This is a genomic window from Alicyclobacillus acidocaldarius subsp. acidocaldarius Tc-4-1, assembly GCF_000219875.1.
GTDB lineage: Bacteria > Bacillota > Bacilli > Alicyclobacillales > Alicyclobacillaceae > Alicyclobacillus > Alicyclobacillus acidocaldarius_A.
Window position 1 is genome coordinate 1,261,646 of record NC_017167.1, and the last position, 115,343, is coordinate 1,376,988.

Consider the following 115,343-nt stretch of genomic DNA (forward strand, 5'->3'; position numbering starts at 1 on the left):
TCGATCGGTTCGACACCTCCGAATACCCCTGTAAAATCGCCGGCTTGGTGAACGACTTTGACCCAGAGCGCTATATCGACAAGAAGGAACTTCGGCATATGGACCTGTTCACGCAGTACGCCTTATATGCGGCGTACGAGGCCGTCCTTCAGTCCAAGCTCGAGATTACGGATGAAAACCGGGATCGCATTGGCGTGTACATCGGTTCCGGCATCGGCGGCATCAGCACGACGCTGTCGAACTACCGGACGCTCATCGAGCGCGGGCCGAAGCGCGTGAGCCCGTTCCTAGTGCCGATGATGATCAGCGATATGGCTTCTGGACAAGTCTCGATCGAATTTGGCGTGCGTGGCCCGAACAGCTCCCCCGTATCCGCGTGTGCGACCGGATCGCACGCGATCGGCGATGCGTTTAAGATCATCCAGCGCGGTGCGGCCGATGTGATGATTGCGGGCGGCGCTGAGGCCGCGGTGGTCGATCTTGCGCTGGCCGGCTTTTGCAACATGAAGGCCTTGTCCACGCGCAACGATGAACCGCAGCGCGCCAGTCGGCCGTTCGACAAAGATCGCGATGGCTTCGTGATGGGCGAAGGCGCTGGCATCCTCGTTCTCGAGGCGCTGGATCACGCCTTGGCGCGCGGCGCCACGATTTTGGCCGAAATCTGCGGCTACGGGATGTCCGGCGATGCGTACCACGTGACGGCCCCGGACCCGGAGGGCGACGGCGCGTATCGGGCGATGAAGGCGGCGCTCGAGGACGCCGGCCTTGCGCCGACGGACGTCGACTACATCAACGCGCACGGGACGAGCACCGACTACAACGACCGCATCGAGACGTACGCAGTGAAGCGCTTGTTTGGCGAACACGCCTACAAGCTCGCGATGAGCTCGATTAAATCGATGACAGGTCATCTGCTCGGCGCGGCGGGCGGCGTGGAAGCTGTGGCGTGCGTGATGACGCTAGTCGACGGCGTCATTCCGCCGACCATCAACTATGAGACGCCGGATCCGGACTGCGATCTCGACTACGTTCCCAATGAGGCCCGACGGGCCGACGTCAACGTGGTGCTCTCGAACTCGTTCGGGTTCGGCGGACACAACGCGTGCTTGGTCTTCCGCAAGTACGTGTCCTGAGTCCGCAAGAGAGAGAAGCCCCTGGCCTGTCCGGGGGCTTTTTACCATGAGGGCTTTGAGGGACCGCCTCCGGCGCGAGACGGCGCCTCAAAGCCCCCAAGGGGGAGAGGAAAGGATTGCAGAACAAGTGGCTTGAACTCCAAGGGTTGCTCAATCTTCAGTTCCACGATATCAACCTGCTCAAGCAGGCCTTCACGCACGCCTCGTACCGCAATGAGCATCGAAAGCTGCACGTGGAGGACAACGAGCGCCTCGAGTTTTTGGGTGACGCCGTCTTGGAGCTTGTCGTGAGCGACTTTTTATACCGCACGTACCCCAAGATGCCCGAGGGCGAGCTCACGCGCATGCGCGCCGCCATCGTCTGCGAGGCGTCGCTGGTCCGCTTCGCGAAGCGGCTGTCGTTTGATCAGTACATTCGCCTCGGCCGGGGCGAAGAGCGCAGCGGCGGACGATCTCGCCCAGCTCTCCTGGCCGACGTGTTCGAAGCGTTCCTCGGGGCACTGTACCTCGATCAGGGTCTGGAGGCCGTTCGCCAGTTCGTCCACGCGCACATGGTGCCGTATCTCCCCGACGTGTCCGCTGGTCTGGACTACAAGACCGCGCTGCAGGAACTTGTGCAGCAGCGCCACCAGACACCTGTTCGGTACGTCATCGTGGAAGAGCGCGGACCCGCGCATGCGCGCGAATTCGTCGTTCAGGTGGAACTGGGCGGCGAAGTTCGCGGCGTCGGAATCGGCCGTTCCAAGAAGGAGGCGGAGCAGCAGGCGGCGGCGATGGCCCTGGCCTCGCTCTCCGAAGAACGCTCGGAGGAGCGTGTCAACGGTGTATCTCAAACAGATTGATATCCTCGGGTTCAAGTCGTTTGCCGACAAGACCCAGATGATCCTTTCTCCCGGCATCACGGCCATCGTGGGCCCGAACGGCAGCGGCAAGAGCAACATCGCCGATGCGCTCCGCTGGGTCTTGGGTGAGCAGAGCGTACGAAACCTTCGCGGCAGCAAGATGGAGGACGTGATCTTCGCGGGCAGCGAGCTGCGCAAGGCGACGAACTTCTGTGAAGTGTCCATCACGCTTGACAACACGGACCATCACCTGCCGGTGACGTTCGAGGAGGTGACCATCACCCGGCGCGCGTTCCGCTCGGGCGAGAGCGAATATTGGATCAATCGCCAGCCTTGTCGGCTGAAGGACATCCACGAGCTATTCATGGACACCGGACTCGGGCGCGAGGCGTATTCCATCATCGGGCAAGGCAAAATTGAGGAAATGTTGTCCACGCGGCCGGAGGATCGGCGGGGGCCGTTCGAGGACGCGGCCGGGATCGTGAAGTTCAAGCACCGTCGCAAAGAGGCGGAGCGAAAGTTGGAAGAGACGGCGGCGAATCTGGTGCGGGTCGACGACATCCTCGCGGAACTCGAGGCTCAGCTTGGTCCGCTCGCGGAGGCGCGGCGGATTGCAGAGCGATATCAAGCGTTGTCGGACGAAATCGAGGAGATGGAGATTGCCCTGCTCGTCGTCGAGATCGACCGGCTGCACGAGCGGTACGTGCAGTTGAAGAACCAGGTGGCTCGCGAGGAGGCTGCGCGTAACGAGGCCCAGGCGCGCATGCGGCAAGGCGAGGAGGCGTGGGAGGCGCGGCGGCAGGCGCTTGCCGAGGCCACGGCGCGGCTCGAGTCGCTGCAGCAGCAGTACGTCGAGGTGGTCGAGGCCCGGCAAAAGGCAGAAGGGTCGCTCGCGCTGGCGGAGGAGCGACTCGCAGCTCTCGCGCAGCGAGCGGAAGACAGGCGGCGGCGCAGGGAGGAGCTGGCGCGCGATCTCGCCGAACTCGACGCCGCCATGGAGGCGGTTGCGCGGGCCGAGGCCGAGGCCGCCGCGGCGCTCGGGGAGAGACAACACCTGCTCGCGGACGCGCGCCAGCGGGCAGACGACGCCAGGAGGTTCGAGCTGGCGGACGAGATCGACCGCCTGAGCGGGGAACTGATCGATGCGAATCACCGCGCGGCCATGCTTCGCAACGAGTGGAAGACGCTCGAGGAGAAGCTTCAGGCGGGCGCGACGCGGCACGAGCGGTTTGAGGAAGAAGCGGCGCGCATTCGAGCGGAGCGGGACCGCATCGAGGCCGAAAAACAAGCACGTGCGGAGCGGGTGGAGCAGACGCGGCGCGAGCTGGAGGAACTCGAGCGGCAATTGGCCGCATTGGAGGCCGAGCGTGAACGGGCGGCGGCTGAGGAGGCGCAGGCCGTATCCGCGTGGCATCGCCTGCAGGCGGATGTGCAAGGACTGTCAAGCCGCCTGGAACTGCTGCGCGATCTCGAGGCGGGTTACGACGGATACGCGCACGGTGTGCGCATGGTGCTTCAGCAAGCCAGGCGCGGGGCGCTCAAGGGGGTGTGCGGCTCCGTCGCCGAGCTGATTCGCGTGGATCGGACGTACGAGCTGGCCGTGGAGACAGCTTTGGGCGGCGCGCTGCAGAACGTGGTCGTCGAGACGGAGCAGGACGCGATGGATGCGATTCGCCTATTGAAGGCGCGCCAGGGCGGTCGGGCGACGTTCATCCCGCTTGACGTCGTTCGGTCGCGTCGCATGGAGGAAGGGCTCGTGTCGCGCGCGGCGAAAGAGCCCGGTTTCCTTGGGCTCGCGAGCGATCTCGTCTCGTTCGAGGAGCGCTTCCGCCACGCCATTGAACACCTGCTTGGAAACGTGGTCATCGCCCAGGATCTGGAGCGCGCGAGCCGCATCGCGCGGACGTTGAACCACCGCTTTCGCGTGGTGACGCTGGAAGGCGATGTCATCGCGCCGGGCGGCCTCATGACCGGGGGGCACGTGAATCGCAAGGGGCCGGGACTGCTCGGCCGCCAACGCGAGCGCGAGGATTTGGAAGGGAAGCTCAAGGCGCTCGAGGCGGAGCGAGCGCGCCTGAGCGCTCGCCAAAAGGAGCTTCGGGCGCGCGTCGTCGAACTCGGGCGCGAACGGGATCGCCTCGAGGCGGAGCGGGCGGTGCGCTTGGGTCGTCTGAAGCAATTCGACGACGAGGACCGGCAGTCGGACTTTCAGCTCAAGACGTTGACTGAGCGCATGGAAGCCCTCGACTGGGAACGAGAGACGCTGGCCGCGGATCGCTCACAGATCGAACGGCGTCAAGCGGAGGTCCGGGACTTGCTGGCGGAAGCGGAGGCCGAGGTGGCCCGGATCACGGCCGCCATCGCGGACCGCCGAGATCGCCTTGCAGCCCTGGAATCGGAGCTCGCGGAGGCGAAGGAACGGCTCACGGGGCTTCGGATTGAGGTGGCGACGCTCGAGCAGGAGCGGGAGAATCTGGCGCAGCGTATGAGCGAGTTGCGCGAGCGAAAGGACCGGCTCGAGCGCGCCTATGTGGAGATGCGCCAGGAGCAGGCACGCGATGATGCGGAGGCTGCGCGCCTTGCCGCAGTGCGCGAATCGGAGCGCGCCGGGGCCTTGCGCCTGGCGGAGGAACTGGATGCGCTCGAACAGGCGCTGGCCGCGGCCCGTCAAGCGCGACAGGAACTGGAGGCCGAAGCTCGCGAGCTCGAGGACGAGGTGCGGCGCAAGCGGCGAATCGCCGAGGAGCAGGAGGCCGCTCTGCAGCGCGCGCTTGTCGCCGTGGAGCGCGCGGATGCCGATCTCTCCCACGCGCTCGCGAAGATGGGCGAGCAATTCGGCATGACCTACGAGTGGGCGAAGGAGCGCTATCCTCTTCAGGGCACTGTGGCCGAGACGGAACGGCGGCTCGAGTCGCTCCGGCGGGAGCGCGCTTCGCTCGGCGACGTGAACCTCGGCGCCATCGAGGAGCATGAGCGGCTGTCGGAACGGGTCCGCTTCCTCACGGAACAGCGGGACGATCTCGTCGCAGCTCGAGAGCAGCTCGAGCAGCTGATCGACGAGATCGATCACGAAATGGCAGAGCGGTTCATGGAGACGTTTCAGCAGATCCGCGCGGAATTTGGCAAGGCGTTTCACAGCCTGTTTCAAGGAGGCGAGGCGGATCTCGTGCTGACCAATCCGGAGGATCCCCTGACCACGGGAATCGAAGTGGTGGCGAAGCCTCCTGGAAAGAAACTGCAGAACCTAAATCTCCTGTCGGGCGGCGAGCGCGCGCTGACCGCCATGGCTCTGCTGTTTGCCATCCTGCGCGTGCGACCGGTTCCGTTCTGTGTCTTGGACGAGGTCGAGGCGGCGCTCGACGAGGCGAACGTGGCTCGCTTCGCGCACGAGCTTCGCCTGCTCGCCGCCGACACGCAGTTCATCGTCATCACGCATAGGCGCGGTACGATGGAGGAGGCGGACGCGCTGTACGGCGTGACCATGCCCGAACGCGGGGTGTCGTCGCTGGTGAGCGTGCGTTTAAGCGACGAGATCGACTATGAAACGGCGTAGGCGGATGAGTCTTTGCGAAGGGAGATAAGTCCTTGGGGCTGTTCGATCGATTTCGAAAGGGACTTGAGAAGTCGCGCGCGGCGATGGCCGACAGGCTCTTGTCGGTGTTCCGCGGCCGAAGGTTGGATGATTCCGTATTCGAGGAGATGGAGGAGACGCTCATCCTGTCTGACGTCGGCGTGGATACCGCCGTGGAGTTGGTGGAGGCCATCCGGCGCGAGGCGCGCAGGCGGCGCATCGAGCGGGCGGAAGACCTGCCCGACGTCATGGTCGACGTCATGGTGGAGTTTTTAGGTCCGCCCGCAGAGATGGCGGAGAACCCGGACGGCCCAACGGTGGTGCTCGTGGTGGGCGTCAACGGCGCCGGGAAGACGACGACGATTGGCAAGCTCGCGCATGCGTACAAGAGCCAGGGCAAACGCGTCATCCTCGCGGCCGCCGACACCTTCCGGGCTGCGGCCATCGAGCAGTTGATGGTGTGGGGTGAGCGCGTCGGCGTTGACGTCGTGCGCCATGCGCAGGGTTCGGATCCCGCCGCTGTGGTGTATGACGCCATTCAGGCGGCGAAGGCCCGGCGATGCGATTTCGTCCTGTGCGATACGGCAGGGCGGCTGCAGAACAAGGCGCACCTGATGAACGAGCTTGCCAAGATCCGCAAGGTCGCGGAACGCGAACTCTCGGGCGCCCCACACGAAGTGCTTCTGGTGATTGACGGAACCACCGGCCAGAACGGCCTCGTGCAGGCGCGCGTGTTCAAGGAGGTCGTACAGGTCACCGGCATTGTGGTGACCAAGCTCGACGGCACGGCCAAGGGCGGCATCGTGTTCCCCATCGTCCGGGAGGAAGGGATCCCGGTCAAGTGGATCGGGCTCGGGGAAGGCATGGACGATCTTCAGCCTTTCGATCCACGGATGTTCGCGGAAGCGATCTGCCGCCCTGAGACACGGGTGTAAAGGAGATTTGCTTGACAGTGACTGAAAACCCGGATAGTATGAGAGACGTCACGCGCGTGGGCGATCTGTACGCCTTTTACGAGCCGCTTCTCACGGAGCGTCAGCGGCAGATTGTGGAACTTTACCACTTCGAGGATATGTCTCTCGGCGAGATCGCCGAGATCTTATCCATCAGCCGGCAGGCGGTTCACGATCAGCTTCGCCGCGTCGAAGATCAACTCGAGTCGTACGAAGCGGCGCTTCACCTCCGGGAACTCGCGCGGGCCGAGCGGAAGGCGTGGGAGCAGATGGTGTCTGCGTGGAGCGAGGCGGCGGCGTACGTTCCCGAAGAAGTGAGGCGTCGCATGGACGATGCGATGCGCGCCATGGGGGCCACGGTTTCGATTCTGTTGGGAGGTGATGCGGATGTTCGAAAGCCTGTCGAATAACCTGCAGGCGGTCTTTCAGCGTCTGCGCGGTCGGGGCCGCTTGACCGAGGCTGACGTCGACGAGGCGATGCGCGAAATTCGCCGCGCGCTCCTCGCTGCGGACGTGAACGTCAAGGTCGTGCGGGATTTCGTCGACCGCGTGCGTGCTCGCGCGGTGGGGCAGGACGTGCTGAAGAGCCTGACGCCCGGCCAGCAAGTCGTGAAGATCGTCTATGAGGAATTGACGGAACTCATGGGCGGATCGCAGGCTCGCATCCGCATGGCATCGAAGCCTCCCACCATTGTGATGCTTGTTGGCCTCCAGGGCGCCGGCAAGACGACCACAGCTGCAAAACTCGCGCTCGCTTTCCGCCAGCAGAGCCACCGGCCGCTGCTCGTGGCCGCCGACGTCTATCGCCCTGCGGCGGTCGACCAGTTGAAGGTGTTGGGCGAGCAGATCGATGTTCCTGTCTTTTCCTTCGATGGGGCGGGTGCGGTCGAGATCGCGCAGGCCGCCTTGCGCGACGCGGAGCGGCGTGGTGCTGACGTGGTCATCGTGGACACCGCGGGGCGTCTGCACATCGATGACGCGCTCATGGGCGAACTCGAGGCGATGAAGAAGGTCCTCGAACCCCATGAGATCCTTCTGGTGGTCGACGCGATGACGGGGCAGGACGCGGTGCACGTCGCGGAGGCGTTCCATCAGCGGCTGGAGGTCACCGGCGTCATCCTCACCAAGCTCGACGGCGACGCGCGCGGTGGCGCCGCGTTGACCGTTCGCGCGGCCACAGGCTGTCCCATCAAGTTTGTCGGCATGGGCGAGAAGATCGAGCCTCTGGAGCCGTTCCATCCGGAGCGCATGGCGTCGCGCATTTTGGGAATGGGCGACGTCCTGAGCTTGATCGAGCGGGCACAGGAACGAATCGACCTCGAAAAGGCGAAAGAGATGGAGGCGCGGATGCGATCCGCGAACTTCACGCTCGACGACTTTCAGGAGATGTTCCGCCAGGTTCGCAATCTTGGACCGCTCGATCAGATCCTCAAGATGCTGCCGGGGATGAATCGGGTCAAGGGGCTGGAAAATCTCGATCTGAACGATCGGCGCTTTCGCCGACTGGAAGCCATCATCTCGTCGATGACACCCGAGGAGCGCCGAGATCCCGGCATTTTGAACGCGAGCCGCCGGCGCCGGATCGCCAACGGCAGCGGTACGACGGTGCGCGACGTGAACCAGTTGATCAATCAGTTCGAGCAGGTTCGTGAGATGATGAAGCATCTGACAGGTGGTGGGAAACGCGTGGGTCGCCGCCAGGCGATGAACGCGCTTCGGGCGATGGGAGGCGTCCCTGGACTCACCGGGGGTGGGTTCCCTGCACTCGGTGGCGCCGAGGGCGGGCCGCCGCGTGAACGCGTGCATCGCAAGAAAAAGAAGAAGTGAAATGGATTTAGGAGGTCGATGTTTTCATGGCGTTGAGGATTCGTTTGAAGAGGATGGGTGCGAAGAAGCGCCCTTTTTATCGTGTCGTGGTGGCTGAGGCCCGTTCACCGCGCGACGGGCGTTTTGTGGAAGAAATCGGAACATACAACCCGTTAACGGATCCGGCGGAAATTCGGATCGATGAGGAGCGCGCGCTTCATTGGCTCCGCACGGGGGCGCAGCCGTCCGATCGCGTCCGCTATCTGTTCCACCTCCAGGGCATCCTGAAAAAATTTCATGAGGAGAAATTCCAGAAGAAGTAATCTGCGGGCGGCCGAGTGCCGCCCTTCGGAGTGATCGGTCCGTGCAGGATTTGGTAGAGTTCTTGTTCCGGTCATTGGTCACGCGCCCGGACGAGGTGCGCGTGGAGGCTCGCCAGGAGGGCGACGTGACCACGTATCGGGTCACGGTGCACCCCGACGACGTGGGCCGCGTCATCGGGCGGCAGGGTCGGATAGCCAACGCTGTGCGGAGCGTGGTGGGCGCGGCGGCACATCGTCAGGGACGGCGCGTCCACGTCCTCATCGGATCGCAAGAAAGCAGTTTCAACGAGGATGCGGGGAGATCGCAATGAAAATTCGACAGCCGGTAGCCGTCAAGTTCATCTTGACTGAAACAGCGAAGCAGCAGATTATCGCCGAACATCGTCGGCAAATTGACCAAATTCAGAACGAACTTGACCAACTGGAGCAGCAGGGGAAGATCGCGATCGAACAGGCGATGGCCCAGGGAGGCGAGATCGCCCAGCAGGTTCGCCAACAGCTGGAGAACGAGCGCCGGGTGCGAGAGCAGCGGCGAGAAGAGTTGTTCCGGCAGATGCAGCAGATTCAGCAGCTGGAGCTCGGCACGGAAATTCAAAATATGACGGTTGAAACGGTAGTCGATGTCAAGCCGGGCGACGATTGGACGAAGGTGTTGCTCGGGGCGGAGATTATCGTAAAAGACGGGATTGTCGTCGAACTCCGCCAAAATGGGCAGCGGATCGAAGGGTGACCGCGTACTACACCGTGGGTGTGGTCACCAAGCCGCATGGGCTTCGCGGCGAAGTGCGCGTGTATCCGCGGACGGACTTCCCTGAGGAGCGATTTTCCCCGGGATCTCGGCTGTGGCTGCGCCCGCCGGGTTCGGAACCGATAGCTGAACTCGAAGTGCGAAGCGGCCGGCAACACCAAAATCTATGGATTGTCGGATTCAAGGGCTATCACGCGATCTCGGACGTCGAATCGTGGCGCGGCTATGAGCTGTGCGTCCCGGAGGACATGCTTCACCCGCTCCCCGAGGGGGCGTATTACTATCATCAACTGGTTGGCCTCGAGGTGGTTTCAGACGAGGGCGAGCCGCTCGGCGTGCTGGCCGAAGTCTGGACCCCCGGCGCCAACGATGTGTACGTCGTGCGAAAGCCGGGGCAGCCAGACCTATTGCTTCCAGCGATACGGGACGTCATCTTGTCGGTAGACCTGGAAGCGCGCCGCATGACGGTCCATCTTCTGCCGGGCCTTCGGGATGGCGAGGAGGACGAGTGACGTGCCGCTCCATGTTGTGGTCATGACGCTCTTTCCCGGCATGTTCACGGGCGTGCTCGGCGAGAGCATGTTGAAACGCGCCCAGGAAGCGGGAGCGCTGCGCGTGGAACTCGTCGATTTTCGCGAATACGCGACGGATCGCCATCGAACGGTAGACGATGCGCCTTACGGTGGGGGAGCCGGCATGTTGTTGAAGCCCGATCCCATCTTTGCGGCCATGGACGATCTGCGGGCGCGTGTGGGTCCGGGCAGCCCGCCGGAGGAGCGCATCATCTTGCTTAGCCCGTCGGGGCGGCGTTTTACGCAGGCTGTCGCGGAGGAATACGCGAAGAGCCAACGACTCGTCATGCTGTGCGGACACTATGAGGGCTTCGACGATCGCGTCCGGCAAGGGCTCGCCACCGAGGAATTGTCGTTGGGAGACTTTGTGCTGACGGGCGGCGAGATCGCCGCCATGGCGGTCATCGACGCCGTAGCGCGGCTGCTTCCGGGCGTTCTTGGGAATGCGGCTTCGGCCGAGGAGGAGTCCCACACGTCGGGCTTGCTCGAGTATCCGCAGTTCACGCGGCCCGCTGAATTTCGCGGCATGCGCGTTCCGGAGACGCTGTTGTCCGGGCACCACCAGAAGATCGAGGTCTGGCGGAGGAAGCATGCGTTATATCGCACGTGGAAATATCGTCCGGATCTTCTCCAAAATGCTCAGTTGACTGAGCGAGATCGCGAATGGCTGCGAGCCTTTGCGGCCGGGGATTTTTCGGGGATCGATGTGTGGTGAACCCGGCTTTATGACAAAGCCCCAGCAGGCGCAAGAGATAAGGCTGTATCCCGATGACGGCGCCTGCCGAGGCTGTGATACCGTACGATCCGTCGAGCGTCGACGTGAGGGCTGAAGTCCAATCGGACGGGATCGTGAGTATGAATCGAGGAGCCCTTGGGCATCGTTTGAATGGACATCCCCCTTGACACAGAGGGGGAGGCGGTGATAGTATCATTCTCGCCGCCCGCGAGGCGGCAGGAAATCCGCGCGGTGGCGCGGGAATCGCTCCTTGAAAACTAAACACACGAGACCACCAAGCCCGTAAGTCCTTGTGACCGAACGGTCAGGATAAAGCACTTGGATTGAGAGTTTGATCCTGGCTCAGGACGAACGCTGGCGGCGTGCCTAATACATGCAAGTCGAGCGGACCTCTTTTGAGGTCAGCGGCGGACGGGTGAGGAACACGTGGGTAATCTGCCTTTCAGACCGGAATAACGCCCGGAAACGGGCGCTAATGCCGGATACGCCCGCGAGGAGGCATCTTCTTGCGGGGAAAGGCCCGGATGGGCCGCTGAGAGAGGAGCCCGCGGCGCATTAGCTAGTTGGCGGGGTAACGGCCCACCAAGGCGACGATGCGTAGCCGACCTGAGAGGGTGACCGGCCACACTGGGACTGAGACACGGCCCAGACTCCTACGGGAGGCAGCAGTAGGGAATCTTCCGCAATGGGCGCAAGCCTGACGGAGCAACGCCGCGTGAGCGAAGAAGGCCTTCGGGTTGTAAAGCTCTGTTGCTCGGGGAGAGCGGCATGGGGAGTGGAAAGCCCCATGCGAGACGGTACCGAGTGAGGAAGCCCCGGCTAACTACGTGCCAGCAGCCGCGGTAAAACGTAGGGGGCGAGCGTTGTCCGGAATCACTGGGCGTAAAGGGTGCGTAGGCGGTCGAGCAAGTCTGGAGTGAAAGTCCATGGCTCAACCATGGGATGGCTCTGGAAACTGCTTGACTTGAGTGCTGGAGAGGCAAGGGGAATTCCACGTGTAGCGGTGAAATGCGTAGAGATGTGGAGGAATACCAGTGGCGAAGGCGCCTTGCTGGACAGTGACTGACGCTGAGGCACGAAAGCGTGGGGAGCAAACAGGATTAGATACCCTGGTAGTCCACGCCGTAAACGATGAGTGCTAGGTGTTGGGGGGGACACACCCCAGTGCCGAAGGAAACCCAATAAGCACTCCGCCTGGGGAGTACGGTCGCAAGACTGAAACTCAAAGGAATTGACGGGGGCCCGCACAAGCAGTGGAGCATGTGGTTTAATTCGAAGCAACGCGAAGAACCTTACCAGGGCTTGACATCCCTCTGACGGGTGCAGAGATGCACCTTCCCTTCGGGGCAGAGGAGACAGGTGGTGCATGGTTGTCGTCAGCTCGTGTCGTGAGATGTTGGGTTCAGTCCCGCAACGAGCGCAACCCTTGACCTGTGTTACCAGCGCGTTGAGGCGGGGACTCACAGGTGACTGCCGGCGTAAGTCGGAGGAAGGCGGGGATGACGTCAAATCATCATGCCCCTGATGTCCTGGGCTACACACGTGCTACAATGGGCGGTACAAAGGGAGGCGAAGCCGCGAGGCGGAGCGAAACCCAAAAAGCCGCTCGTAGTTCGGATTGCAGGCTGCAACTCGCCTGCATGAAGCCGGAATTGCTAGTAATCGCGGATCAGCATGCCGCGGTGAATACGTTCCCGGGCCTTGTACACACCGCCCGTCACACCACGAGAGTCGGCAACACCCGAAGTCGGTGAGGTAACCCCGAAAGGGGAGCCAGCCGCCGAAGGTGGGGTCGATGATTGGGGTGAAGTCGTAACAAGGTAGCCGTACCGGAAGGTGCGGCTGGATCACCTCCTTTCTAGGGAGAAGGACGGGGCTTGCGGGTTTGGGAGGTTGGGTGTGTTTAGTTTTGAGGGAGCGAGAGCTCTCTCGGAGGACCTTGGCAAGTGCATAGGGAGAAAGGCAAGGTGAAGCTAGGAAGGGCACACGGTGGATGCCTAGGCGCCAAGAGCCGAAGAAGGACGGGGCGAACGCCGAAATGCCACGGGGAGCCGTAAGCGGGCTGAGATCCGTGGATGTCCGAATGGGGGAACCCGCTGGCGGGAAGCGCCAGCAGCTTAAGGCCGAAAGGCGTTAAGCGGGGAACCGGGGGAAGTGAAACATCTCAGTACCCCGAGGAAGAGAAAGCAAACGCGATTCCGTGAGTAGTGGCGAGCGAAAGCGGAGGAGCCTAAACCGCATGCGTGGGAAAGGCTGCAGCCGTTGCGCATGCGGGGTAGAGGGGGCTGTTTGCGGCGAGCTGCAGGGTAGCCAGCCCGAGTGAGTGCGTAGGAGAACGGTCTGGGAAGGCCGGCCAGAGACGGTGAGAGCCCGGTATCCGAAACGCGCGCACGAGGGTGGAAACAGACCCCGAGTACTGCGGGACACGAGGAATCCCGTAGGAATCTGGGAGGACCACCTCCTAAGGCTAAATACTCCTTGGCGACCGATAGTGAACGAGTACCGTGAGGGAAAGGTGAAAAGGACCGCGGGAGCGGAGTGAAAGAGAACCTGAAACCGTGTGCCTACAAGCAGTCGGAGCACCGAAAGGTGTGACGGCGTGCCTTTTGTAGAATGAACCGGCGAGTGATGCGGGCGAGCGAGGTAAAGGCGGAGGAGCCTAAGCCGAAGCGAAAGCGAGTCTGAAGAGGGCGTGAGTTCGTCCGCATCGACCCGAAACCGGGTGATCTACCCCCTGGTCAGGGTGAAGTGCGGGTAACACCGCATGGAGGCCCGAACCCACTGGCGTTGAAAAAGCCAGGGGATGAACTGGGGGTAGGGGTGAAATGCCAATCGAACCCGGTGATAGCTGGTTCTCCCCCGAAATAGCTTGAGGGCTAGCGTCAGGGGATTGAGTTGTGGAGGTAGAGCGCTGATGGGGTGCGGGGCCCGCGAGGGCTACCAAGCTTCGTCAAAACTGCGAATGCCACAATGTCGAGGAACCTGGCAGTGAGACTGCGAGCGATAAGGTCCGTAGTCGAGAGGGAAACAGCCCAGACCCGCAGCTAAGGTCCCGAAGTTCCGGTTGAGTGGGGAACGATGTGGCGCTGCGAAGACAACCAGGATGTTGGCTTAGAAGCAGCCATCATTGAAAGAGTGCGTAATAGCTCACTGGTCGAGTGGCGCTGCGCGGAAAATGGAACGGGGCTAAACCGGACACCGAAGCTCGGGATGGCGACATGGTAGGGGAGCGTTCCATGTGCGGGGAAGCTGAGCCGGAAGGCAAGGTGGAGCGCATGGAAGTGAGAATGCCGGTATGAGTAGCGAAAAGAGGGGTGAGAATCCCCTCCGCCGAAAGCCCAAGGTTTCCTGGGGAAGGCTCGTCCGCCCAGGGTCAGTCGGGACCTAAGGCGAGGCCGAAAGGCGTAGCCGAAGGAGAACAGGTTGACATTCCTGTACCACCGTAGGCGCTTGAGCGAAGGGGTGACGCAGGAGGACGAGGGAAGCGGCCGGATGGAAGAGGCCGTCCAAGCAGCGAGCGTGGGGTGTAGTGAAATGCGCACCCTGGAAAGCGTGAGCTGTGATGGGGAGGGAAGGACAGTACCGAAGTCCCGACGTTCACACTGCCGAGAAAAGCCTCTAGCGAGCCGAAGGTGCCCGTACCGGAAACCGACACAGGTGGGCGCGTGGAGAACACGAAGGCGCGCGGGAGAACTCTCGTTAAGGAACTCGGCAAAATGGCCCTGTAACTTCGGGAGAAGGGGCGCTCTTCCTGGAGGAAGAGCCGCAGTGAAAAGGCCCAAGCGACTGTTTAGCAAAAACACAGGTCTCTGCGAAGCCGAAAGGCGACGTATAGGGGCTGACGCCTGCCCGGTGCTGGAAGGTTAAGAGGAGGGCTTAGGGGGTGTACCCCCGAAGGTCCGAATCGAAGCCCCAGTAAACGGCGGCCGTAACTATAACGGTCCTAAGGTAGCGAAATTCCTTGTCGGGTAAGTTCCGACCCGCACGAAAGGCGTAACGACTTGGGCGCTGTCTCAACGAGAGACCCGGTGAAATTGTAGTACCTGTGAAGATGCAGGTTACCCGCGGTTAGACGGAAAGACCCCGTGGAGCTTGACTGTAGCCTGATATGGGACAACGGTGTTCCATGTACAGGATAGGTGGGAGACGGAGAAGCTTGGGCGCCAGCCTGAGTGGAGTCGGCGTTGGGATACCACCCTTGGGACACGGTTGTTCTAACCGGCCTTGTGAGGACGCGAGGCGGGACAGTGTCAGGCGGACAGTTTGACTGGGGCGGTCGCCTCCTAAAGGGTAACGGAGGCGCCCAAAGGTTCCCTCAGCGCGGATGGAAATCGCGCGTAGCGTGCAAAGGCAAAAGGGAGCTTGACTGCGAGACGGACAGGTCGAGCAGGGACGAAAGTCGGGCTTAGTGACCCGGTGGTTCCGAGTGGAAGGGCCATCGCTCAACGGATAAAAGCTACCCCGGGGATAACAGGCTGATCTCCCCCAAGAGTTCACATCGACGGGGAGGTTTGGCACCTCGATGTCGGCTCATCGCATCCTGGGGCTGAAGTCGGTCCCAAGGGTTGGGCTGTTCGCCCATTAAAGCGGTACGCGAGCTGGGTTCAGAACGTCGTGAGACAGTTCGGTCCCTATCTGCCGCGGGCGCAGGATACGTGAGAGGGGTTGTCCCTAGTACGAGAGGACCGGGATGAACCGACCGCTGGTGTACCAGTTGTCCCGCCAGGGGCACCGCTGGGTAGCCAAGTCGGGAAGGGATAAGCGCTGAAAGCATCTAAGCGCGAAGCCCGCCTCAAGATGACGTATCCCATTCCGTGAAGGAAGTAAGACCCCTCGAAGACGACGAGGTGGATCGGTCTGGCGTGGAAGCGCAGTGATGCGTGGAGCGGACAGATACGAATCGGTCGAGGGCTTCACCTGAAAGGCTCCCTATGCACGGAGGCAAGGGCCAAGAAGACAGATGCGAAGCGACATGCGAGCGAGGAGATCTGCAGGCCGAAGGCCGAAGCCCTCCGAGCGAGCATGGAGCGAAGCAGGTCTGGTGACCATAGCGGAGGGGCAACACCCGTACCCATCCCGAACACGGACGTGAAGACCTCCAGCGCCGAGAATACTGGGAGGGAAGCCTCCTGGGAAGGTAGGTCGTTGCCAGGCGAGTGACAAAGGTCAGGCACATCAGCCTGGCCTTTTTTGATTGGAAATCGAGGTGTCTGCGAATGGGACAGTTGAAGCTTGTGTACGACTTTCCTTTGGAGGCGGGTGAGCCCTCCCGTCGACTCGTGTTTCAACATCCACGCCACGTTTGGTGTGCCGTGCGCGTGGAGGACGTGATGGCCGCGATGAAGGCCGCCGCGGCGTGCGCCAAGCAGGGCGCATGGGTCTGCGGATTTGTGTCGTACGAGGCTGCGCCCGCCTTTGCGCAGCATTTGCGAGCCCATCGTCCGTTCGCAGATCTTCCTCTGGCGTGGTTTGCTGCGTTTGACCGAGTTGAGCGAAGTGGACATGGCGAAAAAGCATCCGGCCTGGATCGCACGCCGACCGCCCCATGGGAGACGGGCGCTTACAACCCTACGGGCACATCCCCGATGTGGTGGACTGGGTTCTCGCAACCTCACCGGGAAGCGGTCGACCACATTCGCCGAGCCATCGCCCGCGGGGATGTGTATCAGGTAAATGCCACCGGCCGTATCGCGTTTCGAGGGCGTATGGCTCCCGAACTGCTTTATGAAGCGCTGCGCCGCTCACAGATGGCGTCTTACGCCGCCTGGCTTCACGTGGAGCCGTGGGACATCGTATCGGTCTCCCCTGAACTGTTCTACCGACGAAACGGCAGGAGCATCGTGACGCGTCCCATGAAAGGGACGTCTCCCCGCGCTCGGCGTCAGGAGGACGATCTCGCCCATCGAGCTCACCTACTGCGTTCGGAGAAAGAGCGAGCCGAGAATGTCATGATCGTCGATCTCTTACGAAACGACCTCGGGCAAATTGCGGTCCCTGGGACGGTGCAGGTGGATCGGTTGTTTGACGTCGAGGCCTATCCGACAGTGTGGCAAATGACCTCCACCATTTCTTGTGTGTTGCGGGGGGAGATCGACACGGTGGATATCTTTCGCGCTCTGTTTCCATGTGGATCTGTGACAGGCGCGCCGAAGGCCGCAGCGATGCAGGCCATCGCAGTACTGGAGCGGGTACCGCGCGGCGTGTACTGCGGGGCCATCGGAATTTGGACGCCCGACGACCGGGAGGTGTGGAGCGTCGCTATCCGAACGCTCGTCGGGCGGCGCGATCGCGGCACGTGGATGTATGGCACAGGAAGTGGCGTGACGTGGGACTCGTCTCCAGAGCGCGAGGAAGCCGAGGTCTTTATCAAAGCGGCTGTGCTCGAGCGGGCAGGTATGGGTCCGTTTGTCGAACTTCTGGAGACCATCCGACTGGACGACCAGAGGTGGTTCCTCTACGAGGAACACCGCGACCGGGTGCTTGCGTCGGCGCGCACATTCGGCATTCCGCTTGAGCCGCGCGCGCTGGACGAGGCGATGTTCGCGTGTGCTGCCGAACATCCCGAAGGCACCTGGCGTGTCAGGCTCTGTGTGTCCCTGTCAGGACATATCACCTGGGAAGCAACTCCATTCGAAGATTCGTACTTTGCACGCACCATCCACGAGGCTCTTCGACATGCTGGCCCCCGCACCATGGCCATGTCACCTGAGCCGGTCGATCGCCAGTGGATTTGGTTATATCATAAGACCACCGATCGCGCTTTTTATGATCGCGTTCGCAGCTGCGCGCCAGAGGCGTTTGACGTGTTGTTGTACAACGAGGACGGGGAAGTGACGGAAGGCACGTTCGGGAACATCGCGTACGAAATCGACGGCACCTGGTACACGCCGCCTGTGGAATGCGGGCTCTTGCCCGGGGCCCTGCGTTCCCGCCTGATCCGCCAGGGCGAGCTGTGCGAACGCGTCCTGCACCTCACCGAGATCGACCGCGTCAGGCGCTGGTGTTGGTTGAATAGCCTCCGGGGCGTGATCCCGGTGGTGCTTGTGGATGGCTCCGGACCTGCCCCTCGAAAGCGGTAAGGCGGCTCCAGCGCGAAGAGAGGAGAGGCAACTTTGATTGAAATCGTCATTGGCCCATCCGACGATGGGAAGCCCGTTCACAAGTGGCTTCGGCTGCTCTTGCCGGGGCTTCCTCTGTCGGGCGTGTACAAGAGCATCCGTACGGGACGCGTAAAGGTCAACGGAAAACGCGCCAAGCAGGACACGCGCCTGCACGAGGGCGACATCGTGCACCTCTACTTCCGTGATGAAGACTACGCATCGCTTCACGCTCATCCCGTTGCCAAATACCACGGTGTTTCGCGCGCCATCGACATCTTGTACGAAGATGACGAGATTGTCGCGGTGAACAAACCGGCGGGTGTGCTCACCCATCCGGCAGATGGGGAATACAAGACGAGCCTCGCCGCGCAAGTGGAAGCCTATGTGTACGATCGCGGCGCGCGCCAAGGCGCTTTTCGCGCGGCACCGGTTCATCGCCTCGATCGGAATACGAGTGGGGTCGTCGTGTTCGCGAAGACGGCGCGTGCAGCCAAAGCTTGGGCTGAGGCGTTCCAACGAGGCGAAGTGGAAAAGGAATATCTTGCCATCGCCGAAGGCGAATGGTCCGGCAGCGGCCGCGTGGCGGTGGACGTCCGGCGTGAAGGGAACGTCACACGTGTGGTCGAAGACAGCGGCAAGCCAAGCGAGACGGTGTATGAAGTCGTCGCATCGAGCCGCGGGACGTCGCTGGTTCGGTTGTGCCTATTGACGGGGCGGACGCACCAGATCCGCGTGCATATGGCACACCTTGGCCATCCTCTTCTGGCAGATCGAAAGTATGGCGCTCGCCCCATCCCCGGAGAGAGCTTCTACCTTCATGCGCGTCGCGTGAAATGGCGGGACGTCGATGTGAAGGCGCCCATTCCCGACCGCATGGCGGACAAGCTTCGCGCGCTCGGTTATGAGGTTGGAGATCTCGTCTGAACCCTAGCGTTTTTCAAGCCCCAGGTGCTGCGAGCGCGCGTAACGGCTCGGGCACGAGGACCGGCTTTCCTGTGTCGGGAGAAACCGTCACGAGAACGAACAGCGCTTCACTCACAAGGGCGCCGAATGGACCCGTGATGCGCTGCCGCATCCGCAGGCTTGTTCGCCCTGTCCGCTCGAGCCACGTCGTGATGGTCAGGCGGTCGTTCTGGCGCGCTGCCTGGTGGTAATCGACCTCGGCGCGCGCCACCACAGTGACGGCGCCGAGGCTCTTGAGCGTGTGGTAATCCAGTCCCTGCTGTTCAAACCAATCTTCTCGTCCCCACTCGTAGTACTCCAGATACTTGGCGTTATTCACGTGCCCGTTGATATCGATCTCCGTACAGCGGACCACGATTTCCATTTGTGTGACATTCATGTCAGGATGCCTCTTTCTCCTTCGTCATCCCCGGCATACAATCGGCGCACATGGGGACGGTAAGGCGTAGAAGTTTCGAACGAAGGGGTGGTGTGGTTGCGCCGCACTCATTCTATCACGCGCCTTCCCCGGTTCACACGTCTTCTAAGGGCCAGCGCCTGTCTCTGGATGGCCGCGCTCTTTGCGTTTCCCGTTCAGGTCGAGGCATCCGAGCACCAAAACGCCCATCCACAGGATCAGTTGCTTCATATTTACACGAAATACGGAAATCTGTATGACGTCGATTGGGCCGTGCTCGCGGCCATTGATCGGTATGCCGAGCTGACCAAATCCAAGGACGTCCGCGAACGTGCTCCTTACTACGGTTACGCGATGGACGATCCGGCATGGAGCGGTCCGGCGAATCCCAACCCAGAGGACGTGTTTGCCCCTACCATTGCGCTGTTCGGGGGCCTCGGCCAGGATGCAAACGGAGACCTCCTTGCACTTCCATTCGACCCTGAGGACCGCATCAAATCGCTGGCGCGATTCATCGATGAGGAAGCGGGAGAAGATGAGGACCAGGCCGTGTGGACCTTGTTCCAAGACGCTGTGGCTGTGGAGCGGGTGAACGGGTTCGCGCGGATCTTCCACGCCTTCGGCATCGACCCGCAGGGCCACGCCTTTCCGATTGACAAAAGGTATAACTACACCATCAAGCACACGTTTGGAGCGGGCCGAAGTTACGGTGGGCGCCGGATCCACGAAGGTGTGGACATTTTCGCGAACTACGGGACGCCCGTGCTTGCTTGCGCCTACGGTTATGTGGAACTCATGGGCTGGAACCGATATGGCGGCTGGAGAATCGGGATCCGGGATGCGAACAACACGTACTATTACTACGCACACCTTTCCGCCTACGCGAAGTCGCTTCGCACCGGCGACTTGGTTCGTCCTGGTCAGATCATTGGCTACGTCGGATCGACGGGATACGGACCTCCGGGTACTGCGGGGAAATTTCCGCCGCATCTCCACTTTGGCATGTACAAGGACACGGGCAGACGCGAATGGGCCTTTAATCCCTCGGCGTATCTGTTGCAGTGGCAGCGTCAACCGCAAGTGGTCCTTCGGGGACCCGTCGCGAATCCTTCATCGACGTCATGAAAATCAGGTCGAGACCTGTCCTGCGATGTCGACGATGTGATATTGTATAGGTCGGAGTGAATCCGGAAGACCAAGGAAACGGGTACCCAGGGGCGGTCCGTACCCGTTTTCTTTTGTGTATCCACACCAGATCCAGCAAGGGGGGCGAACCTTGGAACCCAGACCTGCGCGCTTGTCTCGGACCTACATGACCGACTTGGTGCTTCCGCCGGATACCAACCAATTTGGGACCATCTTTGGAGGCAAAGTGATGGCCTACATTGATAAAATCGCAGCCATCAGCGCCATGCGACACGCCCGACAGCGAGTGGTCACAGCGTCCAGCGATAGCTTGGATTTCTTAGCACCCATCCGAGTCGGTCAGGCAATTCACCTCGAGGCCTTCGTCACGTACGCGCACAAGACTTCGATGGAAGTCTTTGTGAAGGTGTTGGCGGAGAACTTGCTCACGGGGGAAACAGTCCTTACGGCGAGATCGTACCTGACGTTTGTCGCCATCGATGAAGAGGGGCGCCCGGTAGAAGTCCCGCCCGTCCTTCCGGAAACGGAAGAGGAAAAGGCGCATTACGAATCGGCTCCGCGCCGCAGGGAACAGCGGCTCGCGCGCCGCCAGGCCGCGTCGCAAGGAGAGTTCCCGATGCCCTGACCCCTGACGGTGAGGGCTGCGATCACGTAGGTGAGGTAGGAGTGTGCCACATGCAAAATCGTTTTCTCGGAACAGCGGATCCCGGGTATCGCGCAGCGCTCGCGCCGTCACGACTCGTGGGCAAGCGCTTAGCCAAGGGATGTGTGACACTGCTGGTTTCCTTTCCCTTGGTCGACTATACGCTTCGACAGTTTGTGCATCCGCTTGGATCGATATGGGACAAAGTTGTACTCGCCGTTCTCGCACTCGTGGCGCTGAATCGCGTGATGCGCGGCCATCGTCCTCAAGTGTTCGCCTGGTCGAAATATGCCGGTTGGTATATCACGTACCTCATCGCATTGCTGTTCATGGGACTCGGCAATCCAGGGACGTCGTTTGATGGATTCAGGGCCGACATTTACGATATGCTGTTTGGTCTTTTGCTGCCATTCGTCGTCGAACCTGAAGATGCGCCGTACTTTTTGTACGTCGCCGCCGCGCTGGCCATGCTCATCGGCCTGGACGGCGTGCTCCAATATGTGTTGGCGGTGCCCATCCCACCCGGTTGGGTGGATGTCGGGGAACACGTGCGCACGAGAGTGTTTTCTGTCCTCAAATCACCGAACGAACTTGGTGCCTACATGGAGACGATGGCGCCGCTCATCATCGGCATGGGCTTTGCAGAAAAGAATCGGGTTCGAAAAATAATCTTTCTCGCAGGAGGCTTCTTCTGCCTGGTCACGCTTCTCCTTACATACACACGGGGCGCCTGGCTTGGTCTTGGCGTCGGCGTGGTCTTGGTGGCCCTCGCATTTGAACGCCGTTTGCTTGCCGTGGTGGTCGTGTTGGGGGTCATTGGCTTTTTCCTCCCCCCCATTCATCACCGGGTCATGGACCTCTTTTCCCAGGTCTATTACATCAAGTCGTCCCAGGGCGGGAGACTGGTGAGATGGCAACAGGCGTTCGACCAGCTCGCTGGAAGTCCATTGTTCGGAGCCGGACTCGGGCGTTACGGCGGCGCGGTGGCTTCGGACAAGGGGCTGTCCATCTACTCGGACAATTACTACGCCAAGGTGCTAGGGGAGTCGGGTCTCGTCGGACTCGTGCTTTTCTTTGCTCTGCATGTACGCATTGTGGTGGAAGTGGTGCAGAAGGTGGTGCGCCGCGCCGTGGGCGCCCATCGCCCCATTGCCTTGGGCGGGCTGATCGGTGTGATCGCGCTCTTGGTGCACAATGTGGTGGAGAACGTGTTTGAGTATCCGGCCAACTGTCTTAACTACTTCCTCATGGTCGGGTTGCTGCTCCTGTGGAGCCGGACCTTCGCTGGTCAGGAGGAGAACCATGGCTAAATCGTGGAAGACCGTCGGATTGTGGATCTGGTACGTCTTTTGGGCGTTGTTTGCCAATGCCGTGTACGTCTGGATATTACGTCCCCTGGTCGACGATCTCGCGCTTTACGGGGTGTTGGCCGCTATCGCAATCATCCTGCTGTGGATGACGTCGCTCAAGCGGCCCATTCGCAAGCGGTGGTTGATCTATACACTATTCGTACTCATGGTGGCCGAAGGTTACAGCACGCTCGCGTTTGCCAGCAAGCTCAAGCAGGGGCTAGTCGCTGTTGCGATGCTTCTCTTGCTTTGGCTTTTGGCCATCCTCGTCGGCCGCGTCAGGCCTGTGGCGTCGCTCCTGGGTGGAGCGAGCGTCGTGATCGCGCAAGTGTTTCTCCCGCTCAATGACTGGGCGTTTCTCACGCACTTCCGGGTCTTACAGGATGCTCAAGTCAACCTGCGGGTTCAGAATTCACCAGAGGCGCCCTTCGCGGTCATTCCCGTCACAGGTGGACAGGCCATCATCACCATTGACAGCCACATTCCGACGCGTCAGGAATTGGAGCAGCGTGCGATCTCGGCCACGGATTCGCCGGATGCGCTCTACAACGTCCTGCAGACGGCTCAAGGGGAGTACGAGATTGTCGAGTTGAAATCGGTCGGAGGCCGACTGAAGAAGGTGATCCCGACACCGCAGGATTTGGCTCGCGTCAACCCGCTCGAGCTCGTCCGCGCGTTTTTTCCGTATGAACTGGCGAATTGGTATGTGGACAACGGCCGGGTATATGAATACCTGACCCCGTTTTTGACAGACCAGGAGGCGGTGGAGGCGGCCCTCGACCCCGCAGCGTACCCTGCGAGCTTCCAGGCCATCGCCAACCAGGCAAGTGCGAAGGAGATCGCGAATTGGGACGACTGCCTCGCGGAACTGGGAGTGAAGCCGGATCGAGCGGGGGCGTACGTCTCCAACGACCGCCTGGTGGGTGTCGGTGCGCCTCGAGGATCGACCATTACCATGCAAGCTGAGAGCGTCGTCGGAGAGGGCCACTTCACGAGCACCAAGGACCTTCAAATTCTGCTCGTCGGAGACAACTCCTTACACGTGTACGACGTGAATCTCGGGAAGATAGTGGCGAGCTACCAAGGTTCCGCCGAGAATCCCGTACCGAACGACATTCGGATTGGACCGCTGGTGCCAGGCGGGCGCGATGCCGTGTTTGTCAACGCGAGCCCGGCGTACATTCTGACCGTGAGCCAGCAGGGCACATGGAAGCGCGTGTACACCGCTCCAAGTCAGACGTTCCGGTTTGAGGCCGTGTTGACAGGCGTCAGGCCGTATCCCGAAATCTTGACCAATGATCCTTCCTACATCCGTAACTCGCCGGTTCGCTACTTTTCGGCGTACCGCTTTATCCCGAATGCCGACGGAACCGGTCAGTTGGTCCGGATTTGGCGGGTGTTTCGCACGAATGTGGTCAACGTCACACCGCTGCATCTGGAGGGAGTACCCGAGGAAGTCCTGGCGCTGGACATTTACGGAACGGGAGACTATCTGATCATTGCTCCGTCAAGTGCTCCGGTCTTGCCCGCTGCGTGTATCGCGCTGGCGGCAGTCATTGTGGGTGGTTGGCTGTACCGGCCTCGCCGAGAGGAAGAGGGGGGATCGCGATGAAGTCGGGCCGACGGAAACTACTTGCGTGTGTGATCTGCGCGGGGTTCCTCTCGACGGGGTGCACGCCTGCTGTTCAGTCTGTATCCATTGCCTCCGGTACGGCGACGCAGGTCGTGAGTGACCACGCGCCGTGGTCCCCGCTGTTGAACGCTCTCGACAAGAGCGAGGCCGCCACCATGTATAAAATGCAGACAGCCGTGAATATCCAAAATGGCAATCTGCACACGAGTTTCACGGTGTATGGAACCATTCAGCAACCGAACATGGCGAGCATTCAGGTGCACGAGAATAACTTCAACATCGCCTTCTATCAACAGGGGCAGGTTGCCTATCAGCAGGATGGGACGATTTGGTCTCCTGCGCAGCCGGTATCCACGCTGAACGCATACGCGGGCTACCGTGACGTCATCGAGTATGCGATAGCGCACCACCTGCCGCTCGAGAAGATGAACCGGACCTACGTGGTGGACGAGTATTGCGACGTTTACCGAGTCGTGGTCCCGAATGGCATCGTTTCCCTTCCCGCGTTCTTGGGTGGGGCGCCTGGCGCTTCGGCGACAGAGCTGTCGAGCCATGCAAGCCAGGTCGCGTACGTGTTTTACGTGGGCGAAACGTCTGGGTATATTCGTCAGATCCAGACCCAGTCTGTTGGCGTCGTGGATTCGGTTGGATCGCTGATCATGCAGACAACGACGATTTTCCAAGATATCAACAATGCGCAATTGGCGAAAGTCCAGATTCCAGTCTCGCTGGTTCAACAACTGGAACAGGGTGTCCAATGATTGCGTGAGCTTTCACGACATGGTATACTCACACCATGACCTGTCGCTGAGTTCCGTATTGGAAGCGGAGGACCCAATGTTTTGGGGTGAATCGCAGCGCTGTGCTGCGTAGGGGCTCCTACACCCGAACCCGTCAGCTAACTCCGTAAGCGTTGTAGGAAGGTCAGGCGTTCCAAATCGGAACTTGGCTGAGAGGTAATCTTTCAGTCAAGGAGCTGATCGAAATGGTCATGAAGCCGGAATTGACGCAGTATGCGCGCGACTTGGAGATCCTGCATGCGCTGAAGCGCATGGAGCGCGGAGAAGGGCGTGGGACATCCAAGGGCGCACGCAAACGGAAGAAGCAAGTTGGACTTTGAGAACGCTTCGTCGGGCGCTTCAGGGCGCCCGATTTTCATGGTGATGAGCTATGAAGACGAGTGGTCGCGGCGTCTAAAAAAGGCCTGGCGTTCGACGGTTTCGTGAGCTATAATGATGCGGGTAATCACAGTGGTCCTCTGTCCATCGAGACACGAACACTGGCTGGGAAGGGAGGTCTACCATGAACTTGCTACGTTCAGTGGTGGAAGACCAACTCCGCAAGGACATTCCGGATTTCCGCCCAGGAGATACGGTGCGGGTTCACGTCAAAGTCCGAGAGGGCGGGCGTGAGCGCATTCAGGTCTTCGAAGGCGTGGTGATTCGGCGCCGCGGGAGCGGCATTAGCGAAACCTACACCGTTCGCAAGGTTTCGTACGGGGTCGGCGTCGAACGGACGTTTCCGCTGCATTCGCCCAAGGTCGACAAGATTGAAGTGGTCCGCCGGGGCAAGGTGCGTCGAGCCAAGCTGCATTATCTTCGTGGGCTTTCCGGCAAAGCAGCGCGGATCGAAGAAGTTCGGCGATAAGACACCAGAAAGCGCAGGGAGAGACCTGCGCTTTTTTCATGTTCCAGAAAAATGGGAGGTGATGGGGTATTGCCTATTCAATGGTTTCCGGGGCACATGGCGAAAGCGAAGCGGCTGATGGCAGAGGAACTTCGCGGCATTGACGTGGTCGTGGAATTGGCGGATGCGCGGTTGCCTGTATCCAGCCGAAGCCCCGTGCTCGACGAACTCGCGCGCCATAAGCCTAGGCTTGTGGTTCTGACGCGGATCGATCTCGCCGATCCTCGTTGCACGGATCGGTGGGTCGAACGGTTTCACCGTGAAGGCGTGATCGCCATTCCCGTCAACGCCCGATCAGGACAAGGCCTGCGCGAATTCAGGCGCGCACTCGACGAGGTTGTGGAGGACAAGATGGACCGAGCGCGCGCGCGTGGGATCGAGCGGGCGGTTACACGCGGGATGATCTGCGGCATCCCCAACGTGGGCAAGTCGACGTTCGTCAATCAGCTTGCGGGACGTGCCGTGGCCAAGACGGGGGATCGGCCGGGTGTGACGCGTGCCTTGCAATGGATTCGCGTGGGACACACGGAGTTACTCGACACGCCGGGAGTTCTCGCGCCCAAGCTCGCGAATGATGAGCAGGGGTTGAAACTCGCCGCGAGTGGGGCCATCAAGGAAGAAATCTTCGAGGCTTACGAAGTGTGCGCCTACGTACTCGCCTATTTAAGCGGGCGGTATCCACAAGCGTTGGCCCAGCGCTATGGTCTTCGCGTGGAGGCGCCCATTGAGTGGACGAACATTCAGGACGTTTGGCCAGCCGTCCAGCCGTGGTTTGAACACATCGGTCGGACGCGCGGCGCGCTTGTCCCTGGAGGAGGCGTCGATGAGGAACGTGTCGCGAAGATGGTCATCCACGACCTCCAGGAAGGTCGGCTTGGGCCTGTATCGCTCGAGTGGCCTGAAGATTGATCTGCACCTGGAGTGCATTGATTTTCCTATCCGCGATGGCGGCCTGATTCGAGACGATGTAGACTAACGCCAAGGAGGCCTGAGATGGAGCCGTGGACGAGGCGTTATCGCCTGGATCTGGCGCTCTGTGGTGGCGGTCGAGCGGCAGGCGTCGATGAGGTGGGCCGGGGGTGCATTGCCGGTCCTGTGGTCGCGGCGAGTGTCGTTCTTCCCTTGGAACCACAGACGTATGCAGAATTGAAAGAGGTCATGGATTCCAAACAACTGAAGCCGAATGTGCGAGCGCAGCTTGCGGATCGCATTCGGGCCCGGGCTCTTGCCGTCGGCATCGGATTGGCGAGCCCTGAAGAAATCGACAGGATGAATATCCTCCAGGCGACGCAGGTTGCCATGATGCGCTCCCTTGACGCTTTGGGGCTTTCTGTCGATCTGGCATTGGTGGACGGAAACCGCGGGTTTCGGCATCGCGTCCCCGTATTGCCGGTCGTCGACGGAGATGCGCGATCGTTGCTCGTTGCTGCAGCATCCGTAATCGCCAAGGTTTTTCGCGATCGGCTCATGGCGCGGTTGGACGAGGAATTTCCTGGATATGGTTTCTCCGAACATGTGGGGTACGGCACACGCGCTCATTTGGAAGCGCTGCGTCGCCTAGGGCCCTCGGTGGTACATCGACTTTCGTTCGCCCCCGTGCGGGCGTGCGTGGGCGAGAGGGAGCAGATGGGCTATGGATCCTAGCATCCATCGCATTTCTCCGGCGGAACTGCAACCTGTTGCGCGCGGGGTCGAGCGCGCCGCGCCCGCCAGCGCGGACCGGGCGGATCGCAGCGCACATCGCGCGGCTGTGGAGGAGCCGCCACTCGCCCAAGGTGAACAGGCTTTGGATAGCCCGGTGGATGCCTTGGACCTCGTGCCGTTTGAGATCCTGCGAGATGATGCCCTGTGGACGAGCGAGCGGGGATGGAGGGCTGCGTTGCTCAACACCGTGCTTCAGGCGAGTGCTCAGGGTGCGTCGGAGGAACTCGCGTCGCAGCGCGCAGGACAGTGGTCACCGGGCGAGTTCACAGCGTCTGTGCCGTTGGACGAAGGAATACGGCGCGGGGCAGACCAGTCAGCCGCGGCGCAGACGGCCACGAACATCGGCGACGCCGACTTCACCGCGCTCCCAGATGGCGCAGTTGTGCAGGAGCCCACATCTCCTGCGCAACTGCGACCGGAGGATGTGGACGTCGGCCATGCGCGGATCCTCGCTGCGTCGGTCAGGCATCTGTGGTCCGTCATCCGAGAACTTGCTCAGTCGACGGAAGGTCACGCGACCCTTCGATTGCGCGAGCGTCCCACGTCTTCCCTGATTTCATTCGCTTCTGTGGGACGCGAATGGATTCATCAAGGCCTTGGGCCCGCGGAGCAGAACCGCCTCATGCAGTGGGTGTTGCTGGACCGGCTTCTTGCGTCGGTCGCGCCCCATCCATTGGATCGACGCGGTACGGGTTTATTCGTGATTCAGAACCCCGCGCGTCGCGATCCTCCCGTAGCCGTTCGCTGGCGTGCTGAGCGGCGGACGCGCGTGGGGCTCCGGGGGAAGCTGGTACACCGGCTGCGTCTCGACCTCGAGTTACACGGTCATCCTGTGACTTGTGTGCTCACGGCCCAGCGGCCAGCCTTGCATGTGCACATCACCTGTTCTCAGGATGCGCCGTTTATCGCCTACCTGCGGGCTGCACAACAGGTTCTGGCGCCTTCTCTTCAGGCCTGTGGCTGGGAACTCACGTCTTGGACCGTCGATGACGAAGGAGATGGCCCCGATGCAACGCACTAAACGAGCGGTGGCGCTTCGATACGACGCTCAAAAGGATTTAGCGCCTCGTGTGGTCGCAAAGGGCGCGGAAGAGGTTGCAAAGGCCATTGTGCGTACGGCCGAGGGACACCATGTCCCCGTGGTGGAGCAGACGGCACTGGTGGATGCCTTGTTTGCACTGGAAGTCGATCAAGTCATTCCGCCCGAGTTGTACCAAGCGGTAGCTGAAATCTTGGCTTATCTCTACCGTTTCCGCAGGGCGTGAACTCCTTATGCGGCCGAATCGGCGCGAACTCGGGGCCTTGGGCGAATCCTTTGTCGGCCAGTACCTTGAGCGGTGTTTGGGATGGCGCGTCATCGAAACCAATTGGAGAACGCGTTTCGGAGAATTGGATCTCATTGCGGAAAACGAAGACGAGCTCGTAGCCGTTGAAGTCAAGACTCGCACATCGCCCGTCGAGGGAGACCCCGTCTACGCGCTGAGCCCAGCCCAAATTCCCAAATTAGTCGCGGCTCTGACGGCCTATGCAGCGCGTGCCGACCGATGGCCGGTGTTTGCGCTGGACGTCGTAGGTATCACGTGGAAGGACGGTGTCGTCGTCCATTTTCGCCACGAACGCCTCTATCCGCTCTGAATCGCGGATGGGCAGTGCCTTGAAAGTGTATCCGTCGCGGCGAAAGTCGCGAATGATGCGCGGCATCGCTTCGATGGTGTATCGGCTCGAACGAATCCCGTCGTGGAACAAAATGATGGACCCAGGCTGTGCGTGGCGCTCCACTTGGCTGACAATCGCACTTGCCGACTTGGCTTTCCAGTCCATCGAATCGACGGTCCACAGGGCGATGGGATGACCCAGCTGGTGCACGCAGTCGATCTCGCTTGCGGCGATGGAGCCGTACGGAGGTCGATAATATAGGGGCTTCGTTCCACAGGTCTTCTCCACGACTGCGTCGGTTTTCTGGATGTCACGCACAAGCTCTTCGAGAGCGTGCTTTTTGGGATCGAAGTGAGAAAAACCGTGATTGCCGATCTCGTGGCCTTCCCGCTGAATCCGACGCACGATATCTGGAAACTGCTCACATCGATAGCCCACCACAAAGAATGTGGCTGGGATGTGCTGGCCGCGCAGGATATCCAGGAGCTTTGGCGTATATCGTTGACTCGGGCCATCATCGAACGTCAGATAGACAACCTTGGTTGCTCCTGATGAGGTTGCGTGCACCGTGGGTGTGCCGACGATTACGAGTGCGGTGGCAGCCAGCCAACCGATCACGGCTGACCCGATGTGGCGCAACACATGCTGTCCCTCCCTCCTCTTGGAACGCCTCGGTGGATATAACTTGCTTCAAATGTCGCTTCCTATGCCTGGATTTCGCTCACGTGATAGCATTTCGCATGGGAGAAAGAGAGCCTGGACGACGCCAGATCATGGCCTCTTCCACGTCAGATGTCAGAACTTCGTCTCGCCCTTCGAGTGCGGCGATGGTGGTCGCGAGCGCCGCGACTTTCACCCGATCGCGCTCCGACGCGTGGAGCCGGTCGCAAGCGCGCCGCAAAGCTCGACGCGCCTCGTCCGAGAGGGTGGAGGTTCGATCCGGGACGCGCGCAAGGAGCGCTGTAGCTGCGCGAACCCTCTCGATCCAGTCGTCGAGCGATGCTTCGCCTAGCTCGCGACCTAGGTCGCGGTTGACGTGATGCACAACATCGATGCGGTCCAGAATCGGGCCAGGACAGCGCGTCCAGTATCTTCGAACGTCAGGGTCGGGGCACGAGCAATCGCCGTATCCTCGATATCCGCATGGACAGGGATTCGCAGTCGCGATGAGCTGAAAGGAAGCTGGAAACCGCATGGCCTTACCGTTCACGACGACTTCCACCATCCCCCTGTCCAAGGGTTCTCTCAGAGCATTCAACGAGACGTGTGAAAACTCCAGCATTTCGTCTAACAGCAGCACGCCGCGATGTGCGAGCGTGACTTCCCCGGGAGAACCCAACCGGCCTCCGCCCAGCATTCCCCTCGCCGTTATGGCATGATGAGGACGCCTGACGGGCGGCCGGAGGGTGAAGGCGTAGTTGGGATTCGCGATTTCCTGCCATGCCGCCACTTCCAGCGCTTCGTCCTCCGTGAGATCAGGCAAAAGATGAGCAAACGCATTCGCCAGTGTTGTCTTCCCGACGCCTGGCGATCCGACCATGAGGAGCGTGTGGCGTCCGGCAGCGCAAATGGCGAGCAGTCGATATTCGACGGGGTGTCCACGGAGTGGAGGGAGGTCGCGAGCGGTTTCGGGCCGTGCGATGGGATGGGGCCGGACGGTTGGGACGTGTACCCGGGACGCTCGGAGTTGTGCCACGACATCGGCCAGAGTGGCAGCCCGCATGAGATCAAACATGTTCTCCAACGGCCACGGAAGATGTTGGTGTGTACTGACGCACAGAGAAGACAGTCCCTCGTCGCGCATGCGCAGCCCTATGGCGCTCAGGCCCTCCTGCGGCACGAGTCCGCCGTCGAGTGCAAGTTCAGCGACAAAGACCGTGGAGTCGTGAGGGAGGGGTGGTGAGCCCGAGGCACGGAGAATGGCCACGGCGATGGCGAGATCCAGCCAAGATCCTTGCTTTTTCAGACTGGCGGGCTGTAAATTAACGGTAATCCTTCCCTTTGGGAAAGGGAGTCCGGCATGATGGAATGCGGAACGGACCCGGGCTTTTGCCTCGCTGACAGACGAGTCGGGGAGCCCCACAATCGTGAAACGGGGAAAGCCTGGTCCCACGTCAGCTTGGACTCGGACGATTTGAACGTCGGCACCGTGGCGAATGGCGCCGAAGGCATGTCCCAACACGTGAATTCGCCTCGCTTTCGGAACTTTTCACAACCTACGTATAGCAATTTCTCGGTGCATGAGCCATAATGTAGGGAAGAATCTCGTTCGCATCGTCCAGGCATGGCGAGTTTCAGGAGGGAGCCGTCATGGAAAACCCGAGGAAGCGGATCGCGAGAGGAGATGCGGAGGGACGGCGCGGCCAAGTGATCGACCTTCGCGCGTATCAAAGGCGGCGCCATCGCCGACTTCACCGAGGCCCGCGCCCGATGGGAGACGATTACGTCGTTCTCAGGGGGAGCGCCATCATCTTGGCGGCGGCGTCTTTCATCTTGGCGGTGATTGGGCTCATGCCGGTCGGGTGGAAGCAGAACGCGCTCGTCGCGAGTCTGTTTGCAGACACGCTCGCGTTGGCTATCGGCGTGATCCTTCACGTGTTGCGGGATCGCACCGCGATGCGTCTACTAGGCGCGCTGGTTGCGGTGTTTGCGTTTTCGTACTTGTGCAGTTTGGTTCACACTGCGTTATAGATACCCTGTCACGAATTTGTCAAGGTTTTCTGTATGCGTTTTCATCGTCTCAACCGGTCAAGACGTTGTCAAACGTGTTGCGAAGTTCTATCCTGATAGATGGCACAAGGTCGGCAGACGGCATGGCAACGTTTGTCCGGTTTTTTTGTGCGCCGTATCCGTAGGGGGACAAAGGAGGACGGACATCGTGAACATCCACGAGTATCAAGCGAAGGCCATCCTGGCTGAATTCGGCGTCAAAGTCCCGCGCGGGAAAGTGGCTTTCACGGTCGAGGAAGCTGTGGAAGCGGCAAAGGAACTCGGTGGCAAGGCTGTGGTGAAAGCTCAAATCCATGCAGGCGGGCGCGGCAAGGCGGGAGGCGTCAAAGTCTCGAAGTCTCTGGAAGAAGTCGAGGCGAACGCACGCGAGCTTCTCGGCAAGCGCCTTGTCACACATCAAACGGGACCACAGGGTCGCATTGTTCGGCGCCTGCTTATCGAAGAACTGACGAACATCGAGAAGGAGTACTACATAGGTCTCGTTCTTGACCGCTCCCAGGGGCGCCTGGTCATGATGGCCTCCCAGGAGGGTGGTGTCGAGATCGAAGAGGTCGCTGCCCAACACCCGGAAAAGATTTTCCGCGAGACGATTGATCCGTTGACGGGGCTCACGCCATTCCAGGCCAACAACCTCGCGTACAAACTTGAGCTGCCGCAGCATGCGGTGAAAAAGGCCGCTCAATTCATGATGGCGCTTTACAACGCGTATGTCGCCAAGGATTGCTCCATCGCGGAAATCAATCCGCTCGTCTTGACTGCGGAAGGCGACATCATTGCACTGGATGCCAAGCTCAACTTCGACGACAATGCCTTGTATCGGCATCCGGAGATTGTGAGTCTGCGCGACGAAGACGAAGAAGACCCCAAAGAAATCGAGGCGTCGAAGTACGGGCTGAGCTACATCGCGTTGGATGGCAACATTGGATGCATGGTGAATGGTGCGGGCCTGGCCATGGCCACGATGGACACCATCAAGTATTACGGTGGAGAGCCTGCCAACTTCTTGGACGTCGGCGGAGGCGCGAGCGAAGAGAAGGTGACGGCCGCGTTCAAAATCATCCTTTCGGATCCCAAAGTGAAGGGCATTCTCGTCAACATCTTTGGCGGCATCATGAAATGCGACGTGATCGCAAACGGCGTGGTCGCTGCGGCGAAACAGGTGGGCCTGGACAAGCCGCTCGTGGTGCGCCTCGAGGGCACGAACGTCGAAGCAGGAAAGAAAATCTTGAACGAATCCGGTCTGAAGTTGGTGGCGGCTGATTCGCTCGCGGATGCTGCCCAAAAGATCGTGGCGCTGGTCTGAGGAGGGACACTCGCGATGAGCATTCTGGTGAACAAGGAAACGCGCGTCATTACCCAGGGCATCACGGGATCTGCCGGACTGTTTCACACGCAGCAGGCGCTTGCCTATGGCACGAAGGTCGTGGGTGGCACCTCGCCAGGGAAGGGCGGCACGAAGGTCGAGGGGTTGCCCGTCTTCAACACGGTCGAGGAGGCCGTCCGCGAGACGGGTGCAAATGCGTCGGTCATTTACGTTCCGCCGGCATTCGCCGCGGACGCCATCATGGAGGCCGTGGCGGCCGGGCTCGAACTGGTTGTGTGCATCACGGAAGGTATTCCAATTCTTGACATGGTCAAGGTTAAGCGGTACATGGAGGGTAAGAAGACGCGGCTCATCGGTCCAAACTGCCCGGGCGTGATCACGCCGAACGAGTGCAAGATCGGGATCATGCCTGGATACATTCACACGCCTGGGAAGATCGGCGTCGTGTCCCGTTCCGGAACGCTGACCTACGAAGCAGTGTACCAGTTGACACAGCTGGGACTCGGCCAGTCGACAGCTGTCGGGATCGGCGGCGACCCGGTGAATGGGACGAACTTTGTCGACGTGCTGAAGATGTTCAACGAGGACCCGGATACTGAAGCCGTGATTATGATCGGCGAGATCGGCGGATCCGCAGAGGAAGAAGCGGCGGAGTGGATTAAGAACAACATGACGAAGCCCGTCGTCGGATTTATCGCGGGTGCGACGGCCCCTCCGGGACGGCGAATGGGACATGCGGGCGCGATTGTGTCGGGTGGTTCCGGAACGGCACAGTCCAAGATCGAGAAGATGAAGGCGTGCGGCATCCGCGTGGCCCCCACGCCGTCCGAGATGGGCTCGACGCTGTATCAGGTGCTAGAGGAGCGCGGCTTGCTCGAGCGCTGCAAGGCGTGAAGGCGTTTCGTTTGTTCCAGCCCAAAGAGTTCGCTTGGTTTCGCCAAGCGAACTCTTTTTTCGCTTACGTCATGGACGATTTGAATCAGCGCGACTTACGATGACTAAAACGGGCTGGAGGGATCGTAGGTGGGCGACGACGAACTCGCCTTGGTGTGGTCCTTGTGTCCAGGGCTCGCGCCAAGCACGTTGCGGCGCTTGGTGCGGGCATTCGGCGGAATTCGCGCGTTTCACGAGGCGCCGGTCGCGGACTGGGTTGCTTGTGGAGGTCTGGACGCAGCGCAGGCAAGTCGGCTGGACGCCTGGCGCCGCGCAGAACCGTCGGCTTATCGGATCAAGTCCCAATTCGAACACCGCGGCATCTGGGTACTCGTGCACGGGGCGGACGATTATCCGCGCCGTTTGTCGGACCTTCCGGACCCACCACTGGTATTGTTCGTTCGAGGGAGAAAGGAATGTCTCTCTCCTGAGCGAGTGGTCTTCGGAATGGTCGGGACCCGGCGGATGACCAGTTACGGCATGGAAGCGGCGCGGTGGATTGCAGGTGAGATTGCGCGGCGGGGTGCGGTGGTCGTGTCGGGACTTGCCATGGGCATCGACGCTACTGCGCACGCCGCGGCACTCGAGGTGGGAGGCGACACCGTCAGCGTGTTGGGATGCGGGATCGACCGCTGCTATCCGCCGTCGAACCGGCGACTCTACCATCAAATCGCGTCGACCGGTACCCTCGTCAGCGAATATCCGCCCGGTACCCCCGTCCGCAAACACCACTTTCCTGAGCGCAACCGATTGATTGCGGCGTTGAGTCAAGCGGTCATCGTCGTCCAGGCCGGTGACCGAAGCGGTGCGCTCATCACGGCCCAGTGCGCGCTCGATCTGGGGCGCGACGTCTATGCCGTTCCTGGCCCCATCACGTCGCGGGCCAGTCGGGGTGTCAACCGTCTGCTTTTCGACGGGGCCATCCCGCTCGTGGATCCCCATGATCTGTTTCCGGAGCAGACGGACGTCGAGAACGGAGGAGCCCAGAAGGTTCCTGCGCACCTCGAGCCCTGCTATCAGGCGCTCGCACGGCATCAGCCCATTCGCGCGGGTGAGCTCGCCTCCGTCGCCCATCTCGACCTCGGGTATGTCTTCGGCGCGCTTCTCGAGATGGAACTCGCTTCGATGGTCACGCGCCACCCAGATGGAACGTATCACATTCGGCCGAACCGAGCGCCGTCCGGCTCATAAGCCAATCCATGGAATACTGTTCGTGCGTCCCGTCGTCCATCCTACATGAGGAAGGTGGGAGGACGATGAGCATGAAGGGGCGTCGCAGTGTATTCGTGGCCTTGGCTCGCATCTTCGCGGTGAGCGCATCGGCCCTCCTGAGCATGTGGGCGAACGAACCCCATTGCGCGGGCGCCACACCCCACTTGATGAATGATGCTCAGCCTGGGATGCGGAGTTTCACCGGCCCTCCGACGTCTTTGGTCTGGACAGTGGGCGATCGCGGTGAACCGATTTGGAGCTTGCACGTTGTCCTTAGTGAACTCGGCTATCTCCCGTGCAGGTATCACGCGATCCTACCGACCGATCGCCTCTATCCTCAGGACTGGGGGCGCGTTCCAATCGGCTATTGGACGTGGAATTCGCCCAATGTCCCCATCGAACTTGAACGGACGTGGAATCCGGAGCAGTACACGGAGATCACGAAGGGCGCGGTGATGCAATTCGAGGCCGATCACGGCCTTCGTGTGGATGGGTACACCGGACCTCGCGTTCGTCGGACACTCGAACTCGCATGGGCCTTAGGTCTCACGGCAACCCATCCGTATCGGATGGTGTTAGTCGACCAATCGCTCCCTGAGCGGCTTCGCGTATGGGAAGATGGACGTGGCGTCGTCTTTGAAACGCCGTGCAGTACCGGCCTGCCGGCCACCCCGACTCAACCCGGGATTCACGCCATCTTTCTGCGAAACCGAGAACAGACGATGCAAGGGATCGGCCCAAGCGGGCGGCCTTACCGAGTGGAGCATGTGCCGTACGTGAGCTTCTTCTATGGAGAACAGGCCATCCACGGCTTCCCGCGTCAGACGTACGGCAAGCCACAGAGCGCCGGCTGCGTGGAGCTTCCGATTCGAGCGGCCAAGCGCGTCTGGGAACTCACGGGATATGGCACACTGGTCGCGATTTCGCCGAACACGATGCGTGGAACCGAGTAGATCCATCGGTTAGAAGCACCTCAGATGTCAACAAGTTTGGGTTTTCTCCGGTCGTACAGGCTGATATGATGGTCGCCGTCCAAGACTTTGCCGAATCGCTCAAGGGCGCGTACGGGGGACTGAAGGCCTTTGGCCTTGGGGTGAATCGCGCCGAGGGGCGCGAAGGGGACTCGTTACCCGAACCCGACAACTAACCTCGGAGGCGTAAACGAGAGGATGGATGACATGCCGTTTCGAACTTGGATCGCAGGGTGTGCCATGGTCGCGACCGCGGCACTCAGTGTGTCGAACGCTTCTGCGGAGACCGTCACCGTAGAGCCAGGGCAGTCGCTGTGGACGATTGCGCATTCGCACGGCCTGCCTGTGCAGCTTGTGGAGGACGCAAATCCGGACGTCAACCCGCAGAATCTGCCGATCGGCAGTTCCGTAAAGGTTCCCGAAGTCGAAAACGTCACGGTCAAACGAGGAGACACGCTGTTTCTCCTTGGGAAGCGATTTGGCGTTTCGACCAGCGAAATGTTAGCCGCCAATCCCGCCGTGAATCCCTTGAATCTCCAGGTTGGATCCACGGTCCGTGTGCCTGTCGGCCCATCTCGATCTTCGCACGTCCCACAGGCCCATGTTGCCGCATCCACCCCCGCGACAAGCAGCGAACTCTACTGGTTGGAGCACGTCATTCACGCGGAAGCCGGAGGAGAGCCACTTCAGGCGCAGATCGCTGTCGGCGACGTCATCATGCATCGAATTCAAGCGGGTGGATACGGGAACACGGTGCAGCAGGTCGTTTTTCAAGTGAGCGACGGTCACTATCAGTTTGAAAGTGTCGCGAACGGTTATATCTATTCGCAACCCGACGCGCAGAATGTCCAGGCTGCACTCGACGCCCTGAACGGTGACGATGTCGTCCCAGGGGCGCTTGTGTTCTACAATCCTTCCGAGACGCCTTCTGGAAGCTGGGTTTGGAGTCAGCCTGTGGTTAGCAAGATTGGTCACCTCGTCTTTGCGAAGTGAGCAGCGGCACACGTTGCCCAAAAGAGCCAGGTTCGGTTCAGCACCGAACTCTGGCTCTCCATTTTCTTCGGATTGCATCGCGGCCTCAGGGATTCGATGGTTCGGCCGCCAACGCTTCTTCCGCCATCTGCAGGATGCCGTCCAGCGTCTCTGCGCCCGCGATGAATCGCGCGGGGTGGCAAAACACCGCATCTTCGACGCCGCAAATGGATACAAGCTCCTCGCCTTCTTTGCCCGCCCATTCGTGCGGCAAAGGCTTGCGAGCTTCGAATGTCCCGGGACCTTTGGGCACAACCTGAAGGCGATATTGGCCGGTCTTATCCGGAAAGGCGACATAGAGCACTTCGCCAGCGGGGTCCATTTCGAGCAGAGTTTCTGTCCAGGGGCAACAGGTTGGCAAGACCAAAAGCGCAGGCTCCTTGCGAGCCGCATAAGCCGCTTTCACAATCTCCGTCGCCTGAATTCGGCTGATCTCGTGGTTCGCGTAGTTCATGAGAATCTGCGTAGCAAAGTCTAAAGCTCGCTCGAAGGCTCGGTTTTCGTCCTCCTGCGAATTCCACGGCGGATTGAAGGAGCTCACGAGCTCCGAGATTCCCTTGATTCGCATGTCCCGCTCTAGGTCGATTCCGTTGTCGATCGCGTCGATAGCCTGAAAGAGTTTGTCGTCGATGTTGCTGGATATCAGCGCTCGATCCTCTTCCCGCTCCACACCAAGGGATTCCAGAAATCGGTCACCAAAATCGCGCCAGATGAGGCCGGCGGAAGCGTAGGGAATGCCGTTCGGGCGATGTACCTTTTGGACGCTGTGGTGATCGTAAGGGCCACCGCCGACGTCGACGACGAGATCGCATTGCGCCAGCACCGATTTATTTCGGGTGCGGACGATGCGGGCGTCTGGATAAATCGCTTTGAGTATCGCGACGGCGAATACTTCATCGGCATGGAACTTTCCATGGTGCGTACCTATTTTCATAAGGATATGAACCACCTTGCCAACGGATGGACGGCGCGATCCGCCTTTGCCTTCACGTTACCATTCACGAAGTGCACAGCACAACTGGAACTTTCGCTCCATCTGTCCAGGACGAAACGGCGCGCGCACGCAAGCTGCGCAAAGTGAGGGACGGCGCGTCCACCGTTTGCAAAGGAAAGGATCCCGGTGATAATATGGTTTGAACCAAGGACAGGGTTTGCCAAGGCTGCGACGAATGGAGGATCGTGGCGTGTCAGACTATCTGGTCATCGTCGAGTCGCCTGCCAAGGCGAAGACGATTGGGAAGTATCTGGGGAGCAAGTACACAGTGAAAGCCTCCATGGGCCACGTGCGAGACTTGCCCAAGAGCCAACTCGGCGTCGACGTGGAACATGGTTTCGAACCGAAATATATTACCATCCGCGGGAAGGGCGATGTCATCAAGGCGCTCCGCGAGGCGAGTAAGAAGGCGAAAAAGGTCTATCTCGCGGCGGACCCTGATCGCGAAGGGGAAGCCATCGCTTGGCACCTGCAACATCTGCTCGATCTCAATCCTGACGATGACTGTCGCGTCGTGTTTCACGAGATCACGAAGGACGCAGTCAAACAGGCGTTTCAACATCCGAGGAAGATCAACCTGGATCTCGTGAACGCGCAACAAACGCGGCGCATTCTGGATCGTCTTGTAGGCTACAAGCTGAGTCCGTTGCTGTGGCGAAAGGTGAAAAAGGGCCTCTCGGCAGGCCGCGTGCAGTCAGTGGCGCTGAGGCTCATTGTCGACCGCGAAAACGAAATTCGAGCGTTTCAGCCTGAGGAATACTGGACTGTCGACGCCCACGGCCAAGTACACGGAAAGAAGCTCGTCGCTCGCTTTCATGGTTATGGTGAGGAAAAGACACCGCTTCCGAACGAAGAGGCCGTGCGCGAACTGTTGGCCCGTGTGGAAGGCCATTCACTGGTCGTGCGTCGGGTCAGGAAATCCGAACGGAAGCGAAATCCCGCTGCGCCGTTCACGACGAGCAGTCTCCAACAAGAGGCGGCACGAAAACTCGGGTTCCGAGCGTACAAGACCATGCAAATTGCGCAGCAGTTATACGAAGGGCTGGATGTGCCGGGCGAAGGCACGGTCGGTCTCATCACCTACATGCGAACGGATTCGACGCGCATCGCGCAATCCGCGCAGGAAGAAGCGAGAGCTTATATTCGGCAATCGTTTGGCGAGGATTACGTGCCGGATCGGCCGCGGCAATATGCAAAAAACGAAGACGCACAAGACGCGCACGAGGCGATTCGCCCCACGTCAGTGATGCGGCATCCGGACCGGCTGAAGGATCACCTGTCGCGCGATCAGTATCGCCTGTACAAGCTCATCTGGGAACGATTCGTCGCGAGTCAGATGGAGTCGGCCATTCTCGACACAACGTCGGTCGATCTCGAGGCAAACGGTGCGTGGTTTCGCGCGACCGGTTCCGTCGTCCGGTTTCCTGGATTCATGGCGCTTTACACCGAGGGGCGCGACGACGAGAGCGAAGAAGAGGAAGGGAAACTGCTCCCTCCCCTCGAAGAGGGTGATGTGGTCCAGGTGAAGACCTGGAAACCCGAGCAGCATTTTACGCAGCCGCCGCCGCGCTACACGGAGTCGTCGCTCGTCAAAGCCATGGAAGAACTGGGGATTGGTCGGCCGAGCACGTACGCGCCGACCATCGACATCCTGTTGAAGCGCGGGTACGTAACGCTTGATCAAAAGCGATTTGTCCCAACGGAACTCGGGGAAATTGTGGTGAACATCCTGAAGGAACACTTTCCCCAACTCATCGACGTGTCCTTCACCGCCGACATGGAAAGTCGACTAGACAAGGTCGAGGAGGGTCATGCGAACTGGATCGAGCTGCTCGATCAGTTTTATCATGACTTTGAGAAGGATTTAAAGAAGGCGGAAAGCGCACTGGGGCACGTGGAATTGAAGGAAGAGGTTTCGGACGTGCGGTGTGAAAAGTGCGGCCGCCTGATGGTCTACAAAACGGGCAAGTATGGGAAGTTTCTCGCGTGTCCAGGTTTCCCCGAGTGTCGAAACACCAAGCCGGTGCTGAAAGAAATTTCGGTCTCCTGCCCAAAGTGCGGGAAACCGCTTGTGGAACGTCGAGGCAAGTCGAGAAAAGTGTTCTACGGCTGCAGCGGGTATCCCGAGTGTGATTACGTGCTTTGGCAGCGCCCAACGGGTCAGGTGTGCCCGGTCTGCGGGCATCCGATGGTCGAAAAGGGCGGGAAGGGAAAGACCGTGGTGGTGTGCAGCAACGAAAAGGCTCATCCAATGGTGGCGACCGAGGCACAGGCAAAATGAGGGGGTGACGACATGACTCATGTCACGGTCATCGGCGCAGGGCTCGCGGGTTCGGAGGCTGCGTGGCAGGCTGCGAATCGGGGCGCCAAGGTCACGCTGTATGAGATGCGGCCGGTTCAGATGACACCTGCGCATCACACCGATCGGTTCGCGGAGTTGGTGTGCACGAATTCCTTGCGGTCCAACAGCATCACGAACGCGGTGGGGCTGCTGAAGGAAGAGATGCGCAGGCTCGATTCCGTCATCATGCGGGCCGCGGATGCTCACGCGGTTCCGGCCGGCAATGCGCTTGCCGTCGATCGCGACAGCTTTTCGCAACGCGTAACAGAACTCGTTTCGCAGCATCCGAACATCACCGTCGTTCGCGAAGAAGTCACCGAGATCCCGAAGGACGGCGTCGTCGTGGTTGCGACCGGGCCTCTCACGTCTCCGGCGCTGTCGGAGGATATCCGCCGCCTGGTGGGGCACGGAGAACTTTACTTCTACGATGCTGCGGCGCCGATTGTCACCAAGGAATCCATCGACATGTCGAAGGTCTTTTTTCAGTCGAGATATGATCAAGGAGATGCGGCGTACATCAACTGTCCGATGACCGAGGAGGAGTTTGAGGCGTTCTACGACGCGCTCGTCCACGCGGAGTGCGCCGAACTCAAGGACTTCGAAGAGGAACGGTATTTTGAGGGTTGCATGCCTATCGAGGCGCTGGCGAAGCGCGGAAAGCAAACCCTCCTGTTCGGCCCCATGAAGCCAGTAGGTCTTCGCGATCCGAGGACGGGCAGGCGTCCATTCGCGGTCGTCCAGCTTCGGCAGGACAACGCCGCCGCCACGCTGTACAACATGGTGGGTTTTCAAACGCACCTGAAGTGGGGCGAGCAGAAACGCGTGTTCCGGATGATCCCCGGGCTTGAACAAGCGGAGTTTGTGCGATACGGGGTCATGCACCGGAATACGTATATCAACAGCCCGGTTGCGCTTCTGCCCACGTATCAGGCCAAGGCGCGTCCGACGCTGTTTTTTGCCGGTCAGATGACGGGCGTCGAGGGGTACGTGGAATCCGCAGCCTCCGGCCTCATCGCGGGCATCAACGCGGCTCGGGTGGCGGCCGGGCAGGACGCACTCGTCTTCCCTCCGACGACCTCCATGGGCAGCTTGGCGCATTACATCACCCATGCGTCGCCGCAAGGGTTTCAGCCCATGAATGCCACCTTTGGCATCTTTCCGCCGCTCGATCCGCCGGTCAAAGACAAAAAGGCTCGCTACGAGCGCTATGCGGAGCGAGCGCTGGAGGATCTCCGGGTTTTCAGTAGGGAGCTGCAGCGCGTGTGACGCCGCCTGTCGAGGATGCGGTACGAGCTTTTCTGGACGATGCGGAACTTCGTTTCAGCCCGCGAACCGTGCGCAGTTACCGGCAAGACCTTGAGGCTTTCCGCCAATGGCTCGCCGGCCGCGGCGTCCACCATCTGGACGCCCTTTCCACTCGCGATGTGCGCATGCACGCGAGCGATCTGCTGATGAAAGGGGCAGCCAAATCAAGCGTGGCGAGGCGGCTTTCATGTCTCCGCACGTTCTTGCGGTTCTGTGCGGAGCGGGGCTGGGTGCGGCAGGTGATGGCTGAACAGGTTCGCCTACCTAAGCAGGACAGGCGACTTCCGCGCTATCTGCACGAGGAAGAAGTGGCGGCGCTCCTCGATCATGTCGCGGGCGACGATTTTTTGGCCCTGCGGGATCGAGCGCTGTTGGAGTTTCTCTACGCGACAGGCGTGCGCGTAAGCGAATGTGTTCAGTTGGATATCGGCGATCTCGACCTGTCGGCCGGTTTTGCGCGCGTCCTAGGCAAAGGGGGGCGAGAACGGTACGTGATGGTCGGGCGGCGGGCCGTCGAGGCGCTTTTGCGCTATCTTCCGCTTCGCGATCGGATGGCGCGCTGCTCTGCGGTGTTCATCAATCGCCGTGGCGGACGCCTGACGGACCGAAGTGTGCGGCGCGTGTTGGAGCGACGGATTCAGGAAGTTCCCGGACTCCGCTCTATTCACGTGCACGGCCTTCGGCACTCATTCGCGACACACATGCTAAACGGAGGAGCGGACCTCCGGAGCGTCCAGGAGTTGTTGGGGCACGCAAGCCTCACGAGCACACAGATTTACACACACACGAGCCGTGAGCAGTTGGCTCGGGCGTACTACGCAGCGCATCCCCGCGCACGCCGAGGGACACAAGGACGGGAGTCGAACGACGATGGGATATGAGATGCACGGTACGACGATTTTTGCTATGCTGCGCGACGGGCGCGGCGCGATGGCGGGCGATGGCCAGGTGACCTTTGGCAACAGCATGGTCATGAAGCACGGCGCCCGCAAGGTAAGACGGCTTTATCACGATCGCATCGTGGCCGGATTCGCCGGCTCCGTCGCGGACGCCTTCACGTTGTTTGAGAGGTTTGAGAAAAATTGGAGGAATTCCAGGGCAACCTTCCGAGGGCTGCTGTGGAACTTGCGAAAGTATGGCGATCCGACAAGATCCTCCAGAAGCTCGAAGCCATGCTCGTCGTCATGGACGCGCGTGACCTCCTGATCGTGTCGGGAGGCGGCGAGGTCATCCAGCCGGACGACGGGATCTGCGCCATCGGGTCCGGGGGCGGATACGCGCTCGCGGCGGGTCGGGCGTTGGCCCGGAATACGGAACTCGAGCCTGCCGAGATCGCGAAGCAGGCTCTTCTCATTGCCTCCGAAATTTGTGTATATACGAACGATCAAATCGTTCTGGAGACTGTTGGGGTATAGGGGGATGGCCATGCCCAGCGAGCGAGAGTTAACACCGAGGGAGATCGTCGAGTACCTCGATCGGTATATTGTGGGCCAAAAGAAGGCGAAGCGAGCGGTCGCCATTGCGCTGAGAAACCGGTATCGCCGTTCGAAGCTGTCGCCAGAAATGCAAGCCGAGGTGACGCCGAAGAACATCCTCATGATTGGGCCCACGGGCGTGGGCAAGACGGAGATTGCGCGCAGGCTGAGCAAGCTCGTGGGTGCGCCTTTCATCAAAGTGGAGGCCACCAAGTTTACCGAGGTGGGCTACGTCGGCCGGGACGTGGAATCCATGGTGCGGGACCTCGTGGAGACGGCGGTTCGAATGGTGAAGGCGGAGCACGCGGAGCGCGTGAAGAGTGAAGCGGAGGCTCGCGCGAACGACCGGATCGTCGAAGCGCTGGTGCCCGATCCGGGGGCGAGATCGCGCGCGAGAAATCCGTTCGAAATGCTGTTCAGCGGGGGATTCGCGTCGGAGCGGCCGCAGGAGCCTTCGTCGGACCAGATACGCGAGGAGCGCCGCCGCGTCAAGCAGAAACTGCTCATGGGGGCGCTTGAGGATCACTACGTGGAGGTCGACGTCGAGGAGCAGGCGGGTCCTATGGCGCTCGGATTCATCCCGGGAATGGGTGCGGAAAGCCTCGGAAATCTGCAGGAGATGCTCGGGAACTTGTTGCCGAAATCCACAAAGAAGCGCAAAATGACCGTTCGCGAGGCTCGCAAGGTGCTCACGCAGGAAGAAGCGCAAAAGCTGATTGATATGGATGCGGTGACGGCTGAGGCCATCTACCGCGCGGAAAATCACGGGATCATTTTCATCGACGAGATGGACAAAATCGCGGGACGCGAAACGCACGGACCGGACGTCTCCCGGGAGGGCGTGCAGCGAGACATCCTGCCCATTGTCGAGGGGTCGACGGTCTCGACCAAGTACGGCGCGGTGAAGACGGATTACATGCTGTTCATTGGCGCGGGCGCCTTCCATGTCGCGAAACCGTCCGATCTCATTCCCGAGCTCCAGGGCCGCTTCCCCATCCGCGTGGAGCTTGAACCTTTGACCAAGGAGGATTTCGTTCGCATCTTGCGAGAACCTGAGAATTCGCTCATCAAGCAATACACTGCGCTCCTCGAAACAGAAGGAGTTCGCGTGGAGTTTACCGACGAGGCCATCGAGCGAATCGCAGAGATGGCGCAGAAGGTCAACGAGGAGACAGAGAACATCGGTGCGCGCCGCCTTCACACGTTGGTGGAGAAGGTGCTCGAAGATCTTTCGTTTGAGGCGCCCGAGATTCACCTCGGTGAAATCAAAATTACACGGGCGTACGTCGACGAAAAGCTCGGCGATATCGTGCAAAACCGGGATCTGAGTCAGTTCATTCTTTGAAGTGCCATGGAAGTTCCATAACGCCCCAAACGGATGGCCTCGATTCCGAGGTCATCCTTTTTTTCTTTGCTTTTGATGGTTGTGCAACCGCTGACGGACCTCTGAGCTCGATTCATAAGAAAAACTTAACTGCTTCTAGCAGGATTCCGGTCGGATTCGACGAATTTGTAGTTTCGACCTGAAGTTCGTCGAATTTTGTCGGGGGAGAGCCCAGGCCATGACGGTTTTCGAGCTGTTGCAGAGCGCTCTCGACGCCTCGACGCTCCGGCAGGCGGTGTACGCAAATAACATCGCGAACGCCGGGACGCCCGGCTATAAGCGCCAGGATGTGGCGTTTGAGACGCTGCTTCAAAGTGCGCTGGGGAGTGGAACGAGTGGCGCGCTCGGCGAGGCGCAGATCCCCATCGGGGAGGAAGAGCCGAAATACGATCTGAGCACGTTGCCGAATATCGTTCCCCAGGTGTACACCGATACGTCCACAACCGTGAACAGCAATGGTAACAACGTGGACATTACGGAAGAAATGGTCTTGATGGCTGAAAATCAGGTGAGGTACGACACCCTGGTGCAGGACATCTCGGACCGACTGGATCGGCTGCGCACGGCCATCATGGGGAGCTGAGGTCCATGTTTGACAACACGAGCATGAACATCTCGGCGAGCGGACTTGCGGCGAATCAATTGTGGCTCAACGTGATCGCCAACAATATCGCGAACGTGAATACCACCCGCACTCCGCAGGGGGGACCTTATCGCGCCGAGATCGTCAATTTTTCGCCCGTGGAAAATGACGTGTCCTTTCAAACGGCCCTGGGACAGGCTGTCCAAGGGGTGGGTGGAGGCGTTGAGGTGACAAGCATCACACAGGACACGAGTCCGTTCCAGCTGATTTACGATCCGTCCAATCCGGACGCCGTGAACGGCTACGTGGAGACCTCGAACGTCAACCTAACCACGCAGATGGTCGACTTGATTCAGGCGACGCGCGCCTATCAGGCGAACGCCACGGCCTTTGACGCGGCCAAACAGATGGCCGTGACGGCGCTAGGAATCGGCAAGTGAGGTGAAGGAGTATGGTTGTGCCCGTGTCATCTGCTTTGACACCCAGTGCGGGCGCCACAGCGTCTACGGGGAATGGTTTTTCGGGCGGTCTAAGTTTCTCCGACTATCTTGGAAAGGCGCTCGACGAGGTCAACCAGGTGGCCGCTCGCGCGGACAACCTGGCGGTGGAATACGCGAGCGGCGGCCCCGTGTCCACGGCGGATCTGATGATTGCCGAGACCCAGGCTTCGCTTGCGGTAGACCTTTTGTCTCAAACCGCCACCCGCGTGCAACAGGCGTACACCACGTTGATGAACATGCAGATTTAACCTACTACGAGGGGGATAGGGTGAGATGCGTTGAACGAAGCCCTGCGAAACATCTGGACCCAGGCTCGGGGGAAATGGGCGGGGCTTCCAGCGCGATCGCGCCGAAATGTGATCATCGCCGCGTCCGCGCTTCTGGCAGCCCTTCTGGTGGTGGTGTTTGCGGCGACACGGCCGCACTACGTGACCATCATGGAGGGTTTGGATGACAAGTCCCTTGGCCAGGTTCAGCAAGAGCTAGACACCTTGAAGATTCCCAACGAGATTCAGGGTACGGCGGTGCTTGTGCCTGCGCGATACGCGGACGAGGCGCGCATCCAACTGGCGATGGCGGGGCTGCCCCAAAGCGGTTACGACGCGTATTCGGGGATCACGACCTCGCTTGGTGAGACGCAGGACGAGTTCAACCTGCAGGTGTTGAACGCGCTGCAGCAGAGTCTGTCGGCGACCATCAGCGACATCAATGGCGTCGAATCCGCGCAAGTGCATATCGTCATGCCGCAGCAGCAGTTGTTCGTGACACAGCCGACGACCGATGCCAAGGCTTCGGTTTTCGTCGATCTCGGCCCGGGTGTGCAGTTGTCGTCCGCGCAGGTGTACGGCATTCAGCAGCTTGTGGCGCACTCCGTGCCTGGGCTCACGGTCGGCAATGTGACGGTCGTGGACCAGTACGGCAATGTGCTGTCGAGCGACGTGACCCAAAACAACTCATCCAGTCCGGTGGGTTCGGCGGCGTCAGAACTCGCGATGAGAGAAAAGCTCGAAAACGATCTGCAGCAGACACTCATCTCTGGATTGCAGCAGATTGTGGGGGCCCAGAACGCCGTGGTGGTGGTGCACGCGAACGTGACGTTCAACCAGACGCAGACCACCACGCACACGCTCATCAATGCTCCGGGATCGAACACCGGATTTATCACGAGCCAAGAGGTCCAGAAATCCCAGTCCTCGAGCGGATCGCCCGGGGGCGCGGCGGGCCAGGCCGGGAGCAATCCCAATCTGAACAGCACCTATGCGGCGGCGGGAGGGGGAGCGACGAACTCCACGTCGTCTAACACCATCACGAACTACGCGTACAGCTATCAAAATCAGCAGACGACTGCGGATCCGATGCAAGTCCTCGGCTACTCGGTCGGTGTCTTACTCAACAGCAACGACAAGAGCATTACGCCGGCCGTCGAGGCGCAGATTCGCAATTTTGTGCTCAGCGTGTTGGGATCCACGCCGACCCAGGGCAAGAACGTCGTGAGTGTCTCGGCCGTTCCGTTCGCGAATCCGATGCAGGCTGTTCCTGCGGCGCCCGGCGGGCGGACATGGGTGTTTGCGCTTGGAGGGCTGTTGCTTGCGGCCTTGGTTGTGGTGGGGTATCTGGTCTTCCGCCGTCGTCGGCAGCCTTCCGGCGAGGTGATTGAAATCCCAGCGGGTGAAACGTTCGAGCAGCCGCTCGAGGAGCTGCCGCTGACGCAGGAGGAGGTCCTGCGCAATCAGCTCATCCATCTGGCACAGCATCGACCGGACGACTTCGCGAGCTTGCTGAGGACCTGGCTGTCCGAATGAGGTCCGTACAGAGAGACTGGAGGCGATGGGTGTGCAGCGGCGGTCGTCGTTGACCGGGAGGCAGAAGGCTGCGGTGCTCATGATTGCGCTCGGCCAGGACGTGGCCGCGCAGGTCATGAAGCGCTTGTCGCCGGAAGAGGTGGAGCAACTCACGTTCGAGATTGCCAACGTGAACAAGGTCGGGATGGAACAGCGGGAAGCGATTCTCGAGGAATTTCGCGATCTCGCCATGGCTCGGGACTACATTCAGACAGGCGGGATCGACTATGCGCGCGAGGTGTTGGAGCGGGCGCTCGGCGCACAGGGAGCGCAGGAGGTGCTTGCCAGGCTGACGTCGTCTCTCCAGGTTCGGCCTTTTCACTTTGCGCGCAAGGCCGATCCGAGTCAGATTTTGAGTTTTTTGCAGGATGAACACCCTCAGACGATTGCGCTGGTGCTCGCGTACTTGGAGCCCAGTCAAGCTGCGGCTATCCTCTCGGCCTTGCCCTCTGATCTCCAGGCGGAAGTGGCGCGGCGGATCGCCACGATGAAAGGCACCTCGCCTGACGTCGTGGCGGAGGTGGAAGAGATTTTGGAGAGCAAACTGTCCACCATGACGAGCGTGGATAACCAGCAGGCCGGCGGCATCGAGGCGATCGTCGAGATCCTGAATGGCGTGGATCGCGCCACGGAGAAAACCATTCTCGAGGAGCTGGCCAAACGGGATCCAGAACTCGTCGACGAGATCAAGAAACGAATGTTTGTCTTCGAGGACATCATTTTCCTCGATTCGAAGGCCATCCAGCGCGTCATTCGCGAGGTGGATGCGAGAGATCTCCAGCTCGCGCTTCGCGTCGCGAGGGACGACGTCAAGGAGGTCATCTTCAATAACATGTCCAAACGCATGGCGGAGCAGTTCAAAGAGGATATGGAGTACATGGGCCCCGTCCGGCTTCGCGATGTGGAGGACGCTCAACAGCGCATCGTCGGTGTGATCCGCCATCTCGAGGATCTCGGCGAAATTGTCGTTTCGCGCGGAGGAGGGGACGACATCATTGTCTAGCGTCGTCAAGCGAGGTCGAATCGCGCCATTCGACGATGTTGTTCCGATTCCAGCTTTCTCGCAGGCGGTTGCGCCGGAAGCGAAGTTGGATGCTGCGAGCGCTGCTCCCAGCGTGCCCTCGGAAGAAGCCGCATGGCCGCTGTTGGCAGAGCGCATTCTGGCGGATGCGGAGCGGAAGGCCCAGCAGATCATTGCCGAGGCGATGGAAAGGGCGGCTTCCATCCTGGATGAGGCGCGGCTGGAGATGGAGCGGCGCGCACAGGCGGCCGAGCAGGAGGCACGCGAGCGGGGCATGGAGGAGGGGCGCCGCGCGGCGCGGTTGGAACTTGCGGAGGAGAAGTCGCGGCTACAGGCAAAGATGGACGCGCTCGCGCAGGAGCTTCGCGAGGATCACATCCGCTGGATCCAGGAGCAGCGCAAACCGATGGTCGACCTCGTCATGGCGGCTGCGCGCCGGCTCTTGCAGCGCGAACTGGCGCTATCGCCTGCGGACGTCGCCACACTCGTGGACGAGCTTCTCGGGCAGGTCGTGGCGGCATCCACGGTGTACGTGCGTGTGCATCCCGACGACTGCGAGTCGGTGCGCGAAGCCTCACCGCAGATCTCGCTGCGGCACGGCGGGGCCGTCGCCATTCAGGTGGTGCCCGACGTTTCGCTCGCACGAGGGGACTGCGTGATTGCGGCGGACGCCGTCGAGATCGACGCGCGGGTGGAGGTCCGTCTGAACGAGTTATCTCGCGTGCTTGCCGAACTCGCGGAGGAGGGGCCTCATGGCGCGTGATTCGAGTTGGGTGGCCGAGGCGATTCGGGAGGTGGAGCGGAGGCAGTTCGTACGCCGCGCGGGGCGCGTGATGCGCGTCATTGGCCATACGCTCGAGGTCGCGGGGCCGACAGCGTCCCTCGGCGAACTGTGTGCGCTGGGTCGGGACGCGTCGGAAGGGCTGGGCGAGGTCATCGGATTTCACGAAGGGCGTCTCTATGTGGTCCCTCTGGGGCCTCTGCCTGACGTGTCGCCCGGAACGCCGGTTCGCTTTCTGGAGAGACAGTTTCGCATTCGTTGCGGGCCTGGCTTGGTCGGCCGGGTGTTGAACGGGCTCGGGGAGCCCATCGATGACCGAGGCCCCTTGGAAGGGCCGCTCGTGTGGCGGACCGTGGATGCGCCGGCCATCTCTCCGCTTCGGCGGGGGCGCATCCGGTCGCCTTACGCCACGGGGGTGCGCGCCATCGACGCGCTGCTCACCATTGGCCGAGGCCAGCGCGTCGGTCTGTTCGCGGGAAGCGGCGTGGGCAAAAGTACGCTCCTCAGCATGATGGCCCGCGGCGGCCGTGCGGACGTGCACGTCATCGCGCTCGTCGGCGAGCGGGGCCGAGAGGTGAGAGAGTTCTTGGAGGACGATCTCGGCGAAGAGGGGATGAGGCGAAGCGTCGTGATCGTCTCCACCTCGGATGAGCCGGCCTACGTCCGAAGCAAGGCGGCCTTCGTGGCTACAGCTATTGCCGAACATTTTCGCGACGAAGGGATGCACGTGACGCTCATGATGGACTCGCTCACGCGTTTCGCGATGGCGGAGCGCGAGGTGGGGCTCGCCATGGGAGAGCCTCCTTCGTCTCGAGGGTACACGCCGAGCGTGTTTGCGAAGCTCCCTGTCCTTCTCGAGCGCACAGGACCGGGACCCGTGGGCGCCATTACGGCCGTGTACACGGTCTTGGTGGAGGGCGATGATCTCAACGACCCCATCGCCGACGCGGTGCGAGGCATCCTGGATGGACATATCGTGCTTTCGCGCTCGCTCGCCAATCGAGGTCAGTTTCCCGCCATCGACGTCCTTCAGAGTCTTTCGCGTCTGTTTCCGTCCATCGCCAAGGACGATCACCGTCGAGCGGCGGAGCGCGTGCGGGAATGGATGGCGCGGTATGGCGAGATCGAGGACCTGCTCCGCATTGGCGCGTACCGCGAGGGTACGGATCCGGCGGTGGATGAGGCCATCCGGCGCATGCCGGAGATCCTCGAGTTTCTTCGGCAACAAAAGAAGGAGACGGTTGCGTTTGAACAAGCTGTCGCGCAGTTGTTGAACCTCGCGGGGGATCGGGAATGAACAACTCCATTCACCGGTTGGCGAAGCGATACGAGGCGATTTGTTCCAAGAGGCGAGCCATCGCCGAGCGAGAGTACGCGACCTCGGTCAGGGTAGAGAGCGAGGTCGCGGATCGACTGAAGGAGACGGAAGCGCGCCTCTTCCAAGCGCTCGCGGCGGCATCGAACCTCCGCGAGGCGCGAGAATGGAGCGTTGTGGGGGCGTTTGCGAGCTATCTGGAGCAATTGGAGAGCCGGTTGACAGCCGAATGGGAAGCGAGCGCAGACGATGTAGAACGAAAGCGGCGTGAACTTCAGGCGCGGTACGGTGAGGCCGAGATGTGGAAGTCCTTGCGAGCGCGCCTCGACAACGCCAAGAGAAACCGTGAGGAACGAGCGTGGCAGGCCGAGTTGGACGAATACGCCATCATGCGGGGGGCACGACGTTCATGGAAGCCAAGCGATCTTCGGTGAGTGCGCGGACCAAGTTGGAGGGAACGCCGCGGGGCGCAGCCCGCGAACCGCAACGGACATCAGGCCGGGCACCTCGCGAAGCGGACGGCCTGGGCGATTCGGCCGGACCGGCGCTCGATGACGGGAAGCCAGGGGTGGGCCGGAGAATCGTCACCATCGTCCTCTTGGTGTTCGTGCCGCTGGTCGTCGCCGCCGCTGCCATCGCGGCCGTGCTCGTCGTCCTGGGGGTTCCTGTGTGGCAAGACCTCCAACACCTGTTCAGGGGCAAAGGGTCACAGCCGTCCTCTGCCCAAGATGCAGCGCTGCGGCAGACTATCGCCATTGAGCGTTCGCAGATCCAATCGCTCGAATCTCAAGTGACTTCACTGAATCAACAGCTGTCGGCATCGCGCCAACAGGTTGCCTCGCTGCAGAACCAGGTGAAGAGCTTGCGCGCTGAGTTATCCTCCATCTCCAGCGGGCAGAAGCAGGGCGCGGCGGAGGCGAAGGTCCTCGCCCAGATGGATCCGTCGGCTGCAGCGCAGGTGCTTGAACACATGCCGGCATCTCAAGCGGCGTGGGCCATTGAATCGCTAAGCCCGGACGCGTCCGGGCCCATCCTTCAGGCGTTGCCGCCGGCAATGGCCAGCGCTTTGCTGCAGCAGTCCGCGCGGGACAGTCAAATCGCTTCGCTGTCCAACAGCACGGCGAATGCCGTCCCCTCTCCGTGATCGCTGGACTCCAGAAAGGAGGTGAATCTGTGGACGTGATGCGAGTGACCGGAGCACCGGCCCAGGCGAATGCAGACGATGGAGGCAAAAAACCCGCGGCGAAAGGTAAGCATGAGCTGGACCTGTCCGAGGTTTGGGCAGCTATCTTTGCGCAAGCCGGGGCGCTGTACCGCACGGCCGGACACGCGGCAGCGAGCGCAAGGGGGGAGGTGCAAGAATCCCCGTCGGGGCGCGCCGAAACGCCTTCTGCAGCGGAAACATCGCTTGTCCGTGCGCCAGGCGATGTGAGCACCGAGCGCATGCTCTCTCAGGGATGGGCGATGGTGCACCGGCCGTCTGCGACAGCCACTCCTTCGGATGGCATCCAACGGGCGGACGGAGGCGCGGAGGGTACGCCTCAAGCGGGCGATCGACTTTTGGATACGCGTGACCGCGGGGCATGGGTGCATTCCGCCCGAACCGCACAGGTGGCTGAAAAGGCGCAGGAGACAGCGGCCGTGCAACGTACTCCCCAGGCGGATCCGCACGCAAGTGTCGCCACACGCGGCGTCCAGCGCGTGGCACGCGTGTCGGTCGATCACATCGGGGTGTCAAGTGTGAGAGGCACGAGCGGATCCGAGGTCAGCGTCGAATCAAACCGCGTGCTCCTTGGAAACGACGCCATGGCGAAACCGGAACGGACCCATGGGCGAACCGAGCGTCCGATATCGTCTTCGAGCGGCGAGACGACTTCCCACTCGGCGGCGGTAAACGAATTGCGCGCGTCGGTCGCGGCGCCGGTCATTGGATCGGTTGATCAATACGCACAACGGAGCGACGTCGCGAAATCCGACATTCGAGCATCGGTGACGTCAACGCTCGGCTCGCTGGGCGAGGATCTGCGAGCGTGGGTGACGTCGACGGAGGGCGCCGACCCGAAGACGTTGACCGTGGCGCTCGAACCCAAAGAGTTGGGATCCATGAAAGTGATTGTCCACCACGGCGACGAAGGTCTCCAGATCCAGCTTGTGGCTTCGACCGCCGCAAGCGCGAACCTATTGGCCGCACAGCTTCCGACGCTGATGCAACAGATGGCGCAGGGCGGCTTGTCCGTCCGCGACGTGAGCGTCGGATTGGCGACGGACGCTGGCGAAGCGGGAGGCGGGGAGCGGCAACGAGATCGAGGCGACGGTTCGGTGGGGGGAACCGCGGGCGCCGGGACCCTCAGTTCCAGCCGCCTGGCGCGCGCGGGGTATGGAGCCAAGGGCGAATACCCGATGTCGCTCATCAATCTCTATGCGTGAGGAGGGGAATTGTGGCGGTCAACCCAACTTCGTCTCTCAGCACACCTGTAAACGGTTTGGCCAGCGCGCAGACGGCCGCGCAGAGCGGGACCACGAGTTCTTCCAGTGCCAACGCTTCACAGACCTGGATGAACTCGCTGAACGAGAACGACTTCATGCAGCTTTTGGTCACGCAGTTGCAAAATCAGGATCCGCTCGATCCCGTCGATAACACGCAGATGCTCGCGCAGTTGGCGCAGTTCAGCGCACTCGAGGAGATGACTCAGGTGGCACAGACCGATGCGCAGGTTCTGAACGCTGTCCAAAACTTGGAGAGCGAGATGAGCCTGCTGATGGCGCACAGCCTCATTGGGGCGTCGGTCACGGTCCAGGACGCGAGTGGGAATCAGGTTCAGGGAACGGTGTCGTCTGTGACCATGAATCAAGGCACACCTCAAATCGTCGTCAATGGAACTTCGTATCCGTTGACTCAGGTGGTTGGCATGGCGTGATCGATCCGGTTTCCTGGGCATGGCAGGGTGCCAATCTTTCGATCCATGGAGGCACACTCGCTTCGACAACGCGCAGTGAACCTGGGGCGTTTCGCCAGTTGATGCAGGACGCGCTTGCATCCTGGCGCGTGAGTCAGCACGCCACGCATCGCATGGAGGAGCGCGGCATCTCGCTGACTTCCGCGGACTGGCGGGCGATGGAGCAGGCGGCCAAACAGGCCGAATCGAAGGGCGCGCGGGACGCCTACATGGTGATGGGAGATGTCGGTTTTGTGGTGCACCTGCCGTCGCGAACGCTGGTGACCGCCTTGAAGCACGAGGAACATCCTATTGTCACCCAAATCGACAGCGTCGTCTTTGTGTCCAGGCCGGACCGCTAGGGGGCCTGCCCGGAGGGACCGACCGAACTCCGGGGGACGGCGCGATTGGAGGGAACTTGACATGCTTCGTTCCATGAATTCGGCCATCTCAGGCATGCAGGCCTTTCAGACGGATCTCGACGTGGTGGGCAACAACATCGCGAACGTCGAGACGGTGGGATTTAAGCAATCAGATGTGCAATTCGCAGATCTACTAAGCCAGACGATGTCCTTGGGCACGGCCGGAACAGCGCCGGGCACGGGCGGTTCCAGTGCCACGACAGGCCTCGGCGGAACGAACCCGGAGCAGGTGGGGCTCGGCGTGCAGGTGGCGGCGACCCAGATGGACATGTCGCAGGGTCCGGACGAGACCACGGGCGTTCCGACGAACGTCGCCATTCAGGGCAACGGGTTCTTTGTCGTGACGGATGGGACGAACACGTATCTGACCCGGGCCGGGAACTTCTCGGTGGACAGCGCGGGCAACCTCGTGTTGCCGAACGGGGTGGTTGCCGAAGGGTATGAGGCGACCTCAGGTTCTTCGTCTTCTGGATCGTCGTCTTCTGGTTCGTCCGGTTCTGGGTCGACTTCTAGTTCGACGTCGCCTTCTCCGCCCTCAACCGCGTCCACGAGTCCTCCGTCGAAGCAAGTCAACGTGGCGCAATGGGCTCTGGACTGGGTGCAAAAAACGTATCATCAGCCGGTTCGGCAACTGCTTCCCAGGTCCAGGTGTCGAATGTGAGCATCGGGTCGAACGGTGCGATCACCGCGACGTTTACGTACACTCCATCTTCGGGAAACTCTTCGGGGACTACTGGAACTTCCACGTCGAGCGGGCCGACGACATACACCGAAGTGCTCGGTTACCTCGCCCTCGCCCAGGTTCCGAATCCGCAAGGGCTCGTGAGCGTGGGCGACAACCTGTTCAGCGCGTCGAGCCCGGCGGCTGGTCAGCCGACCTATTGGACACCAGGGCAGGGGACGTACGGCACGCTTGCGTCTGGCGAACTGGAGGGTTCGAACGTCGACTTGTCGCAGCAGTTCGCGGAAATGATCGTCGCGCAGAACGCGTACGTGGCGAACACGCACATGATCGGCACCGACAACGCCATCCTGCAGGCGCTTGTCAATATGAAGAACTCGTGAGGCGAGTGAGGGCGCGGCCTTGCCGCGCCCCAGGGAGATGCGCGCATGATTGCTTTGACGCGATTAAATGGGACCGTCGTTTGGCTTAATCCGCTGCATATCGAGTTGGTCGAAGGGACGCCGGACTCCGTAGTGACGCTGACCAACGGACACAAGTACGTGGTTTTGGAGGATCCGGAGACCATCGCGTCAAAGATGATCGAGGTGTACCGGCGGATTGGCCTCGTTGCGGCGCCCGTGCGCGATGAGGAGGGCGGGGCATGAAGAAGGCTGTGCGGACGATGCTGATGATCGTTCTCGGCATCGTGGTGATCGCCGGAGCGGCCATCGGCTATTTGCTGTATTCCAAGAAACATCACGCTGCAGGCGGCGCTCCGCCCAAGCTCTCCGCGAAACAGATGGCGGATCTTCAGGTCACCTTGCCCCAGATGACCACCAACCTGGCCGGAAGCGGGATCATTCAATTCACGCTGACCTTGCAGGCGGATTCCAAGAGTACGAAGAACGAGCTGAACCTGATGGAGCCGCAGATTTCGGACGCGGTGAACGGCATCATGCGCGAGTTCACGTCGGACGAACTTCGCACCGACGCCGGTTTGAACCGCCTGAAGGCGACCATCGTGAGCCAGGTTAACCGCCTGCTTCCAGCAGGAAAAGTCACGGCGGTGTATCTTTCGCAAGTCCTGGTGCAGTGAGGAGGTGAGACGTTGTCCGAGGTCTTATCCCAGTCTGAAATCGATGCCCTGCTCTACGCGATTCGGACGGGCGAGATCGATCCCGAAGCCGAGCAACGGGCGAACGCCCATCCGCGGGTGAGGGTCTACGATTTTCGGCGCGCGATGCGGTTTTCGAAGGACCATCTGCGCGTGCTGCGGCGCATGCACGAACACTTTTGCCGGCTGCTGACGAGCCAGCTCTCGGGGCAACTGAGGTCGGTGCCGCAGATTCAGGTGGAGTCGGTCGACCAGGTTCCGTATGACGAGTTCATTCGTTCCATTCCGCCGCTCACCGTCCTGCAGGTCTACGATATGCACCCTCTCGAGGGTCGCATGGTGATGGAGATGAATCCGCAAGTCGTGTTCGCCATGCTGGACAAGTACATGGGCGGCGACAGCGCGGGACCGTATCGCGTGCGAGAGCTGACAGACATCGAAGTTTCCCTGTTTCGCCGGTTGTTTGAACAAGTGCCGACCATCCTGGCCGAGGCTTGGAAGAGCGTGATCGACCTCGATCCCCAGTTTGTGTCGCTCGAGAGCAACCCGCAGTTCTTGCAGCTCACCACGCCCAATGAGACGGTGCTCGTGGTGACCATCAGCGTCCGCGTGGGTGAAACGACGGGGCTGGTCAATCTGTGCATTCCGCACGTGACCATCGAACCGGTTCTGTCCAAGCTGAGCAATCGGTATTACATGGACCCGGCGTTTCATAGCGGCAGGCGGCAGGTAAATGACGAACTGCGCGCCAAGCTTTTGAGCGTTCCTGTGAACGTTCGGGTGGAAGTCGGGCAGGCCGAGTTGACCGTTCGGGAGATCCTCGACCTATGCGAGGGCGATACCATCGTGCTGCGGCAAACCATTCGCGATCCGGCCGTCGTCTACGTGGATGGAAGACCTGCGTTCTGGGCGAGCGTTGGGAAGCGAAACCGCATGTACGCGGTGAAGATCGTGGGCCAGTGGGAGGCGGATGTCGATGGTGGACGATGACATGAAACTGTCTCAGGACGAGATCGACGCCCTGCTGCGCGCTGGGGCGGCTGAACAGGCGGCCGCGAGTGGCGGGAAGGCGCAGTTGACAGAGGACGAGATCGACGTCTTGGGGGAAATAGGAAACATCTGCTTTGGATCGGCCGCCACTTCGCTTTCGTCCCTGCTCGGCCGGCGGGTGGATATCACGACGCCCGTTGTGAGCATCCTTCCGCGCTCCGAGGTGGAGAGCCGGTTCCCGACGCCGTACGTGTTAGTGCAGGTGGATTTTACCGAAGGGTTGCAAGGCACGAATGCGCTCGCCATCGAAATTGAGGACGCAAGACGTATTGCGGATCTCATGATGGGGCGGGCGCCGGACGACTCAAGCGGCGACCTTGGCGATCTGGAACTCAGCGCCGTAGGCGAAGCGATGAATCAGATGATGGGCAGTGCGGCCACGGCCATGAGCCAGCTGTTCGGCCGGTACATTAACATCTCTCCGCCCTCCGTCAGGGTGGTGACGTTCACGCCGGACGAAGCGCAGGCGGCCTTTGGGCCTGCGGAGGAACTCGTCAACGTCGAGTTTCGCCTGTATGTGCATGACCTCATCGATTCGCACATCATGCAGCTGATGCCCGTTCCATTCGCGCGCGAATTGGTGCGGTCCATGCAAGTACATACGAACGCGACGGCGTCCGAGGCTTGGCAAGCCGGTGAGGGGCGCGACAGCGTTGCCGCAGATTCCGCCGGAACTGAGCCGCGCGACGATGCACAGGCCTCGAATCGCGGGCAAGCGGACGAAGCGCCGAGCGTTGCCGTCAAGCGTCCGGTTTTTCCAGAGTTCGAAGACGAGACGAAGCCGCGCGACGGGCGACCGGTGGCCAATCTGTCGCTGCTATACGACGTGCCGCTCAACGTGACCGTGGAGCTCGGGCGCGCCAAGAAACTCATTCGCGAGATTCTGGAACTTGCTCCCGGTTCGATTTTGGAATTGGACAAGCTTGCGGGTGAACCGGTGGATATCTACGTGAACCAAAAGAAGATCGCGATCGGCGAGGTGGTCGTGATCGACGAAAACTTCGGTGTGCGCGTCACCGATATTGTGCAGGCGGATAAACGGATCGACCCGCTGCCCTGAGCGAAATACACCTGGTGGGAGGCATGGGCCATGGCAAACATTCTGGTGGTGGATGACGCCGCCTTCATGCGGATGATGATCAAAGACATCCTGACCAAGAACGGGCACGTCGTGGTGGGAGAGGCGGCTGACGGGGCGCAGGCCGTCGAGCGTTATCAAGAGCTCCGCCCGGACCTTGTCACGATGGATATCACGATGCCGGAGGTCGACGGGATTGAAGCCATCAAGCGCATTCGGCAAATCGACCCGAACGCGCGCATTATCGTCTGCTCTGCGATGGGGCAGCAGGCGATGGTCATCGAGGCTATTCAGGCGGGGGCCAAGGATTTTATCGTCAAGCCGTTTCAGGCCGATCGCGTCGTCGAAGCGGTGCAGAAGGCGCTCCGGTGATGCGCTCCATGGGACGATGGTCCGCGGCCCAGAGCGTGGGGAGCGCGGTAGCGTGCGCGCTCATCCTCATGATCCCGCAAACCATATGGGCGGCGAAAGATGAACCGCTTGCGGCGGGCAGCGGCGTGTGGGCGTACATCCAGCTGGTGGTGGCGCTCGCGGTCATTCTCCTCCTCATCGCGTTTTTGTTCCGAGTGCTCGGCAGGCGCGCAGGAGTCTCGGCCCGAGGACATATCGAGGTGGTGGCTGCGCGCCAGGTGGCGCCGAACAAGTCGGTGCAAGTCGTGCGTGTGGGCGCGAAGCTGTATCTCATCGGCGTCGGCGAGGACGTTCGCCTCTTGGCGGACGTCACGGACGAGTATCCGCATTTTCAAGAGGCGCTTGCGGAGGATCCGGAGGGCTTTGCCGCCGCACTGCGGGAGGCCTTGGACCGATTGAGAGAAAGGCGGCGGGAGGAATGAGGAGCAAAGGCCGGGATGGCCGGGGACGGTGCCTCGCGGGCGCGGTCGGAGTGGCTCTGGGGATGGCGGTCTTCGTCTTAGGTTGGCATCCGCCGTTTGTGCACGCGCAAACTTCGCCGACCGCACCTGCGATACCCGGGGTGAGCGTCTCCGTCGGAGGCTCCGGACCCACAGCGGTGGCCAACACGGTGAAGATCGTGCTTTTGTTGACCGCGCTCACGTTGGCACCCGCAGCGCTCATCCTGATGACCTGTTTCACTCGCGTGATTGTGGTCTTGTCGTTTGTGCGCAACGCGTTGTCGCTGCAGACGTCGCCCCCCAACCAGGTGTTGGTCGGGCTTGCACTGTTTATCACGTTGTTCGTCATGCAACCGACGCTGCAACAGGCCAATACACAGGCGCTTCAGCCCTACCTTCGCGGACAGATCTCGCAAACGGTCGCCATCGAGCGGGCGGAAGCGCCCTTCAAGGTCTTCATGGCCAAGCAGACGAGGACAGAGGATCTGGAACTCTTCCTCGCCTATCGCCACGAGACCTTGACCCCCGAGATGGAGCGCCACCCTGAAAGCATCGCGATGTCTGCGTTGGTGCCGGCGTTCACCCTCAGCGAGTTGCAGACGGCGTTCCAAATCGGGTTCATGATCTATCTTCCGTTTCTGGTGATTGATCTCGTCGTGTCCACGACGCTCATGTCCATGGGCATGATGATGTTGCCGCCTGTCATGATCTCGCTACCGTTCAAGGTGCTGTTATTTGTGATGGTCAACGGCTGGTACCTCGTCGTCAAATCGCTGCTCGCCGGCTACGCCTCATAGCGCAGGGAGGAAGCCCGATGACCGATACCTACGTGATTGGCCTTGCGGCCCAGGTGATGTGGCTCGTCGTCAAGATTACGGCGCCAGTCCTTCTTCTCGGATTGGCCATGGGACTGGTAGTAAGCATTTTCCAGGCGACGACACAGCTTCAGGAGCAGACGCTGGCGTTCATTCCGAAGATTATCGCGGTCGTGATCGCGCTCCTGGCCTTCGGACCGTGGATGTTGCAAAACCTCATCGATTTTACGAACTCCATACTCGGCAACCTGATGCAGTACGTGATGTGAATGGTAAACGACATCCTCGAACATGTGAACTTGTTTTTGCTCATGGCCGCGAGAACCAGCGGGTTCATCCTCGCTGCGCCCATTTTGTCCAGCGCCTATTGGCCGAATCTCGCCAAAGTGGCGCTTGCCCTGGCGCTGGCTGCATTCGCGGTGCCTTCAGTCCATGCTTTGGTTCCCGACATTGCGACCCAACCGGGGGCGTTTGTCGTCGACTTCGCGCTCGAGGCGGTCGTCGGGGTCGTGTTGGGTTTTGTGGCCACGTGGCTTTTCAACACCATCAACATCGCGGGCCAACTGGTCGATCTTCAAATCGGCATGGCGGTCGCCGATCTCGCCATGCCGGGATTCGGGCAGCAGGCAGGCGTGTTCAGCAGCGTGTACAACGTGTGGTTTTCTCTGTTGTTCATCGGCATGGGGGGGCTTGGCGGGCTATCGAATGCCGTCCTCGAGTCCTTCCGGCTCATCCCCATCGCGGATTGGCACCTTCCAAAGGACTGGATGACGCTCTGTGCTCAGACCATGGGCACCGTCATGCTCATGGGTGTCGACGTGGCCCTTCCTGTGTTTGCCAGCCTGTTTTTGTGCGACGTCACGTTCGCGCTTCTTGCGCGCGCCGTGCCGCAGATGAACGCTTTTGTGGTCGAGTTGCCCGCCAAGCTCTTCATCGGGCTCGCCTCGTTCGCGGTCGCCCTACCGGTGACCGTGGGTTTGTTCCGTCAGTTGCTGAACGTCGTGTTTCTGAATCTGCAAAGTGTCATGCGCCTAATCGGAGGGTGAAGGATGCGTACGCTGCAACTCCAGCGATTCGCCGCGGGTGAACGCACCGAACAGGCGACTCCCAGGCGGCGCCAGGAAGCACGGAAGGAAGGTCGCGTGGCCCGCAGCTCCGAGCTGACTTCGGCTGTGGCATTTGCGGCGGTGCTTGTGGCGCTTCGCATCCTCGGCCCCGCGGTGTGGGGCGAATGGGAAAACCTGATTCAGCGCGATCTCGGCGGCTCTATCCCGAGGTCGTGGACGGTCGAAAGTGTTCGCGCCTTGATGGCAGCCCAGGTCGTGGCTGCTGCACACATGATGTTGCCCATCGCCGCGGTGGCTGCCGTGATTGGACTGGCCGCGGCGCTGATGCAGGTTCGACCGATGTTTGTCCCGCAGCTTCTGCTGCCAGACTTGAATCGCATCTCGCCTGCGACGGGCTTGCGTCGGATCGCGAGCCTGCAAGGGGCGCTTGAAGCGCTCAAGTCACTGCTCAAGCTCGCGGTCGTGGTGGGTGTCGCGTACACGTCCCTGGCATCGCTCGCCCATCAGATGGTCAATCTTTCCGCGGTGGAACTCGATGCCGTGCCAGGGATCCTCGGCCGCGCTGTCTTCAACCTCGCGATTCGCGTCGCGTGCGCGATGGTCGCCATCGCTGCCATCGACTACGCGTATCAACGTTACAGCCTGGAGCGCAGCCTTCGCATGTCCAAGCAGGAGCTAAAAGACGAACTCAAGGAGACGGAAGGCAATCCGCTCCTCAAGTCCGCCGTGCGCCGGCGCGCCCGCCAGATTGCTTCCAGGCGCATGATGCAGAACGTCGCCAAGGCGGACGTCGTGATTACGAACCCGACACACTATGCGGTGGCCCTGGTTTACCAGAGCGACAAGATGAACGCGCCGCAGGTGGTGGCAAAAGGAGCCGACTTCGTCGCGCAAGAGATCCGCAGGAGGGCCGAAGAGCATCAAGTACCGCTTGTGGAGAATCCACCCCTCGCTCAGACGCTGTACCGAACGGTCGACATCGGTCAAGAGATCCCGCCCGATCTGTATCAGGCGGTTGCGGAAGTGCTCGCGTATGTGTACCGCATGCGGGCAAAAGGGCGGAGGTGACGGGCGATGGCCAAGTGGTTGAAGCGGACCGATCTGATGGTCATGCTGTTCGTCCTTTGGACCATCGTGATGATCGTGATTCCCATCCCGCGCCCGCTGTTGGACGTGCTGATTCTGTTCAACATGTTCGTGTCCATGACCATTCTGCTCGTCGCCATGAACACGGCCGAGCCGCTTGAGTTTTCCATTTTTCCGTCCCTGCTCCTGGTCACCACGCTGTACCGGCTGTCGCTGAACATCTCGACGACGCGGCTCATCCTGAGCCAGGGCAACGCGGGGGCGGTCATTCAGACGTTCGGGAACTTTGTCATCGGGAACAACCCGGTCGTCGGATTTATCGTGTTTCTCATCATTATCATTGTGCAGTATGTCGTCATCACGCGCGGGGCGGAGCGCGTGGCGGAGGTGGCGGCCCGCTTCACGCTCGACGCGATGCCAGGGAAACAGCTCGCCATTGACGCGGATCTCAACGCCGGACTCATTCAGGAGGCCGAGGCGCGCAGGCGGCGCGAGAAGATCCAGCAGGAGGCCGACTTTTACGGAGCGATGGACGGCGCATCCAAGTTTGTCAAGGGCGACGCGATCGCGTCCATGGTCATCGTGGTCATCAATGTCGTCGCGGGGCTCATCATCGGCGTCGCGATGCAGCACGACTCGTTCAGCCAAGCGCTGCACACGTACACGATGCTCTCTGTGGGCGACGGCCTCGTGAGCCAGATTCCGGCCCTCCTCCTGTCGACCGCCACCGGGCTCATGGTGTCTCGCGCAGCCACGGACCAAAACATGGGCGCGGACGTGGTCAAGCAGGTGTTTGGCTACGCCCGGGCCCTGTATGTGGTGAGCGGCGCCCTCTTGTTGCTCGGCCTCATCACGCCCATCGGAATCTTGCCGGTCATCCCCATTGCCGGCGGCGCAACCTTGATGGCTCGGCGGGCCGAGCGAAGCCGGGCGCAGCAGCGGAAGCGGGAAGAAGAGGAGAAGGCCCGGCAGAAGCGGTCCGAGGCGAAGAAGCCCGAGAACGTCTATCAACTCATCACGGTGGAGCCGGTTGAGTTCGAATTTGGGTATGGCCTCATCCCGCTGGTGGACGCGCGGCAGGGCGGCGATTTCATGGAGCGCGTGGCCATGATTCGCAGGCAGCTCGCCACGGACCTGGGAGTCGTCCTGCCCATGGTGCGCATGCGGGACAACGTGCTCCTCAAGCCCACGCAATACGTGATCAAGTTGAAAGGGGTTGAAGTCGCGCGAGGCGAAATCCTCATGGGACACTGGCTCGCGCTGAGCCCCGGGATCGACAATCCGGAGATCAAGGGCATTCCGACCCGAGATCCCACGTTCGGCCTACCCGCGCTCTGGGTGACCGGTGACATGAAGTTGCGCGCCGAGGCGAGCGGGTATACCGTCGTCGATCCGCCATCTGTCATGGCGACGCACCTCACGGAGGTGCTTCGGCGCCACGCGCACGAGCTGCTCGGCCGCCAGCAAGTGAAGGAACTGCTGGATCATCTCAAGCAGACGCATCCCGCCGTGGTCGAAGACGTGTATCCCGGTACGCTGTCGCTTGGGCACATTCAGCGCGTGCTCTGCAACCTGCTCGAAGAAGGCGTTCCGATTCGCGATCTGGTGACCATCCTCGAGGCGCTGGCCGACGCGGGTCGGCAGACGCAGGACGTGGATCAGCTCACCGAGAAGGTCCGGCAGCGCTTGGCGCGCCACATCTGCGCGCAATACACCCAGGGTGACGACGGGCTCACCGTGCTCACGTTCGATCCGGCCCTCGAGCGCGAGATGCAGCAGGCTGTCGTTGAACAGGGCGGCGCGTTGTCCATCGGCCTGGAGCCTCAAAGGGCGCAGGCCTTGTTCCGCAGGCTCAAAGAACAGTGGACCGAGCTCCAAGGCACAGGAAAATCCCCTGTCCTTCTGGTTCATCCTCGGCTGCGGCTGCCACTGAGCCGCTTGGTTCGCCGCTACGTGCCGGATTTGCCTGTCTTGTCGTTTGCCGAACTGGATCCGTCCATCTCGATTCATAGCGGAGGCGTGGTGAATGTGACGTGATCGTGCGCCGTTATGTGGTCAAGGACATGCCTGAGGCCGTCGCGTCCATCCGGCGGGAACTCGGCCAAGATGCGGTCATCCTGAGCACGCGGAATATTCGCGTGCGCAAGTGGCTCGGCCTTCGATCCGAGCGCCGCATCGAGGTGATGGCAGCTGCAAAAGAGGAGCTCGCTGCGACGGCTGGGGCGAGCTTCGGGCAAGCCCTGAGGATGGCGATGTTGGGATCCGCGGGGGAACGTTCGTCCGCGCCGCCGGCTCGGGAGGTGTGGTCTCAGCTAGCGAGTGAGATCGCCGAGATCAAGCAAATGCTCGCCGAGGTGAAACAGCGGGGTGACGCGCCATCGGGCGGTGATCACGAGCCACTGCAACGCTGGCGCACCTTCCTGCAGGCAGAAGGTGTCGACGCAGTCCTGGCGGATCGGTGGGCGCGCATGGCGCTCGGTCACCCCGTCGCGCCGGGAGACCGTCCGGCTCTCGCGGCAGCGCTCATCGAAGCGATTCAGTCCGATCTCGGGGCACTCGCCCTTCCTGCACCCATTCGGCGGGACAGTCGCATGGTCGCCTTCGTGGGTCCGACTGGCGTGGGAAAGACGACGACCATCGCCAAAATTGCCGCACTGCACGTCCTCGCCGGTAAGCGCCGCGTCGGCCTCTTGACCACGGACACGTTTCGCATTGCGGCGGTGGAGCAGCTGAAGACGTATGCGGACATCCTGAACGTGCCGATTGCGATTGCGGATGAACCAGAGGATGTGCCTTCTGCCCTGGCCGCCCTTTCGTCGTGCGATCTCGTCCTCGTGGACACCGCGGGAAGAAACTTTTTGAACCCGGCTTCCATCGAGCAGACCAAGCGCATGCTCGCGCCCATCGAGGCGGATGAGGTGCTGCTCGTCGTCTCGCTCGCCACGAAGCCAGCCGACGCGCTGAAAATTGCTGACATGGCGAAACCGCTGAGCGTGGACAAGTTCATCTTCACAAAGCTGGATGAGACCTCATCCGTCGGCATGATCCCAAGTCTTGTGGCCATGTGCCAGTTGCCCATCGCCTATGTGACCACCGGCCAGAATGTCCCGGACGACATCGACATCCTGTCGGTGTCGGACCTGTTGACGCCGTGGAGGGAGGCTCATGGCCATGGCTGATCAGGCGTCGCGCCTCCGAGAGCAGATGTCGCTCTGGCGGAAAGAACAACAGGTTGCCCCTGACACTTCATCCCAACCTGTCGGCCGCGAGGCGGGTTTTTGGTCTGCGCCCGTGTTTGCCATCATGAGCGGAAAAGGGGGGTCGGAAAGTCGAACCTGTGCGTCAACCTGGCGATCGCGTTCGCGGAAGACGCCATGCGGGTGCTCCTCATTGACGCGGATGCGGGGTTCGCCGACGTGGAGATTCTGTTTGACTCGACGCCCGTCCTGACCCTCTGCGACGTCGCCGCGGGCGCGCCGCTGGAGGAAGCCCTGCTGGCGCCCAGGCCGCACGTGGACGTGCTGGCAGGCGGGAGTGGGAGGTTTTTCGACGACGTGGGCGGAAGTGGCTGGGACAGGCTTTGGCAAAGCATTGCGCGCGTCTCGGCGAGGTATGCCTGGGTGCTCTTGGACTGCGCGCCGGGCGTGCACGCGTTCGCGGAGCGGATGTTGCGACAGGGGGCGCATCCCATTTGCGTGGTCACGCCGGAGCCCACAGCCATCACGGATGGATATGCGCTTTTGAAGTGGATGCACGCGAAGGGACTCGGCGTGGAACCGTGGCTCGTTGTGAATCGAGCGAAGTCCAAGGCGGAAGCTGACGACACGGCCGCGCGTCTTGTGGACGCGGCCGCGAAGTTCCTGCACATGCGGGTGACGTACGCAGGAATGATTCGGGACGATCCGGCGCTGGTGACGAGCGTCATGGCGCGGCGGCCGCTGCTGCAACATGTGCCGGGATCGCCCGCTGCCGTGGGTTATCGCCAACTGGCCCGCTGGATTCGAGAACGAGTGCATTCTCGCGGGCATCGCGTGAACGGAGAGGGGGCGGCCCGATGACCGAAGGCGCGCACGGCATCCGGCAGCTCATCGTGATGGGCGCTTCGACGGGCGGCCCAGCTGCGGTTACCGCGATTTTACGGGAACTTCCGCTTCTCGACGCATGCGCCGTCCTGATTGCGCAACATTTGCCCGCGACCTTCACAGCACCGTTTGCGGAGCGGCTTCATCGGGAGAGTGCCTGGCCCGTGCGCGAGGCGCGAGACGGGTTGGCTGTCACAGCGGGACAATGCTACGTCGCGCCGGGCGGCAGGGTTACCGAGGTCGTGCTTGACGGCGGCGAGCTTCGCTGCCGGGTTCGGCCGCCGACGCCCACAGACCGCTACCTGCCTTCGATCGACGCGTTGTTTTCGAGCGCGGCTTGCCTTCCCGGCATTCGAGCCATCGGGGTGCTGCTCACGGGCATGGGGCGAGATGGAGTGGACGGCCTCCGAGCCATTCGCGAATCTGGGGGCCTTGCCATTGCAGAGGCCCGGGAGACGGCCGTCGTCGACGGGATGCCGCGCCGCGCGAGAGAGTATGGATGGGTGGACGAGGTTGTCCCGCTCGGATCCATCGCCCATCGTCTGACCGACTTGTGTCAGGTCGGGAGGTGACACGGTGCACGAGGAATACCTGGAAGCCTTTTTGGCGGAGGCGATGGAAAACGTCGAACGCTTGGAGACGCTCTGCCTCACGCTTGAGCGAGACGGTTCGAGGCCTGATCTGCTCGACGAGATGTTTCGGGCCGCGCACACCCCGAAAGGCATGAGCGCGACCATGGGGTTCTCCAAGTTGGCGACCTTGACCCACCGCGTGGAGGACCTACTTGGAGCCCTTCGCGACGCGCATGTTCCTGTGGAGCCGCGGCACGTGGACGCCCTGCTGTCGGCGGTCGACCGCATGCGAGCACGGCTACAGGCTATCGCCGCCTCATCTCAGGAACCTGAAGAGACGGATGACGACGTGCTGGCGGCGCTCGCAGGCGCGCTTTCCCGATCCGAAGGCACGTTCGAGCCGCGCGACTCGTCCCGCGCACCTTTTGCGAATCTTTCGGATTGGGCGCGCCGGGCTGCGGCAGAGAACAAAGAGCTTTATACCATCCATCTCCGCCTCGTCCCCGAGTGCATCATGCCCGGCGTGCGTTTGGCGATGGCGTACCAAGCCTTGAAGGCTTCGGCGACGTTCATGGGGGCCCATCCTGCAGAAGACCAAGTCATGGCCGGACAGGTCGAGGCCACAGAGGCTTTCGCGGCCGTCCTCGTATCGCCTGGCGAGATCGCGCGTGTGCGCGAGGCCGTGCTGGACATCACCGACGTGTCGGCCTGTGACGTCTCCAAGGTGAACGAGGTTCCTTCCACGCCTGTGACAGATAAGCCCCGTCCAGAGCGGGACGATCTGTCCGTCAAGGACTCGATGTCGCGGCCATCGTTCGGCGCGCTCGCTTCCGGTGCGGATTTGCGGCGGGACGCGACCCTTCGTGTCCCGGTCCGCAAGGCGGACGAGCTCATGAATGCCTTGAGCGATCTCGTCATCACCAAGACGCGGCTTGCCACCTTGGTGGCAGCCTCGGATGACCCAGACTTAAAGGAGGCGGCTGAGCGGTTGGACCGCCTTGTGGCCGACATCCAGGACGGGCTGACGCGCCTTAGAATGGTCCTGGTCGAAACGGTCTTCCATCGCTATCCGCGCATGATGCGCGACCTCGAGCGCCGTCTTCGCCGTGAGCTCGACTTTGTGATGACCGGCCTGGACACGGAGATGGATCGTGTCGTCCTCGAGGAGATGGGCGAGGTGCTTGTGCATCTTCTCCGAAATGCGGTCGATCACGGCCTTGAGCCCCCCGAAGTACGTGAGTCTCAAGGCAAGCCCCGGCGCGGCACCGTTCGGCTTTCCGCGTACACATCGGGCGGCCAGGTGTTTCTCGAGGTGTCGGACGATGGCCGTGGGATTGACCGCGATCGGGTTTTGCAGACAGCTATTGCCAAGGGATGGGTTGCGCCGGAGGAAGGTGCATCCATGTCGGACGAGTCGGTTTTCGCGCTTCTGTTTCGGCCGGGGTTCAGCACCGCGGAGCGCGTCTCGGACATCTCAGGGCGGGGCGTAGGGCTTGACGCCGTGCGAGAAAAAGTCGAGGCCCTGGGGGGCCAGATTCGCTTGCAGTCGGTTCTCGGGGCGGGGACGACGTTCATCATTCAATTGCCGCTGACGCTCGCTATCCTGCCGGCCCTCTTGGTGTCAGTCCGAGGGCAGGTATTCGCCATCCCGACGGCGAATGTGGATGAGGTGCGAAGGCTGACAAGAGATGACATACGTCACGTGCAGGAGCGACCCGTGCTTCGAGATGAGAAGGGCATTGTGCCCATTGTGGACCTGGCGGAGCGATTGGCGCTGGGCGCTCGCCGCGAGGGGTACCCGCAGACGGTGGTCGTGTGCCGAGATGGGAAGCGGAGGCTCGCTCTTCTCGTCGATCAAGTCCTAGATGAGCTCGAGGTCGTGAACAAGCCGCTCGGCCGATTTCTGCAGCATGTTCGGGAGTTCGCCGGCGCCACAGTTCTCGGCGATGGCCGAGTGTCGCTCATTCTCGACGTGCGCTTTATTGCCAATTCCGCGTAGCGGGGAAGGAGGGACGTTTCGTGGATTCGTATGTCGTCATGCGCGTGGGCTCCGAGCGGTACGGCGCGCATGTCTCTCAGGTGAGATCGGTGGAACGCGTCGGGGATATCACGCCCGTGCCGCGGACCTTGCCCTTCATCAAGGGCGTCATGCATTTGCGCGGCGCGATTGTCCCGGTGATCGATCTCGCGGAACGCGTCGGGTTGAGGCACGTGTCCGTGGACGACGAAGAGAGGCGAATTGTCGTCGCGGAGCTAGACGGGATGGCCGTAGGCATGTTGGTGGATGCGGTCGAAGACGTGGTCCCAATCGCGCCGGAATCCGTGGAGCCCCCGCCGTCTGTCGTTGGAGGTCTGGAGGCCGTGTACCTTCGGGGTGTCGCGCGACTCGGCGACGATCTCCTTGTGCTGCTCAACTTGGAACGGGTCTTTTCGGCCGTTGAATCGGAGCAACTCAAACAGGTGGAAAAGTTGGTGTACGGATGAATCCCTATGATCTTAGCGCAGCCGATCTCGACGCGCTGCGGGAGTTCGGCAATATCGGAGCGGGACACGCCGCCACGGCGTTTTCCGCATTGCTGGGCGGCGTTGTGCGCATGTCGGTCACGGACGCCAGGCTGTGCCGATTCGCGGAGGTGGTGGACGTCGTCGGCGGCAACGACACGATGGTCGTCGCCGTGTATATCCGGATCGAGGGCGAGATCGCGGGGAATATGTTTGTTGTGTTGTCGATCGAGAGCGCGGAGCGCCTCGTGAATGAGCTTATTCCGGGGCGGGAACGCGGCCATCCCTACGGCGAGATGGAGTATTCCGCGCTCGGAGAGGTTGGCAATATCCTTTCAGGGGCCTACGTCGCCGCGATTGCCGATTTGTGCGGCTTTCGCATCACGCAATCCATCCCGGCAGTCGCCGTCGATATGGCCTCAGCGCTTCTCGACATTGGGCTCATGTATGGAAGCGGAGAGGACAATCAGGTGCTGCTCATCTCGACGCTCGTCACACATGGTGGGCGTGAGATTCAAATGCATTTTTTCCTTCTTCCGGATTTCGAGAGCGCTTCGAGACTCTTTGACACCCTTCGGGGAAAGATGCCTCGTGGTTGACGATGAGGTCGAGATTCGCGTGGGCATCGCCGAAGGGGCCATCCTCCGCGGTCCGGGTCGGCTGGTGACGACAGGCCTCGGCTCGTGCGTGGGTGTGGTGATCTACGATGCCGTAGGCCATGTGGCGGGATTGGCACATGTGATGCTGCCCGAGAGCCCTTCGCCTGACACCAAGGCGCCGCAAAAATACGCGGACACCGCGATTGACTGGCTCATCCGCGAGATTGTGCATGCGGGCGGGAGTCCTCTGCGCCTCCGCGCGAAGTACGCCGGCGGAGCGCAGATGTTTCAAGGCGTGAAGATGGAGACGCTTCGCGTCGGAGAGCGCAATGCGGAGGCGGTGAAAAAGCGGCTTGCGGACAGAGGAATCCCTGTTATCGGAAGAGACGTGGGTGGACATCAAGGCAGGACCTTATGGTTTGACTTGCCGTCGTGTGTGCTCACTGTGCGAACGGTCAGAGGCGACATGCGAGTGCTTTGACGCGAGGAAGGGGGGAACGAAAAGGTGTGGGAGACGCTCATCTTGGCCGCGGTGTGTATGGTGCTCCTCGCCATGCTGTACGCCTTAAGTGGCGCTTGGAAAACGCACCCGGGTATCCGAGGTTTTTCCGGTGGATGGCATCTCAATGGCGCTTGCGCGGCGCGAGCCAGGGCTCGCCCAAAAACGCTGGTTTGTCAGCAGAACGCGCGCGGTGGGAACCCGTGGCCGTTGAGAGGACCTCGGACGCGCGTTTGGCGATCCAGGTTCTCGAAGAGTTGTACCGGGAATGGGACCAGCGAAGCCGAATACTCGAGGCGCGAATTCAGGCGCTTGAGACGGCGGTGGCTCGGATGACCGCAGAGGTCGGCGAGGCTCTGCATGGTGCGAGGCATGGCGGGAACCACGCGGTAAACGGCGATTTTGTCCCCAAGCAGATGGAGGGGCTCTCTGAACTTGACTTTCAGCACGAAGCTCCGCTTGAGTCGGCTGCGGAGAAGGGCGAGCAAGGGGCCTCGGCGGGGGCGGTTGACGCGTGGACGGAGGACCGCGAGCCTGCGCGCCCGAGCGTCCATGCGTCTCAAGAGCGCCTGTATTTTTCGATTCTTGACCTCCTTCACGAAGGCCGATCTCGAGACGAGATTCGGGATCTGCTGGGCGTGTCGGCGGACGAGATCGCAAGGGTCGAGCAGCTGTTGTGTAGGGTAGAGCCTTCAGAGCCGGGCGTTCATTGACGAGCCCCTGCGTCGCTTGGGTGCTATCCACGCCCTCCCGAGCCGTCACCGTTTTCCTTCCTCGTCGCGTACAATGGGCCATGCGTGTGTTCAGCCAGCTTTGGCTTTGGACGTCGCTTTACAGACCGCGATGGGGCGAGGGAGAACGGGTGAAGACGAGTGGACATCGTGTGCTGAAGGGGCGGTGCAGGGCTCCTGCCTCGAGGGCGTGGATCGCACCATCGGTGTGGCGTGCAGGGATCGAGAGAGGCGCAGATCCGGGTGGAGGACAAGGAAAAATTCGGTCAGACGAGCGGCGCGTGGGAGAGCCGAATGCGGGCGCAGTAGGTGCTGTGTCTGAAGCGCTCAAGACCCCCATTCGCCTGGAATCCCAGGAGATTCACATCGGAGACGTCGTCACTGTGTACACGCTGGGCCTCGGCCCTGCCAACCCAGGGTTTACCGGCGTGGTGCTGAGATCGACGCCCTCCTACTTGCACCTCGGATTGTTTGCGCACGAGGGAGAGTCTGGCAGCACTCAGTGCCCCGTGGTCGCCGAAGCCATCATTCGCTACGACCAAATCGCCTGTGTGGTGCGCCGCATATCGCGTTGAGCGAGTGGTAAGCTTCTTGGGTGCGACGTGCAAAACAAGGGAATCCGCGAGCGAGAGGAGAGTCCTCTCGCCCGCGAGAACTCACAAGTCGTTTTGGATGATCGACGTGATCTGGCCGAGCGGAATCGTTGCGAGCGCGCCGAACGTGGTTCCGCTTCCCGCTGTGCCGAAGGTTCCGGTGGCGCCACTCGGCGCAGAAGCGGGCGCGAGCAGGAGGTAGAGGTTGTTGCTGTCCACCCCGACGATAGCGCCCGTGTACCCACCTCCGCCCGTTCCACCCGCGGTGGTAAACACGGTGACGACTTCCCCGAGATGAAGTTGGCGAATCGAGTTGGCGATATTGAAGTTGTTCGTCGCCATGGGCTTCCCTCGCTTTCCAGGCAGGTTTTGCACCGCGAACCGCGCGCTTTCGCGGCACACTGTAGACAATGCAGAAGCAGGAAGCCGGGTCACGGACGAAACACCTGGGTGATATGCCTTAAAAATGGAGTGAAATGGGTAGTTCCGGTGGGCGCGCCGATGGCTACGGACGGTTGCTGGTGTTCGTATCGCTGTGGTATAGTATGGAGCGGTGCGTACCTTTGAATCGAATACGCACGGATCGGGATGCGGCGTACGGTGCCCGATGGGTCGGCGTTGCGGATGATCGGTCCGGAGGGAAAACAAAAAGGAGGAAATCGGCTTGGCCATCATTTCGATGAAGCAGTTGCTCGAGGCGGGCGTGCACTTCGGACACCAGACGCGCCGCTGGAATCCGAAGATGGCGCGGTACATTTTCACGGAGCGCAACGGTATCTACATCATCGACCTGCAGAAGACCGTTCGCAAGGTGGAAGAGGCGTACAACTTCGTGCGAGATCTCGCCGCGTCGGGTGGCACCGTGCTGTTCGTCGGCACGAAGAAGCAGGCTCAGGAGGCTGTCAAGGAAGAGGCCGAGCGCTGCGGGATGTTTTACGTGAACCAGCGCTGGCTGGGCGGCACGCTGACGAACTTCAATACGATTCAGAAGCGCATTCGCCGCCTGCAGGAGCTCGAGCAGATGGAGGAGGATGGGACGTTCGAAGTCCTGCCGAAGAAAGAGGTCATCCTGCTCCGGAAGGAACGCGAGCGGCTGGAGAAGTTCTTGGGCGGCATCAAGGGGATGAAAAAGCTTCCGGACGCGCTCTTCATTATTGATCCTCGCAAGGAGCGCATTGCGGTGGCTGAAGCTCGCAAGCTCGGGATTCCGATTGTGGCCATTGTCGACACGAATTGCGATCCTGACGAGATTGACTACGTGATCCCGGGCAACGACGACGCGATTCGCGCCGTGCGCCTTCTGACGAGCAAGATTGCGGACGCTGTGCTGGAAGGCACGCAGGGTGGGGAAGAGACCACCGCGTGAGATGAAAGGTGGCGGGTGCGTCGCGCGCTCTCGTCACCTTTTTTGTGCCGCGCGGCGCGAAATGTGATAGAGGATACAGACGGTTGAGGAGGAAACATCGTGGCTGAAATCACAGCAGCAATGGTGAAGGAGTTGCGCGAGCGCACGGGCGCTGGCATGATGGACTGCAAAAAGGCGCTGACTGAGGCTGGCGGCGATATGGAGCAGGCCATCGTCATTTTGCGTGAACGCGGTCTCGCGCAGGCGGCCAAGAAGGCCGGTCGGATTGCCGCGGAGGGCGTGGTGGAGGCCTATATCCACGGCGGCGGCCGCATCGGTGTCCTCGTCGAGGTCAACTGCGAGACGGATTTCGTGGCGAAGAACGAGGAGTTCCGCACCTTTGTGAAAGACATCGCGATGCACATCGCGGCGTCGAATCCGCAGTACGTGCGTCGGGAAGAGGTGCCGCAGGACGTCATTGAACGGGAACGCGAGATTCTGCGCGCTCAGACGTTAAACGAGGGTAAGCCCGAACACGTGGTGGACAAAATCGTGGAAGGGCGCTTGGAGAAGTTTTTCAAGGAGAATTGCCTCCTGGAGCAGCCGTTCGTCAAGGATCCCGACAAAACGGTCGACACGCTGGTGAAGGAAAAGATCGCGACGATTGGCGAAAACATCTCGATTCGCCGGTTTGCTCGGTTCGTGGTCGGGGAAGGGATCGAGCGCCAGGAGACGAACTTCGTGGAAGAGGTCATGTCTCAGGTTCGCCTGTCGTAAGGCTGGTGCATGAGGGGACACCGTTGCGTGTTCCCTTTCATGCCATTATGGCCACCTATTTTCGCGCAATGGAGGGGCCTGTGTGACGATTCCAAAATACCGCCGCATCGTTCTGAAGTTGAGCGGGGAGGCACTTGCAGGGCGCCACGGTTTCGGGATCGACCCGGCCGTGATCCGAGACATCGCCAGGCAGATCGCCGATGTGGCAAAGCTCGACGTCCAGGTTGCCATTGTGGTCGGGGCGGGCAACATCTGGCGAGGTGCGACCGGGAGTCAGATGGGCATGGATCGAGCCACAGCCGACTACATGGGGATGCTGGCGACCGTGATGAACGCATTGGCGCTGCAGGACGCCCTCGAGAAGCTCGGGGTGGCCACGCGCGTGCAAAGTTCCATCCACATGTCGGAGGTCGCGGAGCCTTATATCCGCCGCCGGGCGATTCGGCATCTGGAGAAGGGGCGCGTGGTCATCTTTGCAGGCGGGACCGGCAATCCGTTCTTTTCGACGGATACCACGGCCGCGCTCCGCGCTGCCGAGATCGAGGCCGAGGTCATCCTCATGGCGAAAAACGGTGTGGACGGCGTGTACACGGCGGATCCACAGAAGGATCCCACGGCGACCAAGTACGCGGAACTCGACTTCATGGAAGTGCTGAAACAAGGTCTCGGTGTGATGGATTCCACGGCGGCGAGCTTGTGCAAGGACAACGACATTCCCATTCTGGTGTTCAACATCAACGAAGATGGCAACATCCTTCGGGCTGTGATGGGAGAAAAGATAGGCACCTTGGTGGGAAAGGGTGATGCGCATGCATGAGGAACTGATCCAAAATCTTCAGGAGCGGATGGACAAGGCCATTCAGAATCTGCGCCGTGAATTTGCCACTGTGCGCGCAGGACGAGCTGCGCCCTCCATGCTCGATCACGTCATGGTCGAGTATTATGGCGCGCAGATGCCGGTCAACCAGGTGGCCAGCGTGACGTCGCCCGAGCCGCGCCTCTTGGTCATCTCTCCTTGGGATAAGTCCATGCTCAGCGAGATTGAGAAGGCGATTCAGAAGTCCGATCTCGGGTTGAACCCCGCGAACGACGGCAACGTCATTCGATTGACGATACCTGCGCTCACGGAACAGCGGCGTCAGGAGTTGGTCAAACAGGTGCGCAAGATGGCGGAAGAGGCGCGCGTCGCCATTCGAAACATTCGCCGGGACGGCAACGAGGAGATCAAGAAGCTGGAGAAGGCCGGAGACCTTTCGGAGGACGACGTGCGCCGGCTGATGGATCGGGTTCAGCAGTTGACCGACAAGGCCATTGCACAGGTCGACCGCCTGTTGGAAGATAAGGAGAAGGACGTGACGCAGGTCTGAGTTCCAAGGTAGCTGGATTAAGGGGGATGCCAGCCTTGTTCAAGGGTTTTGGGCGTTCGCAGCGTGCCAGCGCGGCGGCGGTCGAGCAGGTCGAGCAGCCAGCGCTCGACGTGAAGCCCCGGCATATCGGTCTCATTATGGACGGAAATGGCCGCTGGGCGCAAAAGCGCGGTCTTCCCCGAATTGCGGGTCACCACGCGGGCATGTTGGCCATGAAGGAAGCCATCCGCGCGTGTGACGATTTCGGCATCGAATGCGTCACGCTGTATGCTTTCTCGACCGAAAATTGGAAAAGGCCTGCGGCCGAAGTGGATTACCTCATGCGGCTGCCTGAGCAGTTCTTTCGGAGCGAGATTGACGAGCTGGTGAGGCGCAACGTCCGCGTGCGTTTCATCGGCGACACTGAGCGCCTCCCCGCCCACACGCAGGAAACCGTTCGCCGCGCCATTCAGCGCACTCAGCACAATACCGGGATGATCGTCAACTTCGCGCTCAATTACGGGGGGCGAATGGAGATCGTGGCGGCGATGGAGCGCTACGCCCGCGAAGTCATGGAAGGTCGGGCGACCGTGGGGCAGCTCACGGAGGCCACGTGCGATCGGTATCTCGACACGGCGGGGCTTCCGCCGCTCGATCTCGTCATCCGCACGAGTGGCGAGATCCGACTGAGCAACTTCCTCTTGTGGCAGGCGGCTTATGCCGAACTCTGGTTTACGGATGTGTTGTGGCCGGACTTTACACGCGACGATCTCTACCAGGCGATTTGCGATTACGCAAAGCGCAAGCGGAGGTTCGGCGCGATCGAGTAGGTGTCCATTCCCATGCTCAAGCAGCGGGTCGTCACGGCTGTCATCGCAGGACTCGTGGTCCTGTTCGTGTTGTTGTTTGGGGGACTGACCGGCTGGCGATGTCTTGTGTGGATTGCGACGTTGGCCGGGGTGTTGGAATTTTGTCAGATGTTCGGGCAGCGGTGGTTCGACCCGGCTGCGTGGTTCGGGGCCATCGCGATCACGCTCGCCGATTGGTTCCCGAAACAAGCGTTTCACCCGTTCGTCCTGTTCTTGGCTGTGGCGGTGGTTTTCGCGCTGCCCGTCATCACTCGAAGACCGAATGACTTGCGCACCTACGCCGTGACGGCGTTCGGCGCGCTGTATCTCGCCGCGGGCGGCGCGTCGCTCATCGGCCTTCGCGCTTTGCCAGAAGGATGGTTCTGGATCTGGCTGTTTCTCGTGGCGGCGTGGATGTCCGACACGGCGGCCTATTTTGTCGGCCGATTGGTTCAAGGTCCCAAGTTGCTTCCGGCCATCAGCCCGAAGAAGACCGTGAGCGGTGCCCTCGGCGGAGTGGCGGGCGCGGTCGTCGGCGCAGTGGTGTTCGGAGAGATTGCCGACCCGCGGTACAGCGTTTGGGTGTTCGCGGCCGTGGGGCTTCTGGTGGCGCTGACGGGCCAGGTGGGGGATCTGGTCGAGAGCGCCTACAAGCGCGCGGCCGGTGTGAAAGACTCCGGCCGGATGTTGCCGGGTCACGGGGGCGTACTGGACCGGATCGACAGCTTGCTGTTCGCGGCGCCCTTCGCTTTGTGGTTCATCTCCGGCGTGCTGAACGGCTGGATGTAGAGGAGCCTGGTGGAGGAGAAAACATGAAGCGCATCGCCATTTTGGGGAGCACGGGCACCATTGGAGTGCAGGCGCTCGACGTGTTGTCCCAGTTGGATACATACGAGGTCGTCGCGCTTGCGGCGGGGCGCAATGTGCAGCGGTTGGCGGAACAGATTCGCCGATACCGCCCGAAGCTCGTTGGCGTTGCCGACGAGGCAGCCCGGCGCGCGCTGCTCGAACTCTTACCGGGTGAACAGGTGGACATCGTCGTCGGAGACGAGGGGCTCGTCGCCTGTGCCGCGTATCCGTCGGATGTGGTGCTGAATGCGGTGGTGGGGGCCCGGGGGATTCTGCCTGCGCTTGCTGCGGTCGGCCGCGGCGCGCGGCTGGCGCTCGCCAACAAGGAGTGCCTTGTGGCAGCGGGAGATCTGATCCTTCGCGCCATGCAAGACGCAGGCGGCGAGATTGTCCCAGTGGACAGCGAACACTGCGCCCTTCACCAGTGTCTGCGATCCGGCAGGCCCGAGGAGGTCCTGCAGCTCGTCCTCACCGCTTCGGGAGGCCCCTTCCGCTCCTGGCCGAAGGCGCGCATGGCGGAGGTCACAGTCCGCGATGCTCTGCGCCATCCAAACTGGAACATGGGCCAGAAGATCACCATCGACAGCGCCACGATGATGAACAAGGGGCTCGAGGTGATTGAGGCGCATCATTTGTTTGCCGTGCCATATGATAAGATAGCTGTGCTTGTACATCCGGAAAGCATCGTGCACTCCATGGTGGAGTTTGTGGACGGCTCGGTGGTGGCACAGCTCGCGACGGCCGACATGCGCTTGCCCATTCAGTACGCCGTGACGTATCCTGAGCGCCTCGCCGCGCCTTGGCCGCGGCTGAACCTGGCGGGTGTTGGAGCACTTCACTTCGAGGAACCCGATCTCGACAAGTTTCCCTGCCTGCGTCTCGCCGTCGAGGCGGGCCGCGCAGGCGGCATCGCGCCCTGCGTCCTGAACGCGGCGAACGAAGTGGCGGTCGACGCGTTTTTACATGAAAAGATCCCGTTTTTGCGGATCCCTGAGGTTGTGGAAGCGGTGCTGGAACGCTTGCCGAACGAAGCCCCTCAGTCTGTCGACGATATCCTTCGCGCGGATGCACAAGCTCGGCGTCTAGCTGAATTCTACGTGGCAAAGGGCGGATGAACAGTTGCCAATGTTAGCGCACCTCGAGTTCTATGCAGAGGCGGCGATCGCCATTGTGCTCGTGTTTGGCGTCTGCGTAACGTTGCACGAGTTTGGTCATTTTTACGTCGCCAAACGATGTGGTGTCGCGGTGCCCGTGTTTGCCATCGGCTTTGGCCCGAAGGTGATATCCGTGGTGCGCGGAGGAACGGAGTATTCGCTCAGGCTCATTCCGCTCGGTGGGTTTGTGCAGTTGGCGGGCGAGGCTCCACAAGAGTCGTGGTTTCCCGTCGGCCAATCCGTCGCGTACGAACTCGACGACTTGGGGCGGATCACCGCACTCGGGGAGCCCCGCGATCTGCCCAACGCGCGCGTGGGCGTGGTGCGCGAGGTCGATCTGACCGATGAGATGACCATGACCTTGCAGACGGACGAAGGACTTCGGCGCTTTCCCGTGAAGGAGGGCGCCCGGGTCATGCTGAGCCGGCGCTCGTCCATTCCCATCGTCCCGAAGGATCAGCAGATGATTGGCAAGCCGCTTTGGCAGCGAGCTGCCGTCATCCTGGCCGGACCTGTGATGAACCTCATCCTGGCGGGTGTGTTGTTCTCCGCGGTGAACACGTACACAGGCGTGCCGACAACCACCGTGGGACATGTCGAGCCTGGGACGCCCGCGGCGCATGCTGGCCTCGCTCCTGGCGACACCATCGTGGCCGTCGATGGCCGCCCCATTCACTCCTGGGCGGGACTTGTGCGCGCGGTGTCCGAGGAGGGTGCGCGTGATGGCCATCCGGAACCGCTTGTCCTTGAGGTGAAAACGGACGAAGGCACGCGGTCCGTCGTCGTCACGCCCCGCCTCGTCAGCGGCGAGCCGATGATCGGCATCGACGCCGAGATTTCTCACAGCCCTCTCCACACCGTCCCCGCCGGATTTTCGGCGCTGGTCCGAGACATCGTCATGACCATCCAAGGCTACGTGGGGCTGTTCGTGCATCACCAGTTCCAGTCGCTCTCGGGCCCCGTCGGGATCGCGCACGTGATCACGGAGCAGGTTCGATTCGGTATTTGGAACGTGGTTGCCGTGACGGGCGCGCTCAGCCTCGGGCTCGGCTTGTTCAACCTGCTCCCCATTCCAGCGCTGGATGGCGGGCGGCTGTTGTTCATGGCCATCGAGCTCATTCGAGGGCGGCGGGTGGACCCGGAAAAGAAGGATTTGTTCATTTTGTGGGTTTTGCGATTGTGATGTTGTTCGCGGTCGTGATCACGTATCGCGACGTGACGCATTGGTTCTAGAGGGGAGCGCGAGATGAGGCCATGGCCATCACCGAACACGCCGTCCGGGAGCGGGCGCTCGCTAGGGTTCGAAGCGTCCGCGTGCGTCGGGCGACCCGGGAGATCCGCGTCAACGTGGAGTCACCCTTCGGCACCTTGGGGCCTGAGGCAGACGCGTTCTCTTCCTTCTATCGCGATCTCGCCGAGATCCACGAGCTGTGCGCCTCGGCGTTTGGGACGTCCTGCGCATGGAGCATCGAAGTCATGTCTGCCGACGTCGTATCCACACGGGAGGCGGAATGCGCAATGCGCGCTCTTGCCGCTGCCTATGAGGAGCGGTCTCACGTTTCGGGCAAATGGCTGTCGCAGGCGAGACTGACCGTGGAGGCTGTGGACGAGCCCGCGCGGTTTCGCGCCAGCATCCGCGTCCCGAGCCAACCGATTGCGGATCAGCTCAAGCAGAAAGGTGTTGCGGAGTGGCTCACCTCGGAGGCTCGTCGCGCGTTTGGCCTTCATGTGACGGTCCTCGTCGAGGTGGATGAGACGGCTTGTGAAGACCTCCTCGCGGCGGGCGAGAAACTGAAGCAGGAGGCCGAGGCGCGTTGGTGGCGCCAGCTTGCCGAAGAGGCGAAATCAGCGAAAGACCAGCCCAAGGAGTCGGAAGGGCGGAGTGACACCGGCGCTGCGCAGGGCGTGGAGCCGCTTGTCGTCGGCCAGATGTACGAGGAGCCCACACCCATCCCATTGCGGGACATCGCCGATGAGATGCGGCGTGCCACCGTGGTGGGCGAGGTCTTCGGCGTAGAACGCAGGACGCTGGCGAGCGGGCGCACGCTCATTCAATTTGCCATCACGGATCACACGGACTCCATCTCGGCCAAGATGTTCGTGCAGTCGGAGCGAGATCTGCAGGCCACGTCTCATCTCGCGGATGGCGTGTGGGTGAAAATTCAGGGTCAGGTGCAGTTCGATCCGTATGCCAAGGAACTCGTGTTTATGGTCCAGTCGATGCGCCCTCAGGATGCGCCTCGGCGGGCGGATACGGCGGAGGTGAAGAGGATTGAGCTGCACGCCCACACCACGATGTCGGCGCTGGATGGCGTCGTGAGTGCTGCAGCGTTGGTGAAGCGCGCCGCGGAATGGGGGCACGACGCCATTGCCATCACGGACCACGGCGTGTGCCAGGCGTATCCGGAAGCGTATCAAGCGGCCAAGAAACACGGAGTGCGACTCGTGCTTGGCGTCGAGGCGTACGTGGTGGACGATGGTGGGCTTTTGGTCTATCGCGAGTGCGATCGGCCGCTGGACGACGAGACCGAGTATGTCGTGTTTGACACGGAGACGACCGGGCTCAACGCGCGGGAAGACACGCTCATCGAGATCGCCGCGGTCAAGGTCAAGGCGGGGCACATCGTGGACACGTACGCGACGCTCATCGATCCCGAGCGGCCGCTCGACCCGAAAATCGTCGAGTTGACGGGCATCACGAACGAGATGGTGGTCGGTCAGCCGAAGCTGAAGGAGGCGCTTGACGGATTCCGCCAATTCGCGCGCGGCGCCGTGCTCGTGGCCCATAACGCGGAGTTCGACGTGGGATTCTTGAATCAATGCGCGGAGCGCTTGGGCCTCGATCCGTGGGAAGAACCCGTCATTGACACCCTGGCGCTCGCCCGCGTGCTCTACCCGGGCGAGAAGAACTACAAGCTGAAGACGCTCACCCAGAAGTTTTCCGTCGAGCTCGTCAACCACCATCGGGCGCTGGCGGACAGCGAGGCGACAGCCAAAGTATTCGTGCGCATGCTCCAAGACGCGAAGGCGCGCGGGATCCACAACCTGTTGGATATGAACCATCTCCGCGGTCAGATTGACATCTCGCGCGTTCGGCCGTTCCACGCCACCGTGCTGGTCCGCAATCGCGAGGGGCTGCGGAATCTGTACCGCCTCGTCTCCATCGCGCATACGCAGTATCTGCACCGCGTGCCGCGCATTCCGAAAAGCGCGCTCGCTCGCCACCGCGAAGGGCTGCTGATCGGCACAGCGTGTCGCCAAGGAGAGCTTATCGAGGCGTTCTTTCGCGGCAAATCCGAGGACGAGATCGACACGTTGCTCGAGTTCTACGACTATCTGGAGATCCAGCCGATAAGTCATTACGAGCCGCTTGTGCGAGAGGGCGTCGTGGCGTCGTTTGAGCAGGTGCGCGAACTCCTGCGCAACATCGTGGAGATTGGCAAGCGCCTGAACAAGCCGGTCGTGGCCACGGGCGACGTGCATTATCTGGACGAGCACGACGCCATCTTCCGAGAGATCTTTCTGCAGTCGCAAAAGCTGGATACCAAGCAGCCGCCCCTTCACTTCCGAACGACCGATGAGATGCTCGAGGAGTTCGCGTTTTTGGGAGAAGAGGACGCGCGCGCCGTCGTGATCGACAACCCGCGCCGTCTGGTGGCGCTGTGTGACGACGTGAAGCCGATTCCGGATGAGCTTCACACGCCGGTCATCGAAGGAGCGGAAGAGGAAATCCGTAGGCTCGCTTACGACAAGGCGAAGCGCATCTACGGGGATCCGCTGCCCGAGCTCGTCGAGAAGCGGCTCGAGCGCGAGCTCAACGCCATTATCTCACACGGCTATGCGGTCATCTACTTGATTGCCCACAAGCTGGTTACGAAGTCTCTGAGCGACGGGTACTTGGTCGGCAGCCGCGGTTCGGTCGGCTCGTCGTTGGTGGCCACCATGACGGATATCACCGAGGTCAATCCACTGCCGCCCCACTACGTGTGCCTGTCGTGTCACTATCACGAGTTTTTCCTGCAAGGTGAGTACGGATCTGGCTTCGACCTCCCGGACAAGGCGTGCCCCAACTGCGGCGCGAAGTTGCACAAGGACGGGCAGGACATCCCGTTCGAGACGTTCATGGGCTTCGATGGGGACAAGGTGCCCGACATCGACCTGAACTTCTCTGGGGAGTATCAGCCGAGGGCGCACCGGTACACGGAAGAGTTGTTTGGGAAGGACCACGTGTTCCGGGCGGGCACCATCTCCGTAGTGGCCGAGAAGACGGCCTACGGGTATGTGCGGAAGTTCGCCGAGGAGCGCGGGTTGGTGCTGCGCAATGCCGAGATCGAGCGCTTGGTCCGAGGATGCACGGGCGTGAAACGGACCACCGGCCAACATCCGGGCGGGCAGGTGGTGGTGCCGCATTATGTCGAGATCTATGATTTCACGCCGATTCAATACCCCGCGGACGATACGTCGTCGGAGACGCTCACGACTCACTTCGACTACCACTCCGGGCTCGAGAACTGCCTGTTGAAGCTCGACATCCTCGGCCACGACGATCCGACCGTCATCCGCATGCTGCAGGATCTCACGGGCGTGGATCCGAAGTCCATCCCGCTCGACGATCCCGACGTGCTGGAGCTGTTTCGGAGCACGCGTCCGCTCGGCGTGACCCCGGAGGAAATCCGGTCGACCACCGGCACGTACGCCATTCCGGAGTTCGGCACGCGCTTTGTCCGCCAGATGCTCGAGGATACGCGGCCCACGACGTTCTCGGAGCTCGTGCGCATTTCGGGGTTGTCGCACGGCACGGACGTCTGGCTGAACAACGCTCAGACCCTCATTCGCGACAAGATTGCGACCCTGTCTGAGGTCATCTGCGCCCGAGACGACATCATGCTCTACCTCATCCAGAAGGGGCTCGATCCGGCGCGTGCATTCAAGATTATGGAAGGTATCCGCAAGGGGAAGGGCGTCAAACCGGAAGACGAGGTGTACATGCGGGAGCACGGCGTGCCGGAGTGGTACATCGAGTCGGGCAAGAAGATCAAGTACATGTTTCCGAAGGCGCACGCCGCGGCGTACGTGCTGATGGCCGTTCGAATCGCGTGGTTCAAAGTGCACCGGCCGCTCGCATTTTACGCGACCTATTTCACGGTGCGTGCGGACGACTTCGACGTGGCCGTGATGACCGCGGGCCGGGAGGCCATCTTGAAGAAGATCGAGGAGATCGAGGCGAAGGGCAACGTGGCCTCAGCCAAGGAGAAGAGCTTCTTGACGGTCCTCGAGGTTGCGCTCGAGATGGTGGCCCGTGGATACCGGTTCTTGCCTATCGATCTGTACAAGTCGCATGCGACCCAGTTCCTCATTGAGGAAGAGGCGCAGGGGCTCAGGCCGCCTTTCGCCGCCATTCCCGGAATTGGGGAGACGGCGGCGCGCAACCTGTATGAAGCGGCGCAGCAGGGCGAATTCCTGTCGCTCGAAGATCTTCAGTCGCGGGCGCGCGCTTCGCGGGCCGTGATCGACGTGCTCATGGAACTCGGTTGCCTCGACGGGCTGCCGGAGACCAATCAGCTTTCCTTGTTCTGAGGAGGTACCCACGCATGGCGATGATCAAGCTGGAACATACGGGCATTATGGTGTCGAATTTGGAGCGCTCCATCGCGTTTTACACCGATGTGCTCGGCATGCAACTCCTGGGCACGCTCGACCACAACACGCCTGGCATCCGGCTCGCGTTTCTGTCCTATCCCGGGCAGACTGCGCAGCTCGAGCTCATCGAGGGCTATGCGGATGAACTGCCGGACGAGGGGCAAGTGCACCACGTGGCCATCACAGTCGATGACATCGAAGCCGAGGTGGATCGGCTGCGCGCGAAGGGCGTGCGTTTTCTCGATGAGGCCATCACGACGCTCCGAAACGGCGCTCGATACATCTTCTTTGCAGGTCCCGACGGCGAGCGGCTGGAACTGTTCCAGCCAGCGCGCGGGTGAAAGGTGAGGTGGATGCGTGAGCGCGTGGGAACTCATGTATCTCGGGCCCGAGGGCACGCACAGCCACGAGGCCGCGGATCGCATCGCGTCGGCTCTCTTGGCGGGCGAGCCGGTCAAGCAAGTGGCGATGCAGAGCTTCGATGAGATCTTCGAGGCGCCGAAATCGGCGCGCCGATTCGCTTGCGTTCCGATTGAAAACAGCATTCAGGGATCCGTCTGGCAAGTTTGGGACGCGCTCACGCGCGAACACCAGGAGGAGGGTGCGCGCCAAATCCTCGCCGCGGTGACGCTGCCCATTCATCAATACGCCATCTATCGGGAGGGGCTCGATCTCGACGAGGTCGACGAGGTGGTCTCTCATCCCCAGGCGCTCGCCCAGTGCAAGGAGCACATCCGGCTCCGATTTCCCGGCGCCCGGGAGGTCGCGGTCTCGAGCACGGCCGAGGCTGTCCGGCAGATCGCCATGGGCGAGCGCGCCCGCGCGGTGGCTATCGGCAGTCGGCGCGCCGCCCAATCGTATGGGCTGTCGGTGTGGCCGGAGCCCTTCGAGGATCGGCCGGGCAACGTGACGCGCTTTGCCCTCGTCGGATCGCCTGAGGTCGCGTTGCCGAATCCTCCATGGAGCCTCACGGACTGGACGGCGTCCTTGTGTCTTCGGGGCGTGCCGCATCGCCCAGGAGGACTCGCGCTCGCGCTGCACACCTTTGCAGCAGCCAACCTGAACCTCACGCGCCTTGAGTCGCGCCCAGTAGGCGATGCTATCGGCAACTACGTGTATTACCTGGATGCCTCCGTCCGGCCCTACGAGGACCGCGGCGAGCGGGTGCTCTCTGTAGTTCGGGAGCTCTTGGCGCTCCAGGGCGTGGAGATTCTCGCGCTCGGCGTCTATCCCGTCTACAGTCCTGTGGGATGATGAAGCGGCGTCAGGTCACGCCTGGCGCCGCTTCACCTTTTCTCGCTCGCTTTTGTTGAGGATTTTCTTCCGAAGCCGAATGGACTGCGGCGTGACCTCGCACAGCTCGTCCTCCTCGATGTACGTGATGGCCTCTTCGAGGGACAAAAGGCGCGGCGCCTTCAGCTTCACCGTCTCCTCTTTGGTCGAGGATCGGATATTGGTCTGATGCTTTTCTTTGGTGACGTTGACGACGAGGTCGTTCTCGCGATTGTGCTCGCCGACAATCATGCCTTCATACACCGGCGTGCCGGGCGTGATGAACATCACCCCGCGGTCCTCGAGGTTGCTGATGGCGTACGCCGTCGCGAGTCCTGTTTCGCTCGCCACGAGCACGCCCTGCCGACGCGCCTGGATGGGTCCCCGCCATGGCGCGTACGCCTGAAAGCGGTGATGCATGATCCCGTAACCGCGGGTCATCGTAAGGAAGAGGGAGCGAAACCCGATGAGCCCTCGGGTGGGCACCTGGAAGACGAGCCTGACCATGCCGCCTTGGCCGAGTGGGTGCATGGCGACGAGTTCGCCCTTTCGCAGCCCGACTTCCGCAATCACGCTGCCGGACGCATCCTCGGGCACGTCGGCGACGAGTTCTTCGATGGGTTCGAGGCGCTCGCCCGCCTCTTCGCGCACGATCACGCGCGGCTTGGACACCGCGAGCTCGTAGCCCTCGCGCCGCAAGGTCTCGATGAGAATGGAGAGGTGAAGCTCTCCGCGGCTCTTGACAAGGAACGCGTCGGTGTCGTCGGTGTCCTCAACGTGCAGGCTGACGTCCGACTGCATCGCCAGGTACAGGCGGTCCCGCAGCTTACGGCTCGTCACGTGCTGTCCTTCGCGGCCCGCAAACGGGCTGTCGTTGACGTGAAACGTCATTTCGAGCGTCGGTTGGTCAATCTCGATGACCGGAAGCGGCTCGGGTCGATCCGGCGCGGCGAGCGTGTCCCCGACCGTGATGTCTGCAAGGCCGGCAATGGCCACGATGTCACCGGCGGATGCGGATTCGACCTCCACGCGCCCCAGACCTTGGTACACGAAGAGCTTCTGCACGCGCCCTTCGACCAGGTCGTCCGCCCCACGCAGACGCACCACGGCCTGCCCTTGGCGGATCTCGCCTCGGTGGACGCGCCCGATGCCGATGCGCCCGAGATACTCATCGTAATCAATGATGGTGACCTGCCACTGAAAGGGGCCTTTGGCGTCCACCTGCGGGCTCGGGATGTGGGCGACAATGGCGTCAAACAGCGGGCGCATATCGGTACCCAGGTTCATGGGATCGGTCGACGCGCGTCCTTCAAGCGCTGATGCATAAATCACTGGAAAGTCGAGCTGCTCCTCCGACGCGCCGAGGTCGATGAACAGCTCGAGCACTTCGTCGATCACGTCCGCGGGGCGCGCGTTCGGCCGATCCATCTTGTTGATGACCACAATCGGGACGAGATCGGCGGACAAGGCCTTGTCGAGGACGAAGCGCGTCTGTGGCATCACGCCCTCGAAGGCGTCTACCACGAGGAGCACGCCGTCCACCATGCGGAGGATGCGTTCGACCTCGCCGCCGAAGTCGGCGTGACCCGGCGTATCCACGATGTTGATGCGGTACGACTCGTACGGGATGGCCGTCGCCTTCGCGAGAATCGTAATTCCTCGTTCGCGCTCAAGGTCATTGTAGTCAAGCGCCCGCTCCGCGATGTGTTGGTTGTCGCGGAAGAGGCCGGATTGGCGAAGCATTTGATCGACAAGGCTGGTCTTGCCGTGATCGACGTGAGCGACAATCGCCACGTTTCGCAATCGATCGGGCGTAATGGTACGCATGACGTCCTCCTTTGCGCGGTTGCGGTAATCACGATAACACGTCGTTTCGCCCAAGACAACGAAGGATGGCGCCTCACGTTGCGAAATCCAGACGGCAGTGATATACTGGCTCCGTCAGGCTTCGTATACCGTGTGCGGACAAGAGTGGGGCCCCCCCACTCTTTGATTTATGCTCGGCACTTTTTGGCGTACGCGAGGCGAGGAATGGAGACACAAGCGGCATGTGGGAGGATGACGCGTGACGAGAGATCGCGTGACCGAAATCGTTGAACGCTTGGTGCTGCCCATCGTGGAGCGGGAAGCGGTCGAACTGGTGGACATCGAGTACACGAAGGAAGGGAAGAATTGGTATCTGCGCGTGTACATCGACAAGCCGGGCGGCGTCGACATCGACGACTGCAGCCGCGTGAGCGAGCAGTTGTCGGAGGAGCTCGACCGCGTGGACCCGATTCCGAACGCGTACTTCCTCGAAGTGTCTTCGCCCGGCGCGGAGCGGCCTCTCAAGAGGCCGGCGGACTTTGAGCGCGCTGTGGGCCGATACGTGCACGTGTCGCTGTACGAGCCGCTTATGGGAGCCAAGACGCACGAAGGGACGCTCGTTTCCTACGACGGGGAACGTTTGATCCTCGAGATCAAGCGCCGCTCTAAGACCGTCACGCTGGCAGTGCCCATGGAAAAGATTGCGCACGCGCGGCTGGCTCTGGAGTGGTGACCCGAACGCGCCTGAGATTTCGCGAAGGGGAGGTTCCCTAGTCATGAATGTGGATTTTCTGGAAGCTCTAGACCAACTGGCGCGCGAAAAGGGGATTGACAAGGAAGTTCTGCTCGAGGCGATTGAGGCGGCGCTGATTGCGAGCTACCGCCGCAACTTCCACTCGGCGGCAAACGTGCGCGTGGAGGTGAAACGCGACACTGGCGAGGTACACGTGTATGCGCGCAAGACCGTCGTCGAGGAACCGAAGGACACGCGCCTCGAGATCTCGCTCGACGCCGCGCGGGACATCAATCCAAGCTATCAAATCGGAGATGTCGTGGAAATTGAGGTCACCCCGCGCGACTTCGGGCGCATCGCCGCGCAGGCCGCCAAGCAGGTCGTCATGCAGCGTGTGAAGGAAGCCGAGCGGTCCGTCATTTACAGCAAATTCGCGGATCGCGAGGAAGAGGTCGTGAGCGGGACCATCAGTCGGCTCGAACCGCGCGTGGCGTATGTCGACCTCGGCGATACGGAGGCCATTCTGCCCCAATCGGAGCAGATGGCGTCTGACAAGCTTCAGGTCGGCAAGCGGTTGAAGGTCTTCATCGCGCGCGTGGAGCGCACGTCGAAGGGTCCGCAGATTGTGGTGTCCCGCACGCACCCGGGCCTGCTTCGCCGCTTATTTGAACTCGAGGTGCCAGAAATCTACGAGGGCATCGTGGAGATCAAGGCCGTGGCCCGCGAGGCGGGATCGCGTTCCAAAATCGCGGTTCATTCGCGCAATCCGGAAGTGGATCCCATCGGGGCGTGCGTTGGCGCACGGGGTTCGCGCGTTCAGGCGATTGTGAACGAATTGAACGGTGAAAAGGTCGACATCGTGGAGTGGAGCGAGGATCCGGCGACCTTCGTGGCGAATGCGCTGTCTCCCGCAAAGGTCATCGACGTGCACATCTACGAGGACGAGCGCGTGGCGCGGACGGTGGTCCCGGATTACCAGCTGTCCCTGGCGATTGGGAAGGAGGGACAGAACGCCCGGCTTGCCGCGCGGCTCACGGGCTGGAAGATCGACATCAAGAGCGAGTCGCAGATGGCCTCTCATTCACTTCTCGATCAGCTCGAGGACACGAACGAGGAAGAGCCCGAGTTCGCCACGCTGTCCGACGACTGGCTGAACGAACCCTGAACCGGGAGGGCGCCGCATGAATCGCGTGAGAAAGGTGCCGCTTCGCAAGTGCGTGGGTTGCCAGGAGATGAAGCCGAAGGCGGAACTCACGCGCATTGTGCGAACGCCAGAGGGAGACATCGTGCTGGATTCCACCGGGAAGCGGAATGGCCGAGGCGCGTATCTTTGCCCGTCTGAAGCGTGCCTCCATATCGCGGTGAAGCGCAGGGCGCTTGAACGGGCGTTGAAAGTGGCCATTCCGCAGGAGATCCATGAATCTCTCCGCCGCCAGCTGGTGGGAGACGGAGATGCGCACTGACAAGGAGAGCATCTTGGGGCTGCTCGGCTTGGCGCGCCGGGCTAGGGCCGTGATCGACGGCCAGAAGCGCGTGTTGGACGCGGTGAGAACGCGGCGAGCCCAATTGGTGATGATCGCGGTAGACGCGGGAGACAATGGCCGAAAGAAACTGATGGACAAGGCGGCGTCGTACGGCATTCAGGTCGTGTGTTTCGGGACCAAAGCGGAGATCGGTCGAGCCATTGGACGGGATACGTCCGGTGCCGTTGCCGTCGTGGAGCCTGGATTTGCGCGCGAGGTCTTGGCGCGGCTTGGGGAATTCCACGGAGGTGGAGCGTTTGACGAAGTTGAGAGTGTACGAGTACGCAAAGCAGATGAACATGTCGAGCAAGGAGATCTTGACCATCCTCAATCGGCTCGGCGTGCCCGTCGCGAATCACATGAGCGTGATGGACGATGAGATGATTCAAAAGGTCGAACAGTTCTTTGAAGACGTGAAGCGCCGTGCGGCGGAAAGGCGTGCACAGGAGATGGAGAAGGAATTGCGCGAGCGCCAGCAGAAGGCGAAGGCCGAAGCGCAGGCTGAGCAGGGCCAGAGCCGGGCGCAGGCGGCGCAGGCGAACGGGCCCAATCGCCACGCCCAAGGTCAGCGAGACGCGGATCCTGCAAGCACCGGCGCTCAGGCGAACCAGCCTCGGCGCGATCGCGACAGCCGGGATCGAGGCGGCGCACAGGGCCGCGGCCGGGATCGGCGGGAAGGAGCGCCAAACGGATCCGGGGATGCGCGGACCCGCTCGGATCGCCCCGCGGGCCAGCGGAACTCGAACGGCAGCTACGCGCGCAACGGTGGGCAAGGGCAAGGGGATAGGAATCGGGATCGAGGGAGCTACGCAGGCCGTCCTCAGGGACAGCAGGGTCACGGGGACCGCGCCAACGGGCGCGGGCGGGACGGCCAGCGTTCCGCGTCTGGCAACGGCGGCGGAGCTCGCTTCCCGCGCGCGCCGCGGCCGCCCCAGGTGGTGGCGGTGCAGGCGGCTCAGCAGAAGCCTGTTGCGCCGGGATCGCAGCGCAAGGAAAAGGAGCGCAAGGAACGCGAAGGGTATCAGCGCCACGAGGAGTTCAACGAGACCAAACTTCAGCGGGCGCCGAAGCGGCGCGCGGGTAAACAGGAGAAGCCACTGCCAACCGAGGTGACCGTCGAGGGGCCGATGACGGTCGGCGAGTTTGCCAAGCTTCTGCAGCGCGAGCCGGCGGAGATCATCAAGCGCCTGCTCATGCTCGGCGTGATGGCGACCATCAACCAGGACATCGACACGGACACGATGGAACTCATCGGTTCGGATCTCGGCGTCACCGTGCACGTGAAGGAGCCGGTCGACGAGGAGGCGCTCGAGCTCCTGGTGGAGCCGGATGATCCTTCGGAGCTCGTGCCGCGTCCGCCCGTGGTCACCATCATGGGCCACGTCGATCACGGCAAGACGACGCTATTGGACGCGTTGCGCGAAAGCCGCGTGGCTGCGGGCGAAGCCGGAGGCATCACGCAGCACATTGGCGCATATCAGGTCGAAATTGGCGGACGGCTCATCACGTTCCTGGATACGCCCGGACATGAGGCGTTCACGACCATGCGCGCCCGCGGTGCCCAGGTGACGGACGTCACCATCCTCGTCGTGGCGGCGGACGACGGCGTGATGCCGCAGACGGTGGAGGCCATTAACCATGCGAAGGCTGCGAACGTGCCCATCATTGTGGCCATCAACAAGATTGACAAGCCGGATGCCAATCCGGATCGCGTGAAGCAGGAGCTCGTGCAGTACGGCCTCGTCCCCGAGGAGTGGGGCGGTGACACGGTCTTCGTCGAGATCTCCGCGCTCAAGCGCTTGAACCTCGACACCCTGCTCGAGATGGTTCTGCTCGTCGCCGACATGCAGGATCTGAAGGCGAATCCGAATGCGCGCCCGCGCGGAACCGTGATCGAGGCGAAGCTCGATCGCGGCCGTGGTCCGGTGGCGACGGTGCTGGTGCAAAACGGCACGCTAAAGGTCGGCGACATCGTGATCGCCGGCACGACGTATGGTCGCGTCCGGGCGATGGTCAACGAGAACGGTCGGCGCCTGAAAGCCGCTCCGCCGTCGACGCCCGTGGAGATCCAGGGCCTCAACGGCGTGCCGCAGGCAGGCGACCAGTTTGTGGTGTACGATGACGAGAAGAGCGCCCGCGCCGTCGTGGAGCGCCGCCTCGAGCGGGAGCGGCAGCAGATGCAGGCGACCGCGCGCGTCACGCTGGACGATCTCTACCGTCAGATCAAGGAAGGCAACGTCGCCGAGTTGAACGTGATTGTGAAGGCGGACGTGCAGGGGTCGGTCGAGGCGCTGGTGCAGTCCATCGAGAAGATCAACGTGGAGGGCGTCCGAGTGCGGGTGATTCACAAGGGCGTCGGCGCCATCACGGAGTCCGACGTGCAGCTCGCCTCGGCGTCGAACGCCATCATCATCGGTTTCCACGTGCGTCCAGACGCGAACGCGCGGCGGGTCGCGGAACAGCAGAAGATCGATATCCGCCTGTACCGCGTGATCTACGACGCCATCGCGGAAATCGAGTCGGCCATGAAGGGCATGCTGGCGCCGGAGTACAAGGAGGTCATCGTCGGCCACGCGGAGGTGCGCGAGACGTTCAACATCTCGAAAGTCGGCACCGTCGCGGGATGTTATGTCACGGACGGTCGTATCCCGCGCGACGCAGATGTGCGCGTGGTGCGCGATGGCGTCGTGATTTACGAGGGCAAGCTGTCGTCTCTCCGCCGCTTTAAGGACGACGTGCGCGAGGTGGCGGCAGGCTACGAATGCGGCATGACCATCGAGAAGTTCAACGACATCAAGGTGGGCGACGTGATCGAGGCGTTCACGATGGAAGAGGTCGCGCGGGTGTGACGAGGAACGCCGTGGAGGTGCGTGAACGTTGACGCGGATTCGGGCACAGAAAGTCGCCGAACAGATGAAGAAGGAACTCGCGGATCTCCTTCAGCACGAGCTGAAGGATCCGCGGATTGGCTTTGTGACCATCACGCGCGTGGAGGTCTCGGGCGACCTCCAGCACGCCAAGATCTACGTGAGCGTGTACGGCAGCGGAGCGGAAAAGGAGGCCACGCTCAGCGTGCTGACCAAGGCGGCTGGGTTTCTCCGAGGCGAGATCGCGCGCAGGCTGCATATGCGTATGGCGCCGGAGCTCGTGTTTCGGCTTGACGAGTCCGGCGAATACAGCGAGCGCATTGAACAGGTGCTGAAGTCGCTCAAAGAACATGAAACGAACGATTGAGCGCCCGAGGGGAGTCAGGGGATGACGAGTTGGCAGCCCGAGCCACGGGACAAGGACGCCATCGCGCGCGCCGCAGAGGCGCTTCGAACCCTCGATGACTGGTTGATTGTCACGCACGAGCGTCCAGACGGGGATGCGCTGGGGAGCGCGCTTGCGGTGGCGCACATGCTGGATGCGCTCGGCAAGCGGTACGCCATCGCGGCCGGCGAGGCATTGCCCCCGCGGTTCCGCTTCCTGCCTATGTACGATCGCATTCAATCCATCGACCATCTGGTTCCACGCCAGTTTCAGCACATCGTCGCGGTCGACTGCGCGGATGAACAGCGGTTTGCGCCGGTCGCGCCGCTCCTCGCGCAGGATCGGTTTGTCGTGAACATCGATCACCACCAGACGAACCCCCGCTACGGGCGGGTGGCGTGCGTGGATCCGTTAGCGGCCGCGACTTGCGAGGTCCTGTATCACGTGGCGAGGGCGCTCGACGTGCCGCTCGCCGTCGATCTCGCCAAGTGCCTGTACACGGGCATCTTGACGGACACGGGCGGCTTCAGCTACCCCAACACGACGCGCGAGGTGCACCAGATTGCCGCGGAACTCTTGGCGAGCGGGGTCCAGCCGTACGACATCGCCGAGCCCGCCCTCGAGGCGCGGACGCTCGAGCAGATGAGGCTTCTCCAGATTGCGCTGCGAGAGATGACCATCGCGCCCGACGGGCAGTACGCGTTCATCCTCGTCAGCCAGGCGATGCTCGCGTCGTGCAATGCCAGCGAGGACGACGTCGAGGGCCTCGTCGCGTTCGCGCGATCCGTCGAGACCGTCGAGGTAGGTGTCCTACTGCGGGAGCGGCCGGACGGGCTCGTGAAGGCGAGTCTCCGCTCCAAGCGGCGTGTGGACGTGGCGGCCATTGCCCAGCGGTTCGGCGGGGGCGGACACGCCCGTGCCGCCGGGTGCGTCCTCGAAGGCCCGTTGGAGGAGGCGAAGCAGGCCGTGGAGGCGGCCGTGATCGCGGCCCTGAAGGAAGTGGATGAAGCGTGCAAGCGTTAGACGGCGTCCTGCTCATCGATAAGCCTAAGGGAATGACGTCCCATGACGTGGTCCATCGCGTCCGCCGCAAGCTCGGCGTGCGGCGCGTCGGGCACGCGGGCACGCTCGACCCGATGGCGACGGGCCTTTTGATGATCTGCGTCGGCCGCGTCACCCGCCTTCTCGAATACCTCGGCCAGGGCGACAAGGAGTACTGCGGCACGGTAGTGTTCGGCGTCGGCACGGACACCGACGACGCGGAGGGCACCGTCGTGGCGCAGGCGCAGGCCACGGGTCTGGATCTCGCCGCCGTGCGCGAGGCCGCGGCCCGGCTCACCGGCGAAATTCGGCAGCGGCCGCCCGCATACTCCGCGATTCACATCGACGGTCGCCGGGCTTACGATCTCGCTCGCCAGGGCAAGAAGGTGGAAATCCCAGAGCGGACCGTTCACGTTCGAACCTTGACCCTCGACGAGTTCCATCACGAGGGCGAACTCGCTGTGGCCCGCTTTCACGTCCGCTGCTCGAAAGGCACTTACGTCCGGGCCCTGTGCCGCGATCTCGGCGCGCTCGTCGGTGTGCCCGCACACATGCGCTCGCTTCGCCGGCTCGCCATCGGCTGCGCGCGCGTCGAGGACGCCATTCCTCTCGACGACTGGATGGCTTCGGCGAATCCCGCCTCGCACCTACGCGATCCGCTCCTGTACCTCGAGGACCTGCCAATGTGGCACCCCCCGCGCGAGGTGCTGGAGCGCCTTGCGAACGGCCAGACGGTCGAGGTGGGCGACGCGCTGTCGCTCTCGCCTGGCGATCTCGTCCTCGTGATACACGCCGGCGCCGTGGCCGCCGTCGGTGAAGTCGTCGATCGCCAGCCGGCCGCGGTCCGGCCGAAGAAGGTGTTTTGGAAGAGGGGATGAGTCCGTGGAATTCATCGTCATGGAGGGAAAGGCGCCCACATCGCCCGCGCCGCAGGTTTTAGCGATCGGGAAATTCGACGGCGTGCACTTGGGTCACCGCGCCATCGTGAACGCCGCGCGAGGGCTGTTGACCCCGGACGAGCGCCTCGCCGTGATGAGCTTTGAGCCGCATCCGACATTTGCGTTGACGGGCAACCCGGAGTACGCCAGATGGCTCACCCCTCGCCCCGAGCGCGTCCGGATCTTCGCCGAACTTGGTGTCGACGCGTTCTACATCGCCCGCTTCGATCGCGCGTTTCAGCAACTGGAACCTGTGGCCTTCGTCGACGGGTATCTCGTGCCCTTGCGCGTGCGGCACGTCGTGGTGGGGCCCGATTTCCGCTTTGGACGGGGTGGACAAGGGACCGTTGACCTTCTGCGCGAACTCGGGCGAGAACGGGGCTTCGACGTGAAGGTGGTCCAGCCGGTGGAAGAGCACGGCCACAAAATCTCAAGTTCTCGCATTCGCGAGCACCTGCGCGAGGGGCGCGTCGAGGCAGCTCAAGCACTGCTCGGCAGGCCGTACATCATCGCCGGTGAGGTCGTCCACGGGGACAAGCGCGGCCGCACCATCGGATTTCCCACGGCAAATCTGGGTGGCATCGACGAGTACGTCTTGCCGAAGGCCGGGGTATACGCCGCGTTTGTCGAAGTGGAAGAGGGGCCTCACCTCTGTTCCGGCCACGCGTTCGGCGTGCTGAACGCGGGATACCGCCCGACGGTCGACGGACGCGCCTTTCAGCTCGAAGTGCACGTGCTCGATTTCGACGGCGACCTGTACGGGAAGACGCTCCGCGTCTCGTTTCTCCGCCGGATCCGCGACGAGATGAAGTTTGCCAGCCTCGAGGCCTTGCGCGCTCAAATCGCTCGTGACTGTGAGCTGGCTCGCGCGCTGGTCGGCCTCTCCAGCGGCGCGCAGTCGGGGCGACCGGTGTCGACCTGAGGGCGGGATGGGCAGACATGGCGCATCATACGGTGTTCGTCTATGGCACATTGCGCCGAGGGCAGCCTAATCGCGTCGTCATGCGACCCCACCTGGTGCGCGATCTCGGCCCAGGCCGCATCCGCGGCGTCCTGTACGACTGGGGATCGTATCCAGCCGCGACCCTCGACGAGGACGGCGTGATCGCCGGGGAGTGGGTGGTCGTCACCGACGAGGGAATGCACGCCCTGGATGCGTTGGAAGACTACCCTCATCTGTATACGCGGACCATCGTATCGGATGAGGTGCGCGACCTTCGCGGGTGGGTCTACTGCATGCCTGCGGAGCAGGCGAGGCGCGGCGGGCCGCGCATCGCGGGTGGCGACTGGGTGGCTCACGTGGCGAGACGCCACGGCCCTCGTTGATGGCGGACCGCATCGCGGGGCACGGCGTGACTGGCATTCGCATGGATACTGTGGTATAGTGTTGACCGTGTGCGCAACACGATGAACTGCACCGCGGATCAGGAACCTCCGGCCTGTTCTTCGATGCAGCGATTCCATGTTCAAGGAGGATCATCATGCTCGAAGCGGACAAGAAGAAGGAAATTATTGCGAAATATCAGTTGCATGATCTCGACACGGGTTCGCCGGAAGTGCAGATTGCGCTTCTGACGGAGCGCATCAATTCGCTGACGGAGCACTTCCGCGTTCACAAGAAGGACCATCACTCGCGCCGCGGCCTTTACAAACTGATTGGCCGCCGCCGCAACCTGTTGAACTACTTGCGGAAGAAGGACATCAACCGGTACCGGCAGTTGATTGAATCCCTCGGATTGCGCCACTGAGACGAGGCGGGCTTCGGCCCGCTTCTTTTGCATGTGGCGTGGAACCCCCGTTTGTACATAGGAAGGCACGCGGCATCCGGCCGCTTGAGAGGGTAGGAGGTAGGAGATCCATGGTGGTTCGCCATGAGTTTGAAGTGGCGGGCCGGCGTTTTGTCCTGGAGACTGGGAAACTGGCTCGACAGGCGACGGCGGCGGTCCACGTTCAGTACGGTGAAACGGTGGTGTTGGCCACAGTCACCGCTTCCAAAGAGCCGAAGGAGCTCGACTTTTTCCCGCTCACCGTGAACTACGAAGAACGACTTTACGCGGTCGGGAAAATTCCCGGCGGCTTCATCAAGCGCGAGGGGCGGCCGAGTGAGCACGCGATTCTCGCGTCGCGCCTCATTGACCGCCCCATCCGGCCGCTGTTTCCAGAAGGATTCCGCAACGACGTGCAGATCGTCGATCTCGTCCTCTCCGTCGACCAAGACTGTGCGCCGGAAATCGCGGCGATGATCGGAACATCGGCGTCGCTCACCATTTCGGACATTCCCTTTAACGGGCCCATCGGCGGCGTCATTGTGGGGCTCGTGGATGGACAATTTGTCATCAACCCCACCGTCGAACAGTCCGAAAAGAGCGACCTGCATCTCGTCGTCGCCGGCACGAAAGACGCCATCGTGATGGTGGAGGCAGGAGCCAACCAAGTGCCGGAAGAGATTGTGCTCGAGGCCATCCTGTATGGTCACCAGGTCATTCAGACCATCTGCGACGAGATCAACGCGTTTGCGGCAAAGGTCGGCGTCAAGAAGCGCGAGGTCGAACTGCACAAGGTGGATCCGGAGCTGGAGGCCGCAGTGCGCGCGTACGCCACGGAGAAAGTGAGCGTGGCGGTTCGGAATCCGGACAAGCTCGCGCGCGAAGAGGCGCTCGCGAATCTGAACGCCGAAGTCCTAGAGCACTTCAAGGAGACGTTCCCCGAGAAGGAGGCGGACATCGCCGAGGTCATGCACACCATCCTCAAGGAGCGGGTGCGCGAGGCCATTCTGCGGGAAGGCATCCGCCCAGACGGCCGGCGCCTAGACGAAATTCGCCCCATCTCGTGCGAGGTGGGCCTTTTGCCGAGGACGCACGGATCGGCGCTGTTCACGCGCGGTCAGACGCAGGCGCTGTCGGTGTGCACCCTGGGTTCCATGGGCGATGAGCAGTTGCTTGACGGGCTCGAGATAGAGAAGTCCAACCGATACATGCACCATTACAACTTCCCGCCGTTTAGCGTCGGGGAGGCGAAGCCGTTGCGCGCGCCGAGCCGGCGGGACATCGGCCACGGGGCGCTCGGCGAGCGCGCGCTCGATCCCGTCATTCCCTCGCCCGAGGAGTTTCCGTACGCCATCCGCGTGGTATCGGAGATCCTCGAGTCGAACGGTTCCACGTCCCAGGCGAGCATCTGCGGCAGCACCATGGCGCTGATGGACGCGGGTGTGCCCATCAAGGCGCCAGTGGCCGGGATCGCGATGGGACTTGTAAAGGAAGGCGATCAGGTCGCCATTTTGAGCGACATCCAGGGCATCGAGGATCATCTGGGCGACATGGATTTCAAAGTCGCCGGCACGGAGCGGGGCGTGACTGCGCTGCAGATGGACATCAAGATCAGCGGCATTGACCGGTCCATTCTGGAGCGCGCGTTGAAGCAGGCGCGCGAAGGTCGGATGTACATCTTGAGCAAGATGATGGAGGCCATTTCCGAGCCCCGCGCTGACCTGTCGAAATTCGCGCCGAGGGTCATCACGGTCAAGATCCATCCCGATAAAATCCGCGATGTCATCGGCCCGGGTGGGCGCGTGATCAACAAAATCATCGAGGAGACGGGCGTCAAAATCGACATCGAGCAAGACGGCCGCGTGTACATTCACAGCACCGACGCCGAGCAGGCGAATCGGGCCCGGGAGATGGTCGAGAACATCGTCCGCGACGTCGAGATCGGTGCCACGTACACGGGGAAAGTCACCCGCGTCGAGAAGTACGGGGCGTTTGTTGAGATTCTCCCTGGCAAAGAGGGGCTTGTGCATATCTCGCAGCTCGACCTGAACCGCGTTGCGAAGGTGGAGGACGTCTGCCAGGTCGGCGACACGCTCACGGTGAAGGTCACCGAGATCGACAACCAGGGTCGAATCAACCTATCGCGCAAAGAGGTGTTGAAGGCCATGCAGCCGCCTGCACCGCCTCAGCCGCCGCGTCCGTCGAGCGGTCCGGGGCGCGGTCCGCAGGGCGGACATGGGCGGCGGGATCACGGCCACAGCGCCGGGCCGAAGGCTGCGCCAAGAAGGACCCATCCGTGATTGACCCCTCGCTTGTGGAGGCATCCTAATCCGCGTGGAATGCGGATGGAGGGATGCCTGATGAAGCCAAGGCAGATGGCCCTTAGTGTATGCGCGGGTGCATGCATTTGGACGTTCGGCGCCTTGTTCTGGACACGCGCGGACGTTGCACCCCAACCGGCGCCCGCCTCGTCGGTGCGCGTGTGGGAGGAGGTGAGCCGCGCGTGGGCGAATCCTCCTGTGGATGCCCGGCGAGACCGCGTGTGGCACAACATTCCGGGCCTGTCCGGCTTTTCCCTCGATGCGGCGGCGAGCGAGCGTGAGACGGCGCGGTTCCACGACGGCGCGCTTCACCTCGTGTGGCGGGTGGTGCCGCCGAAGGTGCGGCTCCGGGACCTCCCGCCTGATGTGATCTATCGCGGTCCGAGGGAGGAAAAGTCTGTCGCCCTCATGGTGAACGTGTCCTGGGGCGAGGCGTACGTTCCGAGGATGCTTCAGATCTTGCGGGACGCGCACGTGAAGGCGACGTTCTTTGTCGACGGCGCCTGGGCGAAGAAGTTTCCCCATCTCGTCCGCGCCATGGCTCGAGACGGGCACGCCGTGGAATCCCACGGATACGGACACCCGGACTTTCGGCGGCTGAACGACGCGAAGCTGGCGGCGCAGATCGACGAAACGAACCGAATACTCGCGGCCATCACGGGCAGAGCGCCGCGGCTCATCGCGCCGCCCGCCGGCTCGTACAATGCTCGCCTCGCGCCGCTTGCAAAGTCGCGCGGCATGTACGTCATCCTGTGGACGGCGGACACCGTGGACTGGAGGAACCCGCCTCCCTCCGACATTGTGGCGCGGGTGCAGCGGGGGGCAGAGCCAGGCGCGCTCGTGCTTATGCACCCGACGGCGTCGACCGTCGAGGCGCTCCCAGCGGTCATCCGCTGGCTCGAGGCGCGTGGGTACCGGATGAAGACAGTGGAAGACGTGATCGATGAGCGGCCGGCCGTGACACCGCCCACGGTCCTGGCGCGGGAGACCATCCGCTCATGAAGGCGCGGCGCCGTGCGACGGCGTCATCAGCGATGTAGGAGGCCATGCGGTTGACATACCGAACCACATTGAGAAACGGGATTCGCGTGGTGGGGGAAGAGATGTCCTCCATCCGCTCGGTGAGCTTGGGGATCTGGGTGGAAACCGGATCTCGCTATGAATCCCAGAGCGAGAACGGCATCAGCCACTTTCTTGAACATATGTTTTTCAAAGGGACGTCGCGCCACTCCGCCAAGGAATTGGCGCATTTGTTTGACGATCTCGGCGGCCAGGTGAACGCGTTCACCGCGAAGGAGTTCACGTGCTTTTACGCGCGCGTGCTCGATGAGCATTTCTCCATTGCGCTCGAAACCCTGGCCGAGATGCTCACGGATTCGCGCTTCGCGCCTGAAGAGATGGAAAAGGAAAAGCGCGTCGTGATCGAGGAGATCCGCATGTACGAGGACACGCCGGACGAGCTCGTCATGGATCTGATTGCGCGCGGCGTCTATGGGGAGCATCCGCTGGGGTACGCCATTCTCGGCCGTGACGAAAATCTGCTCCGGTTTTCGCGGGAGGACCTCGTCCGGTACGTGAACCGGCACTACCGGCCGGAGCGCATGGTGGTTTCGGTCGCGGGGCATGTCCCCGAGGATGTGGTGATTCGCGAAGTGGAGCGCGTCTTTGGCGGGTTGAGCAAAGGCGCGGATGGCGCCCCGGCGTTAGTCCCCCCGCCTTTCCACAAGACCGTGACAACCGAAGATAAGGACATCGAGCAGGTGCACATCTGTTTGGCGGCGCCGGGGTATCCGGCCGGATCGCGCGAATTGTACCCACTGCTTCTGTTGAACAACGTGCTCGGAGGTACGCAATCCTCCCGCTTGTTTCAGGAAATTCGGGAGGAGCGCGGGATGGCCTACTCTGTGTACTCCTTTCACACGGGCTACCGCGATGCGGGCATGTTCGGCATTTACGTGGGCACCTCGCCAGAGACGGCCGAGGAGGTCCTGGCGCTCGTTCAACAGGTCACGGCGCGCATGTGGCAAGAGCCCATTTCTCGCGACGAGCTCGAAAAAGCCAAGCGACAGGTGAAAGGGGCGCTCATGCTTGGGCTCGAGAGCTCAGGGAGCCGGATGAGCCGGCTGGCGAAAAAGGAGATTCTGCTCGGCCGCGAGGTCCCGCTCGAGGAGACCCTCGCGGGCATTGATGCGGTTGCGCCCGAGGACATCCAGCGCGTTGCCGAGGACGTCTTGAGCCACGGGTTCGCGCTCGCGGCTGTTGGGCCGCTCGCCGAGTTCGCGTTCGATCGCGCCGCAAAGGTGTGTGTATCGTCATGATGGAGGGGTGGGAGATGGAGGTCAAAGTCCAAATCGTGTCGCCCCTCCTCACCCCTGACGATCTCCCTCAGTACGCCACGGAGGGCTCCGCTGGGATGGATTTGCGCGCTTGCCTGGAAGCACCCCGGGTCGTGCGGCCGGGCGAGATTGTACCCGTGCCAACGGGCCTCGCCATTCAACTGCCGCGACGGGACGCGGTCGCCCTCGTATACGCGCGAAGTGGGCTCGCAGCCAAACACGGCATCGCGCTCGCGAATGGCGTCGGGGTCATCGACAGTGACTATACGGGCGAGATCGTCGTTCCGCTTCACCACCTCGGCGCGCAGGAGTTTGTCCTGCAACCGAAGGAGCGCATCGCTCAGCTCGTCATTGCGCCCATCTATGTGGCGCGCCTTGTGGCGGTCGACCATCTCGGCGCCACGGCGCGCGGCGCTGGCGGATTTGGATCGACGGGGCGGGTGTGATCTCTCACCTCGACAACTCCATATCGAGGAGGGCCAGGTAGGAGGCTCAGGTGTCAGCGGGCACCTGGGCCTCATTTCGTGCGCACCCCTCGTGGGCGGGCGTCATAAGCTATGGCGCATGCCAATGGCGAGGTGACCTCGATGCTCACTGGGAAACACCTGGTCTTCGTCGGCGGTGACAGGCGTCAGTTGGAAGTCATCGCGCAGATCACCGACAACGACGCGAGCGCCACGCTCATCGGCTTCTCGGAACTCGGGCGGACGTTTGCCGACACGACATTTGCCGAGCCGAGTGAGGCGGTGTTTGCGCAGGCGGACGCGCTCGTGCTGCCCGTCGCGGGCATGGAGGACGACGGGCGCGTCGATACCGCTTTCGCGCCGCAGCCCGTGGAATTGAAAGAGTCCCATTTTCAGGCCATGCGGCCCGGCACCTTCGTCTTCACGGGCATCGCGCATCGCGTGCTCACGGAGTGGTGCGAACGATACTCGCTCCGCCTGGTGAAGTTGATGGAGCTCGACGACGTGGCGATTTTGAATTCGATTCCCACTGCCGAAGGGGCCATTGCCATCGCGATGCAAGAGACAGACATCACGCTGCACGGCGCCAAGACCGTCGTTCTCGGCTTCGGGCGGTGTGGCCAAACCCTCGCGCACAAGTTGCACGCCATGGGGGCCGTCGTCCACGTGTGCGCGTCGGACCCGCGCGATCTCGCCCGGATCCACGAGCAGTCGCTCACCCCTGTACCCCTGAAACACATTGAGCATGCCGTGCACGACGCGGATATCGTGTTCAACACCATTCCAGCCATGGTGCTGCCGGCGGCCGTGCTCAAGCGAATGCGGCGGGAAGCGGTGATCATCGATATCGCGTCCAAGCCCGGCGGCACGGACTTTCGGTACGCCGAGCGGCGAGGCATCAAGGCCATTCTCACGCCGAGTCTGCCGGGACTTGTCGCGCCGCGGACGGCCGGGCGGATCATCGCGGCATCCATCACGCGCATGTTGGCAGACGACGACGAGCCGGAGTTCGAGGAGGAAGAGCTATGGATCTGAGCGGAAAGACTATCGGCTTTGGCGTGACCGGGAGTCATTGCACTTACGAAGAGATATTCCCAGAAGTCAAGCGTCTGTGCGATCTCGGCGCGCGCGTCATTCCTGTATTTTCCCACCACGTGATGCACACCGATACGAGGTTTGGCAAGGCGGGAGAGTGGGCTCGGAAAATTGAAGAAGTCACGGGCAACCAGGCCATCACCACGATTCCGGAGGCCGAGCCTCTCGGGCCGTCCAAGGCGCTCGACGCCTTCGTCATCGCGCCTTGCACGGCCAGCACCTTGAGCAGGTTCGCGCATGCCAACACCGACTCCCCGGTCCTGATGGCGGCCAAGGCCACCCTGCGCAACGGCCGGCCTGTCGTGGTTGCCATCTCCACCAATGATGGGCTAGGCTTGAGCTTGTACAACATCGCGACGCTCATGAACGCGAAGAACATCTATTTTGTGCCGTTTGGCCAGGATGCGCCGCATGTTAAAATGAACTCGCTTGTTGCGCTCATGCGGTTGATTCCTGATACCGTCGCGGCTGCGCTCGAAGGGCGCCAACTCCAGCCGGTGCTCATCGAACGCTGGCGCGAAGATAGGCCTTGAGCGCGGATTCTGGGAGAAGGAGTTTGGGGATGGAGAGAAAAGATCGGTATCACATCGCGATTCTCGGCGCAACGGGCGCGGTGGGCAGGCGGATGTTGTCCACGCTCGAACGCCGCGGCGTTCCGGTCGGAGAGGTACGACTTCTCGCTTCCCCTCGGTCGGCGGGGACACGCATCCCGTTCCGAGGCGAGGAACTCACCGTCCAGGCCGTCCAGCCTGACTCATTCGACGGCGTGGACATCGCCTTGTTCAGCGCCGGCGCGTCCGCGAGCGAAGAATGGGCACCAGTCGCCGTGGAGCGCGGCGCCGTCGTGATCGACAACTCGTCGGCGTTCCGGATGCATGAGGACGTGCCGCTCGTCGTGCCGGAGGTCAACCCGCACGCCCTCGCGGATCATCGCGGCATTATCGCGAATCCGAATTGCTCGACCATTCAATTGGTGGTGGTGCTGCATGCGCTGCGCGACTTTGGCCTCGAGCACGTGACCATCTCGACGTATCAGGCCGTGAGTGGCATGGGTCAGCGGGCGATTGACGCCCTCTTAGAGGAGGTCCGGCGGACGGAAGCCGGTGAGCGCGATGTGACCACGGTGTTCCCGGTGGTCAAACAGGACCGGCACGTGCCCATGGCGTTTAACGTTATTCCGCAGTGCGACATCTTCCTCGACAACGGCTACACCAAGGAGGAAATGAAGCTCGTCAACGAGTCGAGAAAGATCCTGGAGCTCCCATCGCTGCGCGTCACCCCTACAGCGGTACGCGTGCCCGTCCTGTACGGTCATGCCGAGTCGGTCGCGGTGCGCTTTCGCCAACCGGTTACCGTCGCAGAGGTCCGCGAGCGCCTCGCAAACGCCGAAAACGTCGTGTTGGTCGACGATCCGGCGTCCTGCGCCTATCCGCACCCTCGGATGGTGGAGGATCGCGGGGAGACGTTCGTCGGCCGTATTCGCCAGGATTTAGAAGATCCGTGCACGATGCTCCTTTTCATCGTCGCCGACAACTTGCTAAAAGGCGCGGCGTGGAACGCGGTGCAGATAGCTGAGAAACTCATCGAGATGGCGGGTTGAGCGAAGGAGTCGAGCCGTTGTGAAGATTGTGGTGCAGAAGTTTGGGGGCACGTCCGTGGCGACACCGGAGACAAGGCGCGCGGCGTACCGCCACGTCGAGCGCGCCTTGGACGAGGGGTATGCGGTCGCCGTGGTGGTCTCCGCCATGGGGCGGCGCGGAGACCCATATGCGACAGACACGCTTCTCAGCCTGTTGGATTCGGGGGATGGGGCAGGCCACGAGCCCGACCCGCGGGATCGCGACCTCCTGATGAGCTGCGGCGAGATTATCTCGGCGGTGGTCTTTGCGCACGAGCTTCGCAGTCGGGGCCACCGGGTGCGCGTCTTCACCGGAGCGCAGGCTGGGATTGTCACCTCGGACGACTTTGGCAATGCGCGCATCCTGGACGTGCGCACGGATGGGCTGCGGGCCGCGCTCGAAGCGGGTGAAATCGCAGTCGTGACGGGATTCCAGGGCTGCACGGAGTCCGGCGACGTGACCACGCTCGGGCGAGGTGGGAGCGACACGACGGCCACCGCCCTCGGCGTGGCGCTCGGGGCGGAAGTGGTCGACATCTTCACCGACGTCTCCGGGATCATGACCGCGGATCCCCGCATCGTGGAGGACGCGCGCCAGCTGCGCCAGGTGACGTATACTGAGATCTGTAACATGGCCTACCAGGGGGCGAAGGTGATTCACCCGCGGGCCGTGGAGCTCGCGATGCAGGGCAACGTGCCCATCCGGGTGCGAAGCACCCTGTCGGACGATCCCGGCACGCTCGTGACGCAGGCCGCAGCGCATTTGGAGCACGGCCGCGTGATGGATCGCTACGTCACCGGGATTGCGCATACGCCGAACGTCACGCAGATTCGCGTACGGGGCGAGGGCATCGGGGCGTCGTCCATCTTTCGCCTGATGGCGGAACACCGCATCTCAGTGGACTTCATCTCGGTGACGCCCTCGGAGGTGGCGTTCACCGTACCGGACGCGCTCGCCGATGCGGCTGTCCACCACCTGTCTCAGCTCGGCTACCGAGTCGAGACGCGGCCCGGATGTGCGAAGGTATCGGCCGTTGGCGCGGGCATGATGGGCGTTCCTGGCGTGATGGCTCGAATTGTGGACGCGCTGGCGGAGGCCGGGATCGAGATCTTGCAGTCCGCGGATTCGCACACGACCATCTGGGTGCTGGTCGATGGAAGTCAGATGGAAGACGCAGTTCGCGCCCTTCACCGCGCCTTTCAGCTTTCCGGAACCTGAACAGGGGAGATGCGTATGGATTTTGGAAGTCTGATCACGGCAATGGTCACGCCCTTCGATGCCACGGGTGCGCTCGACGAGGGGCGGCTGCGGCGGCTTGTGGATCATCTGATTGACACGGGCACGACCGCGGTCGTCGTGTGCGGGACGACAGGCGAATCGCCGACTCTGAGCCACTCGGAAAAGCTGCGCCTGTTCGATGCCACCCTTCGGGCGGTGGACGGCCGGATTCCGGTGATTGCCGGCACGGGCACCAACTCCACCAAGGATTCCATTGAGCTCACGCTCGAGGCCGCCCGTCTCGGCGTGCAGGCTGTCATGCTCGTGACTCCGTATTACAACCGCCCGTCCCAGGAAGGGCTGTACATGCACTTCGCCAACATCGCGGAATCGACCACCTTGCCCGTGATGTTGTACAACGTGCCGGGGCGCACGGGGGTCAATCTGCAGCCGCAGACCGCGCTTCAGCTGGCGGCCATCCCGAACATTGTCGCGCTCAAGGAGGCGAGCGGCGATTTTTCGCAGATCCTCCGCATTGCAGCCGAAAAGCCAGATGACTTTCTTCTCTACAGCGGGGACGACAAGTTCACGCTGCCCATGCTCGCCATTGGCGCCGCGGGCGTCGTGAGCGTCGCGGGCCACGTCGTCGGCCGGCAGATCCGCACGATGATGGATCTGTTCTGGCAAGGGCAGGTGGACGAGGCGGCCTACTGGAGTGCACGGCTGTTGCCCATCTTTGAAGCCATGTTTATGGAGGCGAGCCCGGCGCCGGTGAAGGAGGCGCTTTCCCTGATCGGCATCGACGTGGGATCCGTCCGCTCGCCGCTTGTGCCGGCCTCGAAGGCGCTCCGCGATCACCTGTATACGCTTCTGAACGCGCTCGGGGTCATTGAGGCAAGCGCATGACAGAGAGGAGAGACGGGCTGTTGCCAACGCGCCTCGTCCTGCGCCGCGATCGAAGGCGGCGCTTGGAACAAGGTCATCCCTGGATTTATCGCTCGGAGGTGGAGCGGGTGGAAGGCCCGCTCGCTCCGGGCGATCTCGTCGACATCGTGAATCACCAAGGCGTCTTTTTGGCCCGCGGCTACGCGAATCCCCAGTCGCAGATCTTTGCGCGCGTCCTGACCTATCGGCAAGGCGAGCCCATCGACGTCGATTTTTCATCCGGCGCTTTCAACAGGCGCTGGAGTACCGCCGCAGGTTTTCACCCGCAGGCGCTCTCCTATGGACGCGCCGTGTACGGCGAGGCAGATTTTGTGCCTGGACTTGTCGTGGATCGGTTCGGAGAGGTGCTCGTCGCCCAGGTGCTGACTGCGGGCATGGAGCGGCTGTTTGCGCAGGCGCTTGAAGCGCTTGTCGAAGTGTACAAGCCCGTCGGGATCCTGGCGCGAAACGACGTGTCCGTGCGAGCACTGGAGGGGCTGCCTCTGGTGGTGGAGACGGTGTACGGCGAGGTCCCCGACGTGGTCGACGTGATCGACAACGGGCTCACATTCGCAGTGGATCTGCGCGAAGGCCAAAAGACAGGGTATTTTTGGGATCAGTCGGAGAACCGGGCGGCGATTCGACCGCTCATGACGGGCTGGACGGCGCGGCGCGCGCTGTTCGGCGAAGCTCCGGGGCATGTGGACGGCGCCCATGTGCTCGACTGTTTCTGCCATACGGGGGCGTTCGCCGTGCATGCGCTGCACTACGGTGCGGCACACGTCACAGCGGTGGACATCTCTGCGGACGCCGTGGAGCTCGCGCGGCACAACGCTCAACGAAACGGCGTGTGGGATCGGATAGACTTCGCCGTGGCCAACGCGTTCGATTACCTGCGCGAACAGGATGCGCGCGGCGCGCGTTACGACGTGGTCATCCTGGATCCGCCGGCTTTTGCGAAGTCGCGGCACTCCGTCGATAGCGCGGCGAGAGGCTACAAGGAGATCAACCTCCGCGCCATGCGCATCCTGCGGGAGGGCGGCTTCCTCGTCACGGCGAGCTGTTCCTACCACATGTCGCCCGAGCGGTTTCGGGAGACCGTCCTGGAGGCGGCTGTCGATGCCCACAAGGTGCTGCGGGTCGTGCGCGACGCGCGCGCCGCAAGCGATCACCCCCAAATCGCCGGTGCCCCAGAACAGCACTACCTGAAGTTTCTCATCTACGAGGTGCGCAGTCGGCGGTGAGCCGACTGCGCCGGACCCTTGCGCTCCAGGTCGCCGTCGGGGTATAGTGAATCTATACAATGATTGCATAATGTTGTGCGCGAGCCGGGCGAGGGTTCGCATAAACTTGTGGACCTGCTTGAAACCGTTTGCATACGGCTCGGCGGAAGGAGATGCGTCGCACGGTGGATGTCACCCAGGAATTTCACCTAGGTTTCGAAGACGCGCTCACGCCGGAGCGCCGAAGCGACGAGCATGATCTCATCGAGGAAACGGCCCGATCCTTCGTGGGACGAGATGTGCTTCCGCGCATGGAGGCGCTCGAGTCTGGCGACGTCGCTGTCCTGAAAGCGCTTTATCGGAAGGCCGGGGAATTGGGCCTCATCGGAGTGGATCTGCCGGAAAAGTACGGCGGGCTGGAATTGGATCTTCTCTCGTCCCTGTTGGTCTCGGAGACGCTGGGGGAAACGGCAGGATTCGGCGTGTCCATCAACATTCACAGCGGGGTTGCGCTTCACCCAATTCTCTATTTTGGCGATGAAGCGCAGCGTTCTTCCTATCTGCCGCGGCTCGCTGCGGGCGAAGTCATCGCGTCGTACGCGCTCACGGAACCGGATGCGGGGTCCGACGCGCTCCACGGCAAGACCAGCGCCCGCTTGGACGAAGCTCGTAAATGCTATGTTCTCTCTGGGCAAAAACAGTGGATCTCGAACGCGCGCGTGGCCGGCGTGTTTGTGGTGTTCGCGCAGCTTGCCGGCCGTGGCATGACCGCCTTCGTGGTGGATCGAGATCGACCTGGTGTGTCCGTCGGCAAGGAGGAGAACAAGGTGGGCATTCACGCGAGCCCGACGGCCTCCCTGATCCTCGACGACGTGGAGGTTCCGGCGTCGGCCCTGCTCGGCGCGCGTGGTCATGGACACCGGATTGCCCTTTCCGTTCTCAATCTCGCAAGGCACAAGATGGCGCTCTACGCACTGGGGCAAACGAGGCGAGCCATCCGGATTGCCGCGGCGTACGCCAAGGAGCGCCGCCAGTTCGGCGTACCCATCGCGTCGTTCGGCATGATCCGGGAAAAGCTCGGCTACATGGCGGCGCGGTACTTTGTGGCGCGGAGCGCGGCCTATCGAACGGCGGGGGAACTTGCCCCAGGCAAGAAGCGGGCGCTGGACCTCGCGTTCCGGTCGGACCTCGAGCCGGAGGAGAAGGTGCGCAGCGTGGCTTCGGCTCTGTCGTCGTGTATCGCCGCGTGTTCGCTGAACAAGGTGCTTGCCACGGAGGTTCAGGCGTTCGTCATCGACGAGGCGGTGCAGATTCACGGCGGATACGGCTACATGGAGGACTACGAAATTGCGCGGATGTACCGAGACGCGCGGATCACGCGCATTTTCGAAGGGACAAACGAGATCAACCGGCTGGCGATTGTGCGGGACCTGATTTCGTCTCGCGCTCGGGAAGCGAGCGCTTGTTCATCAAGCGCCGCATCGCCTGGTGGATCGGCTTCCTTAGCCGCAGCTCTCCCTGCAGGCCGTCTTCGCGCGACCCTCGAGGGCGCGGAACAGGTGCTTCGGGCCATGAAGAAGGGCTTTGATACTGTCGTCGAGGCGGCAGTCGCCCGTGAGGGCGCGAGACTCGTGGATGAGCAGCCCCTCGTGCGTCGGCTCGCGGATGCCCACATGTGGATGTACGCGTTGGAGTCCGCGCTCGTGCGGGTGGCATTGGCCGCCGACGGGCGAGGTGTCGCGCGCGATCTCGGCGCGGAGTTCGCCGCCGTCGCCTGGGCGGACGCGGTTCGCCATGGTGTCACACCGCTCCTCGAGGCCGCTCGCCACGTCGGCGTGAAGCTTGATGGCTTGGACTACCCGGACGAGATCGGCCAACTTCAGGCCATCGCAGAGTACGTATTGGATAAGGTGAGGTGAGAGACTCATGGAAAAACCGGTGGTTGGATTTTTGGGGCTCGGCAAGATGGGCCTGCCCATGAGCCTGAATTTGGTGCGCGGCGGGTATGAGGTGTACGGCTATGACGTCGTGGAGCGATCTCGAGGCGCGTTCGCGCAAGAGGGCGGCAAAGCGTGTGAATCCGCTCTCGACGTGGTGCGCGCGGCGGACGTGTTGTGCGCGAGCCTGCCAGGGCCCGCAGAAGTGACCCAGGTGTTCGGCGAACTCGTGAGCCAGGAGGGGCGCGCGGGGCAGCTTGTGATTGACTTCAGCACCGTGTCGCCTCAGGTGAATCATCAGGTCGCCGAGGCGCTCGCCAACCGCGGCATCGACTATCTCGGCGCCCCGGTCTCGGGCGGCGTCGAACGAGCGGTGGATGGGTCGCTCACCGTCATGGTGGGTGGGGCAAAGGCGGCCTTTGACCGCGCGAAGCCGCTGCTCGACCTCATCGGCCAAAACGTGTTTCACATCAGCGAGGACGTCGGCGCCGGATCGGTGGTGAAGCTGGTCAACAATTACTTCATTGGATATTACACACTTGCGGTGGCCGAGGCGCTCACGCTCGCAGGCGAGATGGGGATGGATCTGGAGCAGTTGTTTTCCATCCTCAACGTGAGCTACGGCCAGAGCCGAATCTACGAGCGCAACTGGAAATTGTTCATTTCGAAGGATTTCTACGAACCCGGTTTTACCACGAGGCTTCTCATTAAAGACCTGCACCTCGCCAAGGACATGGCCGCGGCCAAAGGACTCGAGTTGCCGATGACCGAGGTGCTGATTGACATGTACGAAAGGGCGGCGGAACGCGGATACGCGGATCTCGACATGGCCGCCATGTACCGCTACATCCAGGATGTCAAAAACGAGCAACGGGCGTGATCGCCTGGAAAGAGGGGAACCTGCATGCGCCGTCTCCAGAACTACGTGAATGGAACTTGGGTGGAAGTTGAGAGCGAAGGCGCCGTACCGGTCTACAACCCTGCGACAGGCGAGGTGATCGCCGAGGCGCCGCTATCGGCACACGCCGACGTGGCTCGTGCCGTCGAGGGCGCGAAGCGGGCGTTTGCTTCGTGGAGCCGCGTGCCCGTCGTGAAGCGGGCTCGGGTGGTGTTCGATTTCCTGGCGAAGCTGAAGGCGGAGCGGGACAACATCGCGAAGATGATCACGACGGAGCACGGAAAGAGCTACCTGGACGCGCAAGCCGAGGTGGATCGCGGTATCGAGGGACTTGAACACGCCTTGTCCGCGCCCACGCTGATGATGGGCGAATCGCTCGCCGAGGTGTCCGAGGGTCTGGAGCAGACGTACTACCGATATCCCCTGGGCGTTGTCGCGAGCATCACACCGTTCAACTTCCCGGCCATGATCCCCTTGTGGGTGATGGGGTGGGCCATCGTCACGGGCAACGCGCTGATCCTGAAGCCGTCGGAGCAGACGCCGATGACCACCCTTCGCTTAGTCGAGATGTTTCACGAAGCGGGGTTGCCCCCGGGCGTACTTCAAGCGGTGAACGGCGGCAAGGAGGCTGTGGACGCCATCCTGACGCATCCTGAGATTGTCGCCGTGAACTTCACCGGCTCGACGAGGACGGCCGCCTACGTGTACGAGACGGCCGCGCGCCACCACAAGCGGGTACAGGCCTTCGCGGGCGCGAAGAACCACGCCATTGTGCTGGAAGACGCGGTGCTCGAGCCGACCGTCGACGGCATTCTGCGCGCGGCGTTTCACAACGGCGGCCAGCGCTGCATGGCCACCTCCGTCGTCGTGGCCGTGGGCTCCGTCGCAGACGAAGTGGTGGAGCGGCTGGCCGAGGGCGCGCGGCGCATGAAGATTGGCCACGGTTTTGAGGAAGGCGTCGATGTCACGCCGCTGATTCGAAAGGAACATCGCGATCGCGTCCGGGCCTACGTCGACGAAGCCGCGATGTCTGCGCGGCTCGTGGTCGACGGCCGGCCGGCCATCGAGGAACACCCGGAAGGATTTTATCTCGGCCCGTGCTTGCTCGATGGCGTCACGACTGACATGCGCGTCTGGCAGGAAGAGCTGTTCGGCCCTGTGCTTTCCGTCGTGCGGGCGCGCGATCTCGACGAGGCCATTGCCATCGCGAATCGCTCGCGCTACGCAAACGGCGCCATCCTGTATACGCAGAGCGGCAAGGCCGCACAGGTGTTCCGCGATCGCATTGACGCCGGCATGGTGGGCATCAACGTCAACGTTCCGCTGCCTGTGGCCTTCTTCCCGTTCGGAGGACACAAGGACTCCTTTTACGGCGTGACAGGCGAGAACGGCAAGGAACTCGTTCAGTTCTTCACGCGAAGAAAGGTTGTCTCGACGCGTTGGTTTTGACTTCAAGCGAGGTGGACTATGGACAGCATCGTGTTTCGAAGGACAGGATCGGTCGCTTGGCTCGCACTCAACCGCCCGAAGCAGTTGAACGCGCTCAGCCTCGAGATGATCCGCCTACTTCGCCATCACTTGGACGAGATGGCGCAGGATCCGTCGATCCAACTCGTGGTGCTGTACGGCGAGGGCGACCGCGCCTTCTGCGCCGGCGGCGACATCCGTGCGCTATACGACGCCAAGGATGAACCGAATCTCGACACCGCGGCCGCCTTTTTCTCCGAGGAGTACGCGCTCGACGATCGCGTCGCGCGGTTTCCAAAGCCGGTCGTCGCGCTGTGGAACGGCATCGTGATGGGAGGCGGCGTTGGGCTCACGTATGGCGCGGCGTGGAAGGTCGCGACGGACCGCACGCGGTTTGCCATGCCCGAGACCGGGATCGGCTTCTTTCCGGACGTCGGCATGTGCCACGCGCTCAGCCGAATGCAGGGTGGGCTCGGGCATTATCTGGCGCTCACCGGCGAGTCCGTTGGGGCCGATGTGCTCCTCGCGGCGGGCGTGGCCAACGGCTGGCTCGCGAGCGGCGAGCGCCCGTCCTTTGAGGCGGAGCTCGCGAAGCGAGGTGAACAGGGAGAAACCGCGGAGCAACTCCAGCGCTGGTTGAAAGAAAAGCTTACCCCAGAGCACCGGCCATCCGAGGAGGTCGCGAACTTTCTCCAGCGGGTGCAGGCATACTTCGACAGCCCGTCGCTCTCCGACATCTTGGCTCGCCTGCGGGAGGGATCCACGCGCGACCCGTTCGCCGCGCAGGCGCTCGAGATCCTTCGCCAGCGCTCGCCGCTCTCGTTGGCGGTGACCTTCGAGGCGCTCCGCCGCGCGCGGAACGCCACGTACCGCGAGGTCCTGGAGACCGATCTCAATCTCGCTCTTCAATTCATTCGCCGGGGCGATTTTGTCGAAGGGGTGCGCGCCCAGCTCGTCGACAAGGACCGGCGCCCCCGGTGGCGTCACGCCGACCTGGCGAGCGTGACGCCCGACGAAGTGGAAGCGTTTTTCGAACCCATCACTCACCTTTCCATCCCGTTTGCCGATTAAGCGCCCCATGAGCTTCCTGGAGAGGAGCGTCGTGAGATGGAGCCAACCCAAACCGCTGCATTTGCGGACCTTCTGGCGCCGGACGTGTTTAACATCGCGGGCGCCATTTTGGACCGGGACGAGTCGAGGCGCGCGCTCGTGTGGCGCTCGGAAACCGGAGCGAAGCGGACGCTGACCTACGGCGAACTTCGCCGCGAGTCCCTTCGCCTGGCGCACGCCCTTCACGATCTCGGCCTTCGAAAAGGCGACCGGGTGCTGGTGTTGATGCCGCGCCGCCCGGAGACCTACGCCGTGTATCTCGCCATCCTCTCGATCGGCGCCGTGGTTCTGCCGGGGTCGGAATTGCTCATGCCGAACGACATCGCCTATCGCCTGAAGCATGCGGAGGCGAAGGGCGTGATCGCCCACGCGGCACTCGCGGAGCGGGCCGAGGCGGCCATCGCCGAGGCGCCGTGGGTGCAGTTGCGCGTGGTGGTGGAGGGCTCGCGCGAAGGCTTTTTGGCGTACGAGGACCTCGTGCGCGGCGCACCCGGAGAGTGGGACGTGGTTCCGACCCGTCGGGACGATCTCGCCTTCCTGTCGTACACCTCCGGCACGACGGGCTACCCCAAAGGCGTGATGCACGTCCACGGCTGGGCATATGCGCACTGGCACATCGCTGCGAAGCGCTGGCTTGGCATTGAGCCGGACGACGTCGTGTGGGCCACCGCCGGGCCCGGATGGGCGAAGTGGATCTGGAGTCCATTCGTCGCCACGCTCATGTCGGGAGCCACAGGGTTTCACTACGGCGGCCGTTTCGACGCGGAGACGTTCCTTCGGCTCATCGACGAAGAAGGGGTGAATGTGCTCTGCGCGACCCCTACGGAATATCGGATGATGGCGAAGGTGGATGGACTAGACAGGTTTCGCCTCTCGTCGCTGCGCCAGGCCGTGAGCGCGGGCGAGCCTCTCAATCGGGAGGTCATTGATACGTTCCGGCGGCATTTTCAGATCACCGTGCGCGACGGGTACGGGCAGACGGAGAACACGCTTCTTGTCGCGACGTGCGTCGATACGGAGGTTCGCCCCGGGTCCATGGGGCTGCCGACGGTGGAAGGGGCTGTCGACATTGTCGACGAAGAGGGCAGGTCGCTTCCGCCGGGCCAGGTGGGAGACATCGCGGTCAGGCGGGACTTCCCGGCCCTCTTTCGGGGCTACTACAAGGACGAGGAGCGGACGGTAGCTCAGTTTCGTGGCGCGTGGTACATCACGGGCGATCGCGCCGAGAAAGACCAGGACGGCTATCTGTGGTTCAGCGGCCGGGCGGACGACATCATCATCAGCGCGGGATACACCATCGGGCCGTTTGAGGTGGAGGATGCGCTTGTGAAACATCCGCTGGTGCGCGAGTGCGCGGCGGTATCGAGCCCGGATGAGGTGCGGGGTGCGATTGTCAAGGCGTTCGTCGTCTTGAAGGATCTCAACCTTCATCGAGAGTTGGCATCCGACGCCGAGCGGCGCGAAGCGCTGGTGCGCGAACTTCAGGAGCACGTGAAGCGGATCACCGCGCCCTACAAGTATCCGCGCGCAATCGAGTTTGTGGAGGATTTGCCGAAAACGACGTCGGGGAAGATTCGCCGCGTCGAGCTCAGAGAGCGAGAGTGGAAACGGCACCGCGAGCTGAACGCGGGGCAGGGAGGGTGACATCATGTACGAGGCCGTGATCGTCGACGCTATCCGCACGCCCATCGGGCGCAGAAACGGCTCGCTGAAGGACGTGCACCCGGTGGATCTTTTGGGACACGTCCTGCGCTCCATCGTCGAGCGCAACCAGTTGCCGCCCGAGGCGGTGGACGACGTGATCGCAGGGTGCCTGACGCAGATTGGCGATCAGGCGGTGAACATCGCGCGAAATGCCTGGCTCGCGGCGGGGCTCCCGGAGTCGGTGCCGGGGTGCACCATCGATCGCCAGTGTGGATCGAGCTTGCAAGCGCTTCACTTCGCGGCGCAGGGGGTGATGAGCGGCGCGTACGAGATCGCCATCGCCTGTGGCGTCGAGGCAATGTCGCGCGTGCCGATGATGTGTTCCATTGGGGTCTATGGGACGCCGATGACGGAATCGCTGGAAGCGCGTTATCACATGCGCCAGTACAACCGCTCCTTCTTCGATCAAGCGCTCGGGGCCGAGCTCTTGGCGAAGGAATGGGGCTTTTCCAGGGAGGATCTCGACCGATTTGGTCTCCGGAGTCATCAATTGGCAGCCAAGGCGAGGACCGAAGGGAAGTTTCGGCGCGAAATCGTGCCGGTCCCGCTTTCGCTCGCCAAGTCCTCCGGGTACTTTGCAGAGGACGAGGGCATTCGGACGGACACCTCCCTCGAGAAGATGTTGTCGCTGAAGCCGGCCTTCCCCGATCTGGAACTCATCACCGCCGGCAACGCGAGCCAGATCTCGGATGGCGCCAGCGCAGCGCTGGTTATGCGCAAGGAGACAGCGGAGAAGCTGGGACTGCGGCCGCGCGCGCGGTTTGTCGCGTTCAGCGTGGTGGGCGTGAACCCCGTGACGATGTTGACCGGTCCGATTCCGGCGACCGAAAAGGTGTTGCAGAACGCTGGGCTCAAGGTCGAAGACATCGATCTGTTCGAGGTGAACGAGGCGTTCGCGCCCGTGGTCTTAGGGTGGCAAAAGGAGATTGGCGCGCCGTGGGACCGCGTGAACGTCCATGGAGGCGCCATCGCGCTCGGACATCCGCTCGGCGCGACGGGGACTCGAATTGCGGCGACGCTGTTAAACGCGCTCGAGGATCGCGGAGGGCGCTATGGGCTCATCGCCATTTGTGAAGGGGCGGGCATGGCGAACGCGACCGTGATCGAACGGATGGATGCCTGAAATGGCAGTAGGAAGATCAGGGAGGTTGCGGAATGAAACTTGACGGAGCGACGTTCATTGTGACAGGCGGCGGATCCGGGCTCGGCGAAGCGACAGCGCGGGCGTTCGCCGAGGCCGGCGCGCGCGTCGCCATCTTCGATATTCAGGAGGAACGAGGAAAGCGAGTGGCGGAGGAGATCGGCGGCCAGTTTTTCCGCGTCGACGTGACGGACGAAGACGCGGTGCGCCGCGCGGTGGGCGAAGCTGCGGA

Annotated in this window: 113 protein-coding genes, 3 rRNA genes, 2 pseudogenes and 2 riboswitches (2 of these 120 running past the window's edge); of the genes and pseudogenes, 112 read left to right on the top strand and 6 right to left on the bottom strand. The window is 62.0% G+C overall.

The genetic code is table 11. The features are described 5' to 3' along the window. From fabF to TC41_RS05960, 16 genes are all read left to right on the top strand, one after another. Window positions 1-1,133: the 3' portion of a beta-ketoacyl-ACP synthase II gene (gene fabF / locus TC41_RS05885; protein WP_014464094.1), read on the top strand. Its footprint begins 109 nt before the window's first position; only the last 1,133 of its 1,242 coding nucleotides appear in the window; its start codon lies off the left edge, out of view; it ends in the stop codon at window positions 1,131-1,133. Between the two features lie 116 nt (window positions 1,134-1,249). Then, complete coding sequence (gene rnc, locus TC41_RS05890) at window positions 1,250-1,975, top strand: ribonuclease III (RefSeq protein ID WP_014464095.1); 726 nt, start codon at window positions 1,250-1,252, stop codon at window positions 1,973-1,975. Next, window positions 1,956-5,528 carry a chromosome segregation protein SMC gene (gene smc, locus TC41_RS05895; protein WP_041695104.1) on the top strand — a complete coding sequence of 1,191 codons (3,573 nt, stop codon included), beginning with the start codon at window positions 1,956-1,958 and terminating at the stop codon, window positions 5,526-5,528. The genes rnc and smc overlap by 20 nt, the downstream gene beginning before the upstream one ends. Before the next feature lie 32 nt (window positions 5,529-5,560). Next, window positions 5,561-6,481 carry a signal recognition particle-docking protein FtsY gene (gene ftsY, locus TC41_RS05900; RefSeq protein ID WP_014464097.1) on the top strand — a complete coding sequence of 307 codons (921 nt, stop codon included), beginning with the start codon at window positions 5,561-5,563 and terminating at the stop codon, window positions 6,479-6,481. A 38-nt stretch (window positions 6,482-6,519) separates the two neighbouring features. Beyond that, the gene (ylxM, locus tag TC41_RS05905; RefSeq protein ID WP_014464098.1) at window positions 6,520-6,909 is read left to right on the top strand and encodes a YlxM family DNA-binding protein; all 390 of its coding nucleotides are present in this window, start codon (window positions 6,520-6,522) and stop codon (window positions 6,907-6,909) included. Continuing rightward, a complete protein-coding gene (ffh, locus tag TC41_RS05910) occupies window positions 6,887-8,326 on the top strand; it encodes a signal recognition particle protein (RefSeq protein ID WP_014464099.1) in 1,440 nt (479 codons plus the stop codon). The genes ylxM and ffh overlap by 23 nt, the downstream gene beginning before the upstream one ends. A 26-nt stretch (window positions 8,327-8,352) precedes the next feature. Continuing rightward, window positions 8,353-8,628 carry a 30S ribosomal protein S16 gene (gene rpsP, locus TC41_RS05915; protein ID WP_012810708.1) on the top strand — a complete coding sequence of 92 codons (276 nt, stop codon included), beginning with the start codon at window positions 8,353-8,355 and terminating at the stop codon, window positions 8,626-8,628. 41 nt (window positions 8,629-8,669) lie between these two features. Next, window positions 8,670-8,939, top strand: a complete 270-nt coding sequence (locus TC41_RS05920; RefSeq protein ID WP_014464101.1) for a KH domain-containing protein — start codon at window positions 8,670-8,672, stop codon at window positions 8,937-8,939. Next, window positions 8,936-9,358: a YlqD family protein gene (locus tag TC41_RS05925; protein ID WP_014464102.1), complete on the top strand. Its 423-nt coding sequence runs from the start codon at window positions 8,936-8,938 to the stop codon at window positions 9,356-9,358. Before TC41_RS05920 ends, TC41_RS05925 begins: the two co-directional genes overlap by 4 nt. After that, window positions 9,355-9,888, top strand: a complete 534-nt coding sequence (gene rimM, locus TC41_RS05930) for a ribosome maturation factor RimM (RefSeq protein WP_014464103.1) — start codon at window positions 9,355-9,357, stop codon at window positions 9,886-9,888. The genes TC41_RS05925 and rimM overlap by 4 nt, the downstream gene beginning before the upstream one ends. Continuing rightward, complete coding sequence (gene trmD, locus TC41_RS05935) at window positions 9,869-10,663, top strand: tRNA (guanosine(37)-N1)-methyltransferase TrmD (protein WP_049784341.1); 795 nt, start codon at window positions 9,869-9,871, stop codon at window positions 10,661-10,663. Before rimM ends, trmD begins: the two co-directional genes overlap by 20 nt. Window positions 10,664-11,003: 340 nt before the next feature. After that, window positions 11,004-12,542: ribosomal RNA gene (locus tag TC41_RS05940) — 16S ribosomal RNA — on the top strand. A gap of 108 nt (window positions 12,543-12,650) precedes the next feature. Beyond that, window positions 12,651-15,604, top strand: a 23S ribosomal RNA gene (locus TC41_RS05945). Between the two features lie 117 nt (window positions 15,605-15,721). Further along, window positions 15,722-15,838 (top strand): 5S ribosomal RNA (rrf, locus tag TC41_RS05950). Together the 16S, 23S and 5S rRNA genes form the textbook arrangement of a ribosomal RNA operon. A 62-nt stretch (window positions 15,839-15,900) precedes the next feature. Then, window positions 15,901-17,763 carry an aminodeoxychorismate synthase component I gene (gene pabB / locus TC41_RS05955; RefSeq protein ID WP_014464106.1) on the top strand — a complete coding sequence of 621 codons (1,863 nt, stop codon included), beginning with the start codon at window positions 15,901-15,903 and terminating at the stop codon, window positions 17,761-17,763. Window positions 17,764-17,796: 33 nt separating this feature from the next. Beyond that, complete coding sequence (locus TC41_RS05960; RefSeq protein ID WP_014464107.1) at window positions 17,797-18,708, top strand: RluA family pseudouridine synthase; 912 nt, start codon at window positions 17,797-17,799, stop codon at window positions 18,706-18,708. 13 nt (window positions 18,709-18,721) lie between these two features. On the opposite strand, the gene TC41_RS05965 is transcribed toward TC41_RS05960, so the two are convergent. After that, window positions 18,722-19,126 (bottom strand): acyl-CoA thioesterase, encoded by a 405-nt coding sequence (locus TC41_RS05965; protein ID WP_041695105.1) that lies wholly within the window; start codon window positions 19,124-19,126, stop codon window positions 18,722-18,724. Between the two features lie 168 nt (window positions 19,127-19,294). Here TC41_RS05965 and TC41_RS05970 point away from each other — a divergent pair, with 168 nt between their 5' ends. The 12 genes and pseudogenes from TC41_RS05970 to TC41_RS17240 form a co-directional block, all read left to right on the top strand. After that, window positions 19,295-20,269: a M23 family metallopeptidase gene (locus tag TC41_RS05970; RefSeq protein WP_014464109.1), complete on the top strand. Its 975-nt coding sequence runs from the start codon at window positions 19,295-19,297 to the stop codon at window positions 20,267-20,269. A 151-nt stretch (window positions 20,270-20,420) separates the two neighbouring features. Continuing rightward, a complete protein-coding gene (locus tag TC41_RS05975) occupies window positions 20,421-20,915 on the top strand; it encodes an acyl-CoA thioesterase (protein WP_041695106.1) in 495 nt (164 codons plus the stop codon). Between the two features lie 50 nt (window positions 20,916-20,965). Next, window positions 20,966-22,243 carry an O-antigen ligase family protein gene (locus tag TC41_RS05980; protein WP_014464111.1) on the top strand — a complete coding sequence of 426 codons (1,278 nt, stop codon included), beginning with the start codon at window positions 20,966-20,968 and terminating at the stop codon, window positions 22,241-22,243. Then, window positions 22,236-23,894 carry a hypothetical protein gene (locus TC41_RS05985; protein ID WP_014464112.1) on the top strand — a complete coding sequence of 553 codons (1,659 nt, stop codon included), beginning with the start codon at window positions 22,236-22,238 and terminating at the stop codon, window positions 23,892-23,894. The genes TC41_RS05980 and TC41_RS05985 overlap by 8 nt, the downstream gene beginning before the upstream one ends. Beyond that, entirely contained in the window at window positions 23,891-24,676 is a 786-nt protein-coding gene (locus tag TC41_RS05990; protein WP_041695107.1) for a hypothetical protein, read from the top strand. Before TC41_RS05985 ends, TC41_RS05990 begins: the two co-directional genes overlap by 4 nt. A gap of 34 nt (window positions 24,677-24,710) precedes the next feature. Continuing rightward, window positions 24,711-24,843, top strand: a riboswitch (cyclic di-AMP (ydaO/yuaA leader). Window positions 24,844-24,900: 57 nt separating this feature from the next. Continuing rightward, on the top strand, window positions 24,901-25,035 hold the full coding sequence (locus TC41_RS17025; RefSeq protein WP_014464114.1) for a hypothetical protein: 135 nt from the start codon (window positions 24,901-24,903) through the stop codon (window positions 25,033-25,035). Window positions 25,036-25,217: 182 nt separating this feature from the next. Next, complete coding sequence (gene rplS / locus TC41_RS05995) at window positions 25,218-25,562, top strand: 50S ribosomal protein L19 (protein WP_041695108.1); 345 nt, start codon at window positions 25,218-25,220, stop codon at window positions 25,560-25,562. Window positions 25,563-25,613: 51 nt separating this feature from the next. After that, window positions 25,614-26,510, top strand: a complete 897-nt coding sequence (ylqF, locus tag TC41_RS06000; RefSeq protein ID WP_014464117.1) for a ribosome biogenesis GTPase YlqF — start codon at window positions 25,614-25,616, stop codon at window positions 26,508-26,510. Window positions 26,511-26,594: 84 nt separating this feature from the next. Further along, window positions 26,595-27,245, top strand: a complete 651-nt coding sequence (locus TC41_RS06005) for a ribonuclease HII (RefSeq protein ID WP_014464118.1) — start codon at window positions 26,595-26,597, stop codon at window positions 27,243-27,245. Next, window positions 27,235-28,326 (top strand): hypothetical protein, encoded by a 1,092-nt coding sequence (locus tag TC41_RS06010; RefSeq protein WP_014464119.1) that lies wholly within the window; start codon window positions 27,235-27,237, stop codon window positions 28,324-28,326. The genes TC41_RS06005 and TC41_RS06010 overlap by 11 nt, the downstream gene beginning before the upstream one ends. Next, window positions 28,313-28,570 carry an EscU/YscU/HrcU family type III secretion system export apparatus switch protein gene (locus TC41_RS06015; RefSeq protein ID WP_041695110.1) on the top strand — a complete coding sequence of 86 codons (258 nt, stop codon included), beginning with the start codon at window positions 28,313-28,315 and terminating at the stop codon, window positions 28,568-28,570. Before TC41_RS06010 ends, TC41_RS06015 begins: the two co-directional genes overlap by 14 nt. Window positions 28,571-28,577: 7 nt before the next feature. Then, a pseudogene (locus TC41_RS17240) lies at window positions 28,578-28,823 on the top strand (YraN family protein); the annotation flags it as partial. On the opposite strand, the gene TC41_RS06020 reads toward TC41_RS17240, so the two are convergent. Together TC41_RS06020 and TC41_RS06025 are read right to left on the bottom strand one after the other, a co-directional pair. Further along, window positions 28,809-29,603, bottom strand: coding sequence for a polysaccharide deacetylase family protein (locus tag TC41_RS06020; RefSeq protein WP_014464121.1), 795 nt, complete (start codon window positions 29,601-29,603; stop codon window positions 28,809-28,811). The pseudogene TC41_RS17240 and the gene TC41_RS06020 overlap by 15 nt on opposite strands. Before the next feature lie 79 nt (window positions 29,604-29,682). Then, complete coding sequence (locus tag TC41_RS06025; protein ID WP_014464122.1) at window positions 29,683-31,143, bottom strand: ATP-binding protein; 1,461 nt, start codon at window positions 31,141-31,143, stop codon at window positions 29,683-29,685. Window positions 31,144-31,271: 128 nt separating this feature from the next. Here TC41_RS06025 and TC41_RS06030 point away from each other — a divergent pair, with 128 nt between their 5' ends. From TC41_RS06030 to TC41_RS06055, 6 genes are all read left to right on the top strand, one after another. Beyond that, window positions 31,272-31,652, top strand: coding sequence for a hypothetical protein (locus TC41_RS06030; RefSeq protein WP_014464123.1), 381 nt, complete (start codon window positions 31,272-31,274; stop codon window positions 31,650-31,652). 187 nt (window positions 31,653-31,839) lie between these two features. After that, the gene (gene sucC, locus TC41_RS06035) at window positions 31,840-32,994 is read left to right on the top strand and encodes an ADP-forming succinate--CoA ligase subunit beta (RefSeq protein ID WP_041695111.1); all 1,155 of its coding nucleotides are present in this window, start codon (window positions 31,840-31,842) and stop codon (window positions 32,992-32,994) included. A gap of 15 nt (window positions 32,995-33,009) precedes the next feature. Further along, the gene (sucD, locus tag TC41_RS06040; protein ID WP_014464126.1) at window positions 33,010-33,909 is read left to right on the top strand and encodes a succinate--CoA ligase subunit alpha; all 900 of its coding nucleotides are present in this window, start codon (window positions 33,010-33,012) and stop codon (window positions 33,907-33,909) included. Between the two features lie 129 nt (window positions 33,910-34,038). Continuing rightward, complete coding sequence (gene dprA, locus TC41_RS06045; RefSeq protein WP_014464127.1) at window positions 34,039-35,139, top strand: DNA-processing protein DprA; 1,101 nt, start codon at window positions 34,039-34,041, stop codon at window positions 35,137-35,139. A gap of 71 nt (window positions 35,140-35,210) precedes the next feature. Then, window positions 35,211-36,113, top strand: a complete 903-nt coding sequence (locus TC41_RS06050; protein ID WP_041695112.1) for a L,D-transpeptidase — start codon at window positions 35,211-35,213, stop codon at window positions 36,111-36,113. Window positions 36,114-36,191: 78 nt separating this feature from the next. Continuing rightward, a riboswitch (cyclic di-AMP (ydaO/yuaA leader) is annotated at window positions 36,192-36,333 on the top strand. 5 nt (window positions 36,334-36,338) lie between these two features. Continuing rightward, window positions 36,339-37,124 (top strand): cell wall hydrolase, encoded by a 786-nt coding sequence (locus tag TC41_RS06055; RefSeq protein WP_041695733.1) that lies wholly within the window; start codon window positions 36,339-36,341, stop codon window positions 37,122-37,124. Between the two features lie 85 nt (window positions 37,125-37,209). On the opposite strand, the gene TC41_RS06060 is transcribed toward TC41_RS06055, so the two are convergent. After that, the gene (locus tag TC41_RS06060; RefSeq protein ID WP_237700046.1) at window positions 37,210-38,112 is read right to left on the bottom strand and encodes an MYG1 family protein; all 903 of its coding nucleotides are present in this window, start codon (window positions 38,110-38,112) and stop codon (window positions 37,210-37,212) included. Between the two features lie 235 nt (window positions 38,113-38,347). On the opposite strand from TC41_RS06060, the gene topA reads away from it, so the two are divergent. The 39 genes and pseudogenes from topA to TC41_RS06255 all read left to right on the top strand — a co-directional run bounded on the left by topA (window position 38,348) and on the right by TC41_RS06255 (window position 71,346). Further along, window positions 38,348-40,438 carry a type I DNA topoisomerase gene (gene topA, locus TC41_RS06065; protein WP_014464133.1) on the top strand — a complete coding sequence of 697 codons (2,091 nt, stop codon included), beginning with the start codon at window positions 38,348-38,350 and terminating at the stop codon, window positions 40,436-40,438. Window positions 40,439-40,450: 12 nt separating this feature from the next. Beyond that, complete coding sequence (gene trmFO / locus TC41_RS06070; RefSeq protein ID WP_014464134.1) at window positions 40,451-41,764, top strand: methylenetetrahydrofolate--tRNA-(uracil(54)-C(5))-methyltransferase (FADH(2)-oxidizing) TrmFO; 1,314 nt, start codon at window positions 40,451-40,453, stop codon at window positions 41,762-41,764. Beyond that, a complete protein-coding gene (locus tag TC41_RS06075) occupies window positions 41,761-42,684 on the top strand; it encodes a tyrosine recombinase XerC (protein ID WP_014464135.1) in 924 nt (307 codons plus the stop codon). Before trmFO ends, TC41_RS06075 begins: the two co-directional genes overlap by 4 nt. Then, a pseudogene (gene hslV / locus TC41_RS06080) lies at window positions 42,674-43,218 on the top strand (ATP-dependent protease subunit HslV). The gene TC41_RS06075 and the pseudogene hslV overlap by 11 nt, the downstream one beginning before the upstream one ends. A 10-nt stretch (window positions 43,219-43,228) precedes the next feature. Further along, complete coding sequence (gene hslU / locus TC41_RS06085) at window positions 43,229-44,623, top strand: ATP-dependent protease ATPase subunit HslU (protein ID WP_041695114.1); 1,395 nt, start codon at window positions 43,229-43,231, stop codon at window positions 44,621-44,623. A gap of 217 nt (window positions 44,624-44,840) precedes the next feature. Further along, window positions 44,841-45,245 carry a flagellar basal body rod protein FlgB gene (gene flgB, locus TC41_RS06090; RefSeq protein ID WP_014464140.1) on the top strand — a complete coding sequence of 135 codons (405 nt, stop codon included), beginning with the start codon at window positions 44,841-44,843 and terminating at the stop codon, window positions 45,243-45,245. Window positions 45,246-45,250: 5 nt separating this feature from the next. Next, entirely contained in the window at window positions 45,251-45,685 is a 435-nt protein-coding gene (gene flgC / locus TC41_RS06095) for a flagellar basal body rod protein FlgC (protein ID WP_014464141.1), read from the top strand. Window positions 45,686-45,696: 11 nt separating this feature from the next. Next, window positions 45,697-45,993: a flagellar hook-basal body complex protein FliE gene (locus TC41_RS06100; protein WP_014464142.1), complete on the top strand. Its 297-nt coding sequence runs from the start codon at window positions 45,697-45,699 to the stop codon at window positions 45,991-45,993. Between the two features lie 30 nt (window positions 45,994-46,023). Then, complete coding sequence (fliF, locus tag TC41_RS06105) at window positions 46,024-47,547, top strand: flagellar basal-body MS-ring/collar protein FliF (protein WP_014464143.1); 1,524 nt, start codon at window positions 46,024-46,026, stop codon at window positions 47,545-47,547. 25 nt (window positions 47,548-47,572) lie between these two features. Further along, window positions 47,573-48,589, top strand: a complete 1,017-nt coding sequence (gene fliG / locus TC41_RS06110) for a flagellar motor switch protein FliG (protein ID WP_041695115.1) — start codon at window positions 47,573-47,575, stop codon at window positions 48,587-48,589. Continuing rightward, on the top strand, window positions 48,582-49,370 hold the full coding sequence (locus tag TC41_RS06115) for a FliH/SctL family protein (RefSeq protein ID WP_041695116.1): 789 nt from the start codon (window positions 48,582-48,584) through the stop codon (window positions 49,368-49,370). The genes fliG and TC41_RS06115 overlap by 8 nt, the downstream gene beginning before the upstream one ends. Next, window positions 49,360-50,685: a FliI/YscN family ATPase gene (locus TC41_RS06120; RefSeq protein ID WP_041695117.1), complete on the top strand. Its 1,326-nt coding sequence runs from the start codon at window positions 49,360-49,362 to the stop codon at window positions 50,683-50,685. Before TC41_RS06115 ends, TC41_RS06120 begins: the two co-directional genes overlap by 11 nt. Further along, on the top strand, window positions 50,682-51,137 hold the full coding sequence (locus TC41_RS06125; protein ID WP_014464147.1) for a hypothetical protein: 456 nt from the start codon (window positions 50,682-50,684) through the stop codon (window positions 51,135-51,137). The genes TC41_RS06120 and TC41_RS06125 overlap by 4 nt, the downstream gene beginning before the upstream one ends. Next, window positions 51,113-51,847, top strand: coding sequence for a MotE family protein (locus TC41_RS06130; protein WP_041695118.1), 735 nt, complete (start codon window positions 51,113-51,115; stop codon window positions 51,845-51,847). The genes TC41_RS06125 and TC41_RS06130 overlap by 25 nt, the downstream gene beginning before the upstream one ends. Before the next feature lie 38 nt (window positions 51,848-51,885). Continuing rightward, entirely contained in the window at window positions 51,886-53,130 is a 1,245-nt protein-coding gene (fliK, locus tag TC41_RS06135) for a flagellar hook-length control protein FliK (protein ID WP_237700097.1), read from the top strand. 11 nt (window positions 53,131-53,141) lie between these two features. Next, window positions 53,142-53,621 carry a flagellar hook capping FlgD N-terminal domain-containing protein gene (locus TC41_RS06140; protein WP_041695120.1) on the top strand — a complete coding sequence of 160 codons (480 nt, stop codon included), beginning with the start codon at window positions 53,142-53,144 and terminating at the stop codon, window positions 53,619-53,621. Next, complete coding sequence (locus TC41_RS06145; protein ID WP_014464151.1) at window positions 53,618-54,001, top strand: hypothetical protein; 384 nt, start codon at window positions 53,618-53,620, stop codon at window positions 53,999-54,001. Before TC41_RS06140 ends, TC41_RS06145 begins: the two co-directional genes overlap by 4 nt. A gap of 61 nt (window positions 54,002-54,062) precedes the next feature. Next, on the top strand, window positions 54,063-54,722 hold the full coding sequence (locus tag TC41_RS17030; RefSeq protein ID WP_014464152.1) for a flagellar hook-basal body complex protein: 660 nt from the start codon (window positions 54,063-54,065) through the stop codon (window positions 54,720-54,722). Further along, window positions 54,710-55,126, top strand: coding sequence for a flagellar hook-basal body complex protein (locus TC41_RS17035; RefSeq protein ID WP_258165039.1), 417 nt, complete (start codon window positions 54,710-54,712; stop codon window positions 55,124-55,126). Before TC41_RS17030 ends, TC41_RS17035 begins: the two co-directional genes overlap by 13 nt. Before the next feature lie 45 nt (window positions 55,127-55,171). Next, on the top strand, window positions 55,172-55,390 hold the full coding sequence (locus tag TC41_RS06160; protein WP_014464154.1) for a flagellar FlbD family protein: 219 nt from the start codon (window positions 55,172-55,174) through the stop codon (window positions 55,388-55,390). Next, window positions 55,387-55,821, top strand: coding sequence for a flagellar basal body-associated FliL family protein (locus TC41_RS06165; RefSeq protein ID WP_014464155.1), 435 nt, complete (start codon window positions 55,387-55,389; stop codon window positions 55,819-55,821). Before TC41_RS06160 ends, TC41_RS06165 begins: the two co-directional genes overlap by 4 nt. Before the next feature lie 12 nt (window positions 55,822-55,833). Further along, complete coding sequence (gene fliM, locus TC41_RS06170) at window positions 55,834-56,829, top strand: flagellar motor switch protein FliM (protein WP_014464156.1); 996 nt, start codon at window positions 55,834-55,836, stop codon at window positions 56,827-56,829. Beyond that, the gene (gene fliY, locus TC41_RS06175; RefSeq protein WP_041695121.1) at window positions 56,816-57,949 is read left to right on the top strand and encodes a flagellar motor switch phosphatase FliY; all 1,134 of its coding nucleotides are present in this window, start codon (window positions 56,816-56,818) and stop codon (window positions 57,947-57,949) included. Before fliM ends, fliY begins: the two co-directional genes overlap by 14 nt. 30 nt (window positions 57,950-57,979) lie before the next feature. Then, entirely contained in the window at window positions 57,980-58,339 is a 360-nt protein-coding gene (locus TC41_RS06180) for a response regulator (RefSeq protein WP_008336526.1), read from the top strand. Further along, on the top strand, window positions 58,339-58,800 hold the full coding sequence (locus tag TC41_RS06185; protein WP_041695736.1) for a FliO/MopB family protein: 462 nt from the start codon (window positions 58,339-58,341) through the stop codon (window positions 58,798-58,800). The genes TC41_RS06180 and TC41_RS06185 overlap by 1 nt, the downstream gene beginning before the upstream one ends. Next, window positions 58,797-59,615: a flagellar type III secretion system pore protein FliP gene (fliP, locus tag TC41_RS06190; RefSeq protein ID WP_081462251.1), complete on the top strand. Its 819-nt coding sequence runs from the start codon at window positions 58,797-58,799 to the stop codon at window positions 59,613-59,615. Before TC41_RS06185 ends, fliP begins: the two co-directional genes overlap by 4 nt. A 17-nt stretch (window positions 59,616-59,632) precedes the next feature. Next, window positions 59,633-59,902: a flagellar biosynthesis protein FliQ gene (fliQ, locus tag TC41_RS06195; protein WP_008336530.1), complete on the top strand. Its 270-nt coding sequence runs from the start codon at window positions 59,633-59,635 to the stop codon at window positions 59,900-59,902. Then, on the top strand, window positions 59,903-60,679 hold the full coding sequence (locus TC41_RS06200; RefSeq protein ID WP_014464160.1) for a flagellar biosynthetic protein FliR: 777 nt from the start codon (window positions 59,903-59,905) through the stop codon (window positions 60,677-60,679). It abuts the gene before it with no gap. Window positions 60,680-60,682: 3 nt separating this feature from the next. Continuing rightward, window positions 60,683-61,768 (top strand): flagellar biosynthesis protein FlhB, encoded by a 1,086-nt coding sequence (gene flhB, locus TC41_RS06205; protein ID WP_014464161.1) that lies wholly within the window; start codon window positions 60,683-60,685, stop codon window positions 61,766-61,768. Between the two features lie 6 nt (window positions 61,769-61,774). After that, complete coding sequence (gene flhA, locus TC41_RS06210) at window positions 61,775-63,823, top strand: flagellar biosynthesis protein FlhA (protein ID WP_014464162.1); 2,049 nt, start codon at window positions 61,775-61,777, stop codon at window positions 63,821-63,823. Further along, window positions 63,820-64,965 carry a flagellar biosynthesis protein FlhF gene (gene flhF, locus TC41_RS06215; protein WP_014464163.1) on the top strand — a complete coding sequence of 382 codons (1,146 nt, stop codon included), beginning with the start codon at window positions 63,820-63,822 and terminating at the stop codon, window positions 64,963-64,965. Before flhA ends, flhF begins: the two co-directional genes overlap by 4 nt. A 99-nt stretch (window positions 64,966-65,064) precedes the next feature. After that, window positions 65,065-65,844, top strand: coding sequence for a cellulose synthase operon protein YhjQ/BcsQ (locus TC41_RS06220; protein WP_014464164.1), 780 nt, complete (start codon window positions 65,065-65,067; stop codon window positions 65,842-65,844). Then, window positions 65,841-66,440, top strand: coding sequence for a CheB methylesterase domain-containing protein (locus tag TC41_RS06225; protein WP_014464165.1), 600 nt, complete (start codon window positions 65,841-65,843; stop codon window positions 66,438-66,440). Before TC41_RS06220 ends, TC41_RS06225 begins: the two co-directional genes overlap by 4 nt. Window positions 66,441-66,444: 4 nt before the next feature. Continuing rightward, entirely contained in the window at window positions 66,445-68,439 is a 1,995-nt protein-coding gene (locus TC41_RS06230; protein ID WP_014464166.1) for a chemotaxis protein CheA, read from the top strand. Window positions 68,440-68,459: 20 nt separating this feature from the next. Next, window positions 68,460-68,924 (top strand): chemotaxis protein CheW, encoded by a 465-nt coding sequence (locus TC41_RS06235; RefSeq protein ID WP_014464167.1) that lies wholly within the window; start codon window positions 68,460-68,462, stop codon window positions 68,922-68,924. Next, on the top strand, window positions 68,921-69,541 hold the full coding sequence (locus tag TC41_RS06240) for a chemotaxis protein CheC (protein WP_014464168.1): 621 nt from the start codon (window positions 68,921-68,923) through the stop codon (window positions 69,539-69,541). Before TC41_RS06235 ends, TC41_RS06240 begins: the two co-directional genes overlap by 4 nt. Further along, complete coding sequence (locus TC41_RS06245) at window positions 69,534-70,022, top strand: chemotaxis protein CheD (protein WP_014464169.1); 489 nt, start codon at window positions 69,534-69,536, stop codon at window positions 70,020-70,022. The genes TC41_RS06240 and TC41_RS06245 overlap by 8 nt, the downstream gene beginning before the upstream one ends. 134 nt (window positions 70,023-70,156) lie before the next feature. Beyond that, window positions 70,157-70,753 carry a hypothetical protein gene (locus TC41_RS06250; RefSeq protein ID WP_148260134.1) on the top strand — a complete coding sequence of 199 codons (597 nt, stop codon included), beginning with the start codon at window positions 70,157-70,159 and terminating at the stop codon, window positions 70,751-70,753. Between the two features lie 332 nt (window positions 70,754-71,085). Beyond that, complete coding sequence (locus TC41_RS06255; RefSeq protein WP_014464171.1) at window positions 71,086-71,346, top strand: hypothetical protein; 261 nt, start codon at window positions 71,086-71,088, stop codon at window positions 71,344-71,346. Window positions 71,347-71,427: 81 nt separating this feature from the next. Here the strand turns inward: TC41_RS06255 and TC41_RS06260 are convergent, their stop codons facing one another. Continuing rightward, on the bottom strand, window positions 71,428-71,706 hold the full coding sequence (locus TC41_RS06260) for a hypothetical protein (protein WP_041695123.1): 279 nt from the start codon (window positions 71,704-71,706) through the stop codon (window positions 71,428-71,430). A gap of 322 nt (window positions 71,707-72,028) precedes the next feature. Between TC41_RS06260 and rpsB the strand changes: the two genes are divergently transcribed. From rpsB to TC41_RS06315, 11 genes are all read left to right on the top strand, one after another. Beyond that, a complete protein-coding gene (gene rpsB / locus TC41_RS06265) occupies window positions 72,029-72,730 on the top strand; it encodes a 30S ribosomal protein S2 (protein ID WP_008336545.1) in 702 nt (233 codons plus the stop codon). A 99-nt stretch (window positions 72,731-72,829) separates the two neighbouring features. Then, the gene (gene tsf, locus TC41_RS06270; protein ID WP_081462252.1) at window positions 72,830-73,486 is read left to right on the top strand and encodes a translation elongation factor Ts; all 657 of its coding nucleotides are present in this window, start codon (window positions 72,830-72,832) and stop codon (window positions 73,484-73,486) included. 82 nt (window positions 73,487-73,568) lie between these two features. Then, window positions 73,569-74,303 (top strand): UMP kinase, encoded by a 735-nt coding sequence (gene pyrH / locus TC41_RS06275; protein ID WP_014464174.1) that lies wholly within the window; start codon window positions 73,569-73,571, stop codon window positions 74,301-74,303. Continuing rightward, window positions 74,290-74,853: a ribosome recycling factor gene (frr, locus tag TC41_RS06280; protein ID WP_012810765.1), complete on the top strand. Its 564-nt coding sequence runs from the start codon at window positions 74,290-74,292 to the stop codon at window positions 74,851-74,853. The genes pyrH and frr overlap by 14 nt, the downstream gene beginning before the upstream one ends. A 26-nt stretch (window positions 74,854-74,879) precedes the next feature. Then, window positions 74,880-75,662, top strand: coding sequence for an isoprenyl transferase (locus TC41_RS06285; protein ID WP_014464176.1), 783 nt, complete (start codon window positions 74,880-74,882; stop codon window positions 75,660-75,662). 12 nt (window positions 75,663-75,674) lie between these two features. Continuing rightward, entirely contained in the window at window positions 75,675-76,469 is a 795-nt protein-coding gene (locus TC41_RS06290; protein ID WP_041695738.1) for a phosphatidate cytidylyltransferase, read from the top strand. Between the two features lie 23 nt (window positions 76,470-76,492). Next, window positions 76,493-77,644: a 1-deoxy-D-xylulose-5-phosphate reductoisomerase gene (locus TC41_RS06295; protein WP_014464178.1), complete on the top strand. Its 1,152-nt coding sequence runs from the start codon at window positions 76,493-76,495 to the stop codon at window positions 77,642-77,644. Window positions 77,645-77,654: 10 nt separating this feature from the next. After that, the gene (locus tag TC41_RS06300) at window positions 77,655-78,866 is read left to right on the top strand and encodes a M50 family metallopeptidase (RefSeq protein WP_014464179.1); all 1,212 of its coding nucleotides are present in this window, start codon (window positions 77,655-77,657) and stop codon (window positions 78,864-78,866) included. Window positions 78,867-78,937: 71 nt separating this feature from the next. Further along, window positions 78,938-83,260, top strand: a complete 4,323-nt coding sequence (locus TC41_RS06305) for a PolC-type DNA polymerase III (RefSeq protein WP_014464180.1) — start codon at window positions 78,938-78,940, stop codon at window positions 83,258-83,260. A gap of 14 nt (window positions 83,261-83,274) precedes the next feature. Beyond that, window positions 83,275-83,664 (top strand): VOC family protein, encoded by a 390-nt coding sequence (locus tag TC41_RS06310; protein ID WP_014464181.1) that lies wholly within the window; start codon window positions 83,275-83,277, stop codon window positions 83,662-83,664. Window positions 83,665-83,680: 16 nt separating this feature from the next. Continuing rightward, entirely contained in the window at window positions 83,681-84,577 is an 897-nt protein-coding gene (locus TC41_RS06315; protein WP_014464182.1) for a prephenate dehydratase, read from the top strand. Window positions 84,578-84,592: 15 nt separating this feature from the next. On the opposite strand, the gene typA is transcribed toward TC41_RS06315, so the two are convergent. Beyond that, the gene (typA, locus tag TC41_RS06320) at window positions 84,593-86,422 is read right to left on the bottom strand and encodes a translational GTPase TypA (protein ID WP_041695125.1); all 1,830 of its coding nucleotides are present in this window, start codon (window positions 86,420-86,422) and stop codon (window positions 84,593-84,595) included. 238 nt (window positions 86,423-86,660) lie between these two features. Between typA and rimP the strand changes: the two genes are divergently transcribed. The 28 genes from rimP to TC41_RS06455 form a co-directional block, all read left to right on the top strand. Continuing rightward, window positions 86,661-87,134: a ribosome maturation factor RimP gene (gene rimP / locus TC41_RS06325; protein ID WP_012810774.1), complete on the top strand. Its 474-nt coding sequence runs from the start codon at window positions 86,661-86,663 to the stop codon at window positions 87,132-87,134. Between the two features lie 43 nt (window positions 87,135-87,177). Further along, a complete protein-coding gene (gene nusA / locus TC41_RS06330; RefSeq protein ID WP_014464184.1) occupies window positions 87,178-88,299 on the top strand; it encodes a transcription termination factor NusA in 1,122 nt (373 codons plus the stop codon). Between the two features lie 16 nt (window positions 88,300-88,315). Continuing rightward, window positions 88,316-88,597 carry an RNase P modulator RnpM gene (gene rnpM / locus TC41_RS06335; RefSeq protein WP_014464185.1) on the top strand — a complete coding sequence of 94 codons (282 nt, stop codon included), beginning with the start codon at window positions 88,316-88,318 and terminating at the stop codon, window positions 88,595-88,597. Next, window positions 88,587-89,036, top strand: coding sequence for a L7Ae/L30e/S12e/Gadd45 family ribosomal protein (locus tag TC41_RS15730; RefSeq protein WP_237700047.1), 450 nt, complete (start codon window positions 88,587-88,589; stop codon window positions 89,034-89,036). Before rnpM ends, TC41_RS15730 begins: the two co-directional genes overlap by 11 nt. Further along, on the top strand, window positions 88,951-91,506 hold the full coding sequence (gene infB, locus TC41_RS06340) for a translation initiation factor IF-2 (protein ID WP_237700099.1): 2,556 nt from the start codon (window positions 88,951-88,953) through the stop codon (window positions 91,504-91,506). The genes TC41_RS15730 and infB overlap by 86 nt, the downstream gene beginning before the upstream one ends. Window positions 91,507-91,534: 28 nt before the next feature. Beyond that, a complete protein-coding gene (gene rbfA / locus TC41_RS06345; protein WP_014464187.1) occupies window positions 91,535-91,891 on the top strand; it encodes a 30S ribosome-binding factor RbfA in 357 nt (118 codons plus the stop codon). A gap of 21 nt (window positions 91,892-91,912) precedes the next feature. After that, entirely contained in the window at window positions 91,913-92,932 is a 1,020-nt protein-coding gene (locus TC41_RS06350) for a DHH family phosphoesterase (protein ID WP_014464188.1), read from the top strand. Continuing rightward, on the top strand, window positions 92,920-93,828 hold the full coding sequence (gene truB / locus TC41_RS06355) for a tRNA pseudouridine(55) synthase TruB (protein WP_014464189.1): 909 nt from the start codon (window positions 92,920-92,922) through the stop codon (window positions 93,826-93,828). Before TC41_RS06350 ends, truB begins: the two co-directional genes overlap by 13 nt. Window positions 93,829-93,832: 4 nt before the next feature. After that, window positions 93,833-94,810 (top strand): bifunctional riboflavin kinase/FAD synthetase, encoded by a 978-nt coding sequence (locus tag TC41_RS06360; RefSeq protein WP_014464190.1) that lies wholly within the window; start codon window positions 93,833-93,835, stop codon window positions 94,808-94,810. Between the two features lie 17 nt (window positions 94,811-94,827). Continuing rightward, entirely contained in the window at window positions 94,828-95,214 is a 387-nt protein-coding gene (locus TC41_RS15735; RefSeq protein ID WP_041695127.1) for a gamma-glutamylcyclotransferase family protein, read from the top strand. A 155-nt stretch (window positions 95,215-95,369) separates the two neighbouring features. After that, window positions 95,370-95,636: a 30S ribosomal protein S15 gene (gene rpsO, locus TC41_RS06370; RefSeq protein WP_008339940.1), complete on the top strand. Its 267-nt coding sequence runs from the start codon at window positions 95,370-95,372 to the stop codon at window positions 95,634-95,636. A gap of 110 nt (window positions 95,637-95,746) precedes the next feature. Next, window positions 95,747-97,954: a polyribonucleotide nucleotidyltransferase gene (locus tag TC41_RS06375; protein WP_014464192.1), complete on the top strand. Its 2,208-nt coding sequence runs from the start codon at window positions 95,747-95,749 to the stop codon at window positions 97,952-97,954. Between the two features lie 60 nt (window positions 97,955-98,014). Beyond that, window positions 98,015-98,977 carry a polysaccharide deacetylase family protein gene (locus TC41_RS06380; RefSeq protein ID WP_041695128.1) on the top strand — a complete coding sequence of 321 codons (963 nt, stop codon included), beginning with the start codon at window positions 98,015-98,017 and terminating at the stop codon, window positions 98,975-98,977. Between the two features lie 50 nt (window positions 98,978-99,027). Next, window positions 99,028-100,293 carry a M16 family metallopeptidase gene (locus TC41_RS06385; RefSeq protein ID WP_148260135.1) on the top strand — a complete coding sequence of 422 codons (1,266 nt, stop codon included), beginning with the start codon at window positions 99,028-99,030 and terminating at the stop codon, window positions 100,291-100,293. Between the two features lie 14 nt (window positions 100,294-100,307). Then, on the top strand, window positions 100,308-100,757 hold the full coding sequence (dut, locus tag TC41_RS06390) for a dUTP diphosphatase (protein WP_041695129.1): 450 nt from the start codon (window positions 100,308-100,310) through the stop codon (window positions 100,755-100,757). 111 nt (window positions 100,758-100,868) lie between these two features. After that, window positions 100,869-101,810, top strand: coding sequence for a dipicolinate synthase subunit DpsA (gene dpsA / locus TC41_RS06395; RefSeq protein ID WP_014464196.1), 942 nt, complete (start codon window positions 100,869-100,871; stop codon window positions 101,808-101,810). Then, window positions 101,801-102,403: a dipicolinate synthase subunit B gene (locus tag TC41_RS06400; protein WP_014464197.1), complete on the top strand. Its 603-nt coding sequence runs from the start codon at window positions 101,801-101,803 to the stop codon at window positions 102,401-102,403. Before dpsA ends, TC41_RS06400 begins: the two co-directional genes overlap by 10 nt. A 29-nt stretch (window positions 102,404-102,432) precedes the next feature. Then, on the top strand, window positions 102,433-103,470 hold the full coding sequence (locus TC41_RS06405) for an aspartate-semialdehyde dehydrogenase (protein ID WP_014464198.1): 1,038 nt from the start codon (window positions 102,433-102,435) through the stop codon (window positions 103,468-103,470). Between the two features lie 19 nt (window positions 103,471-103,489). Next, complete coding sequence (gene dapG, locus TC41_RS06410) at window positions 103,490-104,707, top strand: aspartate kinase (RefSeq protein WP_014464199.1); 1,218 nt, start codon at window positions 103,490-103,492, stop codon at window positions 104,705-104,707. Between the two features lie 15 nt (window positions 104,708-104,722). Beyond that, entirely contained in the window at window positions 104,723-105,613 is an 891-nt protein-coding gene (gene dapA / locus TC41_RS06415; protein WP_014464200.1) for a 4-hydroxy-tetrahydrodipicolinate synthase, read from the top strand. Beyond that, window positions 105,610-106,875 carry a class I SAM-dependent rRNA methyltransferase gene (locus tag TC41_RS06420; RefSeq protein WP_014464201.1) on the top strand — a complete coding sequence of 422 codons (1,266 nt, stop codon included), beginning with the start codon at window positions 105,610-105,612 and terminating at the stop codon, window positions 106,873-106,875. Before dapA ends, TC41_RS06420 begins: the two co-directional genes overlap by 4 nt. Before the next feature lie 152 nt (window positions 106,876-107,027). After that, the gene (locus tag TC41_RS06425; RefSeq protein ID WP_014464202.1) at window positions 107,028-108,773 is read left to right on the top strand and encodes an acyl-CoA dehydrogenase family protein; all 1,746 of its coding nucleotides are present in this window, start codon (window positions 107,028-107,030) and stop codon (window positions 108,771-108,773) included. A 7-nt stretch (window positions 108,774-108,780) separates the two neighbouring features. Beyond that, the gene (locus tag TC41_RS06430; RefSeq protein WP_014464203.1) at window positions 108,781-109,671 is read left to right on the top strand and encodes an NAD(P)-dependent oxidoreductase; all 891 of its coding nucleotides are present in this window, start codon (window positions 108,781-108,783) and stop codon (window positions 109,669-109,671) included. Between the two features lie 24 nt (window positions 109,672-109,695). Continuing rightward, a complete protein-coding gene (locus tag TC41_RS06435) occupies window positions 109,696-111,138 on the top strand; it encodes a CoA-acylating methylmalonate-semialdehyde dehydrogenase (protein WP_014464204.1) in 1,443 nt (480 codons plus the stop codon). 30 nt (window positions 111,139-111,168) lie between these two features. Further along, a complete protein-coding gene (locus TC41_RS06440; protein WP_237700048.1) occupies window positions 111,169-112,227 on the top strand; it encodes an enoyl-CoA hydratase/isomerase family protein in 1,059 nt (352 codons plus the stop codon). A 36-nt stretch (window positions 112,228-112,263) separates the two neighbouring features. Then, window positions 112,264-113,910, top strand: a complete 1,647-nt coding sequence (locus TC41_RS06445) for an acyl-CoA synthetase (protein WP_014464206.1) — start codon at window positions 112,264-112,266, stop codon at window positions 113,908-113,910. A gap of 4 nt (window positions 113,911-113,914) precedes the next feature. Then, window positions 113,915-115,093: a thiolase family protein gene (locus tag TC41_RS06450; RefSeq protein WP_014464207.1), complete on the top strand. Its 1,179-nt coding sequence runs from the start codon at window positions 113,915-113,917 to the stop codon at window positions 115,091-115,093. A gap of 32 nt (window positions 115,094-115,125) precedes the next feature. Beyond that, window positions 115,126-115,343, top strand: partial view of a 3-hydroxyacyl-CoA dehydrogenase gene (locus TC41_RS06455; RefSeq protein ID WP_014464208.1) — the start only. It continues 541 nt past the right edge of the window; 218 of the gene's 759 nt are visible here — the first part of the coding sequence; its start codon is at window positions 115,126-115,128; the stop codon falls past the right edge of the window.

Bases quoted from the DNA above. Each gene is read 5' to 3' on its own strand.
- TC41_RS06435 (WP_014464204.1), top strand. From the start codon at position 109,696: ATGCGCCGTCTCCAGAACTACGTGAATGGAACTTGGGTGGAAGTTGAG.
- hslU (WP_041695114.1), top strand. From the start codon at position 43,229: ATGCCCAGCGAGCGAGAGTTAACACCGAGGGAGATCGTCGAGTACCTC.
- TC41_RS06310 (WP_014464181.1), top strand. From the start codon at position 83,275: ATGGCGATGATCAAGCTGGAACATACGGGCATTATGGTGTCGAATTTG.
- TC41_RS06180 (WP_008336526.1), top strand. From the start codon at position 57,980: ATGGCAAACATTCTGGTGGTGGATGACGCCGCCTTCATGCGGATGATG.
- rpsP (WP_012810708.1), top strand. From the start codon at position 8,353: ATGGCGTTGAGGATTCGTTTGAAGAGGATGGGTGCGAAGAAGCGCCCT.
- TC41_RS06425 (WP_014464202.1), top strand. From the start codon at position 107,028: ATGCGTCGCACGGTGGATGTCACCCAGGAATTTCACCTAGGTTTCGAA.
- TC41_RS06055 (WP_041695733.1), top strand. From the start codon at position 36,339: ATGCCGTTTCGAACTTGGATCGCAGGGTGTGCCATGGTCGCGACCGCG.
- TC41_RS15730 (WP_237700047.1), top strand. From the start codon at position 88,587: ATGCGCACTGACAAGGAGAGCATCTTGGGGCTGCTCGGCTTGGCGCGC.
- TC41_RS05965 (WP_041695105.1), bottom strand. From the start codon at position 19,126: ATGAATGTCACACAAATGGAAATCGTGGTCCGCTGTACGGAGATCGAT.
- rnpM (WP_014464185.1), top strand. From the start codon at position 88,316: ATGAATCGCGTGAGAAAGGTGCCGCTTCGCAAGTGCGTGGGTTGCCAG.
- fliK (WP_237700097.1), top strand. From the start codon at position 51,886: ATGCGAGTGACCGGAGCACCGGCCCAGGCGAATGCAGACGATGGAGGC.
- trmD (WP_049784341.1), top strand. From the start codon at position 9,869: ATGGCGAGGAGGACGAGTGACGTGCCGCTCCATGTTGTGGTCATGACG.
- fliY (WP_041695121.1), top strand. From the start codon at position 56,816: ATGGTGGACGATGACATGAAACTGTCTCAGGACGAGATCGACGCCCTG.
- TC41_RS06290 (WP_041695738.1), top strand. From the start codon at position 75,675: ATGCTCAAGCAGCGGGTCGTCACGGCTGTCATCGCAGGACTCGTGGTC.
- TC41_RS06260 (WP_041695123.1), bottom strand. From the start codon at position 71,706: ATGGCGACGAACAACTTCAATATCGCCAACTCGATTCGCCAACTTCAT.
- flgB (WP_014464140.1), top strand. From the start codon at position 44,841: ATGACGGTTTTCGAGCTGTTGCAGAGCGCTCTCGACGCCTCGACGCTC.
- pabB (WP_014464106.1), top strand. From the start codon at position 15,901: ATGGGACAGTTGAAGCTTGTGTACGACTTTCCTTTGGAGGCGGGTGAG.
- TC41_RS06050 (WP_041695112.1), top strand. From the start codon at position 35,211: ATGAAGGGGCGTCGCAGTGTATTCGTGGCCTTGGCTCGCATCTTCGCG.
- flhB (WP_014464161.1), top strand. From the start codon at position 60,683: ATGCGTACGCTGCAACTCCAGCGATTCGCCGCGGGTGAACGCACCGAA.
- typA (WP_041695125.1), bottom strand. From the start codon at position 86,422: ATGCGTACCATTACGCCCGATCGATTGCGAAACGTGGCGATTGTCGCT.
- TC41_RS05970 (WP_014464109.1), top strand. From the start codon at position 19,295: ATGGCCGCGCTCTTTGCGTTTCCCGTTCAGGTCGAGGCATCCGAGCAC.
- TC41_RS06240 (WP_014464168.1), top strand. From the start codon at position 68,921: ATGAATCCCTATGATCTTAGCGCAGCCGATCTCGACGCGCTGCGGGAG.
- TC41_RS05925 (WP_014464102.1), top strand. From the start codon at position 8,936: ATGAAAATTCGACAGCCGGTAGCCGTCAAGTTCATCTTGACTGAAACA.
- TC41_RS06125 (WP_014464147.1), top strand. From the start codon at position 50,682: ATGAACAACTCCATTCACCGGTTGGCGAAGCGATACGAGGCGATTTGT.
- TC41_RS06445 (WP_014464206.1), top strand. From the start codon at position 112,264: ATGGAGCCAACCCAAACCGCTGCATTTGCGGACCTTCTGGCGCCGGAC.
- TC41_RS06430 (WP_014464203.1), top strand. From the start codon at position 108,781: ATGGAAAAACCGGTGGTTGGATTTTTGGGGCTCGGCAAGATGGGCCTG.
- dapA (WP_014464200.1), top strand. From the start codon at position 104,723: ATGGATTTTGGAAGTCTGATCACGGCAATGGTCACGCCCTTCGATGCC.
- TC41_RS06015 (WP_041695110.1), top strand. From the start codon at position 28,313: ATGCAACGCACTAAACGAGCGGTGGCGCTTCGATACGACGCTCAAAAG.
- TC41_RS06160 (WP_014464154.1), top strand. From the start codon at position 55,172: ATGATTGCTTTGACGCGATTAAATGGGACCGTCGTTTGGCTTAATCCG.
- fliQ (WP_008336530.1), top strand. From the start codon at position 59,633: ATGACCGATACCTACGTGATTGGCCTTGCGGCCCAGGTGATGTGGCTC.
- TC41_RS06185 (WP_041695736.1), top strand. From the start codon at position 58,339: ATGCGCTCCATGGGACGATGGTCCGCGGCCCAGAGCGTGGGGAGCGCG.
- TC41_RS06130 (WP_041695118.1), top strand. From the start codon at position 51,113: ATGGAAGCCAAGCGATCTTCGGTGAGTGCGCGGACCAAGTTGGAGGGA.
- TC41_RS06380 (WP_041695128.1), top strand. From the start codon at position 98,015: ATGAAGCCAAGGCAGATGGCCCTTAGTGTATGCGCGGGTGCATGCATT.
- TC41_RS06010 (WP_014464119.1), top strand. From the start codon at position 27,235: ATGGATCCTAGCATCCATCGCATTTCTCCGGCGGAACTGCAACCTGTT.
- TC41_RS06285 (WP_014464176.1), top strand. From the start codon at position 74,880: ATGCCAGCCTTGTTCAAGGGTTTTGGGCGTTCGCAGCGTGCCAGCGCG.
- rplS (WP_041695108.1), top strand. From the start codon at position 25,218: ATGAACTTGCTACGTTCAGTGGTGGAAGACCAACTCCGCAAGGACATT.
- fliP (WP_081462251.1), top strand. From the start codon at position 58,797: ATGAGGAGCAAAGGCCGGGATGGCCGGGGACGGTGCCTCGCGGGCGCG.
- TC41_RS06200 (WP_014464160.1), top strand. From the start codon at position 59,903: ATGGTAAACGACATCCTCGAACATGTGAACTTGTTTTTGCTCATGGCC.
- TC41_RS06305 (WP_014464180.1), top strand. From the start codon at position 78,938: ATGGCCATCACCGAACACGCCGTCCGGGAGCGGGCGCTCGCTAGGGTT.
- TC41_RS17030 (WP_014464152.1), top strand. From the start codon at position 54,063: ATGCTTCGTTCCATGAATTCGGCCATCTCAGGCATGCAGGCCTTTCAG.
- TC41_RS06250 (WP_148260134.1), top strand. From the start codon at position 70,157: ATGGCATCTCAATGGCGCTTGCGCGGCGCGAGCCAGGGCTCGCCCAAA.
- TC41_RS06450 (WP_014464207.1), top strand. From the start codon at position 113,915: ATGTACGAGGCCGTGATCGTCGACGCTATCCGCACGCCCATCGGGCGC.
- TC41_RS06400 (WP_014464197.1), top strand. From the start codon at position 101,801: ATGGATCTGAGCGGAAAGACTATCGGCTTTGGCGTGACCGGGAGTCAT.
- TC41_RS06030 (WP_014464123.1), top strand. From the start codon at position 31,272: ATGGAAAACCCGAGGAAGCGGATCGCGAGAGGAGATGCGGAGGGACGG.
- TC41_RS15735 (WP_041695127.1), top strand. From the start codon at position 94,828: ATGGCGCATCATACGGTGTTCGTCTATGGCACATTGCGCCGAGGGCAG.
- TC41_RS06005 (WP_014464118.1), top strand. From the start codon at position 26,595: ATGGAGCCGTGGACGAGGCGTTATCGCCTGGATCTGGCGCTCTGTGGT.
- TC41_RS06405 (WP_014464198.1), top strand. From the start codon at position 102,433: ATGGAGAGAAAAGATCGGTATCACATCGCGATTCTCGGCGCAACGGGC.
- frr (WP_012810765.1), top strand. From the start codon at position 74,290: ATGCGCATGCATGAGGAACTGATCCAAAATCTTCAGGAGCGGATGGAC.
- nusA (WP_014464184.1), top strand. From the start codon at position 87,178: ATGAATGTGGATTTTCTGGAAGCTCTAGACCAACTGGCGCGCGAAAAG.
- TC41_RS06420 (WP_014464201.1), top strand. From the start codon at position 105,610: ATGACAGAGAGGAGAGACGGGCTGTTGCCAACGCGCCTCGTCCTGCGC.
- fliG (WP_041695115.1), top strand. From the start codon at position 47,573: ATGGGTGTGCAGCGGCGGTCGTCGTTGACCGGGAGGCAGAAGGCTGCG.
- flhA (WP_014464162.1), top strand. From the start codon at position 61,775: ATGGCCAAGTGGTTGAAGCGGACCGATCTGATGGTCATGCTGTTCGTC.
- TC41_RS05980 (WP_014464111.1), top strand. From the start codon at position 20,966: ATGCAAAATCGTTTTCTCGGAACAGCGGATCCCGGGTATCGCGCAGCG.
- ylqF (WP_014464117.1), top strand. From the start codon at position 25,614: ATGGGAGGTGATGGGGTATTGCCTATTCAATGGTTTCCGGGGCACATG.
- TC41_RS06375 (WP_014464192.1), top strand. From the start codon at position 95,747: ATGGTGGTTCGCCATGAGTTTGAAGTGGCGGGCCGGCGTTTTGTCCTG.
- trmFO (WP_014464134.1), top strand. From the start codon at position 40,451: ATGACTCATGTCACGGTCATCGGCGCAGGGCTCGCGGGTTCGGAGGCT.
- dut (WP_041695129.1), top strand. From the start codon at position 100,308: ATGGAGGTCAAAGTCCAAATCGTGTCGCCCCTCCTCACCCCTGACGAT.
- ffh (WP_014464099.1), top strand. From the start codon at position 6,887: ATGTTCGAAAGCCTGTCGAATAACCTGCAGGCGGTCTTTCAGCGTCTG.
- rpsO (WP_008339940.1), top strand. From the start codon at position 95,370: ATGCTCGAAGCGGACAAGAAGAAGGAAATTATTGCGAAATATCAGTTG.
- TC41_RS05990 (WP_041695107.1), top strand. From the start codon at position 23,891: ATGAAGTCGGGCCGACGGAAACTACTTGCGTGTGTGATCTGCGCGGGG.
- ylxM (WP_014464098.1), top strand. From the start codon at position 6,520: ATGAGAGACGTCACGCGCGTGGGCGATCTGTACGCCTTTTACGAGCCG.
- dpsA (WP_014464196.1), top strand. From the start codon at position 100,869: ATGGCGCATGCCAATGGCGAGGTGACCTCGATGCTCACTGGGAAACAC.
- TC41_RS06100 (WP_014464142.1), top strand. From the start codon at position 45,697: ATGGTTGTGCCCGTGTCATCTGCTTTGACACCCAGTGCGGGCGCCACA.
- TC41_RS06225 (WP_014464165.1), top strand. From the start codon at position 65,841: ATGACCGAAGGCGCGCACGGCATCCGGCAGCTCATCGTGATGGGCGCT.
- TC41_RS17025 (WP_014464114.1), top strand. From the start codon at position 24,901: ATGGTCATGAAGCCGGAATTGACGCAGTATGCGCGCGACTTGGAGATC.
- sucD (WP_014464126.1), top strand. From the start codon at position 33,010: ATGAGCATTCTGGTGAACAAGGAAACGCGCGTCATTACCCAGGGCATC.
- flgC (WP_014464141.1), top strand. From the start codon at position 45,251: ATGTTTGACAACACGAGCATGAACATCTCGGCGAGCGGACTTGCGGCG.
- TC41_RS05985 (WP_014464112.1), top strand. From the start codon at position 22,236: ATGGCTAAATCGTGGAAGACCGTCGGATTGTGGATCTGGTACGTCTTT.
- TC41_RS06350 (WP_014464188.1), top strand. From the start codon at position 91,913: ATGACGAGTTGGCAGCCCGAGCCACGGGACAAGGACGCCATCGCGCGC.
- TC41_RS06120 (WP_041695117.1), top strand. From the start codon at position 49,360: ATGGCGCGTGATTCGAGTTGGGTGGCCGAGGCGATTCGGGAGGTGGAG.
- TC41_RS06295 (WP_014464178.1), top strand. From the start codon at position 76,493: ATGAAGCGCATCGCCATTTTGGGGAGCACGGGCACCATTGGAGTGCAG.
- TC41_RS06165 (WP_014464155.1), top strand. From the start codon at position 55,387: ATGAAGAAGGCTGTGCGGACGATGCTGATGATCGTTCTCGGCATCGTG.
- infB (WP_237700099.1), top strand. From the start codon at position 88,951: ATGAACATGTCGAGCAAGGAGATCTTGACCATCCTCAATCGGCTCGGC.
- TC41_RS06300 (WP_014464179.1), top strand. From the start codon at position 77,655: ATGTTAGCGCACCTCGAGTTCTATGCAGAGGCGGCGATCGCCATTGTG.